This is a genomic window from Streptomyces sp. NPDC049837, from assembly GCF_040674455.1.
GTDB lineage: Bacteria > Actinomycetota > Actinomycetes > Streptomycetales > Streptomycetaceae > Streptomyces.
In genome coordinates, this window is record NZ_JBFAMP010000001.1 from 510,855 (window position 1) to 623,342 (window position 112,488).

101 protein-coding genes, 1 pseudogene and 1 riboswitch (2 of these 103 running past the window's edge) are annotated in these 112,488 nt (G+C 73.3%); of the genes and pseudogenes, 36 read left to right on the forward strand and 66 right to left on the reverse strand.

The window, feature by feature from the left end; all coding sequences use genetic code 11:
• A protein-coding gene (locus tag AB0J57_RS02330; RefSeq protein WP_366126019.1) for a histidinol-phosphate transaminase crosses the window boundary here: on the forward strand, positions 1 to 722 show its 3' end. It extends 1,051 nt beyond the left edge of the window; only the last 722 of its 1,773 coding nucleotides appear in the window; the start codon falls outside the window, past its left edge; the stop codon is at positions 720 to 722.
• The gene (locus AB0J57_RS02335; protein WP_366126020.1) at positions 719 to 1,522 is read left to right on the forward strand and encodes a phosphatidate cytidylyltransferase; all 804 of its coding nucleotides are present in this window, start codon (positions 719 to 721) and stop codon (positions 1,520 to 1,522) included. Before AB0J57_RS02330 ends, AB0J57_RS02335 begins: the two co-directional genes overlap by 4 nt.
• A 75-nt stretch (positions 1,523 to 1,597) precedes the next feature.
• Here the strand turns inward: AB0J57_RS02335 and AB0J57_RS02340 are convergent, their stop codons facing one another.
• From AB0J57_RS02340 to AB0J57_RS02350, 3 genes are all read right to left on the reverse strand, one after another.
• Positions 1,598 to 3,766, reverse strand: coding sequence for an EAL domain-containing protein (locus AB0J57_RS02340; RefSeq protein WP_366126021.1), 2,169 nt, complete (start codon positions 3,764 to 3,766; stop codon positions 1,598 to 1,600).
• The gene (locus tag AB0J57_RS02345) at positions 3,763 to 4,575 is read right to left on the reverse strand and encodes an SAM-dependent methyltransferase (protein WP_366126450.1); all 813 of its coding nucleotides are present in this window, start codon (positions 4,573 to 4,575) and stop codon (positions 3,763 to 3,765) included. Before AB0J57_RS02345 ends, AB0J57_RS02340 begins: the two co-directional genes overlap by 4 nt.
• Positions 4,576 to 4,890: 315 nt before the next feature.
• Positions 4,891 to 5,919, reverse strand: a complete 1,029-nt coding sequence (locus AB0J57_RS02350; protein ID WP_366126022.1) for an SCO0930 family lipoprotein — start codon at positions 5,917 to 5,919, stop codon at positions 4,891 to 4,893.
• A gap of 217 nt (positions 5,920 to 6,136) precedes the next feature.
• Between AB0J57_RS02350 and AB0J57_RS02355 the strand changes: the two genes are divergently transcribed.
• The 3 genes from AB0J57_RS02355 (at position 6,137) to AB0J57_RS02365 (ending at position 8,231) form a co-directional block, all read left to right on the forward strand.
• On the forward strand, positions 6,137 to 6,709 hold the full coding sequence (locus AB0J57_RS02355) for a hypothetical protein (RefSeq protein WP_366126023.1): 573 nt from the start codon (positions 6,137 to 6,139) through the stop codon (positions 6,707 to 6,709).
• Positions 6,710 to 6,727: 18 nt separating this feature from the next.
• On the forward strand, positions 6,728 to 7,492 hold the full coding sequence (locus AB0J57_RS02360; protein WP_366126024.1) for a hypothetical protein: 765 nt from the start codon (positions 6,728 to 6,730) through the stop codon (positions 7,490 to 7,492).
• 178 nt (positions 7,493 to 7,670) lie between these two features.
• Positions 7,671 to 8,231, forward strand: a complete 561-nt coding sequence (locus AB0J57_RS02365) for a hypothetical protein (RefSeq protein WP_366126025.1) — start codon at positions 7,671 to 7,673, stop codon at positions 8,229 to 8,231.
• Between the two features lie 109 nt (positions 8,232 to 8,340).
• Here AB0J57_RS02365 and AB0J57_RS02370 read toward each other — a convergent pair whose 3' ends face one another.
• On the reverse strand, positions 8,341 to 8,826 hold the full coding sequence (locus AB0J57_RS02370) for a hypothetical protein (RefSeq protein ID WP_366126026.1): 486 nt from the start codon (positions 8,824 to 8,826) through the stop codon (positions 8,341 to 8,343).
• Positions 8,827 to 9,148: 322 nt separating this feature from the next.
• On the opposite strand from AB0J57_RS02370, the gene AB0J57_RS02375 reads away from it, so the two are divergent.
• On the forward strand, positions 9,149 to 9,811 hold the full coding sequence (locus AB0J57_RS02375; RefSeq protein WP_366126027.1) for a class F sortase: 663 nt from the start codon (positions 9,149 to 9,151) through the stop codon (positions 9,809 to 9,811).
• 43 nt (positions 9,812 to 9,854) lie between these two features.
• Here the strand turns inward: AB0J57_RS02375 and AB0J57_RS02380 are convergent, their stop codons facing one another.
• A complete protein-coding gene (locus AB0J57_RS02380) occupies positions 9,855 to 10,718 on the reverse strand; it encodes a polysaccharide deacetylase family protein (RefSeq protein ID WP_366126028.1) in 864 nt (287 codons plus the stop codon).
• Positions 10,719 to 10,903: 185 nt separating this feature from the next.
• Between AB0J57_RS02380 and AB0J57_RS02385 the strand changes: the two genes are divergently transcribed.
• A complete protein-coding gene (locus AB0J57_RS02385; protein ID WP_366126029.1) occupies positions 10,904 to 12,352 on the forward strand; it encodes an amino acid permease in 1,449 nt (482 codons plus the stop codon).
• A 12-nt stretch (positions 12,353 to 12,364) separates the two neighbouring features.
• Here AB0J57_RS02385 and AB0J57_RS02390 read toward each other — a convergent pair whose 3' ends face one another.
• On the reverse strand, positions 12,365 to 13,576 hold the full coding sequence (locus tag AB0J57_RS02390; protein WP_366126030.1) for a CapA family protein: 1,212 nt from the start codon (positions 13,574 to 13,576) through the stop codon (positions 12,365 to 12,367).
• Positions 13,577 to 13,860: 284 nt separating this feature from the next.
• Here AB0J57_RS02390 and AB0J57_RS02395 point away from each other — a divergent pair, with 284 nt between their 5' ends.
• On the forward strand, positions 13,861 to 14,400 hold the full coding sequence (locus AB0J57_RS02395; protein WP_366126031.1) for a sigma-70 family RNA polymerase sigma factor: 540 nt from the start codon (positions 13,861 to 13,863) through the stop codon (positions 14,398 to 14,400).
• Between the two features lie 182 nt (positions 14,401 to 14,582).
• A complete protein-coding gene (locus AB0J57_RS02400; protein WP_366126032.1) occupies positions 14,583 to 15,098 on the forward strand; it encodes a hypothetical protein in 516 nt (171 codons plus the stop codon).
• An 18-nt stretch (positions 15,099 to 15,116) separates the two neighbouring features.
• On the opposite strand, the gene AB0J57_RS02405 is transcribed toward AB0J57_RS02400, so the two are convergent.
• From AB0J57_RS02405 to AB0J57_RS02435, 7 genes are all read right to left on the reverse strand, one after another.
• A complete protein-coding gene (locus AB0J57_RS02405; RefSeq protein ID WP_366126033.1) occupies positions 15,117 to 15,344 on the reverse strand; it encodes a DUF6296 family protein in 228 nt (75 codons plus the stop codon).
• Between the two features lie 58 nt (positions 15,345 to 15,402).
• Complete coding sequence (locus AB0J57_RS02410) at positions 15,403 to 16,623, reverse strand: histidine kinase (protein ID WP_366126034.1); 1,221 nt, start codon at positions 16,621 to 16,623, stop codon at positions 15,403 to 15,405.
• Entirely contained in the window at positions 16,620 to 18,377 is a 1,758-nt protein-coding gene (locus tag AB0J57_RS02415; RefSeq protein ID WP_366126035.1) for a cation acetate symporter, read from the reverse strand. The genes AB0J57_RS02410 and AB0J57_RS02415 overlap by 4 nt, the downstream gene beginning before the upstream one ends.
• 17 nt (positions 18,378 to 18,394) lie before the next feature.
• Positions 18,395 to 18,817: a hypothetical protein gene (locus tag AB0J57_RS02420; protein WP_366126036.1), complete on the reverse strand. Its 423-nt coding sequence runs from the start codon at positions 18,815 to 18,817 to the stop codon at positions 18,395 to 18,397.
• 92 nt (positions 18,818 to 18,909) lie between these two features.
• A complete protein-coding gene (locus tag AB0J57_RS02425) occupies positions 18,910 to 19,182 on the reverse strand; it encodes a hypothetical protein (protein ID WP_366126037.1) in 273 nt (90 codons plus the stop codon).
• 123 nt (positions 19,183 to 19,305) lie between these two features.
• Positions 19,306 to 19,950 (reverse strand): 1,4-alpha-glucan branching protein, encoded by a 645-nt coding sequence (locus AB0J57_RS02430; protein WP_366126038.1) that lies wholly within the window; start codon positions 19,948 to 19,950, stop codon positions 19,306 to 19,308.
• A gap of 74 nt (positions 19,951 to 20,024) precedes the next feature.
• Complete coding sequence (locus AB0J57_RS02435) at positions 20,025 to 20,768, reverse strand: response regulator transcription factor (protein WP_366126039.1); 744 nt, start codon at positions 20,766 to 20,768, stop codon at positions 20,025 to 20,027.
• A 119-nt stretch (positions 20,769 to 20,887) separates the two neighbouring features.
• Here AB0J57_RS02435 and AB0J57_RS02440 point away from each other — a divergent pair, with 119 nt between their 5' ends.
• A complete protein-coding gene (locus AB0J57_RS02440; RefSeq protein ID WP_366126040.1) occupies positions 20,888 to 21,541 on the forward strand; it encodes a zf-HC2 domain-containing protein in 654 nt (217 codons plus the stop codon).
• Positions 21,542 to 21,590: 49 nt separating this feature from the next.
• On the opposite strand, the gene AB0J57_RS02445 is transcribed toward AB0J57_RS02440, so the two are convergent.
• The 4 genes from AB0J57_RS02445 to AB0J57_RS02460 all read right to left on the reverse strand — a co-directional run bounded on the left by AB0J57_RS02445 (position 21,591) and on the right by AB0J57_RS02460 (position 27,248).
• Positions 21,591 to 22,451 (reverse strand): DNA-formamidopyrimidine glycosylase family protein, encoded by an 861-nt coding sequence (locus tag AB0J57_RS02445; protein ID WP_366126041.1) that lies wholly within the window; start codon positions 22,449 to 22,451, stop codon positions 21,591 to 21,593.
• A 36-nt stretch (positions 22,452 to 22,487) separates the two neighbouring features.
• Positions 22,488 to 23,837, reverse strand: a complete 1,350-nt coding sequence (locus AB0J57_RS02450; RefSeq protein ID WP_366126042.1) for a wax ester/triacylglycerol synthase family O-acyltransferase — start codon at positions 23,835 to 23,837, stop codon at positions 22,488 to 22,490.
• A 112-nt stretch (positions 23,838 to 23,949) separates the two neighbouring features.
• Positions 23,950 to 26,022: a SpoIIE family protein phosphatase gene (locus AB0J57_RS02455; RefSeq protein ID WP_366126043.1), complete on the reverse strand. Its 2,073-nt coding sequence runs from the start codon at positions 26,020 to 26,022 to the stop codon at positions 23,950 to 23,952.
• Between the two features lie 62 nt (positions 26,023 to 26,084).
• Positions 26,085 to 27,248, reverse strand: a complete 1,164-nt coding sequence (locus AB0J57_RS02460; protein WP_366126044.1) for a DUF6777 domain-containing protein — start codon at positions 27,246 to 27,248, stop codon at positions 26,085 to 26,087.
• A gap of 180 nt (positions 27,249 to 27,428) precedes the next feature.
• Between AB0J57_RS02460 and AB0J57_RS02465 the strand changes: the two genes are divergently transcribed.
• The 3 genes from AB0J57_RS02465 to AB0J57_RS02475 are packed head-to-tail and all read left to right on the forward strand — an operon-like array spanning position 27,429 to position 30,224.
• Complete coding sequence (locus AB0J57_RS02465; protein ID WP_366126045.1) at positions 27,429 to 28,247, forward strand: YndJ family protein; 819 nt, start codon at positions 27,429 to 27,431, stop codon at positions 28,245 to 28,247.
• Positions 28,244 to 28,789, forward strand: a complete 546-nt coding sequence (locus AB0J57_RS02470) for a DUF1990 domain-containing protein (RefSeq protein WP_366126046.1) — start codon at positions 28,244 to 28,246, stop codon at positions 28,787 to 28,789. The genes AB0J57_RS02465 and AB0J57_RS02470 overlap by 4 nt, the downstream gene beginning before the upstream one ends.
• Positions 28,790 to 28,811: 22 nt before the next feature.
• Positions 28,812 to 30,224, forward strand: a complete 1,413-nt coding sequence (locus AB0J57_RS02475; protein ID WP_366126047.1) for a lipase maturation factor family protein — start codon at positions 28,812 to 28,814, stop codon at positions 30,222 to 30,224.
• Positions 30,225 to 30,316: 92 nt separating this feature from the next.
• Here the strand turns inward: AB0J57_RS02475 and AB0J57_RS02480 are convergent, their stop codons facing one another.
• A complete protein-coding gene (locus AB0J57_RS02480) occupies positions 30,317 to 30,487 on the reverse strand; it encodes a hypothetical protein (protein ID WP_366126048.1) in 171 nt (56 codons plus the stop codon).
• Positions 30,488 to 30,767: 280 nt separating this feature from the next.
• Complete coding sequence (locus AB0J57_RS02485; RefSeq protein WP_366126049.1) at positions 30,768 to 32,234, reverse strand: SDR family NAD(P)-dependent oxidoreductase; 1,467 nt, start codon at positions 32,232 to 32,234, stop codon at positions 30,768 to 30,770.
• A 212-nt stretch (positions 32,235 to 32,446) separates the two neighbouring features.
• Here AB0J57_RS02485 and AB0J57_RS02490 point away from each other — a divergent pair.
• A pseudogene (locus AB0J57_RS02490) lies at positions 32,447 to 33,241 on the forward strand (DMT family transporter); the annotation flags it as partial.
• Between the two features lie 15 nt (positions 33,242 to 33,256).
• Here AB0J57_RS02490 and AB0J57_RS02495 read toward each other — a convergent pair.
• Positions 33,257 to 34,450, reverse strand: a complete 1,194-nt coding sequence (locus AB0J57_RS02495; protein WP_366126050.1) for a transglycosylase family protein — start codon at positions 34,448 to 34,450, stop codon at positions 33,257 to 33,259.
• Between the two features lie 205 nt (positions 34,451 to 34,655).
• Between AB0J57_RS02495 and gndA the strand changes: the two genes are divergently transcribed.
• Complete coding sequence (gndA, locus tag AB0J57_RS02500; protein WP_366126051.1) at positions 34,656 to 36,095, forward strand: NADP-dependent phosphogluconate dehydrogenase; 1,440 nt, start codon at positions 34,656 to 34,658, stop codon at positions 36,093 to 36,095.
• An 8-nt stretch (positions 36,096 to 36,103) separates the two neighbouring features.
• Here gndA and AB0J57_RS02505 read toward each other — a convergent pair whose 3' ends face one another.
• The 12 genes from AB0J57_RS02505 to AB0J57_RS02560 form a co-directional block, all read right to left on the reverse strand.
• Positions 36,104 to 36,373, reverse strand: coding sequence for a hypothetical protein (locus AB0J57_RS02505; protein ID WP_366126052.1), 270 nt, complete (start codon positions 36,371 to 36,373; stop codon positions 36,104 to 36,106).
• A gap of 104 nt (positions 36,374 to 36,477) precedes the next feature.
• On the reverse strand, positions 36,478 to 36,906 hold the full coding sequence (gene panD / locus AB0J57_RS02510; RefSeq protein ID WP_366126053.1) for an aspartate 1-decarboxylase: 429 nt from the start codon (positions 36,904 to 36,906) through the stop codon (positions 36,478 to 36,480).
• Positions 36,907 to 37,194: 288 nt separating this feature from the next.
• Complete coding sequence (locus AB0J57_RS02515) at positions 37,195 to 37,389, reverse strand: hypothetical protein (RefSeq protein ID WP_366126054.1); 195 nt, start codon at positions 37,387 to 37,389, stop codon at positions 37,195 to 37,197.
• Between the two features lie 60 nt (positions 37,390 to 37,449).
• The gene (locus AB0J57_RS02520; protein ID WP_366126055.1) at positions 37,450 to 38,418 is read right to left on the reverse strand and encodes a DUF6114 domain-containing protein; all 969 of its coding nucleotides are present in this window, start codon (positions 38,416 to 38,418) and stop codon (positions 37,450 to 37,452) included.
• A gap of 68 nt (positions 38,419 to 38,486) precedes the next feature.
• Positions 38,487 to 39,008, reverse strand: a complete 522-nt coding sequence (locus AB0J57_RS02525) for a DUF6230 family protein (RefSeq protein ID WP_366126451.1) — start codon at positions 39,006 to 39,008, stop codon at positions 38,487 to 38,489.
• Positions 39,009 to 39,239: 231 nt separating this feature from the next.
• Positions 39,240 to 39,698: a MarR family winged helix-turn-helix transcriptional regulator gene (locus AB0J57_RS02530; RefSeq protein WP_366126056.1), complete on the reverse strand. Its 459-nt coding sequence runs from the start codon at positions 39,696 to 39,698 to the stop codon at positions 39,240 to 39,242.
• 85 nt (positions 39,699 to 39,783) lie between these two features.
• A complete protein-coding gene (locus AB0J57_RS02535) occupies positions 39,784 to 40,566 on the reverse strand; it encodes an ABC transporter ATP-binding protein (protein ID WP_366126057.1) in 783 nt (260 codons plus the stop codon).
• On the reverse strand, positions 40,563 to 41,576 hold the full coding sequence (locus AB0J57_RS02540; RefSeq protein WP_366126058.1) for an iron chelate uptake ABC transporter family permease subunit: 1,014 nt from the start codon (positions 41,574 to 41,576) through the stop codon (positions 40,563 to 40,565). The genes AB0J57_RS02535 and AB0J57_RS02540 overlap by 4 nt, the downstream gene beginning before the upstream one ends.
• A complete protein-coding gene (locus AB0J57_RS02545) occupies positions 41,573 to 42,604 on the reverse strand; it encodes an ABC transporter substrate-binding protein (protein WP_366126059.1) in 1,032 nt (343 codons plus the stop codon). Before AB0J57_RS02545 ends, AB0J57_RS02540 begins: the two co-directional genes overlap by 4 nt.
• Before the next feature lie 38 nt (positions 42,605 to 42,642).
• Positions 42,643 to 42,839, reverse strand: a riboswitch (cobalamin riboswitch).
• Between the two features lie 17 nt (positions 42,840 to 42,856).
• The gene (locus AB0J57_RS02550; RefSeq protein WP_366126060.1) at positions 42,857 to 43,690 is read right to left on the reverse strand and encodes a class II fructose-bisphosphate aldolase; all 834 of its coding nucleotides are present in this window, start codon (positions 43,688 to 43,690) and stop codon (positions 42,857 to 42,859) included.
• Positions 43,678 to 44,667, reverse strand: a complete 990-nt coding sequence (locus AB0J57_RS02555; protein ID WP_366126061.1) for an ROK family protein — start codon at positions 44,665 to 44,667, stop codon at positions 43,678 to 43,680. The genes AB0J57_RS02550 and AB0J57_RS02555 overlap by 13 nt, the downstream gene beginning before the upstream one ends.
• A complete protein-coding gene (locus AB0J57_RS02560) occupies positions 44,664 to 45,641 on the reverse strand; it encodes a sugar isomerase (RefSeq protein WP_366126062.1) in 978 nt (325 codons plus the stop codon). The genes AB0J57_RS02555 and AB0J57_RS02560 overlap by 4 nt, the downstream gene beginning before the upstream one ends.
• Before the next feature lie 159 nt (positions 45,642 to 45,800).
• Between AB0J57_RS02560 and AB0J57_RS02565 the strand changes: the two genes are divergently transcribed.
• Complete coding sequence (locus AB0J57_RS02565; protein WP_366126063.1) at positions 45,801 to 46,586, forward strand: DeoR/GlpR family DNA-binding transcription regulator; 786 nt, start codon at positions 45,801 to 45,803, stop codon at positions 46,584 to 46,586.
• Between the two features lie 168 nt (positions 46,587 to 46,754).
• Entirely contained in the window at positions 46,755 to 49,940 is a 3,186-nt protein-coding gene (locus tag AB0J57_RS02570) for a TIM-barrel domain-containing protein (RefSeq protein WP_366126064.1), read from the forward strand.
• A gap of 124 nt (positions 49,941 to 50,064) precedes the next feature.
• Here the strand turns inward: AB0J57_RS02570 and AB0J57_RS02575 are convergent, their stop codons facing one another.
• From AB0J57_RS02575 to AB0J57_RS02585, 3 genes are all read right to left on the reverse strand, one after another.
• Complete coding sequence (locus AB0J57_RS02575; protein ID WP_366126065.1) at positions 50,065 to 50,961, reverse strand: geranyl diphosphate 2-C-methyltransferase; 897 nt, start codon at positions 50,959 to 50,961, stop codon at positions 50,065 to 50,067.
• Between the two features lie 3 nt (positions 50,962 to 50,964).
• Positions 50,965 to 52,305 carry a family 2 encapsulin nanocompartment cargo protein terpene cyclase gene (locus AB0J57_RS02580; protein ID WP_366126066.1) on the reverse strand — a complete coding sequence of 447 codons (1,341 nt, stop codon included), beginning with the start codon at positions 52,303 to 52,305 and terminating at the stop codon, positions 50,965 to 50,967.
• 94 nt (positions 52,306 to 52,399) lie between these two features.
• On the reverse strand, positions 52,400 to 53,812 hold the full coding sequence (locus AB0J57_RS02585; RefSeq protein WP_366126067.1) for a family 2B encapsulin nanocompartment shell protein: 1,413 nt from the start codon (positions 53,810 to 53,812) through the stop codon (positions 52,400 to 52,402).
• 361 nt (positions 53,813 to 54,173) lie between these two features.
• Here AB0J57_RS02585 and AB0J57_RS02590 point away from each other — a divergent pair, with 361 nt between their 5' ends.
• Together AB0J57_RS02590 and AB0J57_RS02595 are read left to right on the forward strand one after the other, a co-directional pair.
• Positions 54,174 to 58,787 (forward strand): hypothetical protein, encoded by a 4,614-nt coding sequence (locus AB0J57_RS02590; RefSeq protein ID WP_366126068.1) that lies wholly within the window; start codon positions 54,174 to 54,176, stop codon positions 58,785 to 58,787.
• Positions 58,784 to 59,437 carry a hypothetical protein gene (locus AB0J57_RS02595; RefSeq protein WP_366126069.1) on the forward strand — a complete coding sequence of 218 codons (654 nt, stop codon included), beginning with the start codon at positions 58,784 to 58,786 and terminating at the stop codon, positions 59,435 to 59,437. Before AB0J57_RS02590 ends, AB0J57_RS02595 begins: the two co-directional genes overlap by 4 nt.
• Here the strand turns inward: AB0J57_RS02595 and AB0J57_RS02600 are convergent.
• The 21 genes from AB0J57_RS02600 to AB0J57_RS02700 are packed head-to-tail and all read right to left on the reverse strand — an operon-like array spanning position 59,416 to position 83,808.
• Entirely contained in the window at positions 59,416 to 59,703 is a 288-nt protein-coding gene (locus AB0J57_RS02600) for a hypothetical protein (RefSeq protein WP_366126070.1), read from the reverse strand. The genes AB0J57_RS02595 and AB0J57_RS02600 overlap by 22 nt on opposite strands.
• A gap of 5 nt (positions 59,704 to 59,708) precedes the next feature.
• Positions 59,709 to 61,910: an ATP-binding protein gene (locus AB0J57_RS02605; RefSeq protein WP_366126071.1), complete on the reverse strand. Its 2,202-nt coding sequence runs from the start codon at positions 61,908 to 61,910 to the stop codon at positions 59,709 to 59,711.
• 5 nt (positions 61,911 to 61,915) lie between these two features.
• A complete protein-coding gene (locus tag AB0J57_RS02610; RefSeq protein ID WP_366126072.1) occupies positions 61,916 to 63,631 on the reverse strand; it encodes a hypothetical protein in 1,716 nt (571 codons plus the stop codon).
• Entirely contained in the window at positions 63,628 to 64,176 is a 549-nt protein-coding gene (locus AB0J57_RS02615) for a hypothetical protein (RefSeq protein ID WP_366126073.1), read from the reverse strand. The genes AB0J57_RS02610 and AB0J57_RS02615 overlap by 4 nt, the downstream gene beginning before the upstream one ends.
• A 2-nt stretch (positions 64,177 to 64,178) precedes the next feature.
• Positions 64,179 to 65,318, reverse strand: a complete 1,140-nt coding sequence (locus AB0J57_RS02620) for a hypothetical protein (protein ID WP_366126074.1) — start codon at positions 65,316 to 65,318, stop codon at positions 64,179 to 64,181.
• Positions 65,315 to 67,306: a hypothetical protein gene (locus AB0J57_RS02625; protein WP_366126075.1), complete on the reverse strand. Its 1,992-nt coding sequence runs from the start codon at positions 67,304 to 67,306 to the stop codon at positions 65,315 to 65,317. Before AB0J57_RS02625 ends, AB0J57_RS02620 begins: the two co-directional genes overlap by 4 nt.
• A 2-nt stretch (positions 67,307 to 67,308) precedes the next feature.
• Positions 67,309 to 68,589 (reverse strand): hypothetical protein, encoded by a 1,281-nt coding sequence (locus tag AB0J57_RS02630; protein ID WP_366126076.1) that lies wholly within the window; start codon positions 68,587 to 68,589, stop codon positions 67,309 to 67,311.
• Positions 68,590 to 68,601: 12 nt separating this feature from the next.
• On the reverse strand, positions 68,602 to 70,587 hold the full coding sequence (locus AB0J57_RS02635; protein ID WP_366126077.1) for a phage tail protein I: 1,986 nt from the start codon (positions 70,585 to 70,587) through the stop codon (positions 68,602 to 68,604).
• Positions 70,584 to 72,623 (reverse strand): putative baseplate assembly protein, encoded by a 2,040-nt coding sequence (locus AB0J57_RS02640; RefSeq protein ID WP_366126078.1) that lies wholly within the window; start codon positions 72,621 to 72,623, stop codon positions 70,584 to 70,586. The genes AB0J57_RS02635 and AB0J57_RS02640 overlap by 4 nt, the downstream gene beginning before the upstream one ends.
• Positions 72,620 to 74,560: a putative baseplate assembly protein gene (locus AB0J57_RS02645; RefSeq protein ID WP_366126079.1), complete on the reverse strand. Its 1,941-nt coding sequence runs from the start codon at positions 74,558 to 74,560 to the stop codon at positions 72,620 to 72,622. Before AB0J57_RS02645 ends, AB0J57_RS02640 begins: the two co-directional genes overlap by 4 nt.
• Positions 74,557 to 74,970, reverse strand: coding sequence for a GPW/gp25 family protein (locus AB0J57_RS02650; RefSeq protein ID WP_366126080.1), 414 nt, complete (start codon positions 74,968 to 74,970; stop codon positions 74,557 to 74,559). The genes AB0J57_RS02645 and AB0J57_RS02650 overlap by 4 nt, the downstream gene beginning before the upstream one ends.
• Positions 74,967 to 75,668 (reverse strand): phage baseplate assembly protein V, encoded by a 702-nt coding sequence (locus tag AB0J57_RS02655; protein WP_366126081.1) that lies wholly within the window; start codon positions 75,666 to 75,668, stop codon positions 74,967 to 74,969. Before AB0J57_RS02655 ends, AB0J57_RS02650 begins: the two co-directional genes overlap by 4 nt.
• Positions 75,665 to 76,846, reverse strand: a complete 1,182-nt coding sequence (locus AB0J57_RS02660) for a type IV secretion protein Rhs (protein ID WP_366126082.1) — start codon at positions 76,844 to 76,846, stop codon at positions 75,665 to 75,667. The genes AB0J57_RS02655 and AB0J57_RS02660 overlap by 4 nt, the downstream gene beginning before the upstream one ends.
• A 10-nt stretch (positions 76,847 to 76,856) precedes the next feature.
• Entirely contained in the window at positions 76,857 to 77,528 is a 672-nt protein-coding gene (locus AB0J57_RS02665; protein ID WP_366126083.1) for a LysM peptidoglycan-binding domain-containing protein, read from the reverse strand.
• Positions 77,525 to 77,710, reverse strand: a complete 186-nt coding sequence (locus AB0J57_RS02670; protein ID WP_366126084.1) for a putative phage tail protein — start codon at positions 77,708 to 77,710, stop codon at positions 77,525 to 77,527. Before AB0J57_RS02670 ends, AB0J57_RS02665 begins: the two co-directional genes overlap by 4 nt.
• A gap of 5 nt (positions 77,711 to 77,715) precedes the next feature.
• Positions 77,716 to 78,234 carry a phage tail protein gene (locus AB0J57_RS02675; RefSeq protein WP_366126085.1) on the reverse strand — a complete coding sequence of 173 codons (519 nt, stop codon included), beginning with the start codon at positions 78,232 to 78,234 and terminating at the stop codon, positions 77,716 to 77,718.
• The gene (locus AB0J57_RS02680) at positions 78,231 to 79,754 is read right to left on the reverse strand and encodes a phage tail sheath subtilisin-like domain-containing protein (RefSeq protein WP_366126086.1); all 1,524 of its coding nucleotides are present in this window, start codon (positions 79,752 to 79,754) and stop codon (positions 78,231 to 78,233) included. Before AB0J57_RS02680 ends, AB0J57_RS02675 begins: the two co-directional genes overlap by 4 nt.
• A complete protein-coding gene (locus AB0J57_RS02685) occupies positions 79,751 to 80,209 on the reverse strand; it encodes a phage tail protein (RefSeq protein ID WP_366126087.1) in 459 nt (152 codons plus the stop codon). Before AB0J57_RS02685 ends, AB0J57_RS02680 begins: the two co-directional genes overlap by 4 nt.
• A gap of 31 nt (positions 80,210 to 80,240) precedes the next feature.
• Complete coding sequence (locus AB0J57_RS02690) at positions 80,241 to 82,505, reverse strand: phage tail sheath C-terminal domain-containing protein (RefSeq protein WP_366126088.1); 2,265 nt, start codon at positions 82,503 to 82,505, stop codon at positions 80,241 to 80,243.
• 11 nt (positions 82,506 to 82,516) lie between these two features.
• On the reverse strand, positions 82,517 to 83,248 hold the full coding sequence (locus AB0J57_RS02695) for a carboxypeptidase-like regulatory domain-containing protein (protein ID WP_366126089.1): 732 nt from the start codon (positions 83,246 to 83,248) through the stop codon (positions 82,517 to 82,519).
• Positions 83,245 to 83,808, reverse strand: coding sequence for a DUF4255 domain-containing protein (locus AB0J57_RS02700; protein WP_366126452.1), 564 nt, complete (start codon positions 83,806 to 83,808; stop codon positions 83,245 to 83,247). The genes AB0J57_RS02695 and AB0J57_RS02700 overlap by 4 nt, the downstream gene beginning before the upstream one ends.
• Before the next feature lie 201 nt (positions 83,809 to 84,009).
• On the opposite strand from AB0J57_RS02700, the gene AB0J57_RS02705 reads away from it, so the two are divergent.
• The gene (locus tag AB0J57_RS02705; RefSeq protein ID WP_366126090.1) at positions 84,010 to 84,207 is read left to right on the forward strand and encodes a hypothetical protein; all 198 of its coding nucleotides are present in this window, start codon (positions 84,010 to 84,012) and stop codon (positions 84,205 to 84,207) included.
• 149 nt (positions 84,208 to 84,356) lie between these two features.
• Positions 84,357 to 85,118: a BTAD domain-containing putative transcriptional regulator gene (locus tag AB0J57_RS02710; protein ID WP_366126091.1), complete on the forward strand. Its 762-nt coding sequence runs from the start codon at positions 84,357 to 84,359 to the stop codon at positions 85,116 to 85,118.
• Positions 85,119 to 85,215: 97 nt separating this feature from the next.
• Here the strand turns inward: AB0J57_RS02710 and AB0J57_RS02715 are convergent, their stop codons facing one another.
• The 3 genes from AB0J57_RS02715 to AB0J57_RS02725 form a co-directional block, all read right to left on the reverse strand.
• On the reverse strand, positions 85,216 to 85,641 hold the full coding sequence (locus AB0J57_RS02715; RefSeq protein WP_366126092.1) for an ATP-binding protein: 426 nt from the start codon (positions 85,639 to 85,641) through the stop codon (positions 85,216 to 85,218).
• A gap of 4 nt (positions 85,642 to 85,645) precedes the next feature.
• A complete protein-coding gene (locus tag AB0J57_RS02720) occupies positions 85,646 to 86,521 on the reverse strand; it encodes an MEDS domain-containing protein (protein WP_366126093.1) in 876 nt (291 codons plus the stop codon).
• A 74-nt stretch (positions 86,522 to 86,595) separates the two neighbouring features.
• On the reverse strand, positions 86,596 to 86,787 hold the full coding sequence (locus AB0J57_RS02725; protein ID WP_366126094.1) for a hypothetical protein: 192 nt from the start codon (positions 86,785 to 86,787) through the stop codon (positions 86,596 to 86,598).
• 215 nt (positions 86,788 to 87,002) lie between these two features.
• Between AB0J57_RS02725 and AB0J57_RS02730 the strand changes: the two genes are divergently transcribed.
• The 4 genes from AB0J57_RS02730 to AB0J57_RS02745 are packed head-to-tail and all read left to right on the forward strand — an operon-like array spanning position 87,003 to position 93,665.
• Complete coding sequence (locus AB0J57_RS02730) at positions 87,003 to 88,163, forward strand: hypothetical protein (protein ID WP_366126095.1); 1,161 nt, start codon at positions 87,003 to 87,005, stop codon at positions 88,161 to 88,163.
• On the forward strand, positions 88,160 to 88,837 hold the full coding sequence (locus AB0J57_RS02735) for a hypothetical protein (protein WP_366126096.1): 678 nt from the start codon (positions 88,160 to 88,162) through the stop codon (positions 88,835 to 88,837). Before AB0J57_RS02730 ends, AB0J57_RS02735 begins: the two co-directional genes overlap by 4 nt.
• 5 nt (positions 88,838 to 88,842) lie before the next feature.
• On the forward strand, positions 88,843 to 89,496 hold the full coding sequence (locus tag AB0J57_RS02740) for an RES family NAD+ phosphorylase (RefSeq protein ID WP_366126097.1): 654 nt from the start codon (positions 88,843 to 88,845) through the stop codon (positions 89,494 to 89,496).
• Positions 89,497 to 89,498: 2 nt separating this feature from the next.
• Positions 89,499 to 93,665, forward strand: a complete 4,167-nt coding sequence (locus AB0J57_RS02745; protein WP_366126098.1) for a CHAT domain-containing protein — start codon at positions 89,499 to 89,501, stop codon at positions 93,663 to 93,665.
• On the opposite strand, the gene AB0J57_RS02750 is transcribed toward AB0J57_RS02745, so the two are convergent.
• A complete protein-coding gene (locus AB0J57_RS02750; RefSeq protein ID WP_366126099.1) occupies positions 93,646 to 95,535 on the reverse strand; it encodes a caspase family protein in 1,890 nt (629 codons plus the stop codon). The two genes, AB0J57_RS02745 and AB0J57_RS02750, sit on opposite strands and share 20 nt — an antisense overlap.
• 193 nt (positions 95,536 to 95,728) lie before the next feature.
• On the opposite strand from AB0J57_RS02750, the gene AB0J57_RS02755 reads away from it, so the two are divergent.
• Genes AB0J57_RS02755 through AB0J57_RS02775 form a run of 5 tightly spaced genes read left to right on the forward strand, consistent with a single transcriptional unit; the run spans position 95,729 to position 100,563 of the window.
• Positions 95,729 to 96,238 (forward strand): hypothetical protein, encoded by a 510-nt coding sequence (locus tag AB0J57_RS02755; protein WP_366126100.1) that lies wholly within the window; start codon positions 95,729 to 95,731, stop codon positions 96,236 to 96,238.
• Positions 96,239 to 96,288: 50 nt separating this feature from the next.
• On the forward strand, positions 96,289 to 98,058 hold the full coding sequence (locus tag AB0J57_RS02760) for a hypothetical protein (protein WP_366126101.1): 1,770 nt from the start codon (positions 96,289 to 96,291) through the stop codon (positions 98,056 to 98,058).
• Between the two features lie 2 nt (positions 98,059 to 98,060).
• A complete protein-coding gene (locus AB0J57_RS02765) occupies positions 98,061 to 98,342 on the forward strand; it encodes a hypothetical protein (RefSeq protein WP_366126453.1) in 282 nt (93 codons plus the stop codon).
• Positions 98,339 to 98,947, forward strand: a complete 609-nt coding sequence (locus tag AB0J57_RS02770) for a hypothetical protein (protein ID WP_366126102.1) — start codon at positions 98,339 to 98,341, stop codon at positions 98,945 to 98,947. Before AB0J57_RS02765 ends, AB0J57_RS02770 begins: the two co-directional genes overlap by 4 nt.
• 50 nt (positions 98,948 to 98,997) lie before the next feature.
• Positions 98,998 to 100,563 (forward strand): AAA family ATPase, encoded by a 1,566-nt coding sequence (locus AB0J57_RS02775; RefSeq protein WP_366126454.1) that lies wholly within the window; start codon positions 98,998 to 99,000, stop codon positions 100,561 to 100,563.
• 67 nt (positions 100,564 to 100,630) lie between these two features.
• On the opposite strand, the gene AB0J57_RS02780 is transcribed toward AB0J57_RS02775, so the two are convergent.
• The gene (locus AB0J57_RS02780; protein ID WP_366126103.1) at positions 100,631 to 100,942 is read right to left on the reverse strand and encodes a hypothetical protein; all 312 of its coding nucleotides are present in this window, start codon (positions 100,940 to 100,942) and stop codon (positions 100,631 to 100,633) included.
• Between the two features lie 27 nt (positions 100,943 to 100,969).
• The gene (locus tag AB0J57_RS02785; protein ID WP_366126104.1) at positions 100,970 to 102,184 is read right to left on the reverse strand and encodes an FAD-dependent monooxygenase; all 1,215 of its coding nucleotides are present in this window, start codon (positions 102,182 to 102,184) and stop codon (positions 100,970 to 100,972) included.
• A gap of 137 nt (positions 102,185 to 102,321) precedes the next feature.
• Between AB0J57_RS02785 and AB0J57_RS02790 the strand changes: the two genes are divergently transcribed.
• Positions 102,322 to 102,492: a DUF6131 family protein gene (locus AB0J57_RS02790; RefSeq protein WP_366126455.1), complete on the forward strand. Its 171-nt coding sequence runs from the start codon at positions 102,322 to 102,324 to the stop codon at positions 102,490 to 102,492.
• Between the two features lie 115 nt (positions 102,493 to 102,607).
• Here the strand turns inward: AB0J57_RS02790 and AB0J57_RS02795 are convergent, their stop codons facing one another.
• The 3 genes from AB0J57_RS02795 to AB0J57_RS02805 form a co-directional block, all read right to left on the reverse strand.
• Entirely contained in the window at positions 102,608 to 103,150 is a 543-nt protein-coding gene (locus tag AB0J57_RS02795; RefSeq protein ID WP_366126105.1) for a DoxX family membrane protein, read from the reverse strand.
• A 150-nt stretch (positions 103,151 to 103,300) separates the two neighbouring features.
• The gene (locus tag AB0J57_RS02800) at positions 103,301 to 103,777 is read right to left on the reverse strand and encodes a hypothetical protein (protein WP_366126106.1); all 477 of its coding nucleotides are present in this window, start codon (positions 103,775 to 103,777) and stop codon (positions 103,301 to 103,303) included.
• Between the two features lie 16 nt (positions 103,778 to 103,793).
• On the reverse strand, positions 103,794 to 105,236 hold the full coding sequence (locus AB0J57_RS02805) for a WGR domain-containing protein (RefSeq protein WP_366126107.1): 1,443 nt from the start codon (positions 105,234 to 105,236) through the stop codon (positions 103,794 to 103,796).
• A 127-nt stretch (positions 105,237 to 105,363) separates the two neighbouring features.
• On the opposite strand from AB0J57_RS02805, the gene AB0J57_RS02810 reads away from it, so the two are divergent.
• Positions 105,364 to 106,011: a methyltransferase domain-containing protein gene (locus AB0J57_RS02810; RefSeq protein ID WP_366126108.1), complete on the forward strand. Its 648-nt coding sequence runs from the start codon at positions 105,364 to 105,366 to the stop codon at positions 106,009 to 106,011.
• 159 nt (positions 106,012 to 106,170) lie between these two features.
• Positions 106,171 to 107,049 (forward strand): peptidoglycan recognition protein, encoded by an 879-nt coding sequence (locus AB0J57_RS02815; RefSeq protein WP_366126109.1) that lies wholly within the window; start codon positions 106,171 to 106,173, stop codon positions 107,047 to 107,049.
• Here AB0J57_RS02815 and AB0J57_RS02820 read toward each other — a convergent pair.
• Positions 106,944 to 107,567 (reverse strand): CAP domain-containing protein, encoded by a 624-nt coding sequence (locus AB0J57_RS02820; RefSeq protein WP_366126110.1) that lies wholly within the window; start codon positions 107,565 to 107,567, stop codon positions 106,944 to 106,946. The two genes, AB0J57_RS02815 and AB0J57_RS02820, sit on opposite strands and share 106 nt — an antisense overlap.
• A gap of 288 nt (positions 107,568 to 107,855) precedes the next feature.
• Here AB0J57_RS02820 and AB0J57_RS02825 point away from each other — a divergent pair, with 288 nt between their 5' ends.
• The 3 genes in view from AB0J57_RS02825 to AB0J57_RS02835 are tightly spaced (each overlapping or abutting the next) and all read left to right on the forward strand, a layout consistent with a single transcriptional unit that may run on beyond the window.
• Complete coding sequence (locus tag AB0J57_RS02825) at positions 107,856 to 108,122, forward strand: acyl carrier protein (RefSeq protein WP_366126111.1); 267 nt, start codon at positions 107,856 to 107,858, stop codon at positions 108,120 to 108,122.
• The gene (locus AB0J57_RS02830; protein WP_366126112.1) at positions 108,119 to 109,852 is read left to right on the forward strand and encodes an amino acid adenylation domain-containing protein; all 1,734 of its coding nucleotides are present in this window, start codon (positions 108,119 to 108,121) and stop codon (positions 109,850 to 109,852) included. The genes AB0J57_RS02825 and AB0J57_RS02830 overlap by 4 nt, the downstream gene beginning before the upstream one ends.
• A protein-coding gene (locus AB0J57_RS02835; protein ID WP_366126113.1) for an amino acid adenylation domain-containing protein crosses the window boundary here: on the forward strand, positions 109,849 to 112,488 show its 5' portion. It continues 1,818 nt past the right edge of the window; only the first 2,640 of its 4,458 coding nucleotides appear in the window; its start codon is at positions 109,849 to 109,851; the stop codon falls past the right edge of the window. Before AB0J57_RS02830 ends, AB0J57_RS02835 begins: the two co-directional genes overlap by 4 nt.

Genomic DNA, 112,488 nt, shown 5'->3' on the forward strand with positions numbered 1-112,488 from the left:
GGTCCGGGCGCTACGACCTCGTGGTGGTGGTCAACCCGAACAACCCCACCGGACGCCACGCGCCGGCCGCGGAGCTGCGCTCGGTGATCGCCGGCGCGCCGGCCGGGACCCGATGGTGGATCGACGAGGCGTACCTGGGCTACGTCGACATGGCCGAGTCGCTCGCCGGACTCGCGGCGACGGACCCGCGGGTCGTGGTGTGCAGCTCGCTGTCCAAGATGTACGCGCTGTCGGGTGCGCGGGCCGCGTACCTGGTGGCCGAGCCCGTCACCGCCGCGCGGCTGCGCCGGTGGACGCCGCCCTGGCCGGTCGGCCTCCCGGCGCAGCTCGCCGCGGTGGCGGCCCTGCGCGACCCGGCGTACTACCGGGAGCGCTGGCTGCGCACCCACGTGCTGCGCGGCCGGCTGGCCGCCGATCTGGCCGGGCTGGACGAGGCCCTGGTGGTCGAGGAGGGCGTGGCGAACTTCCTCACCGTCACCCTGCCGCCCGGCGGGCCGAGTGCCGCACAACTGGTCGACGAGTGCCACCGCCACGACGTGTACCTGCGCGACCTGTCGCCGTTGTCGCCGGAGTACGAGGGGCGCACCGTGCGCATCGCGGTCAGGGACACCGCCGAGAACACACGCATCGTGGCCGCGTGCGGAGCCGCCCTGGACGCGCTGCGGCCGGCTTCCGCCCCGCTCGGTGCGGTGCCCCTGGGTGTCGCCGGATCCGCCCGGTGATCACCGTGGCCTCGCTGGCGCCCTGCCTGGGTGGGGCGCTGGTGCTCAGCGGCGTCGCGGTGGCGGCGTCCCGGCGCCGTGAGCTGCTGGTCCGGTGGTGCGCCTGGGCGGTCGGAGTGCCCCTGGTCACCGCCGCGTTCTGGTGGGGCCGCCCGGGCACCGCGGCCATCGCCGGCCTGGCCGGGGTGATCGCGGTGCTGGAGTACGGCGGGCTGATGCGGCTGGGCCGGGTGGACCGGGCGGTGCTGGCCGCGGCGGTGGTGGGCGTGGTGCTGGCCGCCTGGCTGGCGCCCGGGGAGGTGCTCCGGGTGGTCGCGATCGGGGCGCTCGCGGTGGCCGCGGTGCCGCTGGTGGCCGGTGACGCCGAGCACGGCCTGCGCCGGCTCGGTGCCGGCCTGCTCGGGCTGACCTGGCTGGGGGTGCTGGCCGCGCTGGTGCCGCTCGGGGCGAGCGCGCTGGCGCTGTTCGTGGCGGTGTCGGTCGCCGACATCGTGGCGTACTTCGCCGGCCGGCGACTGGGCGGGCCGAAGCTGTCGCCGCTCTCACCGGCCAAGCGGTGGAGCGGGACCCTGACCGGGGCGGCGGCCGGTGTCGGCACGCTCGCCGTGCTGTCCGCGCTGAGCTGGCCGATGACCGTCGCGGTGGCGGTCGGCGGCCCGGCCGGCGACCTCCTCGAATCGATGGTCAAGAGGGGTGCGGGCGCGAAGGACGCCGGCAGTTGGCTGCCGGGCTCCGGCGGCCTGCTGGACCGGATCGACTCGCTGCTGATCGCGCTGGCGGTCCTGCTCGTGCTGCGCTGACCCGAGCCGCGAACGCGCGGCTGCCCCCGTCGGCCCGGCCGGGCCGGGAGGCGGCCCGCCCACACCGACGGAGGGTCACACCGCGTCGGCGAGCACCAGCGCGTGGATACGGTCCGGGGCACCGGGTCTCGCGTAGTACCAGCCCTGGGCCGTGTCGCAGCCCAGTTCGCGCAACTGCTCGGCCTGTGCGCCCGTTTCGACGCCTTCCACCGTCACCGCGAGCTCCAGGCTGTGCGCCAGCGAGACGATCCCTTCGACGATCTTCAGGTCGACGGGGTCGATCGGCTGCTGCTGCATGCTCTGGGTGAAGGAGCGGTCCAGTTTCAGCACGCTGACCGGCAGCCGGCGAAGGTTGGCCAGGTTGGAGTAGCCGGTGCCGAAGTCGTCCAGGGCTATGTCCACGCCCATCTCGGCCAACTGCCGCAGTGGCTTGAGCAGGTCCTCGTCGGCGCCGATCAGCGCGGACTCGGTGACCTCCAGGCACAGTGCGCCCGGGTCGAGTCCGGAGCGCTCCAGTACGTCGACGGTGTCGGCGACCAGGTTCGGGTGGTGGAGCTGCGTCGGCGACAGGTTGACGTTGATGCGCAAGGGCCCGCCGTCGGTGTGGCGCCGGTTCCAGAACCGGGCCTGGCGCACCGCCTCCTGGAGCACCCAGCGGCCGAGCGGCACGATCAGCCCGGTGTGCTCGGCGAGCGGGATGAACCGGTCGGGGCCGAGTACGCCGTGCTGCGGGTGGCACCAGCGCACCAGCGCCTCGGCGCCGTGCACGCTGCCGTCGCCGAGGTGCACCAGCGGCTGGTACTCGATGAAGAACTCGCCCCGGTCCAGGGCCGCGGGCAGCGCGGTGGTCAGGCCGTGCCGGGTGATGGCGCGGGCGTCGGCCTCGGGGTCGGCCCGCTCGAACCGGTTGCCGCCCGCCGCTTTGGCCCGGTACATGGTGATGTCGGCGCTGCGCAGCACCTCCGCCGGGCCGCGTTCCCCCGCCGGCCCCTCGACGATGCCGACGCTGCCGCGCACGGTCAGTTCGCGGCCGTCCAGCCGGACGGGCGTGGCGAGGGCGGCGAGGATGCGGTGGGCCAGCTCGTCGGCCTGCTGCTCGGTGTCCGTGCCGGTGGTGAGCGCGACGAACTCGTCGCCGCCGAGGCGGGCCACCATCTCCCCCGGCCCGGTCGCCACCGACTGGAGCCGGTCGGCGACCTCGACCAGCAGCCGGTCGCCGGCCGCGTGGCCGAGGCTGTCGTTGATGGCCTTGAAACCGTCGAGGTCGAGGTAGCACAGCCCGAAGCGGGTGCCGTCGCCGGACGACAGCACCTTGTCGAGCCGTTCGAAGAACAGCGTGCGGTTGGGCAGCCCGGTCAGCGCGTCGTGCGTCGCCTCGTACCGCAGCCGGAGGTTGAGCAGCCGGCGCTCGGTGGTGTCCTCCATCAGCGCGAGCTGGTACTGGGGGCGGCCCTCGGGGTCCCGCAGCAGGGAGACCGTCAGGTTGGTCCACAGGACCGTGCCGTCGCCCCGGTAGAACGGCTTCTCGACCTGGAAGTGGTCGCGTTCGCCGCGCACCAGCTCCCCGTACAGCTTCCAGACGTGCGGGGCGTCCTCGGGGTGGACCCACTCGCTGACCTTGCGTCCCTTGACGTGGTGTTCCAGGCCGCCGAACATGCGGGTGAGGGCGCCGTTGACCTCCAGGATGTTGCCCTCCAGGTCGGCGATGCCGATGCCGATGGCCGCGTCCTCGAAGACCGCGCGGAAGCGGGCCTCGGTGGCGTGCAGGGCCTGTTCGGCGAAGCTGCGCGCCGAGAGCGCCGAGCGGGCGATCGCCTCCTGCTCGGCGAGGGTGCGTTCGCGCAGCGCCTGGGCGAAGCCGGCCGCCAGGGCGTGCTGGAGCCGGGCGCAGCGGGCCCGCAGCTCCTCGACGGCGGCGCCCTCCCCGTCGCCCCCGCAGTACAGCACCAGGTAGGAGTCGACCACACCGAGGCTGCGGCTGAGCGCGTCCGGGTCGGTGCAGTGCGCCGCGACCAGGGCGGCGCCGACGCGGTGCGCGGGCGCCGGGTCGAACGGCCGCGCGTGCAGGGCGTCGCTCAGGTCCCGGGCCAGCGGCAGCAGATGCCGCTCGATCTCGGAGCGGGTGAGCGAGGTGGCCGTGACGGGGAAGATGGCCCGGCTCCAGATGGTCGCGAACCGCTGGAGTCTGTCCTCCAGGACGTCCGGTTCCGCGGCGGAACCGGGTGCCTGTGCCGGCATGCTCACGCCTTGCGCCCCACCCCTGCGAAGCCCGAGAAGGCGTATGGATCCTCCTGGTCGATCGGGTTCTCGGGGCGCCACTCCGGCATCGCCACGAGACCCGGTTCGACCAGCTCGAAACCGTCGAAGAAACGCGCCACTTCGTCGCGGCCGCGCATGACCAGGGGGCTGCGGATGTCGTTGTAGACGCCCACGGTGCCGCTCACCCGCTCCTGCGGCAGCGGGACGCCCTCGTAGGAGGCGTGCGTGAGGACCAGGAGGCTGCCCGGCGCGAGGGCGTCGCGCAGTTCGGCGAGCGCCCGGTGCGGCTCGTCGGTGTCCTGGACGAAGTGCAGTACGGCGACGAGGAGCAGGGCGACCGGCCGGTCCAGGTCCAGCAGGGCGCCGGTCTCGGGGGCGGTGAGGATGTCCTGCGGCTTGCGCAGGTCGGCGGCGACGACGCCGGCGTTGGCGTTGCCCTCCAGGACGGCCGCGCTGTGGGCGACGGCGACCGGGTCGTGGTCGACGTAGACGACGCGGGCTTCGGGGCTGGCGGCCTGGGCGACCTCGTGGACGTTGCCGAAGGTGGGGATGCCGGAGCCTATGTCGAGGAACTGGGTGACGCCCTCACCGACGGCGTACCGTACCGCGCGGCGCATGAACGCACGGTTGGCCTGCATGATTTTGGGAAGGCCCGGCATGAACTCCATGGCTTTGCGGGCCGCTTCCCGGTCCACCTCGAAATTGTGCGAGCCGCCCAGGTAGTAGTCGTAAATGCGGGACACGCTCGGCACCGAAATGTCGATGCCCGGCGGGGCCCAGGCGGGACGCTCCATCGATGTCTCCAACAAGTCGCCACGGTATGCGGCCATGTTCATGGCCAGTGTCCGAGCCGAGGCTACTGATCGCCCGCCGGGAGAGCGAGGGGAAACGGAAATTATCGATCCGTTCTTGGTCACACGTCTCGGTCACTGGACAGCGGCACGTGCGGCGTGGGAGTGCGTGGAGCGCGTGCGGGTACGTGGCCCGGGCGGCCCACGCCCCACGCGTGCGACCGGCCCGCCGCGCACGCGTGGGGCGTGGGACGGCGGGCCGGCGGGGTGTCCGGGCCGGCGGGGCCGGACACCCGGGTCGCGACGTGCGTGGGGACTCTACTTGGACGTCGCGACCATCTTTCCGGTGGGCGAGACGGCGAACCAGGTGCCGCCGACGCCCTGACCGTTGGTGTCACCGGGCTTCTTGTCGCCCGCGAAGGTGTAGAGGGGCCAGCAGTCGATGGTCTGCTGCTTGATGCCGTCGGGGCGGTTGAACACCGTGTACCCCTTCAGGGAGATGCCCTCGGTGTCGTTCTTGTCGACGGGTGCGACGACCGGCCACTTCTCCAGGCAGTCGCCGGTGCAGGCGGTCTTCATGGGCCACGCCGAGTCCTTCTCGAACCGGTAGACCGTCATTCCGTTCTTGTCGACGACGATCTCACCGAGCTTGGGGTCCTTGCGGACGGACAGTCCGGCCAGGTCGACGGAGCCCGCGCCCTCGCCCTGGTCCTCGGCCGCCCCCTCTTCGGCGGCACCCTCGTCCTCGGCGGCCCCCTCGTCGCCGCCGCCGGACAGGGCCGCCTTCTTGCCGTCGGGGGCGGCCGCGAACCAGGTGCCGCCCACGCCCTGGCCCTTGGTGTCGCCGGGCTTGGTGTCCTTGGCGTACCGGTACATCGGCCAGCCGTCGATGGTGAGCTGCTTGGTGCCGTCGGCGCGGGTCACCTCGCCCATCAGGGAGGCGTCGACACCGGCCGGGGGCTTGGCGCCCTCGGCGGCGACCACGGGCCACGCCTTGGCGCAGTCGCCCTCGCAGGCGGACTTGGGCGGGTTCGGCGTGTCCTTGTCGAAGCGGTAGAGCGTGAGGCCCTCGCTGTCGGTGACGACCTTGCCGAGCTCCTTGCTGTCCCAGACGGCGAGCTGCCCGGCCGGCTTGGCGGCGGCCGCCTGTTCCCCGGAGCCTGCACCGGAACCGTAACCGGCGCCGGAACCGTAGCCCGCACCGTTCTCGGCGGGCGCGCCCGCCGGCGCCGCCGCGCCGACCGATCCGGCGGGGGTCTGCGTCCCCGCGTCCTGACCGCACGCCGTCGTCAGCGCGAGCACGGCCGCCGCGGACAGCGCGAGCGAGGCGTTCCGCCAGGTCTTCATGTCAACTCCCGTTGTATTGAGGTACTTTGGCGACGCCCAGGTGCGCCGTTCATGGCCCTATGTACGGCGGGGAGGGCGCCGGGCGTTCAACGCGTCCGCAAAATTTCTCCGCGCGCCTCCCGCCGGGCGGCAAGCACGCACCCCAAGAACCCCTCCATCAGGGGAATCACCCCAGTTCGGGACGTATGGCGGCCAACGGCCGATCATGCTCGTCGGCGTGTACGCATCCCTCGTCCCGCGGCTCCTGGCCGTCGCCGCCCTCGGCTGGCTGCTGGCCGCACCACTGCCCGCGGTGGCCGATAGCTGTGCCGTCGCCCATGTCGGTCCCGGCGAGCCGGTGGTGGCGGTCGCGGGCGACGCCACCTGCCCGGCCGACCCGACGCCGACGCCGGCCCCGACTCCGACGCCGGAGCCCCCGCCGCCGCCCGAGCCGCCCCCGCCCCCGCCCCCGCCCCCGCCCCCGCCCCCGCCGCCACCACCGCCCACGCGGGCGGCGCCGGAACCCCCGCCCGCGCCACGGCCGCCGTCCCCGCCACCTCCGCCGCCCGCACCGGCCCCGCCGCCGCCCCGCGAACCGGAACCGGCCGCGCCGCCCCCTCCTCCCCCGCCGTCGCCCACCCCGTCGCTGCGGCCCCGCCCGTCGTCGCCGGCCCCGGTCCCGCTGCCCGCCTACCGGCGTGCGCAGCGCGCCGAACCGGCCGACGGACCGTCCACGGTCACCGTGATGCTCGTGATCATGGCCCCCGCGGTGCTCGCCGCCGCCGCGATGCGCGCCCGCTCCTCCCGCTGATACCGCCTGGAGAACACCTTGTCGGAATGGCTTGTCCTGTCCATCGCGATGGCCGCCGCCTGTGCGGTCGTCCTGACCATCGTCGTCATCAACAACCGCCGCATCGGTGACGACGACGACCCCTCCGAAACCCCTGACGTCATCGAGTACATGACGATGATGATCGGCGTGGTGTACGCGATCGTGCTCGGTCTGGCGATCGCCGGCGTCTGGGAGGGCCGCAGCGCCGCCCAGGAGAGCGTCCGTCAGGAGGCGCAGGCGCTGCACGAGGTGTCCGCCAGGGCCGAGGTCTGGCCCGAGGGGGTGCGGGAACGGATCCGCGCCGACGTGGACGCGTACGTCTCGCACGTCGTCGACACCGAGTGGCAGCACATGGCCGACCGGGGCGAGCTGACGGAGGAGGGCACCGAGCTGCTGGAGCGGGTGCGCCGCAGCGTCTCCGACTACCGGCCGGCCGACGCCCACGAGGGCGAGGCGTACCAGCCGATGGTGGACCAGGTGGCGGTCGCCGACGACGCGCGCAGCGCCCGCGGCGAGAACGCGGAGGCCACGATGCCGGGAGTGGTGTGGTTCGGCCTGATCACGGGTGCGCTGATCACGGTGGGGCTGATCTTCACGCTCCAGATCCGGCGGACGTTCCGCGAGCTGCTGCTGGCCGGTCTCTTCAGCGCCCTGATCGCCTTCCTGCTGTTCCTGATCTGGGCGTTCGACGCGCCGTTCGGCCGCGGGGTCTCCGCGACCCCCGATCCGTTCATGAACCTCTTCCCCCACCTCGACGGTTGATCCGGGGTGAGCGGAGGCGACTCCCCGTCCGCCGTCCGGGGGACCTCGGTGCCCCATTCGCCCGTCTGGGATCGCGGCTGTGGTAAGGCGCTCCTAGCGTTTCGGGCATCGAGGTGCATATCAGACGCTTTGTGGAAATCCGTTCCGCAGGTGCTCCTCGGGACCCGGAGGATTGACGATGCGCGCGATAGGTGCCGCCTCCGCCGCTCTCCTCGGAGCGGCCGCTCTCGCCCTGACCGCCCCCGCCCCGGCGGTGGCTTCCGGCAAGTACGCCCCCGGTGACTTCGCCATCAGTCCCTCGACCGTCCAGCCGGGGGGCAGGGTCGTGCTCACGGCCCCCGGCTGCTCCGGCACGGCGATGGCGTCCTCGGGCGTCTTCGACACGGTGACCATCCCGGCCGGCCGTTCGGCGACGGCCACCGTCGACTGGGACGCCAAGCGGGGCGCGGTCTACACGGTGTCCTTCACCTGCGCCGGCGGCACGCCGGGCACCGTCGACCTCACCATCGCCCTGGCCACCAGCACCCCGACGACCAGTTCGACCGCCGTCCCCACGGTGACCGCCACCCGGACGGTGATCCCCACCAGAACACCCACGCAGGGCGTACGCGGCGGTGTGGGCGGCAGCATCGGCGGCCTGAACGCGGGCGAGCTCGCGGCCGGGACCGGGCTGGTCGTGGCGGCCGCCACCGGGATCATCTACATGCTGCGCCGCCGCGCCGAAAGCCGGCGCCACTAGCCCCGCGAGCACGCCACTGGCCCCGCGAGCACAAGCCCGTCGCCCCGAGTCCTGACCGACCAGGACTCGGGGCGACGGGCGTATTCGGCCGACCGGGAGGTTCGGCCGGTCAGACCTTTCCGCCGCTCAAACGGCGGCGGCGGCTGATGAACAGCCCGCCGCCGACGGCCGCCGTGGCGACCAGGGCCCCGCCGATGGCCATCTCGGTGGAGCTCGGGGCCATCGAGCCGCCGAGACCGCCCTGGGAGCCACGGCCGCGGATGACCGTGAAGGTCCGGGTGACCACCATGGGGTGGTCGCTGCACTTGACCGCCAGGTTGTACTGCCCCGGCGTGGCGTGGTCGTAGATCCGGGGCGTGGCGGCCGAGTGGCCCGAGGCGTTGACGGTGAGGGCCGTCTTGGGGAAGGCGTTGGACGTGACCGTGCCGCCGTGGCCGCACCCCATGGCGCTGACCGCGAGCTGGCCGCCCTGGTGCACCCGGTTCGGGGAGACCGTGACGTTGGTCGGACCGTGGTTGGCGACGGCCAGGGGGGCACAGAGCCCGATGGCCGCGCCGGCGGTGGCGGCCACCGCGAGAGCGCGTGAAGCACGCATCGTGAACCTCCAGTGGAAGACGCCCCGAAGCGGCGCTCCGGGAGGATTCGACGAGTACGCCTTCCACGACGAACCTTCACAAGTCGGTCTGATTACCGCATTTCGACACTCGTCCACCCCGGTGAGCCGACACGCCGGTGTCGCGCCCGCGTATCTGACGGAGCCGCAGGTCACGGACCGTCAGGGGTGGTGCGGCGGGATTTTGGCGGACCATGACTCGGATGGGTCATCCCCCCTGGCGCCACCACCCGTTCGCCCCTTCCCTGATCGCCGGTGCGGCACGGCGCACTTAGCGTGCGTACTACGCCGCGAAGGGAGAACCATGGGCAGGGGCCTGTACCACAGTGGCTTCGAGTCGAGGAGGCGCTCGCCGTGGGGCGCGCTGGCTCTCGTCATGCTCACCGGTCTCGCGATGATGCGGAACGGCGTCGACATCCAGCCCGGCCCGCCCCAGCCGGCTCCCGCCTCGGTCGCCCAGAGCGGCCGCGTCGGCAAGGTTCCGGCCCCGCCCCAGGGCCTGCGGCCGCTCGCGTACGCGCCGGCCTCCCGGATCCGGATCGAGTCCATCGACGTCGACGCCCCGGTCATGGACGTGGGCCTGGACCAGGACGGCTGGATCGACGCGCCGCCGGCCCAGGACCCCAACATGGCCGGCTGGTACCAGAACGGCATCTCCCCCGGGCAGCGCGGTACGTCGGTGATCGTCGGCCATGTCGACAACGAGGCGGGCCCGGCGGTGTTCTACGGGCTCGGCTCGCTCAAGAAGGGCAGCCACGTGGAGGTGACGCGGTTCGACGGGCGGGTGGCCGTGTTCGAGGTGTACGGCATCGAGGTCTTCTCCAAGGAGGACTTCCCCGGCGTGCGCGTCTACGGCGACACCGGGCACCCGGAGCTGCGCGTGATCACCTGTGGCGGCGGCTACTCGAAGACCAACGGCTACGACGGCAACGTGGTCGTCTTCGCGCGGATGGTGGCGACCCGCTGAGCGGTCCGCCCAGCGGGTCTTGCGGTGAACTCCGTACCGCGTCTCATCGGCGCGGTACGGTGAGGTGGTAGCCGGCGGCCAGCAGCTCCGGCAGGTAGACGCGCAGCGCGGCCACGCTCTGGGAGCGGTCGCCGCCCGCGTCGTGGGAGAGCACCACGACGCCCGGCCCGGCCCCGTCCAGCACCCGGCGGACGATCACGTGCGCTCCGGGCTCCTTCCAGTCCAGCGTGTCCACCGTCCAGGCGAGCGGCTCCATCCCCAGCTCGGCGCCGATCTCGAACGAGTGCCGGTTCCAGGCCCCGTAGGGCGCCCGGTACCACAGCGGCGGGGAGCCGAGTGTCCGCTCGATGATGTCGCTGGTGCTGCCCAGTTCGTCGCGGATGCGGGAGGGGCGCAGCCTGGGCATCAGCGGGTGGGACCAGGAGTGGTTGCCCACCACGTGCCCGTCGTCGGCCATCTCGCGCAGCAGGTCCGGGTTGACGGCCGCCATCTCGCCGCAGACGAAGAACATGGCGCGTACGTCGTGCTTGCGGAGGGTGCGGAGGATGGCGGGAGTGTAGCGGGGGTCGGGTCCGTCGTCGAAGGAGAGGACCATCGACCGGCCGACCCCGGAGACCCGCAGGAAGGGCCGCTGCCGCACGGGCGGCAGGGCGCGCCGGTGGCGGGGCGGGGCGTGTGCGGTCATCGGCTGGAGCCGGTACGAGGAGGGCGCCAGGCGCGGGCCGGCCGGGGGGCGGGCCGGGGCGCCCACCGGGGGGCCGGCCACCGGGTGCGCGGGGCCGGACGGGCGCGGCGGCGCGCCGCCGGTCCGTTCCAGGGCGAAGAGCCCGAAGGTCGTGGTGGCCCCGAGTGCGGCGGCGATGCGCAGCACCATCCGCCGCCCCGTGGGCATTTGATCTGTTTTCATGACTAATAACTCGCATGGCGGATGCTTCGCGCCCCTGACCCACACCGTACGGCCGTCCGATTGCACCCGATGGGACCAGCGGGCCGGTGGTGGCCGCCGGCGGTGTGTGTCGTCTTCCGCCGGGGCCCGGGGTGGGCCATCATGATCCGCCGTCAGCCGATGCCGTCTGCAAAGAGGTGACGCTCATGGCCGGAATCCGTGCGGGGCAGGGAATTCTGCGCCGCAAACCCATCGCACTGATCGACGAGGGCGTCGAGGAGGAACGGCTCACCCGGACGCTGGGGCTGTGGCAGCTCACCGCCATCGGTGTCGGCGGCATCATCGGCGCGGGCATCTTCACCCTCGCCGGCACGGTCGCCAACGGTACGGCCGGTCCCGCCGTGCTCGTCTCGTTCCTGATCGCGGGCATCGCCAGCGCGGCCGCCGCGTTCAGCTACGCCGAGTTCGCCGGTCTGATCCCCAAGGCGGGTTCGGCGTACACCTACGGCTACGCCGTGCTCGGCGAACTCGCGGGCTGGTTCATCGGCTGGGACCTGCTGCTGGAGTACACCGCCATCGTCGCGGTCGTGGCCATCGGCATCTCCGGCTACTTCAACTTCCTGCTCGGCGAGGTGGGCGCGGAGCTGCCCGCCTGGATGCTGGGCGCGCCGGGGACGGGCGAGGGCCACAAGGTCGACCTGTTCGCGGCCCTGCTGTGCCTGCTGATCGCCTACCTCCTCACGCTCGGCATCAAGAACGCGGCGCGCTTCGAGACGGTCGTCGTGGTCCTGAAGGTGCTGGTGGTGCTGCTGGTGATCGTGGTCGGCTTCTTCCACGTCACGTCCGACAACTACAGCCCGTTCTTCCCGTACGGGTGGGGCGGCGCGTTCACCGGTGCGGCGACGGTGTTCTTCGCGGTGTTCGGGTACGACGCCATGTCGACGGCGGCCGAGGAGTCCAAGGACGCGCAGCGGCACATGCCGAAGGCGATCATCTACTCGCTCGCCTTCTCGATGGTCCTGTACGTGCTGGCCTGCCTGGTCCTGACCGGCATGCAGAACTACACGGAGGTCGACAAGGAGAGCGGCTTCTCGACCGCGTTCAAGTCGGTGGGCCTCGACGCGCTCGCGGACATCATCGCGGTGGGCGCGATCATCGGCATCCTCACCGTGATGTTCACGTTCATGCTGGGTGTCACCCGTGTGTGGTTCTCCATGTCCCGGGACGGGCTGCTGCCGCACTGGTTCGCCAAGACGCACCCGACACGGCACGTGCCGACCCGCGTGACCTGGATCGTCGGCGTCGCGTCGGCGCTCATCGCCGGGTTCCTGCCGATCGGCGAGGCTGCCGAACTGACCAACATCGGCATCCTGCTGGCGTTCGTCGTGGTGTGTATCGCGGTGATCGTGCTCCGCTACAAGCGGCCGGAGCTGCCGCGCACCTTCCGCACGCCGGGGATGCCGTTCGTGCCGGCGATCGGCGTGGTCTTCTCCATCTGGCTGATCACCTTCCTCCAGTGGCAGACCTGGGCCCGGTTCGCCGTGTGGTTCGCGATCGGGCTGGTGATCTACTTCGGCTACTCGTACCGCAAGTCGAACCTGGCGAAGGCCGAGGCCCGCGGCAGCGCGCGGACGGACCAGCCGCCCGCGCCGTAGGGCAGTCCTCCGCTACTCCCCCATCAGCAGGCCGTCCTTGGCCGCGCCGCGGCTGAGGGCGACCTGCTGGATCGTGTCGCGTACGGCGGTGAGGTTCTCACCGGCCCTGATCGCGGCGTTGAGGTTGACCACCCGGCCCGTCCCGGTGTTGAACCACTGCGGGAGGAACTCCGCCTTGGCCACGTTCCAGCGGGCGCCGGGCGCGGCGGGCGGGGTGAAGGTGAAGCGGCCGATGGTGCCCTGGTTGCCGCGCGGGTCGAAGGCACCCTGATAGTTGATCATGTCGCCGGCGATCTGGTCGCCCATGCCGTAGATGATCCAGGTGCCGTTGACCTTCTCGTACGCCTGCGGGACGTGGGCGTGGGTGCCGATGATCAGGTCGATGTCTGGGCGGCCGCCGGTGGCGGAGGCGGTGAGGCTGCGGCCGAGGGTGAGCTGCCGCCGGTCGGGCGCGGTCTGCCACTCGGTGCCCCAGTGCAGGCTGACCACGACCACGTCGGCGCCGGCGGCGCGGGCCGCCCGGGCGTCGGCGAGGATCTTGTTCTCGTTGATGAGGTTGACAGCCCAGGGTCTGCCCTGGGGCAGCGGGATGCCGTTGGTGCCGTAGGTGTACGCCAGGTGGGCCACCGTCGCGCCGCCCGCCTTGAGCAGGGTGGGGCGTGCGGCCTCGGCGGGGGTGCGGGCGGAACCGGCGTGGCGTACGCCCACCTTGTCGAGGGCGTCCAGGGTGCGGCCGAGACCGGCGGTCCCGTCGTCCAGGGTGTGGTTGGAGGCCGTGGAGCAGGAGTCGTAGCCGGTGGCGGCGAGCGCGGTGGCCACCTGGGGCGGCGACTTGAAGGACGGGTAGCCGGTGTAGGGGCCGCCCTCCCGGCCGTACACCGTCTCCATGTGGCAGATGGCCAGGTCGGCCTTGGAGACGACGGGCCGGACGCCGGCGAGCATGGGGCGGAAGTCGTAGCCGTTGCCGCCGGCGTCCGCCTGGGCCTGCCGGATGATCGAGGCGTGCGGCAGGACGTCGCCGCTGGCCACGAGTGTGAATCCACGCTCCGGCGCGGCGACGGCGCCGCCCGCCGACGAGGGGGCGGGGTGGGCGGCCTGCGGGGGCCTGCCCGCCGGGGCGGCCGCGGTGCGAGGCTCCGGCTCCGCACCGGCACAGCCTGCCGCCGCGGAAAGAAGGACGGTGGCCACCGCCACCGTGGTCCGTCGCATGGGTGTGGTGGTCATCAGCCGGACTCCGTGGGCTTCAGGGGGGTGTGGAGACATGGGGCGTGCACCCCTGATCCCTACGGGAAATGAGGATCAGTCAATCCTTAAATACGCAAAATCATACAAACGCAGTGATATGGGACCTATGGCTCCCGGTGACCGCTCACCGCACCATTCGCCGCTCGGTGTGACCGCTCGTCGCACATCCCGGTGCGGCGCCTGTCCCTCCGGGCCCGGATGCGTTCGGATACGCGTCGAGGGTCTGAGTACGGCGTTCGAGTACGGCGGGAAAGGGTGTGACGATGACGACGGCGACCACCGACGAGCGGGCCCTGGAGGAGCTCCAGCGTGAACACGGACCCGCGCTGCTGAGCTTCCTGCTCGGCCTGACCTACGGGGACAAGCAGCGTGCCGAGGACCTGCTCCAGGAGACGCTGGTACGCGCCTGGCAGCACCCCGAGGCGTTCGAGGCCCCGTACGAGTCGATGCGTCCGTGGCTCTTCACGGTCGGCCGGCGCCTGGCGATCGACGCCCGCCGCTCCCGCATGGCCCGCCCCACCGAGATCGGGGACGGCGTGCTCGCCGGTACGCCCGACCCCTCGGACGTCACCGAGTCCGCCGTCGCCGCGCTGGACGTACGGGCGGCGGTACGGGAGCTGAGCCCGGAGCACCGCGCGGTGCTCGTACGGATCTACTTCGACGGCCTGACCGTGAACGAGGCGGCCGCCGATCTCGGTATACCGGCGGGGACGGTCAAGTCGCGGTCGCACTACGCGCTGCGGGCGCTCGGCCGGTGCCTGCCGGGCTACAGCCGGACGCTCTCCGGCTCGCCGGCGACGTGACCCTCCCGTCCCACCGTCCCCTGCGGGCACGCCACCGCCCGTGTGTCACGACCCTGGCCGAAATGTAGGCGAGACCACACCGCCGAGTTGAGCAAAGAGCCGCCCCGGCCCGTGCCTGACGGTGGAGGCTCGTCGTCGAGGACCACACGCACGCGCAGGACGTCCGGGAGAAGGTGGGAACGTTGCGGCCCGAGAGCACGAACGGCACCGGCGGGGGCGGGCTGGCCGTCCCGATGGCCTGGCTGTGTGCCGAGTACATCGCCGATGAACTGCTGAGAGCCGGTGGCCTGGTCGAACCCGGCTCGCTGGAGTACCAGGCGGGCCGCCGGACGCTCGCGCTCACCGTGTACCTGGGCGACGGCACGGACGACGCCCCCGGCACGGGCGCCGATGACCGGCTGGAGGAGTGGCTGATCCGCACCGCGCACGGCCACCCCTGGGAGGACTGGGTGCGCGAGCAGTTGGCCGCGCGCCGGGAGCGCGAGGGCGACGGCGACGAGGGCCTGGCCCTCGCCCGGGAGACCTGGCGCCTGCTGGCGGGGACGCACCTGCTCGCCACCGACCTGGGCGCGCTGTCGGCCGGCCCGGCCGCCTCGCTCGCGGTCGACGAGTCCGAGGCGGTGTGGCTGCCGTCCTGGCGCCTGGGCCTGCCGCTCGGGCACCTGGCGCTGCGGCTGTACGAGCCGCCGCACGTGTGAGCCGCGGCGGCAGCGGGCTCAGTGCGGCTGGACGGGCCGCGCCCGGACCCTGGAGCTGGAGGGCAGGTCCTGGTGGCCGCCGCTGGCCAGCATCCGCACCTCGCCCCGGTCGCTGATCTCGGCCAGGACTATCCCGGTGTCGTCGGCGTAGACGGGGTGCCCGCCGGCCCCGGTGCGGTCCGTGCGGTGCACCTCCACGACGTCTTCCTGCCCGAAGTCCAGTTCGTAGTGATCATGGATGCGCATGGCTGCCTCCCGGTGAGCGGTCACCGCCATTGCACCCGCGTCCCCATACCGGGACATTTCATTCCTGAACGGACGCCGGCGGATCGCGGTGCACACCCGCGCGATACTTCGGGACACGGACCGTGACCTTCATGCCCGCGCCGACCCCCGTCTCGACCACCAGGCCGTAGTCGTCCCCGTACACCTGGCGCAGCCGTTCGTCGACGTTGGACAGGCCGATGCCGGACGCCTGGGGGCGCTCGCCCGCGAGGATGGCCCGCAGGACGGCCGGGTCCATGCCCACCCCGTCGTCCTCGATGGTGACGACGGCCTCGGCGCCCGCGTCCTCGGCCGCGATCGTCACCCGGCAGGTGGTTCGGGAGTCCTCCAGGCCGTGCTTGACGGCGTTCTCGACCAGCGGCTGGAGGCACAGGAACGGCAGCGTCACCGGCAGCACCTCGGGCGCCACCTGGAGGGTGACCTGGAGCCGGTCACCGAACCTCGCGCCCGCGAGCGCCAGGTACTGCTCGATGGAGCGCAGCTCGTCGGCGAGCTGGGTGAACTCGCCGTGCCGCCGAAAGGAGTAGCGGGTGAAGTCGGCGAACTCCAGGAGCAGTTCGCGCGCCCGCTCCGGGTCGGTACGGACGAAGGAGGCTATGGCGGCGAGCGAGTTGAAGATGAAGTGCGGGGAGATCTGGGCGCGCAGGGCCCGGATCTCCGCCTCGATCAGCCGCGTACGGGACCGGTCCAGCTCGGCCAGTTCGAGCTGGACCGAGACCCAGCGGGCCACCTCCGTCGCCGCCCGTACCAGCACCGCCGACTCGCGCGAGCCGTACGCGACCAGGGCGCCCAGCACGCCCTCCTCACCGGTCAGCGGCGCGATCACGGCCCACCGCAGCGGGCAGTCCGGCTCGCCGCACTCTGCGCGCACGCTCTGGCCCCGCCCGGAGCCGAGCAGCTCGGCGACCCGTTCCATCACCTGCTCGCGGTGGTGGTCGCCCCCGGGACCGTCCCAGGCGAGCACGGCCGTGCGGTCGGTCAGGCACAGCGCCTCCGTGCCGAGCAGCGAGCGCAGCCGGCGCGCGGCCTTGCGTGCGGTGTCCTCGGTGAGCCCGGCCCGCAGCGGCGGGGCGGCGAGGGAGGCGGTGTGCAGGGTGTGGAAGGTGGCCCGCTCCACGGGGGTGCCGAGGTCCAGGACGTCCTTGCCGGCCCGCCGCGCGCTGAGCCGCCCGAGCGCGAACCCGGCGGCGAGGAGGACGGCCCCGGCGGCGGCCAGGGCGGCGAGGAGGGTTCCGCTCACCGCTCGGCCCCTTCCTGCCGTTCCGGCGCCCGGGGGCGTCCCGAGGGGCGGCCGGCCAGGTCCTCGGGCAGGTGCAGCCGGGCCAGGATGGCCGGGGTGCCGGCCGGGACGCGGCGTGGCGTGGCGAGCGAGACGGCGACCATGGTGAGGAAGCCGAGCGGCACCGACCAGACGGCGGGCCAGGCCATCAGGGAGTGCGGCCACCCCTCCGGGGCGAGCCCCGCGCGGGTCGCCATCACGGCCGTGAGCGCGGCCCCGCCACCCGCGACCAGGCCGGCCATCGCGCCGGGCGGGGTGAGCCGCCGCCACCAGATGCCGAGCACCAGCAGCGGGCAGAACGAGGACGCCGACACGGCGAACGCCAGGCCCACGGCGTCGGCCACCGGCACGTTGGTGGCCACCAGGCTGACGGCGAGCGGCACCGCCATGGCGAGCACGGTCGCCAGCCGGAAGTGCCGCACCCCGCGCGAGGGCAGCACGTCCTGGCTGAGCACCCCCGCGACCGACATGGTCAGCCCCGAAGCCGTCGACAGGAACGCCGCGAACGCCCCGCCCGCCAGCAGCGCGCCAAGCAGCTCACCGGCCGTCCCGCCCACGACCCGGTCGGGCAGGACGAGCACGGCCGCGTCCGCCGCGCCGGTGAGGGCGAGCTCGGGGGCGTAGATCCGGCCGAGCGCGCCGTAGACCGGCGGCAGCAGGTAGAAGGCGCCGACCAGGCCGAGGACGACGAGCGTGGTGCGGCGGGCGGTGCGCCCGTCGGGGCTGGTGTAGAAGCGGACGGCGACGTGCGGCAGGCCCATGGTGCCGAGGAACGTGGCGAGGATCAGCCCGTACGTGGCGTAGAGCTGGTGGCCGTCGCGGCCGCCCGCCAGCGGCTGCGACCAGCCCTGGGGATCGGTGCCTCCGGCGGCCCGCTCGGGGACGTGCGCGCCCTCGGGGAAGCGCAGGGTGGTGCCCGCCTCGACGCGGTGGCCGCCCTCGTCGAGGGTGACCCGGTCCTCCTCGTAGGCGGTGGAGTCGACGCGGCCGGTGACGGTCAGGGTCAGCGGCGCGTCGACCTCGATGCGTACGGTGTCGTCGACCGTCACGGCGGTGTGCTCGCGGAAGACGGCGGGCGCGTCGAACCGGGCGCGCGGCGCGTCGTCGCCCCACCAGGCGGTGACCAGGAACAGCGCGGGGACCAGCAGGGCGGTGAGCTTGAGCCAGTACTGGAAGGCCTGCACGAAGGTGATGCTGCGCATCCCGCCCGCCGCCACCGCCCCCGTGACGACGACGGCGACGACCAGCCCGCCGACCCAGCCGGGGGCGCCGGTGAGGATCTCCAGCGTGAGGCCCGCCCCCTGGAGCTGCGGCAACAGGTACAGCCAGCCGATGCCGACGACGAACAGGCTGGCCAGCCGGCGCGCCTCGGGCGATTCGAGGCGGGCCTCGGCGAAGTCGGAGAGGGTGTAGGCGCCGGAGCGGCGCAGCGGGGCGGCGACCAGGACCAGCAGGACGAGGTATCCGGCGGTGTAGCCGACCGGGTACCAGAGCATGTCCGGGCCCTGGAGGAGGACGAGTCCGGCGATGCCCAGGAAGGAGGCGGCGGAGAGGTACTCGCCGCTGATGGCGGCGGCGTTGAGGCCCGGGCCCACGGTGCGGGAGGCGACGTAGAAGTCGGAGGTGGTGCGGGAGATGCGCAGCCCGAGGGCGCCGATGAGCACGGTGGCGAGGACGACGGCGGTGACGGCGGCCACCGCGTAGGTCTGGTTCACGTGCGGTCCATGCGGGCTCAGCGGCCTTCCACGAGGCCGGTGAAGTCGCGTTCGTTGCGCTCGGCCCGGCCGACGTACCAGCGGGCGATGAGCCAGACGACGGGGTAGGTGCCGACGCCCAGGGCGGCCCAGAGGAACGGCTGGGCGGTGCCGTGCCCCAGTGCCGCCGGGAGCGTGAACAGCAGGGGCAGCGAGCCGACGAGCAGCGCGAGGGTGCCCAGCGCGTAGAGGGCGGCGCGCAGTTGGCTGCGCATCAGGGACCGTACGTAGGTGTGGCCGAGGGTGGTCTGCTCGCTGATCTCGGAGCGGGCGGGCGCGTGACCGGGCGGGCGGCGGGCGGAGCGCGGGACACCGGTGACCGTCTCGCGGCGGGGGCGGCGCACGGGCTGGTGCCCGGCTTGGTGCTCGGCATCGTGCTCGGCTTGGTGCTCTGCGGGCATCGGCGTCCGTGGGTCGGCTGGCTGGCTCGGGTGGTGGAGTCTACGCAGAAGCCATTACCGAAGGTAGACCCTGTTTTCGCGGGGGTCTCGGGTCACTTGCCGGTCCGCCGGGCGGCGTCGCCGAGGGCGATCTCCAGCTCGACGTAGCACTCCTCGGCCCGGCGGAACGCCACCTCCAGGGCGGCGGCCGTGCGGGGCCCGACCAGTCCGTGCGTCGACTCCTGGATCTCGTAGAGCACGTCGGCCCAGCGTCCGGCGGCGCTCCTGACCCCGGCGAGCAGCGCCTCGGCCTCGCTCGGGCCGGCCGGCCGGAGGTCCGGCAGCGCGCGCAGTTCGGCGAGCAGCGCCTCGATCTCCACGGTCACGGTCCCCCCTCTCCGGTGATCAACCCTAGGCGCCGCACGGTGGGCCGTCGGTCCGGTGCCGGACACCCGTCGCCGAACGGCGCGTACCGCGCGACGAACGGTGGGTGCCGGCACCGGCACGGGTCAGCGGGCGGTGGTGCGGAGGACGAAGAACGGGCCGCGGTGCTCGCCGCCGTCCGGCAGGTGCCAGGCGGCGGTGACGTGCCCGTCGTAGGTGTCGGCGCCCTGCGGCGATCCGAGGGTGCGGACCACTTCGAGGGTCGCGGTGGCCGTCTCCACGCGCGTGCCGTGCTCGTCGTTGTGGACGTTCCCCGGCTCGTCCTCGGCCGGGAGGGCGTCCAGGGAGCAGTGGCTGGTGACGGACGTGTCGGGGGCGCCGGTGACGCTCTGGTGCTGCGCCTTGGCGCGCCCCTGGAGGAGGGCGAGCACCTGGGCGACCACCACGGGGTCGTGCGTTCCGTCGTAGATCCACCGCCGTCCCAGAACTCCGTGCTCGGACGTGCCGATGAGCCCCTGTCCGGCGCCGTCGAGGGGAGCTCCCCGGTAGCTCAGCGGCACGTGGTACGCGACGGGCCGGTCGCCGGAGAGGTCCGCGACCACCATGAACTCGATGCCCACCTCGCCCTCCGGGTCGTCGAGCCGGAACCCGCCGGCCTTGACCAGTTCCGGCCGGCGCGCCGGGCCGGTGTACCACGGCTGGGTGGGCAGCCAGGCCTCCAGGAGCTCCAGCTTGCCGGGCGACATGGTGGTGTTGTGTATGACAGCCATGTCCCGTGAACTTCCTTGACCTGCCTCTTTGTTCCCGTGCTCGGGAGCATCCGCCACGGCGCCCCGGGCGGGTGTCAGCCGCGCGCCTGGCGCATCAGCAGGTCGCGCAACTGGCGGGCGTGGCGGCGGCTGACGGCCAGTTCGGCGCTGCCGACCCGGACGGTGGTCGCCCCGGCGTCGAGGCGCAGTTCGTCGATGCGGCGCAGCGCGACCAGGTGGCTGCGGTGGATCCGGACGAACCCGCGCGCCGCCCACCGCTCCTCCAGCGTGGACAGCGGGATGCGGACGAGGTGGCTGCCCTCGTCGGTGTGCAGCCGCGCGTAGTCGCCCTGGGCCTCGACGTAGGCGATGTCGTCGACGGCCACGAAGCGGGTGACGCCGCCGAGTTCGACCGGGATCTGCTCCGCCGCCGCGGCGGCGATCGCGGGTTCGGCGAGCTCGCGGACGCGCCGTACTGCCTCCGCGAGGCGTTCCTTGCGCACCGGTTTGAGGACGTAGTCGACGGCTTTGAGGTCGAACGCCTGGAGGGCGAACCCTTCGTGGGCGGTGACGAAGACGATCAGTGGGGGCCTGGCGAACCCGGCTATCAGGCGGGCGATGTCGAGGCCGGTGAGCCCGGCCATGTGGATGTCGAGGAAGACGACGTCGATGGCGTCCACGCCGTCGGGCCCCGCTTCCAGGGCACGGCCGATGCGGCGGAGCGCCTCGGTGGCGTCGGTGGCGCCCTCCGCGCTGCGCACCCTGGGGTCGGAGCGGAGGAGGTAGAGGAGCTCTTCGAGAGCGGGCTTCTCGTCGTCGACGGCCAGTACGCGCACCATGGTGCGGAGTGTAGGGGCGGGTCGATTGAGCGGGAAACGGCTCGGATGCGTACTCCATGGCGTAAGGCTTCACGGAAGCACACGGCACACGGACGCGTACGCGGGAATGAGGCACCCCCATGAGTCTGCGGGAGCGGCATCACGATGTCGCCGCCTATGCGCTGGGCGTGCTGGAACCGGCGGACGCCCTCGCGTGCGAGGAGCACCTGGCGCGGTGCGCGGCGTGCGCGGCAGGGTTCCCGGACTTCGTCTTCGCCGCGTCGGCGCTGGCCCAGCTCGCCGACCGGGAGCCGCTGCGGCCCCTGGGGGCGGTCGCGGTGCCGGCCGCCCGGGCGGGACGCCGGCGGTCCCGTCGGGCGCGCCCGGTGCGGGCGCGGCGCTGGCGGTCGCGGGTCGTCGGGGTGGCGGCGGCGCTGGCGGTCGCGGTGCCGGGCGCCGTGCTGCTGGCCTCGCCCGGACCGGGCGGTGGCGACCCGGCGGTACGGCGGGCGGCGGCGACGGACTCGGCGACCGGGGCGTCGGCGTCGGTCGCGCTGCGGGACCGGGAGTGGGGCACGGAGGTGGCGCTGCGGGTGGCCGGGGTGCGGGGCGCTCGCGTGTGCGAACTGGTCGCCGTCGGGTCGGACGGCCGGGCGTGGCCGGTCATGACGTGGGCGACGAAGGAGGGCGACGAGCCGGTCATGGAGGGCGGCATCGCGCTGCGGCTCGGGGAGATCGAGCGGCTGGAGGTGCGGACCGTGGAGGGTGAGCGGCTGGTGTCGGTGCGGCCGTGAGCCGCTGTTTCACCTGAGGCGTTCAACCTGAGGCGTTTTACCTGAGGCGCTATTTCAGGAGCCGCGACAGACGGCGGTCCGCGAGGGGTTTGCCGCCGGTCTGGCAGGTGGGGCAGTACTGGAGCGACGAGTCGCTGAAGGACACCTCCCGGATGGTGTCGCCGCAGACGGGGCACGGTTCCCCGGTGCGGCCGTGGACGCGCAGCCCGCTCTTCTTCTCGGCCTTGAGGCGGCCGGCGGCGACGCCGTGGGAGCGTTCGACGGCCTCGCGGAGGGTGGTGCGCATCGCCTCGTACAAGGTGGTCGTCTCATCCTCGGTGAGGTTCTGTACGGGTTTGAAGGGCGACATCCTGGCGGCGTGCAGGATCTCGTCGCTGTAGGCGTTGCCGATGCCCGCGATCAGGCTCTGGTCGCGCAGGGCGCCCTTGACCTGGCGCCGCTCCCCGGCGAGGAGGGCGGCGAAGGCGTCCCGGTCGAAGTCGTCGGCGAGCGGGTCCGGGCCGAGCCTGGCGACGCCCGGGACGTCGGCGGGGTCGTGGACGAGGTGGACGGCGAGGCGTTTGGTGGTGCCCGCCTCGGTGAGGTCGAAGCCGTCGCCGCCGGTGAGCGCGACGCGCAGCGCGAGCGGCCCCTTGCCGGGGCGCGGCGGCCCGGAGGGCAGGACGTCCCGCCACTGGAGCCACCCGGCCCGGGCCAGGTGGATCAGCAGGTGGAGGCCGTCCGCCGCGATGTCCAGGAACTTGCCGTGCCGGCCGACGGCCGTGACGGTGGTGCCGTCGAGGGCGGACAGCGGCGGGTCGTACGTCTTGAGGACGCTGATCGCGACGGGCAGGGCGCGGGCGATCTCCTTGCCGACCAGGTGCTCGTCGAGGAACTCTCGGAGGGCTTCGGCCTCGGGCAGTTCAGGCATGGTTCCAGCGTGCCGCAGGGGCGCCCGGCGCGCCGCTCAGCTCCGCTGGGTGAGCTTGACCAGTTCGGCGAGTTCGTCGGCCATCGCGTGGGCGAGCCGGTCCACGTCCGGTACGGCCTTGCCGTCGGCGACGAGCCCGATGTGCACCTGCCCGCCGTACGGGGTCATCGCCACGGCCAGCGCCTGGCCGCGCGCGAGCGGGGCCATGGGGTGCAGGGCGCGCAGCGGGTGGCCGCCGAGGGAGAGGGTGGAGCGGGGCAGCGGCACGTTGGTGACCAGGACGTCGAACAGCATCCGCGCCGCCCCCTGGGCCAGTGGGGCGCCGAACCGGTGGGCGAGCGGGGGCAGTTGGTCGGCGAGGACGGCGACCGCCCCGGCCCCGCGCGTGGGCCCGGCGGCCTTGTTGCGGTCCATGCCGCGCCGTACGGAGTCGAGCCGGCTCAGCGGGTCGGGGTCGGAGAGGGGCAGGTCCAGGAGGTACGCGGAGAAGGTGTTGCCGGGGCCGGGCGCACCGCCGGGCCGCCGCCGGGAGACCGGTACGAGGGCGCGCGGGTCCGCCGTGGGCGGCCGCTCGCCGCGCTCCAGCATCCAGTGGCGCAGCGCCCCGGCGGTGACCGCGAGCAGCACGTCGTTGGCGGTGCCGCCGGTGACCCGGCGCACCCGCCGCACCTCCTCCAGGTCCAGGTCGGCGGTGGCCAGGCGCCGCGTCCCGCTGGAGCCGGCGGTGAGCGCGGGCGTGCCGCGCGGGTCGAGGCGGCTGGCGCGTACGACGGAGGCGCCGACGCCCAGGGCCCGGCCGAGCTCCTCGATGCGGCCGCGCGCGGTGCCCGCGACGTTCAGCGGGCCGGGCAGCCAGGAGCGGGGCGGCACCGGGCGCGGGCGGCGGCGGCCGGTGGCGGTGCGGGCGCCGGCGATCTCGTCGAAGATGCCGGCGCCGATGGCGACCGCGCGCATCCCGTCGGCGAGCGCGTGGTGCAGCTTGACGAGGACGGCGAAGGGGCCGCCGGGCGCGCCGGTCAGCAGGTACATCTCCCAGGGCGGCCGCCCGCGTTCGAGGGGACGTTCCATCAGCTCGCCGGCGAGCCGTGTCGCCTCGGCGGTGAAGCCGGCCGGGCCGCCGGGCAACTCGACGCGCCGCACGTGACGGTGTACGTCGAAGGTCTTGTCGGCGCTCCAGGCGGCGCCGCCGACGGGGAGCAGCACGTCACGGACGCGCATCCGCAGCCGGGGGATGGCGGCGGCGCGCTCGGCGAGGAGGTCCAGGACGTCGCCGGGGTCACCGGGGCCGGGATCGAAGCGGGCGAGGGCGCCCAGGTGCATGGGGTGGTCGGCCGATTCCAGGTGCCAGAAGGCCAGGTCGAGAGGTGCCAGCAGCTCACTGCTCAAGGGATCCCCATGTCGTGGAGGGCCGTGGACGGCTACGGAACAGCAGTCAAACGCGTTCGATCGGTTACGGTCAAGTACGATCCCCTCACTTACAGTTAACAGCCGGTGTCCATTACATTTCCGGCCGGACCGGGACGGTGAACTCGCACCAGACGCATTTGCCGCTGCCGCGCGAGTCCACGCCCCACACGTCGGTCAGCAGGTCCACCAGCAGCAGTCCCCGGCCCGAGACGCCCGACAGGCCCGCGTCACGGCGGCGTGGCAGGGCGCTGGAGCGGTCCTCCACCTCCACCCGCAGCCGCCGTTCGTGCCCGGCCAGCATCCGCAGGGTGACGATCGCCCCGCCGTCGGTGTGGAGCAGCGCGTTGGTGATCAGCTCGTCGGCGACCAGCTCGATGTCGTCGGCCCGCTCCCCCGCGCCCCAGGCCCGTACCGCCGCCCTGATCATGTGCCGGGCCGAGCTCAGCGCCTCGGGGTCGCTCTGGGCCACGTGCTGCTGGAGCCGCCCGCCCGCCTGCGGGGTGAACCCGCCCTCGCGGCGCAGCAGCAGGATCGCCACGTCGTCCTCGCCGCCACGCTCGTCGACCACGTCGCACAGGTGGTCGGCGAGGTCCTGGAGGTCGTCCGGCCCGCCCCGCACCAGGGCCGTCAGCCACTGCATGCCCTCGTCGAGGTCGGCGCCCGGCTGCTCGACGAGCCCGTCCGTGTACAGCAGCAGGGCCTGCCCCGGATCCAGCTCCAGGATGGCGACGGGGTAGTCGAGCGCGCCGAACTCCGCCGACAGGCCCAGCGGCATCCCGCCCTGCACCGGCACCCGGCGGCAGTCGCCGTCGGTGTCCCGCAGCAGCGGGTCGACGTGGCCGGCCCGCACCACCTGCACCACGCCGGTCGCCAGGTCCGCCTCCAGGTACGTACAGGTGGCGAAGCGGTCGGTGTCCAGCTCGTGCAGGAAGGAGGACGCCCGCGCCATCACGGTGGCCGGGGTGTGTCCCTCCGCCGCGTACGCCCGCAGCACGATGCGGAGCTGCCCCATCACGGCGGCGGCGTGCGTGTCGTGCCCCTGGACGTCCCCGATGACGGCGCCGACCCGTCCGCCGGGCAGCGGGATGATGTCGTACCAGTCACCGCCGATGTCCCGGCCGAGCCGGGCGGAGCGGTAGCGGACGGCGATCTGCGCGCCGGGCACCTGCGGGATGCGGCGCGGCAGCATGGCCTGCTGGAGCCCCTCGGCGAGGTCGTGCTCCTGCTCGAAGAGCATGGCGCGCTGGATGCTCTGCGCGATGCTGCTGCCGAGGGCCACGAGCACGTTGCGGTCCTCGGGGGTGAAGCCGTTCTTGTCGCTGTAGAGCAGGCCGAGCGCGCCGATGGGCCGGGCCTGGGCGATCAGCGGCAGGTACGCGGCGGAGGTGATCCCGAGGCCGCTGATGTGCGGCCAGAGGATGGGGTAGGAGGTGGCGAAGTCCTCCGGGGACTCGATGAAGCGGGGGGCGAGGGTGCGGACGACCTCGCTCATCGGGTACTGCTCGTCCACCCGGGTGTACCGGGTGCCGGGCACGAAGGAGCCCTCGGGCCCGTCGGCGACGAGATGGATGCGGCCCGCCTCCAGCAGCCCCATCACCAGGCTGGTCGCACCCAGGTGCTCCAGGCCGTGCGAGTCCTTCAGCACGTCGATGACGTCCTGGACGGTCCGGGCGTGGGCGAGGGCCGCCGTGGTGGACTCCACCACGCTGGTCTGGCGGCGCCGCTCCTCGTCGACCTCCCGCCGGGCGGTGGACTCGGCGAGCTCCTGGGTGGCGTCGCGGACGATGCCGATGATGCGGCGCGGGCGGCCCGTCTCGTCCCGCCGGATGAATCCCTGGGTGTGGGTCCAGCGCAGACCGCCGTCGCGGGAGCGGATGCGGAAGTACGCGCCGTAGTGCGTGCCGCCGCTCTTGAGGGCCTGCGACACCAGTCCGTCGAGGCGGATGGCCTCGCTCGGCGGGACGCGGGGGGCAAGGCTCTCGGGCCGCCCGTCGTACTCGGTGACGTCCGTCTGGAACACGTCGAGGGCGGTCTTGTCCATGTGCATGAGCCCTGTGTCGAGGTCCCAGTCGAAGCTGCCCATGCGGTTGAGGGACAGACTCAGATCCGGGTGGGCGGGCCAGTCCTCGGGGAGCGACAGGGCATCCGCTGCCGGATCAACCATGGAGCCACTCTGCCATCATTTGTCGGGTTTTTCGACCGTCTGCGGTACCGGGTGCGGAGCCATCAGCCCTCGTAGAGCTCCGGTTCGAGGGGCATGTCCTGCGGCTCCCCCACGTCGTCCGGCAGGCCCTGGCCGTCGGGTACGCCGGGCCCGTCCGGGCCGTCGGGTACGCCGGGCCCGTCCGGGCCGTCGGGTACGCCGGGCCCGTCCGGAAGTCCGGGGTCGGCCGGCTGGTCGTACGGGTCGGCCGGCTGGTCCGGGCCGCCGGGGTCCCCGGTGCCGTCCGGCGAGGTGAGGACCGGGGGCGGCGGTGGCGGGGGCGGGGTGGGGCAGCCGGGCGGGACCGTCCGGGCGCCACTGGTCGCGGTCGGGCAATCGGCCGGCGCCGGGGTCTTGGGCGGCTGCTGTGGCTCTCGCGGCTCCTCCGGTGCCGGTGCGGCCGCGAGGTCACGCTCACCGGGGGCGTACGGCGGCGGCACCTCCGGGCGCCTGTCCCGGTCGGGGCCACTGCCGGTGAGGCGTTCGAGCCAGGTGTTGTCCAGGACGTTGACGATGGTGAGGCTGTGGACCACCTGCTGGGTGGGGTTGACGATCACCACCCGCCCGGGGTCGTAGCCGGGCCACCGCCGGCCCTTCTCCGCGGCGGCTCCTTCGGTGACCACCGGCGACCGCAGCGGGTTGCCGCACGCGCACCGCACGCGCGGCGCGCCGTACTGGTCGACCAGCACGGCCGTACCGGTCTGGAGGACGGCCTGGAAGGGCGCGGCGGAGCCGTCGCGGAAGCCGTGGCCGGTGACCCGGGTGTCGGCGCGCAGCACCACGGGGGTGAGACCGCGCAGCCAGGACGCGATGCCGTCGGGGCCGATCCCGGCGGCCTGGGCGAAGGCGCGCGCCTTGATGTCGTCGGCGGTCAGGAGGCCCACCTGCCTCTCGACGTCGCAACTGGGGGCGGAGGGCACACCGCCGTAGAGGCCGGGTGCGGACCCGGAGACGGTACGGGGCCCTCGGCCGCCCTCCGCCCGCGAAGGCGGGGCGGCCGGCGTCCCGGGTGCCGGGCGGGCGGTCGACGCGGTGAAGGGGTGCGGCCCCGGGGCGCCGGCGGGCTGGAGGCGGACCTCGCGGGAGTCCGCCGCCGTCCCGGTGCCGGCCGCGCGCGTGTCGCCGTCGCCGCCGCAGCCCGCGACGAGCAGCCCGGCGGCCAGCAGCAGACGTATCGGTGAACGCACGCGAGCCTCCTCCTGAATGTCCCTTGGCTGGTCCATATCTGCCGGATCCCGGACCCGCCCGCAACCGGAAGCAGATCACCCGACAAGGACTTGAACACGTTCAAGAAAGGCTCTAGGGTCTCGATTGAACACGTTCAAGCGACGCGTTCGAGCAAGACGTTCGAGCAAGGGGGCGGGGCCGTGTCCGTACTGGTCAACCTGATCGTGACGCTCGGCATGCTGCTGATCGTCCCGGCCGGCCTCCGCCTGATGGAGGCCCCCGAGCTCGACACCATACGGCGCCTGTGGCCGGTGTTCGCCCTGCCCGGGGCCGTCTGCCTGTGGCTGCCACGCGGTGTCCCCGCCGTCACGCTCGCCGCATGCTACGCGCTGGGCACCGTCCTCCTCGCGCTGCACGCCCCGCGCCGCCTGCTGCGTACGCGGTCGGCGGCGCCCGCCGAGATCGCCGTCCTGACCGCGCTGGCGAGCCCCTCGGTCGCCGCGCTCGCGCTGGTCGCCGAGCGGGCCGGGCACCGGCTGTTCGGGTTCGGCCTCGACATCCTGACGCTGACGGTCCCCCACTTCCACTTCGCCGGCTTCGCCGCCGCCCTGGTGGCCGGGCTGGTCTGCCGCACGGTGGACCGCCCCGCCGCCCGGTTCGCCGCGCTCAGCGTGCCGCTGGGCACCCTGCTCGTCCTTCTGGGGTACTTCCTGGACGACTGGGCCGAACTGGCCGGGGCACTGGTCCTGACCGCCGGTATGTGGGCCGTCGCCCTGCTGACGTGGCGCGACGTCGCGGCCGAGCGGCACGACCGGCCCACCCGCGCCCTGCTCGCCGTCTCGGCCGCCGTCCTGGTGGCGACCATGCTGCTCGCGCTGAGCTGGGCGCTCGGCGAGGCGACCGGCCTGCCGCACCCCAACCTGACCTGGATGGCCGCCACCCACGGCCTCGGCAACGCGCTCGGCTTCGCACTGTGCTCGGTGCTGGCCTGGCGACGACTCAAGGAGCCCGTCACATGACGCGACCGCCGCGCGGCCCCGGCGCCGCCCCCGTACCGTCCGGCTTCAGCTACCCGGACGTCGGCGCCACCCGGACCCGCCCCCTCCCGGCCGGCTACCACCACCTGCACCACGAGACCCTGATCGGCCACGGCCGGGACGTCTTCGAGAACGCGGGCACGGCCGTTACCACCTGGGCGATGCACCGGAAGTCCGGCGCACGCGTGCGTGCCGGGTCCGTACGGGCCGAGCCCGGCACGGCGGTCGAGATCGCGCTCGGCGCCGGACCGCTCCGGATGGCCGCGCCGTGCGAGGTGGTGTGGACGGCGTACGAGGCGGACCGCACCGGCTTCGCGTACGGCACCCTGGCGGGGCACCCCGAGAGCGGTGAGGAGTCGTTCGTGGTGGAGCGGCGGGCGGACGGGTCCGTGTGGTTCACGGTCACGGCGTTCAGCCGGCCCGCCCGCTGGTACACGCGGGCCGCCGGGCCCCTCGTCCCGGTGCTCCAGCGCGCCTACGCGCGACACCTGGGCCGTACGCTGCGAAAGATCGCCGCGCGCTGAGGGGCGGCCGATACTGGAACCGATGGAGTGGTTCTGGTTCGCCTCGTCCGACTACTGGCTGAGCCGGCTGGTCTTCCAGCGGGCTCTGGCCGGGATCTACCTGGTCGCGTTCCTCTGCGCCGCCCTCCAGTTCCGGGCACTGATCGGCGAACGCGGCATGCTGCCGGTGCCCGCGTACCTGCGCCGCGTCCCGCCCCGGGTGGCGCCCAGCGTCTTCCATCTGCACTACTCGGACCGGTTCTTCGCGCTCTGCGCCTGGACGGGGGCGGCGCTGTCGCTGGCGCTCGTCGCGGGCGCGGGCGACGCGGTACCGCTCGCCGTGGCGATGCTGATGTGGGCGGTGCTGTGGGCGCTGTACCTGTCCATCGTCAACGTCGGGCAGACCTGGTACGGCTTCGGCTGGGAATCGCTGCTCCTGGAGGCGGGTTTCCTCGCCGTCTTCCTCGGCAACGAGGACACCGCCCCGCCCATCCTGATCCTGTTCCTGCTGCGCTGGCTGCTGTTCCGGGTGGAGTTCGGGGCGGGCCTGATCAAACTGCGCGGCGACGCCTGCTGGCGGAACCTGACCTGCCTGTACTACCACCACGAGACCCAGCCGATGCCGGGGCCGCTGAGCTGGTTCTTCCACCACCTCCCCAGGCCCCTGCACCGGGTGGAGGTGGCGGCCAACCATGTGACGCAACTCGTCGTGCCGTTCCTGCTGTTCACCCCGCAGCCCGTGGCGAGCGCGGCGGCGGGCCTCATCGCCCTGACGCAGCTCTGGCTGGTGCTGTCGGGCAACTTCTCCTGGCTGAACTGGATCACGATCGTGCTCGCCCTGTCGGCCGTGGACGGCTCCCTCGTGGCCGACGCGCCCGCGCTGCCCCATCCCCCGCTGTGGTACGGAATCCTGGTCATCGCCGTCACCGCTCTGGTGGTGGTCCTCAGTTGGCGTCCGGCACGCAACCTGGTCTCCCGCCACCAGGCCATGAACCGCTCCTTCGACCCGCTGCACCTGGTCAACACCTACGGGGCCTTCGGCACCGTCGGCCGCGTCCGGCACGAGATCGTGATCGAGGGCACCGACGAGCCGACCGTCCACCCGGGCACGGTGTGGCGGGAGTACGAGTTCAAGGGCAAGCCCGGCGACGTACGGCGACTGCCGCGCCAGTTCGCCCCGTACCACCTGCGCCTCGACTGGCTGATGTGGTTCGCGGCGCTCTCCCCCGCGTACGCGTACTCCTGGTTCGCGCCCTTCGTGGAGAAGCTGCTCGAAGGGGACCGCGACACGCTGCGGCTGCTGCGCCACAACCCCTTCCCCGACGCCCCGCCCGTCCGGATCCGCGCCCGGCTGTACCGCTACCGCTTCACCACCTGGCGTGAACTGCGGGAGACGGGCGCCTGGTGGCACCGGACGTACGTGCGGGAGTTCCTGCCGCCCACCCGGCTGTCCTGACCGCCGCATGCGCGTGCCCCCCGCCGGAGGGCGGGGGGCACGGGGCGCACGGTACGAACCGGCTCGCCGGGGCCGGCCGGTGGACCGGCCGGTCAGTCGATGCCGGGCAGGATGTGCGGCTCGGCGAGGTCCTCCTCGTATCCGGCCAGCCGGATCGGGGCCGAACGGGCCCACACTTCGAGGCTGCCGAGGGTGTCCGGCCCCGCGGATCGTTCGCCGATATCCGCCGGCCGCTGCTCCTGCTTCGTGAGTTCTGGTGTCACCGCGCACTCCTTCGTGTCGCGAACCTATGAGGACATGTACTGCCGTTCGGTCGCGGTGGCGCCGGTTACTCGGGCGGAAACGCAGCCTTGGTGGCAGGCTTGTCCCCGGGGCCCGCCTGAGGGGGTTTCGTGGATCCCTGGCGGCGAGCCGTTCGCTTCAGGTTAACCAAATGAGCGCACTTCCGCTCGATGGAACGCGTCACATAGTCAGTATCCGGACACGTTGCCCGCTTCCGGGCACGCGTGCCGGATCACCCGTGGCGGGGCGTCCTGTGCCGGATCACCACTTCGAGGGCGCGTAGTCCTTGAGGAAGCAGCCGTACAGGTCCTCGCCCATCTCGCCGCGCACGATCGGGTCGTAGACCCGGGCCGCGCCGTCGATCAGGTCGAGCGGGGCGTGGAAGCCCGCCTCGGCGAGCCGCATCTTGTCGGGGTGCGGGCGCTCGTCGGTGATCCAGCCGGTGTCGACCGCGGTCATCAGGATGCGGTCGCTCTCGAACATCTCCTGGGCGCTGGTGCGCGTGAGCATGTTGAGCGCGGCCTTGGCCATGTTGGTGTGCGGGTGCCCGGCGCCCTTGTAGCCGCGGCTGAAGACGCCCTCCATGGCGGAGACGTTCACCACGTACGTACGCCGTGCCGAGGACGCGGCCATCGACCGGCGGAGCCGGCTGATGAGGATGAACGGCGCGGTGGAGTTGCAGAGCTGGACTTCCAGAAGTTCGACGGGATCGACCTCGGAAACCGTCTGGATCCAGCTATTGGTGTCGTGCAGGTCCGGCACCAGGCCGCCCGCGTCGATCGCGGTGCCCGCGGCGATGCGCTCCAGGGAGGCGGAGCCGCTGACGAGGGCGAGGTCGGTGACGTCCTGGGCGGTCAGACGATCGCCGTCGCGGGGCCCCGGCAGGGCGGCCATCGTCTCCACGGCGCCGCTGCCGAAGGTGCCGATGACCTCGGCGGACGGCAGCTCGCCCGCGGGCAGCGGGGCGGACTCGGCGGCGACCAGCTCGCTGTACGCCTGCGGGGAGCGGCGTACGGTCTGGGCCGCGTTGTTGATCAGGATGTCCAGCGGGCCCTCGGCGGCGACCGAGTCGGCGAGGGCGACGACCTGCGCCGGGTCGCGCAGGTCGATGCCGACGATCTTCAGACGGTGGATCCACTCGTCGCTGTCCGGCATCGCCTTGAAGCGGCGGATCGCGTCGTTGGGGAAGCGGGTGGTGATGGTGGTGTGGGCACCGTCACGCAGCAGCCGCAGCGCGATGTACATGCCGATCTTGGCGCGGCCACCGGTCAGCAGGGCGCGGCGGCCGGTGAGGTCGGTTCGGGCGTCGCGCTTGGCGCGGTTCTCGGCGGCGCACTTCTGGCAGAGCTGGTGGTAGAAGGCGTCGACCTCGACGTACCGGGTCTTGCAGATGTAGCAGGAGCGCGGGCGCTGGAGTATGCCGGCGATCTCGCCGACCACGGAGGAGGACGGCAGCAGGCCCTGCGTCTCGTCGTCGATCCGCTCGGCCGAGCCGGTCGCGGTGGCCTCGGTGACCGCCTTGTCGTGGGCGGTCTTGGCGGCCCGGCGCTCCTGGCGGCGGCGCTGCTTCACGGTGCGGTAGATCCCGGCCGTGGCGCGGCGGACGGCGATGGCGTCCGGGTGGTCGACGTCCAGTTGGTCGAGCTCTTCCAGGACGCTCAGGCAGACGGCCAGACGCTCGGGGTCGATGCCCGGCCCGTACGCCTGGTTCTCTTCAGTCACCGTCATGGCCGTTGCCGTTCCTCGATCACTCGTATGCCACGTTTACTTTTCAATACTTTTCAAAAGCCGCACTTTACGTCAGTGGAGGGCCCGGCCGCCAAACGGTCGACCCGGGTCCCCGCAGGCTCCCGCCCGTACTCCCGTACTGCGACGGCAGTACGGGCGATTGCGTGCTCACGGACGACGACGTGGCCCGCTGGGGTGGAGATCGTTGACGCATGAGCTCCCTCGCGCTGTCCGTGCTGCTGTCGCTGGTCTCCGCGGTCGCCTACGCGGCCGGGGCGATCGTGCAGGAGCGCGTCGCCGCGACCGCCCCTCCCGTCCTGTCCGCCCCCGCCTGGTGGGCGGCCGTGCTGCTGAACGGCGTGGGCGGTCTGCTGCACGTCGTGGCGCTGGCCTACGGCCCGCTGAGCCTGGTGCAGCCGCTGGGCGCGCTGACGATCGTGTTCGCCCTGCCGATGACGGCGGTCTTCGCGGGGCGGCGGGCGGGGGCGGGCGCGTGGCGCGGGGCGGTGATGGCGACGGCGGGGCTGGCCGGGCTGCTGACGCTGGCCGGCCCGGGCGACGGCCGGCCGCTGGACGGCGGGGCGCGGCCGCTGCTGGCGGTGGTGTGCGCCGGGGCGGTGGCGGCGCTGTTCCTGGCCGCGCGGGGCGTGCGCCGGGCGGTGGTGCGCGGGGTGCTGCTGGGGGCGGCGGCGGGCGTGGCGTTCGGGACCGCCTCGGTGTTCACCAAGGCGGTCGCGGCGGACTTCACGGCCGCCGCGCCGCTCGGCCAGTGGCCGGGCCTGCTGGTGATCGCCGCGCTGGGGGCGGCCGGGCTGCTGCTGACCCAGGCGTCCTACCGGGGCGCCGGGCTGACGGCGCCCCTGGCGACCGTGACCGTCGTCAACCCGGTGGTGGCGGCGGTCGTCGGCATCACGCTGTTCGGCGAGCAGTTCCGGTACGGGGTGGCCGGCACCGTACTGGCGCTGGGGTGCGGCGTGGTGGCGGCGGGCGGGCTGATCCTGCTCACCGCCGTGCCGCCGCCGTCAGAGCCGGACGCCGCCCGCCCGCAGGTAGGCGAGGGGGTCGATGTCGGAGCCGTACCCCGGCCCCGTGCGCACCTCGAAGTGGAGGTGCGGCCCGGTGCTGTTGCCGGTCGACCCTGAACGGGCGATCCGCTGGCCGCTGGTGACCCGCTGCCCTTCGCGCACGGTGAGCGCGGAGAGGTGGGCGTACTGGCTGTACCTGCCGTCCTCGTGCCGGATGACGACCTGGTACCCGTACGCGCCGCCCCAGCCCGCGGAGACCACCCGGCCGGGTGCCACGGCCTTCACGGCGGTGCCGGTGGGGACCGCGAAGTCGACGCCGGTGTGGTAGCCGCTGGCCCAGGCGGAGCCCGCCTTGCGGTAGGCGGTGCTGGGCCCGGCGTCCACGGGCGCGCTGAATCCGGCGGTCCGGGGCCGGGGAACGGCCGGTTTCGCGGTGGCGGGCTTGGCGGTTGCGGGCTTGGCGGCGGGTGGTTTGGCGGGGGCGGGCTTGGCGGCGGGTGGTTTCGCGGCGGGCCGCTCGGGGGCCGCCGTTGCGGGCTTCGGGGCGGTCGTGCGCAGCGTCAGTTTCTGCCCCGGCATGATCAGGTCGGGGTCGCTGCCGATGACCGTGCGGTTGTCGGCGTACAGCCGCTGCCAGCCGCCCCTGACCTTCTCCGCCTCGGCGATGCCCGACAGGGAGTCGCCCCGCGCCACGGTGTAGCTCTCGCGCTTCCCGGGCACGGTGGTGGGGGTCGCGGGCGGAGTCTGGGTCCGGGGCCTGCCCCGCTCCTTCGCCGCCGGTCGCGCCTGCGGTGCGATGTCGGGCGCGTCGCCGCCCCGGGTGAGCCCCGCCTTGACCGAACAGGTGGGCCAGGCGCGCGGGCCCTGTCCCTTGAGCACCTTCTCGGCGATGGCGATCTGCTGGTCCTTGGTCGCGAGGTCGGCGCGCGGCGCGTAGCGGGTACCGCCGTACGCCTCCCAGGTCGACTGGGTGAACTGGAGCCCGCCGTAGAAGCCGTTGCCCGAGTTGATCTTCCAGTTGTTGGTGGACTCGCAGGCCGCGACCTTCTCCCAGACGTCCACCGACGCGGCGTGCGCCTGGCCCGCTCCTATCAGCGGCAGCGCCATCCCGGCGCCGCTCGCCGTGACGGTGAGCGATGCCCGGTTGATACGGCTGGGCTGATACCGGCGGTGTCGTCCGCGTACGGCCATGGGCGGTCCCCCCTTGCACACGTCAGCAGTCGCCCAAGCTAGAGGCACCCGACAGGCCGTGACAAGGGGGCGCGTTGCACGTCAAATGCCCCCGCCGAAGGGCGGGTTGACGGATCACCGGTGAACGTCCTGCTCCCGGGCCGCGTATGGACGCGTACGCCCGCGTACCCACACGCGGAACCCACCGGAAGCCAGGAGTACACAGATGAGTGGCACTGCCCAGATCGGCGTCACCGGGCTCGCGGTCATGGGCCGCAACCTCGCGCGCAACTTCGCCCGCAACGGCTTCACGGTCGCCGTGCACAACCGGACGTCCGGCAGGACGGAGGCGCTGGTCGAGGAGTTCGGTGGCGAGGGAGCGTTCGTCGCCGCGAGGAGCGCCGAGGAGTTCGTCGCGGCGCTGGAGCGGCCGCGACGCCTGGTCGTCATGGTGAAGGCGGGAGAGCCGACGGACGCGGTGATCGAGGAGTTCACGCCGCTGCTGGAGCCGGGTGACGTCGTCATCGACGGCGGCAACGCGCACTTCGCCGACACCCGGCGCCGCGAGAACGAGCTACGGAAGCGTGGAATCCACTTCGTGGGAGCCGGCATCTCGGGCGGTGAGGAGGGCGCGCTGCACGGGCCGAGCATCATGCCGGGCGGGTCGGCCGAGGCGTACGCGTCCCTCGGCCCCCTCCTGGAGCGGATCGCCGCCAGGGCGCCGGACGGCACACCGTGCGTGGCCCACGTCGGCCCGGACGGCGCCGGTCACTTCGTGAAGATGGTGCACAACGGCATCGAGTACGCCGACATGCAGCTCATCGCCGAGGCGTACCACCTGCTGCGCGAGGTGGCGGGCTACTCCCCCGAGCGGATCGCCGGGACGTTCCGCACCTGGAACGCGGGGCGCCTGGACTCGTACCTGATGGAGATCACGGCGGAGGTGCTCGCCCACACGGACGCGGCGAGCGGGGAGCCCTTCGTCGACGTCGTGGCCGACCGCGCCGAGCAGAAGGGCACGGGGCGGTGGACGGTCCAGAGCGCGCTGGACCTGGGCGTGCCGGTGCCGGGGATCGCGGAGGCGGTGTTCGCGCGGTCGCTGTCGGGACACGACGAGCTGCGCGAGGTGTCCCGGTCGCTGCCGGGTCCCACCGTGGCACCGCTGGCCGAGGCGGAGGCGGCGCGTTTCGCCGGGCGGGTCGAGCGGGCGCTGTACGCGTCGAAGATCGTCTCGTACACGCAGGGCTTCGACCAGATCCGGGCGGGCAGCGAGACGTACGGGTGGAAGGTCGATCCCGGCACGGTGGCGTCCCTGTGGCGGGCGGGCTGCATCATCCGGGCGGCGTTCCTCGACCGGATCCGGGGCGCGTACGCCGCCCGGCCGGGGCTGGCGTGCCTGCTGGCCGACGAGGGCTTCGCGGAGGAGATCGGGGCGGCCCAGGACGACTGGCGCGCGGTGGTGGCGGCCGCGGCGCGGCGGGGCGTGCCGACGCCGGGGTTCTCGGCGGCGCTGGCGTACTACGACGCGCTGCGGGCGCTCCGACTGCCCGCTGCCCTCACGCAGGGGCAGCGGGACTTCTTCGGGGCGCACACCTACCGGCGGACCGACCGGGAGGGTTCCTTCCACACCCTCTGGGGCGGTGACCGCTCAGAGGTGGACGCCTGACGCCGACGTCAGCTCATCGGGCCGGGCTCAGGCTCCGGACCGGGTACCGGGTCGGGTCCGGGCGGCTTGGGCACCGGGTCGGGGGACGGCCCGGGCGGCGGCGGCCCGGGGTGCGGTGGCGGCGTCGGGGTCGGCACCGGGCCGGGGGCCGGACCCGGTTCGGGGCCCGGCGGGCCCGGCTGCGGTACGGGCGTCGGCGGCACCGGGTCCGGCGGGCCGGGCGGCGGCGTCGGCGCGGGCGGTACGGGGTCGGTGGGGAACGGGTTCGGGCTGGTCATGGCGCGCTCCCTGGACGGTTCGGCCGTGCACGTTCCAGGCTCTCCCGCTGCGCGTTCCCCCGCGCGGCGGGATCACTCATCGGGTTACGCCCACCCCGGGACGGTCAGCTCCGGGCGGCCGGAACGGCGTGCGGGCTGCGCGCGGTGTCGGTGCCGGGCACGGGCGCGGACGCGTCGGACCCGAGCTCCACGATCCTGTTGGCCCCGTCGACGTGCACGACACGCGGCACCAGCGAGCGCGCCTCGGCGTCGTCGACCTGGGCGTAACTGATCAGGATCACCAGATCACCGGGGTGCACCAGGTGGGCGGCCGCGCCATTGATACCGATCACCCCCGAGCCGCGCTCACCCTCGATGACGTACGTCTCCAGGCGTGCGCCGTTGTCGATGTCCACGATGTGCACCAACTCGCCCGGCAGCAGATCGGCCGCCTCCATCAGGTCGGCGTCGACGGTGACGGAACCCACGTAGTGGAGATCCGCCTGGGTCACGGTGGCTCGATGGATCTTGGACTTGAACATGGTGCGCAGCATGGAGAAACTCCCTGAATTCGGCTCCCTGCCTGCTTTGCGCAGGTCAAGGGCTGTTCACTCAGCCTACAACGGCTCCCTTCCACCCACGATGAGTGGCGGGCGCCCGGCCTCACCAGCGACCGACAAGCGCGACCAGAGTACGGACTGACGCCCCGAACCTCAGCGAGATCCCCGTCACGTCCCCCTTGTCCCGCACCGCTGCACGGCCGGCCGGGGGCTCAGGTCACGTACTCCGGCCCCGCGCCCGGGTCATCCGCTTCTGCTCGGTGGTCGTCCGTGCGCTGCGGCTCAGTCGACGGTGACGGTGCAGGTGATGCGCTCGGGGGCCGTGGTCGGGGTGGCGGAGGGTCCGGTCGTCTCGGGGGGCCGGGTGGAGGTGTTGCCCTGGCAGGTGGCGAACGTGCAGTGCAGCAGCGTGAACCGGGTGGTCCCCTTGCCCTTGGCCTCGAAGGTGAAGGTGAGCCGGCCGCCGGCACCGTCCACCGCAGAGCCCCGCTCACCCCTCGCGTGCGACCACTGGCGGCGCGGCAGCGGAGGCGGTCGTCATGAGGCGCGCAGCACCAGGCGCTGCGCCGTGATCGTGTCGGAGGTGACCAGAGCCTGCTCCGCCGTCACGTCCGTGAGGAACACGAAGGGGGGTACCAGCGGCGGCACGGGCAGCCGGTCGGGCGTGAAGGTCAGGCAGATCAGCCCCTCCACGCAACCGTGGAAGCGGGTCAGGTACAGGGTGACGTCACCGCGCAGGTCGAGCCGGCCGGCGCCGAGTGCGAGGCGCGGGGCGCCGTCCCGGGTGGTCATGCGGTAGTCGCGCAGGGACGCGGCCCGCATGCGCAGCACCATCACCCTCTGCGTGCCGTCCACCGTCGGGATCTCCCGTACGCCGGCGACGATGAAGCCCTGCGGGCGGAACTCCTCGGCGGTGATCGTGGGCGGCGTGCGGGAGGCGGGGGGAGGGCCGCCCGGGGCGGCTTCGGCGCGGCCGCCCCCGGTGGTCACGGCCGCGGCGGCCAGGAGGGCCGCGGGCAGCAGTACGGCCAGTGCGCGCGGTGCCGTGGGCCCCGAGCCGGCTTCGCCCACGCCGTCGGCCCCGGCCTTCGAGACGGGCTCGTCGGCCGGGGTCCAGCCGAACCCAAGGGCGCTGCCCAGGATTCCCAGCGCGGTCCCCACAAGGAACCCGCCGAGATTGGTGGCCGCGAAGGCCACCACCGACAGGATCAGGGCGTTCACGCTCACGTAGTGCCGGGTGTGGGGCAGGACCCAGAGGAAGACGCCGGCCGCGATCAGCGCCAGGCCGATGGCGATCGCGGCGATGCCGCCGAGTCCCAGGCTCACCAGGACGGGGATGGGGGACAGCGGTACGAGGAGCAGTTCGGCGCCTGCCAGGACCAGCAACAGCCCGCCCCCGAACGGGCGGGCACGGCGCCAGTCGCGGAAGCGGTGGCGGGCCCCCGGCAGAGGCAGGCGTCGGTCGAGCCGGTCCGCGAACCGCCGCGTCCGCTCCCGCACACGCATCCGCCTCCGCACCCGTATCCGAAGTCGCCGCGGCCGCCGCGGCCGGTCCCGGTGGCGGCGCAAGACGCTCAGAAGCACTGTGTGCCACCCAGTTTGACGGCGAGTTTCAGGCCCTTGAGGCGGAAGTTCCCGCCCGTGGCCGACCAGGCGTGCGAGCGGACCTCGCTCACCTCGATGTCTCCCGCCTGGAGGCCGAACGCCCCTTGCGGCCCCGTGACGCCGGGCACCTCGTCGAGCGTGGACGCGTCGCGGCCGATCTCGGCCGTGCCGAACCGTGCGTCACCCACCAGGTCCTCGCCGTCGATCACCAGGTTCCGCGCGGTCACCGTGCCCGCGTCGCCGCCCGCGCTGAGCTTGAACACGACGGTGCCCAGGGGTGTCTTGACCCGCGCGGACTGGCAGATGTCGGTCAGGGTCGCCTTGTCCAGGCCGAGCAGGGCGACCGGGTGCCCCTTGCCGTCGGCGGACCGGTCGGTGTGCACGTACGACGCCAGACCGTCGCTGCTGAGCTTGCTCGAAGCCACTTGGAAGTTCGTACCGGAGACGGCGAACGAGGCGGCGAGCGCGCCCTCGGCCATCAGGAGGGCCATGGCCCCCACGGCGGCGAAGCCGGGCACGGCGAGGGCCGCCGACCTCCGCCAGTTCGTGGTGCCGGCACGGGGGTGCGTTGATCTGCTCACTGATCCTCCCGAACGTCGTGTGGTGCGTACGGAAGTGCTGCCGGGTCGAGGTCCTCTCGGCCCGCGCCAGCGGGAACTGACGCGGCATCAGGAGGCTAGGACTCAATTAGACGGCGAGTCAATAGAAGGGCGCGGGCGGCGTCACGCGGCCTCGCGGCCGACGTTCTCCACCATGCGGCGCAGCACCTTGACCGTGGTGACGTAGTCGGCGTCGTCGATGCCGTCGTGCAGGCGCTCCCGCCAGGCGGGTACGTGCCGTTTGATGTCGGCCCTGGCCGCCTCTCCCGCGTCGGTGATCCACAGGCGCCGCTCACCGTCCCGCCGCAGCCGGCCCCGCTCGACGAGCCGGTCGGACTCCGCTCCCAGGTCGTCCTCGGCCCGCAGGAACTCACGCATCCGCCCGGTCAGCTCCGGTACGGTCTGCCCCTGGCCGTCCGGGTTGAGGTCGTTCACGGACAGGTGGCGCAGCAGCCAGTACTGGGGCTGGCTCGTGCCCAGCCGCGCCAGCTCGCCGCGGATGTATCCGATCACCGCGTCGTTGGCGACTCCGGTCCAGTAGCCGATCGGCTGCTTGGCCAGTTCCATGTCGGCGTGGTCCATGCCGTGTTCTCCCCTGGTCCGCACCCGTCGCCCTCATGCGACGCGGTGCATTGATCGCAACGTAGGACCTCAAGCGCGCTTCAGGTCAAGCGCCCTTGTGCGCCGGAGCGCCGAGCACCCGGATGTGCGGGCGTCCGGTCGCGTCGGGGTCGGTCACCTCTGCCCGTACGCCGTAGACGTCGGCGATCAGCGTCTCGGTCAGTACGTCCCGGGGTGTGCCCGTGGCGACGACCCGGCCTCGCCGGAGGACCACGACGTGGTCGCAGTACATCGCGGCGAGGTTGAGGTCGTGCAGGGCGACCACGCTGGTGATGGCGAGTGTGCGGACGAGGTGCAGCAGCTCGTGCTGGTGCTGGATGTCGAGGTGGTTGGTCGGCTCGTCGAGGAGGAGTTCGCGCGGCTCCTGTGCCAGGGCGCGGGCGATCTGGACGCGCTGGCGCTCGCCTCCGGAGAGGGTGTGCCAGGGCTGGTCGGCCCGGTCGGCGAGGCCGGTGCGTTCCAGGGCGTCGCCGACGGCCCGCTCGTCCGCCTCCGCCGGGGGCGCCCAGGGGCGCCGGTGCGGGATGCGCCCGAGCCGTACGACGTCGGTGACGGTCAGCTCGACGAGGGTGTCCGCCTGCTGTTCGACGACGGCCACCCGCCGGGCGACGTCCCTGCGGCGCAGGCTGCCCAGAGGCCTGCCGTCGAGGGTGACCACTCCGGAGGCGGGGGCCAGCACGCCGCAGAGGAGGCGCAACAGGGTGGACTTTCCCGAGCCGTTGGGGCCGAGGAGGCCGGTCATGACTCCGGGGGGCGGCGTGATGCTGACGCCGTCGAGGATCGGTGTGCCGGCGGCGGCGCGTGAGACGTGATCGGCGCTGAGGGTCATCGGTGGGCTCTCCGGGTGCGGTACAGGACGAGTACGAAGGCGGGCACGCCGACCAGTGAGGTCACGACGCCGACCGGCACCTCCTGCGGTTCGATGACGGTCCGGGCGAGGGTGTCGATCCACACCAGGAAGACGGCTCCGCCCAGCGCGGCGGCGGGCAGCAGCCGGGCGTGTCCGGGGCCGACGAGGGCGCGGGCGGCGTGCGGCAGCACCAGGCCGACGAAGCCGATGGCGCCGGCCGAGCTGACGAGGGCCGCCGTGAGCAGTGCGGTGACGCAGAGCAGCACCAGCCGCGCCCGGCCGACGTTCACGCCCAGGGTGGCTGCCGCGTCCTGGCCGAAGGCGAAGGCGTCCAGCGTCCTGCCGTGGGCCAGGCAGACGGCCAGCGTGAGGGCGAGGGCGGCCAGGCACAGCCACACGTCGGTCCAGCCGGCGCCGCTGAGCGAGCCGAGCAGCCAGAACAGCACGCCGCGCGTCGTTTCGGCGTCGGCGGACGTGACCACGACGAAGGAGGTGAGCGCGGAGAACAACTGCATCGCGGCGACGCCGGACAGCACGACCCGGTCGGTGGTTCCGCCCAGGGTATGGCTCAGCAGCAGCATCGCGGCGAACGAGCACACCGCGCCCACGAAGGCGCCCCCGGAGACGGACAGGGCTCCGCCGCCGGCACCGAGGACGACCACGACGACCGCTCCGGTGGAGGCCCCGGACGAGACACCCAGGACGAAGGGGTCGGCGAGCGGGTTGCGCAGCAGCGACTGCATCACCGCCCCGCACAGCGCCAGCCCGGCACCGCACACGGCGGCCAGCAGGGTGCGCGGCAGCCGCAGGTTCCACACGATCCCGTCGCGGATCGGTGTGAGGCCGGAGGCGTCCCCGCCGAGGTGGGACGCCACGACGGACCAGACGTCGGCGACGACGATGTCGGCCGGGCCGATGGTGATGGCGAGGGCGACGGACGCGGCGAGTGCCGCGAGCCCCGCCGCCGTTCGCAGCAGGGCGGCGGTCACTTAGACAGGCCGAACTCGCGGAGCGCGGCGGCGACCTGTTCGATGCCCTCCACCGTGCGGATGGTGGGGTTCATGGCCTGGCCGCTGAGGAGGACGTACCGCTTGTGCTTGACGGCGTCCATGTTCCTCGTGACCGGGTTGGACTCCAGGAACTCGATCTTCTTGGCGGCGCTCTCCCCGGTCTGGGCCTTGCGGGTGAGGTCGCCGATCACCAGGACGTCGGGGTTGCGGTCGGCCACGGTCTCCCAGTTGATCTGCGGCCATTCCTCGGTGGTGTCGTCGAAGACGTTCTTGGCGCCGACTTCGCGGGTGATGACGCCGGGGGCGCCGCAGCACCCGGCCATGTAGGGGGAGTTCGCGTCGGAGAACCAGTACAGCAGAGTGACCTTCGAGGCATCGAGTCCCTTGGTCGCCTTGGCGACACGCGACGTGAGGCTCGCGACCAGGTCCTCGCCGCGCTTCTCCTCACCGAAGACGCGGGCGAGGTCGCGTACCTCCCCGTACACGGTGTCCATGGTCAGCGGCTTGGTGCGGACGCCGTCACCGTCGCCGCTGTTGTCCTTGCCCACGCAGTCGGACGGGGAAAGGTAGGTGGGCACGCCGAGCTTCGCGAACTGCTCGCGCGTGGCCACGCCGCCCTTGCCGAGGGTGGAGGCGAACGAGGCGGCGACGAAGTCGGGTTCGGTGTCGAGGACCTTCTCGAAGGAGGGGTTGTTCTCGGCGAGCCGGGTCACGCCCGCGTTCGCCTTCTCCAGGCCCTTCATGACGGGGTCGGTCCAGGTGGCGGTTCCGGCCATCCGGTCGGCGAGACCGAGGGACAGCATGATCTCGGTGGTGCCCTGGTTGAGCGAGACGGCCCGGCGCGGCCCGTCCCCCTTGATCTCCACCTTCTGTCCGCAGTTGTCCAGTACGCGGATGCCGGCCTGCGCCGGTGAGGGGGACGTGCCGGAGGCACCCCCGCAGCCGGTCAGGAGGAGGGCTCCGCACAGGAGCGCGGCGAACGAGGCGGTCGGGCGTGTGATGGGCACAGCGAAGTCCTCAGCGTCGAGGGCCCATGCGCGGGGCCCGTCCGTACGTGTTCGCCAGCAGGTCTTCGGACTCGGGATCATCCGGGCGCGGCGCCTTCCCGGGCCGGTCTCCGGCCCAGTGGCTGTGGTTGCCACGCCCGTCACCCTCACCGCTGCGCGTCAGTTCCGGATTCGCACCGGATTCCCTGACTCACGTACACGCGTACGGAGTACGACTGGCCTGCGCAAGCTACCACGGGTGCCCACTCGCGCTCACGCGCCGAGGACTCCGAGCAGGCGGGTGACCTCATGGGCCATGGCCGTACGCCCGGCACCGAGGTAGTGGCGTGTGTCGGCCACCATGGGGTCCGCGTCGAGAGCCCGGCGGGCGGCGCCGGTGAAGACCCGGTTCAGGTGGGTGGCGATGTTGACCTTGGTCATGCCGTGGCCCACGGCCGTGGCGAGGCCGTGGTCCGCGACCCCCGACGAGCCGTGCAGCACCAGGGGTACGGGGACGGCGGTACGCAGCGCGGCGATCAGGGCGAAGTCCGGTGCGGCGTCGCGGGTGAGCATGGCGTGCGAGGTGCCCACGGCCACCGCCAGGGCGTCCACGCCCGTGGCCGCGACGAAGGCCGCCGCCTCGTCCGGGTCGGTGCGGGCGCCCGGGGCGTGCACGCCGTCCTTGCCGCCGACCTCGCCCAGTTCGGCCTCCACCCAGACACCGGACGCGTGGCAGCGGGCCCGTATGCCGGCCATGGCGCGGACGTTCTCCTCGTACGGCAGGGTCGATGCGTCGTACATCACCGACGTGAAGCCCAGCGACACCGCTTCGGCGACGAGCTCCGGCGAGGTCGCGTGGTCCAGGTGGACGGCCACCGGAACCGTCGCGGCGCGGGCGACGGCCAGCGTCGCCGTGCCGATCGGGGTGAGCGCGCCGTGGTAGCGGGCGGCGTTCTCGCTGATCTGGAGGACCACGGGGGCGCCCGCCGCTTCGGCGCCCGCCACGATGGCCTCGGCGTGTTCGAGCTGGATGACGTTGAAGGCCCCGACGCCCCTTCCGGCGCGTGCGGCGGGGGTGACGATGTCGGCCGTCCCTACGAGGGGCATGGTGCTTCTCCTGGTGTACGGGGCAGGGGCGTTGAGGGTGACGGCGACACCGCTCCCGAACGGCGGGCCAGGAGGTCCTGGGCGAGGTACGCCGCGCCCATGCAGCCCGCCCGGTCGCCGAGCCGGGCCGCGACGACCTGGGGCACGGCCCGGAAGCGGGCCTGGAACGTGAGGCGTTCGGCGAGCGCGGCGCGCAAGGGGGCGAGACAGGACTCGCCGGCCCCGGACAGGCCGCCGCCGATGACGACGCGCTCCGGGTCGTACAGGGTGATCGCGGTGGTCAGCGCGTCGGCGAGGGCCTCGACCGCCTCGGACCAGATGGCGGCGGCCTTGGCGTCCCCCGCTTGGGCCCGGCCCTGGACGTCCCTGGCGGTGATGCCGCACCGGCCGGTGGCACGGGAGTAGCGGCGGGCGATGGCGGAGGCGGACGCCACGGTCTCCAGGCAGCCCCGCGCGCCGCAGTGGCAGCGTTCTCCCCCGGGCCGCACCACGAGGTGCCCCAGCTCCCCGGCGCCGCCATGGCCACCGGTCAGGGCCCGGGCCCGGCCCCCGGTGAACACGGCGGCGGCGATCCCGGTGCCGACCGGCACGAAGAGGAAGTCGCCGCAGCCCCGCCCGGCGCCGGCCCTGGCCTCCGCGAGGCCGCCGGCCCGGACGTCGTGCCCGAACGCGACGGGCAGGTCGAGGTGTTCGGCCAGCCAGTCCTTGACGGGTACGTCGCGCCAGCCGAGGTTGGTGGCGAGGACGGAGACGCCGTCGTACTCGTCGACGATGCCGGGAACGACGACCCCGGCCGCCTCGGCCGCCGGGCAGCGTTCGGCCAGTTCGGCGGCGCGGGCGAGCACGGTCTCCAGGACGGCGTCCGGGCCCCGGTCCGCCCGCGTGCACCAGCGCTCGGTGTGGCGCAGGGTGCCGTCGTCGGAGAGTACGCCGCCCTTGATGTACGTGCCTCCGACGTCCAGGGCGATGACCGTCATGACTCCACCCGGACGCCGGCCCCGGCTCCCGCCCCGGCCCCGGCTCCCGCCCCGGCGTCGGCGTCGGCGTCGGCGTCGGCGTCGGCGTCGGCGTCGGCGTCGGCGTCGGCCAGGACGACGGAGCGGGTGAGGTGGCGGGGCCGGTCGGGGTCGAGGCCGCGCCGGCCGGCCAGGGCGACCGCGAGGCGCTGGGCGCGCACCAGTTCGGCGAGCGGGTCGGCCGGGGAGACGGAGACGTACGCGCCGGTCGCCCGCACCTCGTCGAGGAGGCCGGCCGGCGGCGCGCCGAAGAACCAGACGGCTCGCCCGGGTCCCGCGATGCTGATCGGGCCGTGCCGGTACTCCATCGCCGCGTACGACTCCGTCCACGCCCCGGCCGCCTCCCGCAGTTTGAGCGCGGCCTCGTGGGCGAGGCCGACGGTCCAGCCGGTCCCGAGGAAGGTGAACTGCTCGGCGGCCACCGCCTCTTCGGCGAGTGGGGCGAGCACGGCCCGCTCGGCCTGTTCCGGCAGGTCCGGCGGTACGAGACCGAGGCCGGCGCGCAGCAGGACGAGGGCCGTGGTGGCGAACCTGGTCTGCGCGACCGACCGCTCGTCGGCGAACGACAGGTCGACGACCGTGCCCGCGACATCACGGACGGGCGTGCCGGGGTCGCCGGTGAGCGCGACCGTCGGGGTGTCCCCGGCCAGCCGTCGCAGCGTGGTGAGCACCTCCGTCGTGGTGCCGGAGCGGGTGATGGCGAGCGCACGGTCGTAGCGGCGGGTCACCGGGTACGCGGAGGCGGCGAAGGCGTCGGTCTCCCCCAGCCCGGCGGATTCGCGCAGTGACGCGTACGCCTGGGCGATGTGGAGGGAGGTGCCGCAGCCGATGACGGCGACGCGTTCGCCGTCCTGCGGCAGCCCGGCCGGGCGCGCCTCCAGCGCACGCCGCCAGCACGCGGGCTGGCCGGCGATCTCCCCGTCGACATGACTCATGGTGGCTCCTGGATTCGTGATTGAAGATGGCCTTTTTATAGGCCTATCGCTCAGCTTTAAGCAAGAGTGCGCACGAATGCGCACCGAGCTGAGCGGGCGGGTTACGCTCACAGCCCGAAACAGCCCAAGCAGGCCGTGACGCGACAGAGGAGAACGGTGATGGGTACGCACGAGCGGTGGACGCGGCTCCTCGACGCGCTGAGCGAGCGGGGCAGCATCGAGGTGGCCGAGGCCGCCGAACTGCTCGACGTCTCCCCCGCCACCGTCCGCCGGGACCTGGAGGAGCTGGCGCGCCAGCAGCTCCTGACCCGCACCCGCGGCGGGGCGGTGCTCAGCGGGGTCACGTACGACCTGCCCCTGCGCTACAAGACCGCGCGCAAGGCGGACGAGAAGCACCGCATCGCCCGTGCCACCGCCGCGCTCATCCCGCCGGGCGCGGTCGTCGGGCTGAACGGCGGCACGACGACCTCGGAGGTGGCCCGCGAGCTGGTCACCCGCCCCGATCTGGCCGAGCATCGCGCCGGGACCGCCCTGACGATCGTCACCAACGCCGTGAACATCGCCAACGAACTGGCCGTCCGCCCGTATGTGAAGACCGTGGTGACCGGCGGGGTCGCCCGACCGCAGTCGTACGAGCTGACGGGCCCGCTCGCGGCCGCCGTCCTCCAGGGCCTGTCACTCGACTACGCGATCCTCGGTGTCAACGCGGTCGACCCGCGGTTCGGCGCGTCCACCCACGACGAGGGCGAGGCGGAGGCCAACCGGGCCATGGCCGAGCGTGCCGACAGGGTCGTCGTGGTCGCCGACTCCACCAAGCTCGGGCAGCGCGCCTTCGCCCGCGTCTGCGCGATCAGCGAGATCGACGTCCTGGTCACCGACCAGGACGCCCCTGACGACCTCGTCGAACAGCTCACCCAGCAGGGCGTCGACGTCCACCGCGTGTAGGCCTCGCCCGCACTGGGCCCGGTCGAGCAGTCATGCGCGCTCCTGATTGAAACAGACCGCCTTCGCGCACTTGACGTCATCCAGGGTGACTGTTGTCATGGCCCGTCGACCCGTGTTGTCGGCGGCGCCGCCGGATGGCGGCATCCGCATGGCCGGAAGGCGGCTGTGATGCGCGAACGTTCCGTACGACCCCCACGCCGGTGGGGAGGGAGCCGGGCCCGCGGCCGACGCCCGGCGATCCTGGGCCTGGTCGCCGCCATGGTGGCGGCCGTCTTCTCGGTCGCCGGGCCGACGAGCCCCGCGGCGGCGGCGAGCGCCGGTGACGTGACCGGGGTCAGCCGGTCCGGGAACACCGTCACGATCAGCACGTCGACGGCGGCGAAGGCACGGGTGGTGATAGCCCGTCAGGACATCTTCCGGATCTGGCTGTCGCCCAAGGGCACCTTCGCCGACGACCCGGCGGGAGGCGCCCTCGCCATCGACACCGACTTCGGGGCGGTGACGACGAGCGTCACGGACGCCGGCGCCTACTACCGCATCACCACCCCGGCCCTGAACATCCGGGTGAACAAGTCCCCGCTGCGGTTCTCCGTCTACCGCGCCGACAACACCACGCTCGTGTGGGCCGAGTCGCAGCCGCTGTCCTGGACCGGTTCCCAGACCAGCCAGTACCTGGCCCAGGGCCCCGACGAGCAGTTCTACGGCACCGGTCTGCGGCTCGGCGAGTGGGCGCTGCGCGGCAGGACCGTGCCGGTCTCGGTCGCCAACACGTGGAAGGAGAACACCAACGCGAGCCCCGCGCCGTTCTACATGTCGACCAACGGTTACGGCGTGATGCGCAACACCTGGGCCCCCGGCACGTACAGCTTCGGCGCGCCCGGCACGTTCACCCACAACGAGAGCCGCTTCGACGCGTGGTACTTCGTCGGCGACTCGCTGAAGGGCGTCCTCGACGCGTACACGGACGTGAGCGGCAAGCCGTTCCTGGCGCCGATGTGGGGCTTCGAACTGGGCAACGCCGACTGCTGGAACGCCTCCAACCCCGACTACCAGGGCGACCACGACCGGGCGCGCCACCAGACCACCAAGGACGTCCTCGGGTACGCCGCCGACGCCCGCGCCGCCGACATGCCCTCGGGCTGGTTCCTGCCCAACGACGGCTACGGCTGCGGCTACACGGACCTCAAGGCAACGGTCGACGGGCTGAAGGCCAAGGGCTTCCAGACCGGTCTGTGGACCTCCACCGGTCTGGCGAACATCGACCAGGAGGTCGGCACCGCCGGCAGCCGGGGCGTCAAGACCGACGTCGCCTGGATCGGCCCCGGTTACAAGTACGCCTTCGACGGCGTCCAGCAGGCCGTGGACGGCATCGAGAAGAACTCCGACGCCCGCCGTTACGTCTGGACCGTCGACGGCTGGGCCGGTACCCACCGCAACGCCGTCGTGTGGACGGGCGACACCTCCGGCACCTGGGACGCCATGCGCTGGCACGTCCCGGCCATCACGGGCGCCGGCCTGTCCGCGCTCAACTACGCCGCGGGCGACGTGGACGGCATCTTCGGGGGCAGCCCGAAGACGTACGTCCGTGACCTCCAGTGGAAGGCGTTCACCCCGGCGTTCATGACGATGTCCGGCTGGGGCCCCACCAACCCGGAGGCCGGTTACCAGGACAAGCAGCCGTGGCGGTTCTCCGACCCGTACCTGTCCATCAACCGCAAGTACCTGAAGCTGAAGATGCGCCTGATGCCGTACCTCTACTCGGCGAGCCGCGTCGCCACCGAGACCGGCACCCCCACCGTCCGCGCCATGGTCCTGGAGTACCCGAACGACCCCGTGGCGCGCGACAACCGGACGAGCGGCCAGTTCATGTCCGGCGACTCGCTGCTGGTGGCGCCCGTCGTCACCGACACCACGACCCGTGACGGCATCTACCTGCCGGCCGGCACGTGGACGGACTACTGGACCGGCAAGACCTACTCGGGCCCCGGCTGGCTCAACGGCTACTCCGCGCCGCTCGACACGCTTCCCCTGTTCGTGAAGGGCGGCGGCATCGTGCCGATGTGGCCCCAGATGAACCACACGGGCGAGAAGCCGGTGGACAGGCTCACCTACGACATCCACCCGCGCGGCTCCTCCACCTTCACCCTCTACGAGGACGACGGCATCACGCGCGCGTACAAGAGCGGCGCCTACGCGAAGCAGAAGGTCGACGTCACCGCCCCGGCCTCCGGCACCGGCGACGTACGCATCGCCGTCGGCGCGAGCACCGGCACCTACAACGGCAAACCCGCCTCGCGCGGCTACGAGTTCACCGTCCACGCGGCCGCCGCACCCACCGGTGTCACCGTCGACGGCACCGCCCTGCCGGCCCTGCCCTCGAAGGGCGCGTACGACTCCGCCGCCACCGGCTGGTACTTCGACCCGGCCGACCGCTCCGGCACGCTGTGGGTCAAGGCCGGGTCGAAGTCCGGGGCGTTCACCGTCACGGCGAACGGCCTGACGCTGCTCCCGGCCACGGCGGTGCCCGCCACCGGTGCGCCGATCTCCAAGGCCGCCTGGAAGGTCCAGTACGCCGACAGCCAGGAGACCTCCGCCGAGAACGGCGCCGCCGCCAACGCCGTCGACGGCAACCCCGCCACCATGTGGCACACCGCCTACTCCGGCTCCGCCGCCCCGCTCCCGCACGAGATCCAGATCGACCTCGGAGCGCGCTACGACGTGGACGGCCTGTCCTACCTCCCGCGCCAGGACGGCAGCGCCAACGGCCGGATCGGGTCGTACGAGGTGTACGTGTCCGACACGACGGCCGACTGGGGCAGCCCGGTCGCCACGGGCACCTTCGCCGACTCCGCCACCGAGAAGAAGGAGTCCTTCGCGCCCAGGACCGGGCGTTACCTGCGGCTCAAGGCCCTGACCGAGGCAGGCGACAGCGGTCCGTGGACCAGCGCCGCCGAGATCTCCGCCACCGGGAAGGCCACCCCGCTCCCGGTGGACGCGACTCTGGTCAACGGGGCCTCCTCGTCCTGTGTCGACCTGCCCTACGGCTCCACCACCGCCGGCACCGAACCGACCCTGTACTCCTGCCACGGCGGCACGAACCAGCGCTGGACGTTCACGGCCGCCGGGACGCTGACCGGCAAGGATGGCGTCTGCCTCGACGGCTCCGGCGCCACCGTCACCGTACGGCCGTGCGACGGCTCGGCCACCCAGCGGTGGCAGTTCGGCGCCCAGTCGAGCGTGACCAGTGGCGGCCGCTGCCTCGCCCCCGTCCGCTCGGGCACCGCCAACGGCACCAAGCTGGAACTCGCCACCTGCACGGGCACCGCCGCGCAACGCTGGACGCCCAAGGCCTGAGCCCGATTCCGGTCCCTCCACGCCAGCGCGCCGGGTCCGTCAGGTGACGGGCCCGGCGTCGCGGTCTGTGGTCCCCGGTCGGTCAGACGCGGTCGGTCAGACGCGGTCGGTCAGACGCGGTCGGTCAGACGCGGTCGGCCGCGATCAGGACGTACTGGAAGGAGCCGTCCTTGTAGGAGTTGATGAACGCCTCCTCGATCCCGGTGACCAGGGACGACGTGGCCCGCAGCTCCCAGTAGGGGAGGGTGGCGGCCGTCAGGTCGATGACGGCCTGCGGCACCAGACGGTTGTCGGCCATGGCGCGCAGGTACTCCCGGCGGGAGTGGATGTTGCACTCGAAGTGCGCGTTGATCTGGGAGACCCACTTCGAGGGCTGGCCGTAACGCGGGTTCCAGCAGCCGGTGATGGTCACGTAGCGGCCGCCGACCCCGAGGACGCGGGAGTGCTCGGCGAAGAGGTCGTGCAGGTCGACGTACATGCTCGACTCGTTGTTCCACGAGCCCGCGGCCTGCCCGGTCTCGAAGGGCATGTCGAGCATGTTGCACACGCGGGCGTGGACGTGGTCCTCGATGCGCAGTTCGCGGGCGCGCCGGTTCGCGAAGTCGGCCTGCTTGGCCGAGAGGGTGACGCCCTCGACCTTGCACCCGAATCGCTGGTGGGCCATGACCATCGAACCGCCCCGGCCGCAGCCCGCGTCCACGAGCGTGTCGTCACGCCCGATGGAGCCGAGGTGGTCCAGGAGGACTTCGGCCTGCGCCGACTCCAGGCGGTGCAGCTCCGCGATCAGCTTCTTCTCGTACTCGCTGTCCTCGGCGTCCCCGAGGGCGGCGTGGTCGACGTCGCCGATGCCGTAGTGGTGGTGGTAGAGCCCGTCGACGTCGCCGAGACGCAGGTTCACGGGCCTGGCCTCCTGGTCCCAGTAGCGGGCGATGTCGCCCTGGTAGGGGGAGGCCGGGCCGGGGACGAACGTCGAGGTGCCGTCCACGGTGGTGATGTCGGTGCTGGTCACAGATGCGTCCATTTCTTACCAGAAGTCGGGCAGGCTGTAGCGGTAGGTGTTGGTCTGGTGCCAGTAGTGGTTGCCGTCGACCCACGCGGCCACTCCGCGGAGGAAGCGCAGCACGCTGGGGACGGGGCAGGCCGCGGCGAGGGCGGCGGCTTCGGCCTCGAAGCCGTGCATGAGGTCGTTGTGGACCTCCACCGCCTTCAGGTAGGCCTGCTGGTCCGAGACGCCGTCACGCTCGGCGATCACCACGGGCAGGTTCAGGTGCTTGCCGGGGCTTTCGAGCTCCTTGGTGTAGGAGTACAGGTCGTTGACGATGGTGGTGGCGTTGGCGGCGAGTGCGATGACGCGCTGCATCGCGGGCTGGGCGTGCAGATCCGCCGGCAGTTCGTAGCCACCGACGGTGTCGGTGATGGTGGGGCAGGGGCGGAAGTTGTTGAACTGGCGCATCGCCAGGTACTCCCACACCTCGGGCACGGTGTCCGTCTCCGCCCATGCGGCCTCGGCCAGGTACCCCATGTGCAGCCGGGCCATGTCGTGCCGGAACCGGTCGGCCTGGGAGGGGGTGGCGAGCTGGACGAAGTACTCCATGGCGGAGCGGTAGGCGCGCCGGGGGGCGTCCGAGTGGAGCGACTCCGCCCACGCCGGCTCGTACTCCTTCGTCGTGTGGACCGGGTCGAGAGCCGTGTGCGCCAGCAGGAGACGGCTGCCGAGACCAACGGGTGAGCCGCCGTGGTCCTCGCAGTAGCAGTCGTCGACCGCGTTCTCGGCGACCATCAGCCGTGTGGCGGCCATCAGGTGGTCGATGGTGGGCGCGTCCGGATGGCAGGCGACCATGTAGCGGCCGACGGAGAAGCCGTCGAACTGGTCCTCCCACTCCGGGGGGTACACCTGGACCTCGTCCACCGCCCACGCCTTGATCCTCCGGCTGACCTCCTCCACCCGCGCCTGGTCCGGCTCCGCCACGGGGTGGTGGTACAGGCCCGGGATCGGCGTGCCCTCCGCCGGTGGCCGCGACTCCGTTGGCGCGGACGGCCCCTGACGCCGGGCCAGGGAGAGCCCGGTCGTGCCCAGACCGCTGGGGCCGCGGATGATCCGTTCCAGGGCGCGGTTCAGCGTGCTCGCCCCGTCAGCGGGCGATGCGGGCGGGGCGGACGAGGCGGACGAGGCGGGCGGGGCTGGTACGTCGGGCCGGGCGCCACCGGCCGGAACTTCGACCTGGGCCTCGGCTTCGGGCTCGGCCTCGGCCTCGGCTGCGGTCTCGGCGGCCTGGGTGCGGGTGTGGACGAGGACATGGGCTGCGAAGCCGGCCGCGGCGGCGGGCAGGCTCGACTGCAGAGGGGAAAGCCCAGGATCGGGCATCCGTGACTCCTTGGTGAGGGGGTGTGCTGTCCCGGGTGCCGGGCGGGCTCGCCCGGCCCGGGAGGCCGGGCTGTCGTGCCGCCGGACGGGTCCGCTAGCCGGACCTGCGGGCGATCTGCACGTTCTCCAGCACGCCGAGCGCGTCGGGCACCAGGATGGCGGCGGAGTAGTAGGTGGTGACCAGGTACGAGATGATCGCCTGCTCGCTGATGCCCATGAAGCGCACCGACAGGCCCGGCTCGTACTCCTCCGGCAGGCCGGTCTGGCGCAGCCCGATGACGCCCTGGTTGTCCTCGCCGGTTCGCATGGCGAGGATCGAGCTGGTGTTCTCCTTGCTGATGGGGATCTTGTTGCAGGGCAGGATCGGCACCCCGCGCCAGGCCGGGACGGGCTGTCCGTCGACGTCGACGTGGTCGGGGCAGATCCCGCGGGCGTTCCACTCGCGCCCGATCGCGGCGATCGTCCTGGGGTGGGCGAGGAACAGCCTGGTGCCGCGGCGGCGGCAGAGCAGCTCGTCGAGGTCGTCCGGGGTGGGCGGGCCGGAGTGGGGCTGGATCCGCTGCTTGAAGGCGGCGTTGTGGAGCAGGCCGAAGTCCCGGTTGTTGATCAGCTCGTGTTCCTGGCGCTCGCGCAGCGCCTCGACGGTGAGCCTGAGCTGCTCCTCGGTCTGGTTCATCGGCTCGTTGTAGAGGTCCGCGACCCTGGTGTGGACCCGGAGAACGGTCTGCGCCACGGAGAGTTCGTACTCGCGCGGGTGGAGCTCGTAGTCGACGAAGGCACCCGGCAGCTCGACCTCGCCGGTGTGGCCGGCCGACATCGCGATCTCGGCCTCGCCGTGACGGTTCTGCCGCTGGAGGGGCAGCGAGCTGAACCGCTCGATGTGGGCCTGGAGTCCCGGCGACGAGGACAGCACGGCGGCGAAGTCGGCGCGGGACAGGGTGAGCAGGGTGCCGTTGGTCTCGGCGGTGGCGGTGTAGTCCCACCTCGCGTCGGCGTCCAGAAGGGCGTTCTCACCGAACCGGTCGCCGTCGGCGAGTACGGAGACGGTGACCTCGTCGCCGTACTTGCCGACGGAGGTCTGCTTGACCCGGCCGTGGGCGATCAGGTGGATCCGCTCCGCGGGGGCATCGTGCTCGGCCAGCACCTCGCCGGCGCGGAATTCGCGCTGGACGCACCGGTCGGCGATGGCGGTCAGCACCTCGTCGTCGTCGAAGCCGCGCAGCAGCGCCAGTTCGCCGAGCTCGCGGGGGATCACCCGGACGTCGGCACCGTCCTGGAGGAACTCGATGTGCCCGTCGCCGACGGCGTAGCTGAGCCGGCGGTTCACCCGGTAGACGCCGCCCTTCGCCTCCACCCAGGGGAGCATCCGCAGCAGCCAGCGGGAGGTGATCTCCTGCATCTGCGGGGCGGACTTGGTGGTGGTGGCGAGGTTGCGGGCGGCGGCGGTGCCCAGGCTGGACTGCTGGGGCGGTTCCAGCCGTGCCTCCGGGCCGGTCTCAACTGTCATCAGGTCGGGCTCTCCTCGGCAAGGGCGGTGATCGGCGTTCGCGCGCGCCAACCGGTGAAAAAGGAAGAATGCAAAAGGGAGAAGCGATTCGTTTTCTGGGAGAAGGCCCAGATCCCGGGGAACAGTAACGGCCGGTGCCACGGGCTCGCCGCGCGACGCCGTCGGCATTACCTCGAAGCAGTGATCTTGGTCCGCACGGGGTTTACCCGGCCAACCGGTGTAACCGGGCTGCGTACGGCGACGCTTCGGGGACACCGGGGTGACGCACCCGTCACGCCCGTGTTGGCACACTGCGCCGGAGTGTCCCTGGAGCATCGGGCTCCTGCTCACCACTGACGTGCTGTGGGAGGGATTCCGTTCGATGCCAGCGCCGAAGGCTTTCGCGGTGCGGCCGACGGCGTCGACGGCGGTGTCCGCGCCGACGAAGCAGCGGCCGGAGACGACCGGTTCCACCCGGCCCCCGGTGGGCACGTCCAACGCGGCGGTGAAGAACGCCCTGGCGGGCCGGGGCGGACCGGTGACGGCTCCGCCCTTCCCCGGGCGGCTGACGCCCGCCGCCCAGGACATGGTCGGCAACGGCGCGGTCGCCGCGGCCGGCCGCGGCGAGGCGGGGGCCGCTCCGGCGGCTCGTGGCTCGGAGGCGGAGGCCCCGGCGGCTTCCGGCGGCGGGCAGAAGGCGAAGGCCCGGCCGGGCCCCGAGGCGGATCCGAAGTTCGCGGCGCTGAAGAAGGACGTACGGCACAAGAAGCGGGCGCTGGCCGCCTCGCACCCGCCGCCGCGTGCCGAGGCGGTGGCGGCGCAGGACGCCGCGCTGCCGCCCAAGGACGACGAGGTGGCGCAGGGCAAGACCGCCAACGCCGAGAAGATGAACGAGGCCAAGCCGAAGGAGTTCGACAAGGACGCCTTCATCAGGGCGGTCGAGAAGGCGATCGCGGACAAGGCCCCGAAGAACCTGGACGAGGCGGACAAGTTCGCCGGCTCCGGCAAGGCGGACGAGGTCCGGGCGGAGGTGCACGGCAGGGTCGGCGAGGGCAAGTCGGACTCGGCCGAGCAGATCGCCACGACGACCGCCGCCCCACCGGACACGTCGGCGGCCGTGCCCAAGAAGGTCGTGCCGATGAGCGCGGACCGGCCCCCCGGCGCTCCGGGCGCGCCGAACCCCGCGCAAGCCGTGCCGGACAGGCTGCCGCCGTCGGCCACCGACATGTCGGCGGGCCCCGCCGACGTCGACCGCCGGATGGCGGACGCCCAGGTCACCGAGGGCCAGTTGCGGAAGTCCAACGAGCCGGCGTTCACCAAGGCGCTGGGCGAGAAGCAGGCCGCCGAGCGGCACTCCGACACCGCGCCCGGGCGGCTGCGCAAGCACGAGGCGGCCGAGCTGCGCGCCTCCACCGCGCAGGCCAAGCGGCTCGGCACCGCCGCCATGGCCGCGATGGGCGCCGAGCGGGTGCGCACCGGGCAGCGGGTCGACACGGGCAAGAAGGGCGCGAAGGGCCGGGACGAGGAGAAGCGGGCCCAGGTCACGGCGGTCCTGCAAGGCGTCTTCGACACGATGAAGAAGGACGTCGAGGCGATCCTGGAGGGCCTGGACAAGCTCGTCGACGACCAGTTCAGCCGGGGCGAGAAGGCGGCCCGGGAGGCGTTCACCGCCGAGCACCGGCGGAAGATGGACGAGTACAAGGACCGCCGGTACTCGGGTGCCACGGGCAAACTGCGCTGGGTGCGGGACCTGTTCGCGGGACTGCCCGCCGAGGCGGACAAGATCTTCGAGGAGGCCCGCGACAACTACGTGCGCCGGATGCGGCAGGTGATCTCCGGTGTCGCCGACACCATCGGCGCGGAGCTGACCCGGGCCAAGCGGCGCATCGCCCAGGGCCGGGCCGAGCTGCGGGACGCGGTGCGCAAGCTCCCGGCCGACCTGCGGGCGATCGGACAGCAGGCGGCGGCGGAGTTCAGCGACAAGTTCGACGAGCTCACGCAGGCCGTGGACGACAAGGGCACCCAGCTCGTCGACACGCTGGCCACCAAGTACACCGAGGCGCTCAAGGCCGTCGACGACGAGATCGCCGCGGAGAAGGAGAAGAACAAGGGCCTGGTGGCCAAGGCCGTGAACGCGGTCAAGGCCGTGATCAACACGATCCTGGAGCTGAAGCGGCTGCTGCTGGCGGTCCTGGCCAAGGCCGCCCAGGCGGTCATGCTGATCCTCAAGGACCCGATCGGCTTCCTGCGCAACCTGGTCTCCGCCGTCGGCGCCGGTCTGCGGCGGTTCCTCCAGAACATCGGCCGCCATCTCCAGCAGGGCATCCTGTCGTGGCTGTTGGGCCGGACGGCCGAGGCGGGCATCGAGATGCCGGCGAAGTTCGACACCCAGGGCGTGGTGAAGATGCTCGCCGGCCTGCTGGGCCTGACGTGGCAGAACATCCGCGCCCGGATCACCCGCAAGGTCCCCGAACCGGCGGTCGCGGCGGCCGAGACGGGCGTACCCCTCCTCGCCGACGTGCGCAAACGGGGCGTCGCGGCGATGTGGGAGGACCTGAGGACACGCGTCGGCGACCTGAAGAAGAAGCTGCTCGACGACGTCATCGCCTATGTCACTCCAACGATCGTGGTCGCCGGCATCATGTGGGTGATCTCGCTGCTCAACCCGGCGTCCGCGTTCGTCCGGGCCGTAAAGCTGATCATCGACTTCATCCGGTTCATCGTCACCCAGGCCCGCCAGATCTTCGACTTCGTTAACGCGGTGCTCGACGCGGTCATCGCCATCGCGCGGGGCGGCAGCGGCGGCGTACCAGCCCTGATCGAACGCGCCCTGGCCCGTTCGATCCCCGTCCTGCTCGGCGTCCTTGCGGCCATCCTGGGCGTGGGCGGCATCGCCGGCCGGGTCCGGCAGATCGTCCAGCGGCTGTCGGCCCCGGTCAACCGAGCGGTGGACTGGGTCATCGACAAGATCGTCGGGCTGGTGAAGAAGCTGTGGGCCAAGCTCAGGTCGAAGCCGGACAAGAAGAAGCCGCCGAAGCGCCGCCCGGACCGCGACGGCACCGGCGGGCCCCACCGGCGCAGGCGCCCCGACCGGCGGCGCAAGCCGGACCGGCGCGGGCCGAAGCGGAAGGACCGGCGCGGCCCCGGGAAGAAGCGCCCCGACAAACGGTCCAGGAAGGACATGCTGCGCGCCCTCGACGCCGCCGTGCGCGATGCCACACGTCTGCTCGACGCGGAAGGCGCGACGGAGGAGAGCGTGCGGCGGGGACTTCCGGCGATCAAGGTGCGGTACCGCCTCACCCGGATCGAGCTGGAGCAGCCGGGCCCGAGCAGGTACTTCGTCACAGTGGCGATCAACCCGAAGAAGCGCACCTCGTACCGGGATCTGTTCCCCTACGAGATCGGCAAGGCGAGGAAGCCGATCGGCATGCGGAGGCACCCGCACGCGGTCGTGCAGCTCAACGCCCTGACACAGCCCTTCAAGGGCAACGAGCTCTGGATCGGCTTCGTCGTCAACATGGCGGCGATCCCCGACGAGATCAAGAAGAACCCGAAGGTGGCACTCCGGTACCTCGACAAGGCGTGGGCGGGCACGGGGGCCAAGCACGCCGAAGACCTCGCGGAGGCGCGCACCGCAGTCGTGATCGGTGTCAACACGTTCGAGCGGCTCAATCCCCAGGAGGGGGACCCGGTCAGCGACGCCATCAACAGCGTCCTCAAACAGCCGGAGCTCCGGCTCGCGGTGTTCGGCTTCGTCTGGACGCCCCGGTGGGTCAACAGCAAGGACGGTTCCGCGGCCGGCATGGACGAGGTGCGCGTGGCCTACCGGAAGCTCAAGGGCCGTCACAAGAAGCGGGCAGAGGCCAACGAGAAGGGTCTGCGCGACAAGGGCGCACTGCCCTACGGCCTGTTCCGCGAGGAGGTGCTGCGCTCCGAGTACACCCGCAAGGCGGTGGACATCCTCAAGCCGCCGGTGAACCGCCAGGTCCACATCGTGAGCCAGGACGCCGACACGGGTGTCGCCGCCCGGAGCGGTGCGGGGGTCCTCAGGGCGTACGAGAAGGTGCTCCTGGAGATGGACCGGCATCCGCTGCTCACGATCGGCGGCTACCACTTCGAGGACTTCGACTGGGGCCGGAATGCCAACCGCCGTGGAAAACAGCTCACGCTGCTGGCCAACCGGTTGGACCGGGCCATCCGGGTCGCCATCGCCAAGGAGTACCCGCAGATGCTCTACCCGACGGAGCCCAACATGCTCATCAAGGCGTGGGACGAGGAGAGCTCCGGCGGCATCTTCCAGAACGCCAGGACCTCCGCCCTGCTCACGGCCGGGGACCACGCGCGCAGCCAGGGCAAGCTGTTCGGCGTGGGCAGTGCCGAGGGCCGGACCTTCCGCAACGAGCTGATGAAAATCTTCGGCACGGACTTCTCCGTCGCCTACGCGCCGGAGGCGAGCACCAGCACCAGCCCCCTGCCCCGCGACCTGACCCGGGGCCTCACCGTCAGGCCGGAGGCCGTCCGTCTGGCCGCCCAGGGACGCATGCGCGGCAAGAGGTGGCTGGAGGCCATCCGTGTCAGCCACCGCATGTACGCGCTCATCATCCAGTCGCAGTCCAACGCCAGCGCCAATACCCTGGCCAGGGAGTTTTCCCGGGCCACGCGCGGGATCAGCGACAGCGTCAGGGACGAGCTGAGGACCAAGGTCTTCGTCCATGTGGAGGACGTCGCCATGCTGATGGCCGACAACCCGCGGCTGACGGTCGACAGCCCGGTCATCAAGGCGCGCCTGAGGAAGCTCGAGGCCAACGTCAAGGATCTGATCGAGAGTGACATCGCGGCGAACGAACGCGTCAAGAAGGGCATCGAGCAGGCGCAGAAGATCACTGAGGAGATCATCTCGACGATGACCGCTCCCGAGCTCAGCGGGCTGTGGCAACGTATCCGGCGGGCACTGGACAACACCACGAAGCCGCAGCGGCGAGGAGGACGACGATGACCCCGGAGAGCCTCGACAGGCTGCGGGCGGAGGCATCGCGCGACGACTACACGTCGATGGCCCGGCTGGCGCGCGCACTGTACGAGACGGGGCTCGGCCCGCGCGAGGTCCTGCGCGAGTGCTACGGCGTCACGTTCCCCCCTGAGGTGTTCGTCGTCGTCGAGGGCGGCCTGTGGCGGCTGGACCTGCGTGCCCGCTTCACCAACCAGCCGTGGCAGCTCGCCGTGCCGCCCGACCACGGAGGTCCGTCGGACAGGATCAACAGCATGGTCGACACCGAGCTGCGGCTCCTGGCGGAGGACCCCGATCTGATGCCGCTCTTCCGTATTCCCGCGTTCCAGTTCGACACGGCGGACCAGGTCGTCTGCTACCGGCTCAGTGAGCTGCGGGAGGGCCGCTCGACGGTGTTCGCCCTCCCGCGGACGGCTGCCGCTGGCCAGGCCGTGCGCTGCGGGGATGGGCTGCTGGAGGTCCTGCACGGCGAACATGTCAGGGCGGTCCGTCGTCTGGAGGCGGAGCAGGACAACCCGTCGAGCTGGGGAGCCGGTTCGGTGGACGACGAGGAAGTCGAAGAGGCGTACGAGGCCCTGGAGCGGGTGCGGGAGCTGCAACGGCGGGCGGACGCGCTTCAGGGGGACGCGGGGGCCTGAACGACCTTACGCACCGGTGCAGGCAACAGGGCCGCCGGCCCGGAAACGGCAGGTGCCGACTGGGCCGCCGCGCCCGCCACCGCCGCGTTGCCCACCTGGTTCTGGCCCGCCACCAGGAGGCGCTCGAAAGCGGTCGGCGGCTTCACCGGTGCCGGCGCCGTGGCCGGCGGGGTCTGGCGGGTGGCCGTCGCGGTCTCCTGGGGGCGCGCCGGGGGAACCGGGGCGAGGAGGCGGTGCAGCGAGAGCGGGGGTTCGGTGGGCAGCATCGGCTTCACCCCTCCGGTGCGGCGTCGAGCAGGTGGGCGTGGGGACCGAGTTCGGACGGGCGCAGCAGGCGGGCCTCGCGCTGGAACTGGCGGGCCACTCCGCGTACGACGTGCCGCATGGCGATCGCGTCGCCGCCGGCGTCCGCGGCGGCCAGGGCGGCGGTGCGGGCCGCCGCGGTGATGCCGGCGCCGGTCATGTCGAGGCGGGCCAGCGCGTCCAGGTCGACGTCGGGGGCGAGCGGGGCCTCCTGGGGGAACGCCAGCCGCCACAGCCTGCGTCGCTCGGCCGCGCCGGGGCGGGGGAAGTGGACCACGAAGTGGAAGCGCCGGGTGAACGCCGGGTCGATGTTGTCCTTGAGGTTGCTGGTGAGGATCACCAGGCCGTCGCTCGCCTCCAGGCGCTGGAGCAGGTAGCCGACCTCCATGTTGGCGTACCGGTCGGTGCCGTGCTTGACGTCGCCGCGCTTGCCGAACAGGGCGTCGGCCTCGTCGAAGAGCAGCACCGCGTGGCTCTCCTCGGCCTGCCGGAACGCGGTCTCCATGTTCTTCTCCGTCTCCCCCACCCACTTGGAGACGACCTGGGCCAGGTCCACCTTGAGCAGTTCCAGGCCGAGCATGCCGGTGACGATCTCGGCGGACATGGTCTTGCCGGTGCCCGGCTCTCCGGTGAAGAGCGCCTTGACCCCGCCGTGCGCCGAGCGGCGGGCGAAGCCCCACGTCTCGGAGATCCGGGGCCAGGCGCGGAACGCCGAGGCGATCTCCAGGATCTGTTTGAACTGGACGTCGGGCAGAACGAGGTCGTCCACGGTCCGCCGGGGCACGATCGAGTGCACCGCGCTTCCGCTGCGGCCCCGGGTGACGGTGGCGATGGCGGGTTCGACGTGGTCGGCGACCGGTTCGGGGCGGCCGTTGCCCGCCAGGCGCGCCCCGGCGTCCGCGACCGACGCCACGGCGCGCAGTTCCCCGCCGCTCATCCGGTACCGCACGGCGAGGTCCTCCAGGAGGGGGCCGTTCAGGTCCGGGAGCGCCGCCGACCACATGGCGCGCCGGTCGGTGAACCCCGGTGCGGGGACGGTGAGTTCGGCGTACGCGCGGACGGCGAGCAGGGCCGCCGGGCGCCAGGGCCTCAGGCCGGTCAGGCACACCGGCACGCGGGAGCGGAGCAGCGCGGCGGAGATGGTGTCGATGTGCTCCCGTCCCGGTTCGCCGTGCAGATCGTCGGTGGGGATCCACAGCACCGCGCCAAGCGCGGCGGCCGTCCGCAGGTCGGCCTCGGGGTCGCCGGTCAGCGTCCGCAGCGGCGCTCCGGCAGCCCGGGCCAGGGCCTGTACGGCATCGAGCTGGCCGTCGGGCGGGCAGCCCCACAGCCCGGCCAGGTCGATGCCGCCCGTGCCCAGCGCCCGGCCGAGGCGGGTGAGCCGGTCCGAGGACAGATGCGGGGCGAGAAGGCGCGGGTCCGGCGGTGCGACCTCGCCGGGGTCGTGGCCGAGCAGGCCGGCGTCGGTGCTCCAGCCGAGCAGGAAGTCCAGCACCCCGGGGCCCAGGACGAGTTCCTGCGCGAGCTCCACCGCGGCTTCGCCGTAGGGCCGCAGCAGGCCGTACCGGCGCAGCGGCCCGGCCGGTCCGAGCGCACGGCGCAGGACGAGACGGGCGGCCGCGCTGCCGTCCCGGTCGGCGCTGGCGGGGTCTTCCGCGATCCCGTCCCCTTCGCCGCCGTCCTGGTCCGCCGCACTCCCGGGCCCGTCCGGGACCGACGCGCTCAGCGCCCCGACCGTGACCAGCAGTTCCACGCTCGGCAGCCGCCGGTTCAGGTTGTCCACGATGTACGCGTAGATCCGCTCGTAGCCCCGGTCCAGTTCGGGCGCGGCCACCAGGAGCAGCGCGTCCTGCTCGGCGCGGGTCAGGCCGAAGCGGGTGGCGAGCGCGTCGAGCGGCAGGACCGTGCCACGGGCCGACGTACGCCGCCGCAGCTCCCGTTCGGCTTCCGGCTCGGGCCGCCGGGGTGTGTCCGGCGCGGCCATCGCGTCGGTGAAGGCGTGCACCTCGCCGAGCAGCACGTCGACCTGTTCGTCGGTCACGCAGTACGGCGTGAGGTCCGGCCGGGTGAGCCGGGCCGCGAGCCGCGCCTGCCGCTCGACGGCGGCGCGCAGCGCCCGGTGGAGGTCCGCGAGGCGGATCCGCAGGTGTTCCAGCGCCGGTTCCCCCATGTGGGTCACCCTCCCGAGAAGGTCAGGGCCCGACCGCCCAGCCAGGGCACGTCCGGGACGTCGGCGAGCAGCCCGCCCCGCAGCAGGTCGGCGTGGCGCCGTCCCATCGGGACGCGTACCCGGACGGCGGCGGGCTCGAACCGGACGGTGGCCTCCAGGTCGGCGAAGCGGTGCAGGGCGGACAGCGGGTCCGGGGTCTCGCGGTCCCGCCAGAGCGTCCAGGCGATCGTGGACAGGCCCAGGGCGGCGGCCAGGGTGACGGTGCGCTCCAGTGCGCCGTCCGGTGCGAGCGGTGCCGCCCGGCGCTCGGTGACCAGGGCGGTGACCAGGTCCGCGAACCGGTCGGCGTGACCGGGCAGTTCGGCGGCGAGGCGCGGGTCGGCGAGCTGCCGTGCCGCGCCGGTCCACAGGGGCGTGCGCCAGGGCAGCCGCGTGACGGGATCGCCGCGCAGGGGGCGTACGCCGGTCAGGAACGGCACGCCCGCCGCGTCCAGTTCGCGCAGCGTGCCGGGGGGCAGGGGGCCGTCGCAGACCAGCACGGGCGGCCGCCCGCCGGCCTGCCAGTGTGGCAACAGCGCCGCGGGGTCCGCCGTCCAGGCGATGGGGAACATGCCCTGGGCGTCCACGAGGAGGAGCCCGTCGCCGGCGCCGGTGAGCAGGAGCGGGTCGGCGGGGTCGTGGCCGCGGCACACCGCGAGCGCGAGGACCCCGTCGAGCACCGGGAGCGCGGGGCGGGCGACGCGGGCGAACGCGGCCAGTTCCTCGTCGGGGACGGGCGGTTCCAGCCCGGCGAAGGCGGCGGCCGCTTCGGCGTCCCGTTCGTCGCGCCGCCAGCCGCGCGCGGTCACGCCCAGGACCTTGTACGCCAGGGCCGCCGCGAACAGCGGTGCGTGCTCGGCCAGTTCGGCACCGGCCAGGGCGGGGCCGATCGCGTCGAGGTAGCCGATACGGGCCAGCGGGCCGGCGAGCAGGAACGGCAGCACGGACCACACGCGTACCTCTTCGGTGGCGCGCACCCCGACGGCTCCGGCCGCCCGCGGAGCCGGTTCCGCGACGGCATCGTCGTGCCCGCCCGCCAGGGACCGGGCGAGCCGCGCCACCTCGTCGGGGTCCGCCGACGCCACGTACTCGTCGAGCCGACCGGACAGGGCCGCGGCGCCGGCGTCCGCGCCCGCGCGCCGGGCGAGCTCCGTGAGGAGCCGGGCCGCCGCCGCGTCGCCGTCGCCGTCGCCGAGCAGGGCGAGCACGTACATCGGGAGCGACTCCTCGGGCAACAGCCCGAGCAGCGCGTCCAGTTCGCCCCGCTCGGCGAGTTCGCCGAAGAGCGCGGCGGCCGTGGGATCGCGCCGTGGAAGCGCCGGCGCGGCGAAGGATTCCTCGAACGACGCCGCTCCGGCGGGCTCCTCGTCCCGGACCTCCACCATGGAGGCCGGTGGGAAGTGGACCTCGGCGGTCGCGTGGGGGCGGCCGGGCCATCCGGGTCCGCCCGGCCGGACGGTGACGGTCACCGGTTCGGTGATCTCCACGTCCGGGCCGTCGCCGCTCAGGTGCTGTGCGAAGTGGTCCGCCAGCAGCTCCGGGAGGGTGTCGATCACGTTCTGCACCAGGGCGCGCGGATCGGGTCCCCAGCTCCACCCACCGCGCCGGACCACCGTCACGGAGCAGCGGTGCACCGTGATCTCACCGTTGTCCCCGGCGGTCCGTGCGGTGGGCGCGGTCACGTCACCCCCTGCTTCTCCAGGCGGCCCGCCCAGCCGGCCACGAGCACCAGCACGCCGTGCGTGCCGCCCGGGGTGAGGGTCAGGGGCAGTTTCACCCCGGTCTGCTGGGCGGGTACCTCCCCGGCGAGCACATGGGTGTCCTGGTCGTCGGAGACCAGGGCGACCACCTTGGCGGGCCGGGCCACCGGGACTCCCACGGTGACGGTGAGCCCGTCGGCCGCCAGCGCGATGCTGCCGCTGTCGGTCCAGGTGGGCAGGCGCAGCAGGGTGGGTTTGGGCTTGCCCTCGGCGGTCAGTTCGACGCCGAAGGCGAGCGGGTCGGTGAGGGCGGCCGGTTCGTCGTCCACGGCCGCCACGGCGAGCTCCCTGGCGTTCAGCGGGAGGGTGGCGGTGCGGCCGCCGCCGAGGGACACGCGCAGCGGCAGCTCGCGCCCGACGAGCGCGGCCACATCGGGCGGGGCGCCGGTGCCGGTACTGGTGCCGGTCAGGGCCAGGGCACCCACGACATGGCCGGTGTCGGCCGCGTACACCACGGTGAGAGCCATCCTCAGCCACCCCCGTTCGTCGCCGCGACCGTCGCCAGGACGAGGAAGTCGACGGCCCCGGGCCGTTCGACGACCGCGGGCGGGATGGCCAGCGGGTCGTAGAAGCGTGTGCGGCACCGGACCCTGCGGTCGTCGTCCACGGCGGCCTCCACCGTGCTGACCAGGGTGGTGTCCGTGGCGGTCGGCGGGGTGCGCGGGGTCAGCCGCACATGGATCACGACCCGGCCGTCGGCGACCTGTTGCGGGGTGACGCCGGCGGGCAGCGGCAGCAGCATCCCGTCGGTGGCGGTACCGGACGCCACCAGGGTGCTGCCGGCCGGCATCCCGCCGCTGAAGCTGCCCTCGACGGTGAGGTTGCCGTTGGCCGCCACGGTCATCAGCGGGGCCACCTTGCCGCTGCCCTGGTACAGGCCGAAGACCAGGCTGGGCTGGTCGCCGCCGGACAGCACGAGCGCGGGCTCGCCCTCCCGCACCGCCGGGGCCGTCCGCAGCGTCAGGGCGCCCGAGCGGGCCGCGACGGTGTCCGCGCGTACCCCGGCGAAACGCACCGCCACTCCGCGCGCCTCGGTCTCCACGCCGCTGAAGTGGCCGTCCGTCCAGCGGACGTAGCCGAGCAGGACGAGCCAGCGGACGGACGGGGCGGCCGGCGGGGCGCCGGGCGCGGGCGGGCGCTGCTCCTCGACCAGCCGCTCGTCGCCGAGGCGCCCGAAGAGGATCTGGTACGACTCCTCCACGCGCGTCCTGGTGGCGCCGCCGGTGCACGAGACGGGCCCGGCGGCCCTGTCCGGTTCCCGGTCGGCCGCAGTGAGGAAGACCGGGTAGGGCTCGTCCGTGGGCTGGTCGGCGCCGTTGACCTCCTCGAAGTCGCTCTCGCGCAGCACGACCGGTTCGGTGACGACCACCTCGCGGCCGGTGCCGTCGACGGCGATCCCCGGCGCCACGCCCACTTCGACGTGGCGGGCGTTGGTGAGCGGGTCGGTACGGGACTGGGTGACGAGTCCGAGCCCTTCGGCGATGCCCCAGTCGTGCAGGTGCCGCGCGTGCCGGACGGCCAGGCCGCGCGCGTACTCCACCGTGGCCGACAGGTCAGCGGCGGCCAGCACCTGGCCCTCGTGGAAGGTGGGGCGCAGCGGGCCGGTCATGGTGTGCCCCCGGGCTTCTGGTTACGGGAGGAACGGGTGCGCCTGGCGGGCGGTTTGGCGGGCTCGTCCTGGTCCGGCGGCTCACCCGGCGACTCGTCGGAGGTCCCGGCCGCTCCTGATTCCGGTCCCCGGTCCGGTGCCTCGACCCGCTCCCGGAGCCGGACCACTTCCGTCTGCGCGCTGCCCAGTTGGGTACGCAGGCCCTCCAGCGCGGAGGTCAGGTCGGCGACCTGCGTGCGCAGCACGGCCAGCTCGTGCATGCTGTCGGTCACTTCGCTGGGGGTCGTGTAGACCTGTTCGTGCAGCGCCTTGGGCGGGGTCTCGCCGGGCGCGGGGGTGAGCAGCAGGGACAGCATCTCCTCCAGGTCCCCCGTGCGCGGCCAGTCGCCGAGCAGCCCTTCGGCGTACGGCCCTACCACGTCGCCCTCCGGCGGGAGCGCCGGCTTCGGGTGCTCGGGCACGGGCCGGCAGCACAGCCGCTCGGCCAGTTCCCGCAGCCGGTACAGCTTGGGCAGCCACTCGCCGTACGCCGACCCGCCCGGCAGTACCTGCTCCCGGGTGGCCGAGCAGACCCGTACGACGTCGCAGCCGTCCAGCTCCACGTGCGCGAGCAGGACGTCGGTGTCCGTGCAGTCGCCGCAGGGCGGGTTGAGGGTGGCGCACGCGGCGTCGGTCAGGAAGCGCCGCAGCGCGACGGTCAGCGCCGCCCCCGCTTCGGCGATCTGCTGCACCTCGGCGACGGCCGCCCGCTCCACGCTGTCGGGGGGCGGGGCGGGCAGCAGCGGCGGTACGTCGACGGCGGCGGTCTCCGTGCGCAGCCGGCAGTCGACGGCCTCGCCGGTCTGGTCCAGGCGGCACAGCAGCCACTCCCGGATCAGACCGAGGTCCGCCCGGAACTCCACCCGCAGCGCGTGGCTCAGCGGTGTGCCCTGGGCGAGCATGCGCACTTCCAGCGGCGCGTCGGCGTCGCCCCGTTCGGGTACGACCCTGGCCGCCGTCTCGGTGACGACCGCGCGGGCGAGCGAACGGCGCAGCGGGTCGGGCCAGGCCGCCTCCATGTCGGCGTCGCCGAGCCGGTCGCAGGCCGTGCCCAGGACGCCGCGGGCCTCCTGGACCGTGGCGAGGTCCGGGTACTCCCGCCTGAGCCGTTCCTGCCCGGCCGGGTCGTGGGTGTCGTACCGCGCCACAGCGCTGGCGAGGGCGCGGACGTGCTCGGTCATCTCGCGGGCCGCCGGGGGCGGCGGCGGGCCCTCGCCGCCCGCGTTCTCGCGCAGCCAGGCCAGCGAGGTGGCGTACCGCCCGGCGTCGGCGGCGTCGAAGCGGAACGTCCGGCCCGTGCCCGCCGCGGCCGTGGACAGCGCGTCGAGGTAGTGGCCGAGCCGCCGGTCCCGGGTGCGGGCCCGGTCGGCGCGCGCGAGGTCGCCGATGGTGGCGAGCAGGTGGGTGCCGGGGTTGTGGCGGTGGTCCTCGTCGTCGGCGCACTTCACAACGAAGCGGAAGCCCTCCTGGATCCGGGAGGGCACGCAGCCCGGTGTGGGGCAGGGTTCCTCGGTGGCGTACGGCGCCACCGGCTCGATCGGCAGCTCCTGGTAGCGCACGTAGAGGCCGTAGCGGCGCCCGCCCTCGTCGTCGCAGTCGTCCCCGCAGTCCACGCCGAGGCCGCTGATCCGCTGCTCCCGCACCAGGGCCCGTACGTCGACCTGTTCGGTGCAGGGCACCACGATGTCGTTCCCGGCGCAGTCGAGCGCGTGCCCGGGGTGCACCGCCACGCTTCCGCCGCCGCAGGGGGCGCAGGTGACGGCGAGGCCGCAGATGACTCCCGGCCCGTACAGGGAGCGGTTGTGCAGTCTGCCCTTCGCGGTCATGTAGTCGACCAGCAGGCCGAGGTCGTCCTCGGTCAGCAGTTGGCCCGCGAAGAAGCGAGGGCGTACGAAGGCGGAGGTGCGGGTGGCGTCGCCACCGCAGCCGCATCCGCAGTCTGTTCGCATGATCAGCGCTCCTTCACGAAGAACCAGCTCTCGAAGACGTCCCCGCCCGCACCGGTGCCGGACGTCCAGGGACCGATGCCTGACGGCGGGAGGTCGCACCCCGCGTCGCTGTACGCCGTGTCGGCGTCGATGGTCGGTACGCGTCCGCCGACGTGGGTGCCGTCGACCGGGCGGCAGCAGCGGTCCAGGATGAACGCGGCCCGGACGGTGATCATGACGCGGTCGCCGTCCTGGAGCGTCTCGCGCGTGGTCTGGCGGTAGCGGAAGCTCCGGGTGAACTCGTCGCACTCGGCGTCGGGTCCGGCGAAGGCGCCGCCCATGTACCAGGTGGAGGCGTTGCGGCCGCTGCCGCCCTCGATCACCTGGAGCTCGACCACTCCGGGTCGCAAGCAGTCGGTGCGCACGTCGGCGGAGAACCGCACCACGAGCCCGCCGTCCTCGTCCTGGGTGCCGAGCAGCGCCTTGGCCTCGTCGATGGTGTAGGTGTGCCCGTGGATCCAGTTGATGCCGGTGATCACCGTGGGCAGGTGGCGGCCGAAGGGGCGGCGCACGTTCATGTGGATCTGGTGCCGGCGCACCGGCTGGTGCCAGTCCACGCAGTCGATCCGAGCCAGCCACAGCACCTTGTGGTCGCACGGGGAACAGCAGGTGTCGCAGCGGTCGTCCACCGGCGGCTCGCACCCGGTGACGCAGATCTTGTAGCACTCCTCCGTCCAGCCGTACTCGCAGTCGGAGGTGTCCGCGCAGGCGTCGTTGTAGACCGCGCGGGTGGGCTCGACGGGCCGCTCGGCGTAGCGGATGCCGACCCAGACGGTGTCGGTGTCGCGCTCGCCGGGGGGCAGCGCCTTCCACAGGTCGACCACGCAACCGCCGCGCACGACGACCTCGTTGCCGTCGCAGTCCACGGCGAGGCCGGAGGTGATCCTCACCTTGGCCTTGCGCTCGGTGTGTTCCGGCTCGGCGCCACGCTCCCCGGGTGCTGTCGACTGCTCATCGGCCTCCGCCGCCGGATCGGCCGCCGCCGGACCGGCCGTGACCGGGTCGGCCGCCGCCGGGTGTTCGCCGGGCGGGCAGTCGTCGTCCCACGGCACCGGCTCCACGAACAGGCCGCACACCACCCCGTAACCCAGCAGGCAGCGCATCCGCAGCTTCAGCTTCTCGCGGTGGTAGTCCTGTTCGCGCTGGAAGTCCCTGGCGCCCAGCATCTGCCCGTGGAAATAGCGCAGCCGGCGCAGCGGCGGCGCGTCGAACCCCGCTGACGTCGGTGTTCCTGTCTCGGTCATCTCCCCGTCCTCTCACGACACTTGTGTATGCACACCGACGGCGGAGACGACTCCCACGCCCACCCCTCGGCGCAATCCTGCGGGTCCTGGCCTGAGCACCCCGTCGCGGTTCAGCCGCAGCGGGTTTCCGCCACCGAGCACGGGCGGCGGCAGCGGGACGAACGCGGTGTCCACGCCGACCGTGGACCGGGAGCCGACCACGAAGCCGGCCCCGCCGGTCCGTACCGACCCGACCGTGTGCGCGGGCGCCTGGCGCTCCACCAGCCGCCGCAGCGCCTTCGGGTCCGCCGATCCGGCGGGCAGGAGCACCCGGAACCGGTGCGCGTGCGCGGTGAGCGGATCACCGTCCGGGTCCCCGAACGCACGCAGCGGCGCCGCGCCCAGGGCGGAGCCGCCGACCCGGAAGCGGCTCGCCGACCGGCCGAACAGCCGCACCGAGCCGAGCCCTTGGCCCTGCCCCTGCCCCTCCCCCGCCTCACGCTCCGGGCCGACCGCCGCGCGCAACTGCGCCCAGCGCCGGTCCGTCGCCAGCTCGTCGATGACCGGGGCCACCCCGAACACGATGCGCACCGCCTCCCGCAGCGCCCAGGGCGTGCCCCGGCGCCGGTACAGCTCGGGGGCCGCGGCGAGGAGCGCCCGCCGGGTCCGCGCGTCCCAGCCCGCCTCGAACGACAGGCCCAGCAGCCCGGCGAGCCACGGCAGCACCCGGTCCGGCACTCCGGCCGGGTCGAGGAGCGCCGGGTACCGCTCGATGACCCGGTCGAGGTCGGCCAGCGTGGCGTCGAACAGCGACAGGAAGCGCTCGGTGAAGTCGTCGGCCGCCGGGTCCTGCCGGAAGGCGGGCGGCAGCAGGTCGGCGCTGGTGACCCTGGGGAAGTCGAGCCGGACGCGGTGCACGACGGGGGTCGCGCCGCCGTCGCCGGACAGCCGCAGCCGTAGCCGCAGGTACCGGCCGGGCGGCTGGTCGACGAGGAAGTCCGTGACTCCCGGGGCCGACGCCTGCCAGTCGCTCTCCTCGTACCGGCCGTCCTCGGTCACCACGATCCCGGCCGACACCGCCGTGCCCGCCGGTACGTCGGCGTCCACGCGTACGCGGTGCCAGCGGCAGCGCGAGACGCCGCTGTCGATCAGGGTGGTGACGTACGAGCCGCTGGTCACGTACACGCCGGCCGGCGGCGGCACGGTGTCCCGGGGCAGGCCCCGCCAGGTGTAGCCGTGGGTCAGGGGCCCCTCCGGACCCGTCTCGCTCAGGCAGAACCCTTGCTCGTCCACCGAGGTGAGCGTGGACGGCGGCAGCGCGTCGGCCAGTTCGGCCAGGGTGACGGTACGGAAGGGCCGGCCGTTGCCGCCCCGGTGGATGCTCAGCCGGGAGCCGTCGTGGGTGAGCACCCACACCGTCCGCCCGGGCCCGGTGCGCAGCCCGACGATCTCGCCCCGCGCCCCGGTGCGCAGCGTCCCCCGGTAGCCGCCCGCCGAGCCGTACCGGCGCAGCTCGGTGCCGCCCTGACAGGCGATCAGGACATCGTCGCCCGGCGCCATCGCGGCCCACCGGGGCCGCCGCACCCGGATGACCCCGGCGAGCTGGGCACCCTCACGGCGCCATACGAGCACCCGGTCGGACTCGACCACGGCCAGCCGGTGTCCGCGCGCGGCGACCGAGACCGGCTCGCGCAGCGTGCCGGGGTCGCACGCGGGCGGCCATACGGGGGTGAAGGCGCCCGTGCAGGGGTCGCGGCGCAGCAGCCGGCGCTCCCCGCGTACGAGCAGGTACCAGCCGCACGGCCCGCATCCGGGCGTGAGGCGCGGGTCGGGGAACCAGGGCAGGAGCTGTGCCCTGGTGGGGCCTTCGGGGGCGGCACCGGGGTGGGCGAGCCGGATTCCGGCCGGGTCGTCGAACCCGACGATGCCGCCCGTGCCGGGCTCGCCGGCCGGGGTCTCGTCCCAGCCGGTGTACGCGTCGAGCAGGCGGAAGGTCGCGGGGTGCGGTGTGCACGTCATGGCCGGTCTCCTACCGGGATCAGCAGCGGGCGCTCCGGCCAGACCAGTTCGTGGGGCCCGATCGCGTGGTCGGTGCAGGGCGGCAGCCGCATCCCGTCGACGGTGAGCGAGAGCCGTGAGACGGCCAGCACCCCGTCGACCGCGAGGAGGCGCCGGACCAGAGCGGTGTGCCGCAGCGCGCCGCCGAACGGCCAGCCCGCGCCGTCCTCCCCGCCGCGCAGCGGGTCCAGGTACGTGCGTACCGCGTCGCCCGCCCCGGCCAGGACCGCGGCCCGGTCGAGGTCCGGGTCGAGGGCGACCCATGACTCGACGGCGACCCGGCGGTACGAGGGGGCGGCCGCGACGACCGTGACCCCGGCGGGGGCGGCCTCGCGGGTCAGGAACCCGGCGACGGCCCGCAGCGTCGCGGCGGTGGGCACCGGCGGTTCGCCGCCGCCGTCGCCCGGCGGCACGACGAGGACGCCCACGACGCCGGGGATCGGCGCCCCGGCGTAGTCGGGGTGCAGGCCGGGCACGCCCCGGGCGCGGGCGACCGACGCGCCGGGCGCGCGGGTGGCGAGCAGGCCGTAGTCGGCCGGGGCCACGGCGCGGCCCCTGGCGCGCAGTTCGCCGACGCCCCGGCGCATCGCGGCGGCGTCGGGCTCGGCGTCGGTGCCTCCCGATGCGGGGAAGGGGTTGGTGACGCCGATGACGTACGGCAGGGCGGTCACCACGGAGTTGACGGCGCCCGCGCGCACGGCTCCGGCGCTGCCGCCGCCCACCCGGTAGCGGACGGCGCGGACGTTGCGGAAGCCGGGTGGTACGGCCGCGCCGTGGACGCCGTCGCCGAAGGTCACTTCGCCGGTCTCGTGGTCGACGGTGAAGACCCGGTCGTCGGCGCCGTGGGCGGCCAGGCTCTCCACCTCCCGCCAGCGGGAGGCGGAGCCGGCCCGGGTGCCGAACACATCGGCGCCGGGGTCGTCGTCGACCTCGATGACCACCGAGTCGGCGAGGATGGGTACCTGACTGAGCCTCATACGACGGCGGCCGCTCGCCCCGGTGTCCTGGATCGGTTGCAGCGGCTCGTCCCTGATGGTGCGGGCGGCCGTGGCCGGGACCGTGTTCAGGCGCAGCCCGGACAGCACCGGCGCGGGCCCGCCGAAGTCGCCGTGCGCGATCCGCAGCCGCAGCCAGCGCAGCGGCGGCCTGGGCCGGGCGCCGGGCGGGCTGCCGGGCTCCCAGGTGCGCGGGACCCGCAGTTCGACGGTTCCGCTCGCCCGGAACCCGGCCGTGGAGTCGCGCACCACCTCGGCGGGGACGAGCCGGCTGCCGTCGAGCACGTCCCAGCGCAGCAGCGGCGCCGGCGGCAGGGGCAGGGGGACCAGGCCGCCGGAGCCGGCGGGGGCGGGCGGGGCGGCGGCCACCACGAAGCCCAGCGAGAGCCGCGGGTGGGGGGCGGCCGTCCCGGCGAGCCCGATCCACAGGCCGTTGCCGGGCTGCGGGTCCCGGCCGAACGGCGCGAACGGGCGGCTGGGTCCGGCCGGTCCCGGCGGCAGGGTCTCCAGCGTTCCGCCCTCCTGCACGGCGAGGGCGGCGAGGGTGGCCGGGGTGGCGTACAGGTCCTGGTCCGTCTCGTACACCACCTGCCCCGCCGGGCCGGAGGCCGCGCTCTGGAATCCGGCCGGTACGAGGACGGAGGCGCCGTCGGGCGGGTTGACGGTGAACTCCAGGAGGGCGGCCGCCGCCCCGGCCGGGCGCCTGCGCACCCCGGCCGTCGCGAGGTGTTCGGCCAGCACCTTCTCCGGCAGCCGGTTGACGCGCGAGAGCACGGGTTCGGCCTGGGTGCCGAAGAGGCGGACGAGCGCCACACCGGCGTCCTGGCGGTCGGGATCGGTCCAGTCCGGGGTGTAGCCCGCGATCCGGCCGCGTACCCCGGCCCGGACCGCCTCACGGGTGGCGTCGGTCAGTTCGGGCTGAACGCCGGTCGGCCCGGGGCCGGGGACGACGCGGCCCTCCTCGTCGCGCGCGGCCTTCTCCCACCACACCTCGCCGGTCATGCCAGCCCCTCCCCCGGTTCGACGGCGGGCACGATCCGGGTGCGGACCGTCCGCAGGTCGGGTAGTTCACCGGGCCCGAGCGGCACTTCCCGGCAGTCCTCGTCGGGGGCGGCCCCGTCGAGGCCGATCGCCACGGCGGACACGTCCGCGAGGTCGCCCAGCGCGCGCTGCGCGGCCCGCAGCAGGACCGACGGGTGCAGCGGCTGTCCGAACGGCCAGCCGTCCCGGTCGTCGCCGCCCACCAGCGGGTCGAGGAAGCGGCGCAGCGCCTCGGTCAGCACGGCGGACACGCGGGCGCGGTCGGCGGGGTCGCCCGACAGGTCGGCGCGCACCGCCACGTCGCGGTAGCGGGGCGCGCGGACGAAGACCTCGGAGGTCAGCAGCCGGGCCCGCTCCAGGTGGGCGGCGACCGCGCACAGCATGCCCGGGTCGGGCCTGGGCGCGGCGACGAAGTCCTCACCGGTCACGTCGTCGCGCGGCACCGCCGGTACGAGGTGCACGGTGACCGCGCCGGGCACCGGGGAGCAGGGGAAGCCGGGGTGCTCGCCGAGGGAGGCGTACGCGCGGGCGACGGCGACGCCCGGGGTGGTGCGGGCGAGGGTGACGAAGTCGTCGGCGGTGACCGCGCGGGTCACCTCGCCGAGGGAGGCGGCGGCGCGCTGCCGTGCCTCGGTGACGGTCTCCGGTTCGGCGCCGCCTTCGGCGCGGACGAGGCTGGCGGCCGTGACCGCCGCAGGGGAGTCGCCGGCCGGGACCCAGTTGGCGGTCAGGCCGCCGTTGCCGGCCCGGCCGCCGCCTATGGCGTACTCGACGCTCGCGTCGGTGCCCGGGCGCGGGATGCGGCCGGTGAGTCCGTCGCCGAACACCACCGCGCCCTCGGTCCGGTCGAGGACGAAGACCCGGTCGGCCGGGCCGCCGAAGGTGAAGTCCGGCACCGGCCGCCACGTCTCGCCCGCGAGCCGTACGCGCGCCTCCAGGAGCCGCTCGGCGGCGTCCGGCAGGACGAGGTGCTGGCCGGGCAGCTTGAGCCAGGCGTCGATCTGCTCCTGGAGTTCCTCGCCGCTCGCGGTGCGCCACTGGCGGTGGTGCGCGGCGGAGACGTTGACGGCGAGCTGGAGCAGGCGCGGCGGCGCGGCGTGGGTGGCGGCCCGGGTGGACAGCAGGATGCCGCTGTCGCGGGTGGTCCAGCCGGCGGGCGGGTGGAGCCGGACGACCCCGGAGCGCCGGAGCCCGGCCGTGCCGTCCTCGACCTTCTCGAACGGGCCGTGGACGTCCGTGCCCGGCCGGAACCACGACCAGGTCAGCTCGGCGGGGGGCGGTACGTCGGCGACCGCTCCGGGCAGCCACGACGGGGCCGACGCGGCGGGCGCGTCCAGCTCGAACAGCAGGCTGAGCGGGCCGGGCGCCGGGTGGGCTCCAGTGAGCGGCAGGGTGAACCGGGCGCACGCGGGCGCCCCGTCGCTCGCCAGGAGCGGCACGCCCCGGCGGGCCGGCAGGTCGGCCGTGCGGTCGCGGTCGGTCCATACGGTGACCTGCGCGCCCTCGGCGAGCGGGAAGACGGCCACGTCGTCGTCGAGGGTGAAGACGATCCGGCCGGCCGGGTCGCGGGTGAGTTCCGTCCCGGCGGGGACGACGGGGACGGCGGTGCCCGGGTGCCTGGCGGCGAGGCGCAGCACGGTGGCGGCGGGCCGGGCCGGGCGCGGGGGTTCGAGGCCGAGCAGCCGCAGTATGGCGACCACGAGCGGGTCGGGCACCTGGTCGAGCCAGTACAGCCGCTGTTCGAGGAGGTAGGCGAAGAGTTCGAGGAGGGTGACGCCGGGGTCGACGGGCGCGTGCAGCGTCCAGGTGCCGTCCGACTCGGCGGGGATGCGGCGGCGGATGGCCGCCATCATGTCGGCCCAGGTGAGGTCGTCGAGCTTGGGCGCGGGCAGGGTCATGCGGTCCTCCCCGCGGGGCCGCTGAGCCCGGCGTAGAACGGGAACACCAGGTTGGCCTTGGTGTTGCTGCGCCGGATGCGGTAGACGACGGAGACGGTGATCCGCGACTCGTCGGCCGGGTCGGCCTCCGCGCGGACCTCGTCGAGCTCCACCCTCGGCTCGTGGTCGCGGACGGCGGCGGCGATGGAGTTCTCCAGGTCGCGCAGGTTCTGCACGCTGCCGGGCGCGAAGACCAGTTCGTGGGCCCGGGTGCCGAGTTCGGGCCGCATGACGCGCTCGCCGGTGCCGGTGAGCAGCAGCGCCCGCAGGCAGTGTTCGATGCTCTCCTCGCCGACGGCGTACCCCAGCCGCCCGGACGCGTCGGGCAGGATCGGGAACCGCCAGCCGGTCCCGAGGAACTCCTCGCTCATGCCGTCCTCGCCTTCTTGGCCAGGACGGCGGGGGTGAGCGGCGGCGTGGGCGGGCCGGTGGGCCCAGCGGGGGACGGGTGGGTGTGCGTGTTGAACGCCTGGAGCAGCGCGTTGCCGAGCACGAGGGGCTCGGTGGCGCCGCCGCCCAGGTCGATGGAGGGGGAATCGACCGTCACCTTGGGCGCCTTGAGCGTGATCTCCCCCTGCGCGGTCACGGTCACGCTGCCGCCCTCGGCGGCGGTGATCCGGATCGCCTTGCCCTCGTCGTCCAGTTCCACCACGTGCCCGGCGGCCGAGGTGACGCGTACGGCGGCCTTGGACCGGGTGTCGTCGAGGAGCACCTCGTGCCCGTGCCTGGTGCGGATGGTCTTCTGGTCGCGGCCTTCGGTGCGGGCGGTCGGCGGCTTGTCCTTGCCGTTGTAGAGGCCGCCGAGCACGATCGGGAACCGCATGTCGCCGTGGACGAAGGCGACGAGCACCTCGTCGCCCTTCTCGGGCACGAAGACCGTGCCGTAGCCGTGGCCGGCGTAGAGCTGGCTGACGCGGATCCAGTCGGTGACGGTGACGTCGTCGAACCACGGGAACTTCAGCTTGACGCGCCCCTCGTCGTCGCCCTCGTTCTCCACGACGAGCGCTTCGACGACGCCGTAGTACCGCTTGTCCGTGCTGCGGGCCCGCGGTGTGGTCCTGATGGTCACTGGTCCCCCTGGTGGATGCGCCGTCCGGTGAACTGGGTGAAGAACCCACCGGTGTTGAGCGTGTGTTCGACGCGTTTGACGAAGTACATGCCGGAGAAGCGGCGCCCGAGGCCGTGGATCTCCAGGTTGTCGCCGGGCCGCAGCTCGGGCAGGCCGGCCACCTTGCCGGTGGCGGTGATGAACTCGTACGCCCGCTCCCGCAGCAGGCTGATGGCCAGTTCGCGGGCCTCCTGGTCGCTGCCGACGGGCGCGTCGACGAGGACTTCCTGGCGGCCCTGGAGGGTGGACTCGGCGACCTGCGGCCCGCTCTGCCCGTCGGCGGTGTTCTGCCCGGCGGGGAGGTTCTCGGCGGTCGCGGTGAACGCGATGGGCTGTTTGGTACGGGGGTCCCAGCCGCGCACGGTGACCTTGCTGACCTGCTGGGACACCGTCAGCGTCGGGGTGAACTCCAGCAGGTTGGGGATCAGCCCAGCGGGCTGGGCGGTGGGGCCGGTCGACAGCCCGGGCGCGTAGGCCAGCCGGTACACCCGCATGGGGCGGCCGTCGCGGCCGTCGGTCGGTTTGATGAAGTAGAGCGTGTCCTCGCCGGTCTTCGGGTCGGGGAGGATGTAGCAGTCGAAGTCCAGCCGCTTGGCGCGCTCCAGCAGGAACGTGGCGTCGTCCTGGTTCTTCTGCACCACCCGGTCGTGCGTCGGCCCCTCCCGGGTGACCTCGACGCGGAGGTGGTTGCGCTGGGCGATCTGCTCGGCGATCCGCCAGTCGGGCAGATTGCGGTAGATCTTGGTCTCGTTCTCGGTGGGCTTGCGGTCCTTGAGCCGCAGCAGCCCGTCCACGCCGCTCACCTGGACGGTCGGGGACGCGCTCTCGGTGAACTTCGGGGCGAGCGTGGAGATGGTCCCGGTGGCGACGGTGAGCAGTTGGTCGGCGTAGCCGAGCCGTACCGAGACGCGGCCGCCGAGGCGGAAGCTCGGCGAGTCGCTGTGCTTGAACCGGAGGTTGGCGTCGTCCCAGTTGTTGAGGGTCAGGTCGAAGCCGGACATCTCGTCGATGTCCCGGTTCACCTTGATGTCGATGATGTCGTTCTTGGTGGAGGGGTCCATCTCCAGGCCCTCGATCACCACTTCGAACTCGGGCGCGTACCGGTCGGGCGAGGCGACCTCGGGGGTGGGAGTGCTCATGGCGCGCTCCTCACGGCAGCCGGGGCACGGTCAGCACCCGGCCCGGCCGCAGGTCACGTGGATCGGTGATGCCGTTGGCGCGCGCCAGCTCCCGCCAGGCGTCGGGCCGCCGGTACAGGGCGCTGGAGATGGAGCTGAGCGTGTCGCCGCGGCGCACCACGTAGCTCTTCTCCACGGTGGGCGAGGAGCGCGGGGTGTCGGCGACCTGCACGGCGGCCGGCCGGAACTCCTTGAGCGTCAGGTCCAGCATGGCCCGCAGCGGTACGCCGTCGGGCCGGAAGAGCTGGTAGTTGACGTCCAGTTTCTCCACGACACCGGTGAAGACCTCTTCGTCCCAGACGAACCGCACGACCGGCGGGGCGTGTTCGCGGCTGTCGGGCCGCAGCAGGTCGCGCAGGGCGTCGACGTAGGTCTTCCGTACGTTCTCCAGGGTGTCGGAGGTGTCGACGAGCGCCTGGACGGTGAGGGTCTCGGTGCCGCCGCGCACGTACTGGAGGGGCGGGGTCTCCAGGCCGGGGATGGTGATCTCGGCGAAGGTGTTGGCCTTGCTCAGCTTGTAGTCGGTCGGGTTGAACCGCAGCGGGATGCGCCGCCGCCGCTCGTCGGCGATCACCGGCCGGACGATCTCCAGGTGGGCCTGGGCCGCGCCCTGGCGGGCGAAGGACACGGGCGTCACGCTCACGGCCGGCCCTCCCCGTCACCGAAGCCGCGTTCGGCCTCGGTGCGCCTGGCGCGGGCACACGCGTCCTCGTACAGCTTCGACCAGGCCTGGATGTGCTTGTTGAACAGGCGGGTGAACACGGCACCGTCGTCGCCGTCCACCTGGAAACGCACTTCGAGATGGTGAATGGTCACCTTCGGCACGTCGGTCACCTCCCTCGGTTCGGTCGCGGCAGGACGCTCGCGGCGGTGTCCTGAAGGACCTTGGTCAGTCCCTCGTGGGCGATCTCCAGCGATTCGATGGCGATCGCGTTCTGCTCGGCGTGCAGGTCGGGGCCGGTCCACTTGGCGGCCAGGCCGCCGTGGAACGCCCAGGCCGCGCCGGGCGTCCCGTCCGGGCCGAGCACGATCACCGCGCCGTCGCGGCGGGCGCCCAGCGAGTCGGCGAGCCCGGCGCGGTACCAGTCCCACAGGCCCGGGTCGCGGACCACGCCGCGCTTGAGGGTGATCCGGTTCCACGAGTGGCGCACCGGCAGTTGGTGCACCGAGTCGTTGCGGCCGCCCTCCGGGTAGCTCGTCACCTCCAACTGCGCGCCGAGACCGGCGACCTCCTGGAACGCGCCGGAGGCGACCAGCGGCAGCAGCAGCGCCTGCGCGGACGGCAGGTAGGCGTCACCGGGGTCCAGGGTGACCAGGAATCGGTACTTCGGCAGCGGGTCCTGGTTCATGCCTCGATCACCTCCAGGCCCCGGTCCTGGCCGAGTACGAGTCGCAGCCGGATGAACTCCATGGGTACGGCGGGGGCGACCTCGATCTCGCAGACGAGCTGCCCCGGGTCCTGCTCGGGCGGGTTGTTGGTGTCGTCGCACACCACCCAGAACGCCTGCTCCGGCCGTGCCCCGGCGAGCGCCCCGGCCCGGAACGCGGAGAGCAGCACCGAGGTGACCGCCCTGACCAGCGTCAGGCGCAGTTCCGGTGAGTTGACCTCGAACACCAGCGGGCCGGCCGCCCTCCGGATGGCGCGCACCAGGAGGTGGACGAGCCGACGGTGCGCGATGTGGCGGGTGCGGGGGTCGGCGGAGAGGGTGCGTCCTCCCCACACCATCAGCCCCCGGCCGCGGGTGCACCGCACCAGGCCCACCCCCGCGTCGAACAGCCGCACCTGCTGCGGCTCGGGGAACTGGTCCGCCAGGTCGACCGCCTCCAGGATCACGGCGTTGGCCGGCGTGTGGTGCGCCCCGCGCTCGGCGTCGAGGCGGGCGATGACCCCGAGGACGTGTCCGGAGGCGGGGACGGTGCGCAGCCCGTGCCCGTCGGGGGTGCGCAGCGCCGGGTGGTAGACGGCCGCGCAGGCCAGGAGCGCGCTGTCGCCGGTCGCCGTGAGCGACCGCACCCAGCCGACCGCCTCGTCCACGGAGGACAGCCCGGGCGGTACGTCCAGGACGGCGAGGCGGTCGTGCAGCGGAGCGACGCTGCGCAGCAGTTCGAGCACCACGTCGGTGTGCGCGCTCCCGGTCAGGTCCGTGCCGAGGTCCGGCAGCGCCACCAGCGCCGGTTCGGGGAGTTCGGCCTGTACGGCGACGGCGTCCTCGTAGGCGTCGCGGGTGGGCGCGGAGTCGGTGCCGCCGGTGAGCGTCAGGTCCCAGGACATCGAGATCGGGCCGGGCCGGCCGGGCTTCGGCGGGGGCCCGTCCGGGACCAGCCGGATGAAACGGGACGCGGCCAGCCGGTCCGCCGCTTCGGGGAGCGGCAGACCGGGGAACGCCTCGGGCGGCTCACCGGGCACGGTGACCCGTACGCTCACCGTCGGCGGCCCGGCGACCGTGCTTGCCTGGTAGCGGATCGCGACGTGCGCGCCGTTGGCCCAGGCGCCGGGGCTGGTGGCGACCGCCCGGTAGCGCGTGGCGGGGAAGCCGCTCAGCGGACCAACCGTCCACCGGGCGCGGGCGGTGGTGGCCGGGCCGGACACGCGCACCACCCAGGCCGTGCGGCCGCCGTTCTCGAAGAAGCCGCGCAGGGCGTACGGGGTGGCGAAGGCGCCGTCCTGGTGGTCGCCCCGGCCGGAAGGGCCCGGGGGCGGGCCGAAGGTGCCCACGACGTCGTTCCAGCTCTCCACCCGCACCGGGGCGCCGACGGGGCCCCGGCGGAGCCGGCCGAGGAACGCCGCCACGTCCGTGCGCAGCGGCTCGGCCTCGAAGCCGCGCGGTGCGGACGTGAGGGACACCCCAGGAAGCGCTTCGCCGGTCATGTCAGGTCGATTTCCAGTTGCTCGACCGCGAGGACGAGCGTCTCCATGGCGATCTCGTTCTTGGTGGCGCTCAGGGTCGGGCCGGTGTACTTGGTCGGCCAGCCCCGGTTGAAGTTCCACCGCATGACCGGCCTGCGGTTCTCGTCGAGGAGCTCGATCTGGCCGGACGTGCGCCGCACCTTGCCGTCGAGTGCCTCGACGACCCATTTCCAGAAGTCGACGTGGCCGGTGATGCCACGTTTGAAGGTGAGGTTGGTGAACTTCTTGAGCCCCGGGATCTTGCGGACGGTGATGTCCTCGCTCCCGTTGCGGTATTCGATCGGCGGGATCTCCAGTTCGAGGCCGCTGGCCTCGGTGAAGGATCCGCTCACCGCGACACCGTCGTTGCTGACGTTGCTCACGATGATCCGGAAGTTATAGGACGCGTACGGGTCGTCCCTGGTCACAGGCGGCATGGCGGCCTCTCCTCACTCCTCGGTCGGATGCTCAGGCGAGCTGGGTCTCGCGGGTCTTCTGCTGGATCCGGAAGATCACGAACTCCGCGGGGAAGACCGGCGCGACACCGATGACGCAGATGAGACGGCCGTTGGCCAGGTCGTCCTCGGTCATCGTGGTGCGGTCGCAGGCGACGAAGAACGCCTCTTCGGCGGTGGTGCCGGCGAGCGCGCCACTGCGCCACACCGTGGTGAGGAAGTTGCTGATCGTCTGGCGGACCAGGGCCCACAGCGACTCGTCGTTGGGCTCGAAGACCACCCACTGGGTGCCCTCGTCGATCGACTCCTCCAGGTAGAGGAAGAGCCGCCGGACGTTGACGTACTTCCAGGAGCTGTCCGAGGAGAGCGTGCGCGCGCCCCACACCCGGTGGCCGAGGCCGGGGAAGTACCGGAGCGCGTTGATCCCCTTCGGGTTCAGCAGGTCCTGGTGGCGCCGGGTGATGTCCTGGGCGAAGCCGTCGGCCTGCCGGACGCCCCGGACGACGACGTTGGCGGGTGCCTTGTGAACGCCGCGTTCCACGTCCACCCGGGCATAGATGCCGGCCATGTGGCCGGACGGCGGCACCTCGATGTCGCGGTTGGTGGCCGGGTCGCGGGTGACCAGCCACGGGTGGTACAGGGCCGCGTACTTGGTGTCGAAGGGCTCGCGGAACGCCTGGATGCCCTCCATGTCGAGGCCGTCGCGCGGGTCGAGGATCGCGAACCGGTCCTTGAGCAGTTCGCAGTGGGTGACCAGGCTCGATTCGACGGTGCCCGACCACATGCCGGGTACGGCGCAGACGGCCACCTCGTCGATGTCCTCCAGGGCGACGATGCCGGTGCGCCGGCCGCTGCCGCCGTCGGTGCCGACGAAGTCGGCCACGCTCAGGGACTCGTACGCGTCGTCGCCGCCCTCCAGGATCAGCCAGGAGCCGATCGCGGGGACCGGGAACCTGGTCGGGTCGGTGGACAGGCCGGGCAGCGCGGTGGCCCGCACGAGCTGGGAGCGGCTCTCCAGGGCGGTGGTCAGGTTCGCCGGGGTGTCGCCGGAGAACCGCAGGTTGCCGAAGGTCTCGGTGACCGTGGCGCCGCCCGGGTCGGTGAACCGGGTGCTGACCTCGGCCTCGATCAGGTGGATGCGGTCGGTCTCGAAGAACGTGCCCGGTACGTCGCGGTCGAAGGTGACGGCGTCGCCGCTGACCGTTTCGACGTTCACCGCGGTCAGGGCGGTGCCGTCGTCGAGCTGGACGACGGCGCCCTCGTACAGCCTGCTCGCACCGCCGATCCGCAGGGTACGTCCCGTCGCGGTGTTGCCGCGGCGCACCCGGCGCACCGTCAGGCCGGTCTCCCAGGCGTCGTGCGTGGTGCCCGCCGGGAAGGTGAGCGTGACCTTGCCGTCGGCCGGCCGGCCGACCTGGGCCTTGAACCGGCCGGGGCCGATCTGCACCCACACGTCGGCGGGGAGGTCGTCGGGGTCGAGCCCGGCCACCGCGGCCACCTCGGCCGTCTCGCTGTTCTCGGCCGCGTCCGCGACCAGGCGGGTGACGAACAGGCCGCCCTCCTGCGGTTCGGGCAGCACCGGCAGCGCGGCGCCGACCATCGGCTGGACCCGCACCTGGACGCCCCCGCCCCATGTGCCGGGGCTCACGGCGGAGAACCGCAGCGTCTGTTCGTCGCCGCGCTCGCCGATCTGGACGTAGTCGCCCCGGGAGCTCCTGACCTCGGCGGGCAGCGGCTGGGCGAGGGTGACGCGGCGGGCGGTCATGTCGTAGCCGGAGACCGTCACGGTGTGGATCGCCTGCTGGTCGTCGCCGCGGAGGACCTGGATCTGCTGCCCGGCCCCGGTGAAGCCGATCAGGTGGCCGAGCTGGAGGCGGGTGGCGCCGCGCGCGGCGTCGGCGGTGATCGGGCTGACCAGGCCCTGGCCCAGGGAGGCGGACGCCGCCCGGGCTCCCCCGCTGGCGACCCGCTTGACGTACAGGCGCTGGCCCCCGTTGTCGAAGAAGCCCTTGACGGCCAGCGGGAACAGCCACCAACGGCCGCCCTCGGAGGGGTTGTCGGCCCACGCGTCCCGTACGGACACGTCGGGCTCGGGCAGGAAGCCGCCGAAGGTGTTCTGGAACTCCAGGAAGTTGGTGACCAGTTTGGGCTTGCCGGTGTACGGGCCGCGAGCGGTGACGCCGACCATCCCGGCGGTGCTCGTGCTCACCCCCGCGATCGGCCGCGGCCCCGCGTCGATCTCCTCGACATAGACCCCGGGGCTCAGGTACTCGGCCATGAATGGGCTCCTCACTGCTCGCGGATCTCGATGACGTGCTGTCGCTCTGCGTCCTGGGGCAGGTGCACGGCCAGCGACCCGGTCCGGCCCGGCCGTTCGGTGGCCTCGATGCGGAAGGTCTCCTCGACCGCGTGCTCGGATGCCCTCTCCCCCTCCCACCGCAGGGAGAGCCGGAAGGCCCCCCGGGCGTCGGAGAGGGTGCGTTCGTGCCACGGCGTCAGGTCCTGGCTGGTGCGCCCCCTGGCCTCGACGAGGGCGTTCACCACGGGTGCCCCGGTGGTGGCGTCCAGCACGACGCCGTGGACCGTGCGCGCGCCCGGCGGGTAGGGGTAGGCGGTCGCCGGCAGCATCCGGACCAGCCGCGGGGTGGCCTCGACGGCGGGCGGATGGTCGTCGTTCCAGGGGTGCACCAGGAACTCGACGCCGGCCAGGCCGGCCGAGAAGGGCTCGCCGTCGGCCGGGTACAGCGGTCGGCAGCCGGCGGCCGCGAGACGGACCCGGTGGCGCTCCGGCCGGGCCGCCCACGGCTCGGCGCGCCTGCCGAGTCCCGGGTACGCGATGACTCCGCTGGGCGTGCGCACCGCCCGGTCGTCCAGCGGCAGCCAACGGCCGTCCACCTCGTCGAACCGGTCCAGGCGCGCCTCCACGCCCGCGGTGTGGACCCGGCGTGCGTGGTCGTCGAACGGCACCAGCCAGAGGGGGCTGTAGAGCGTCGACCGGGCGAGGGGCATGAAGGCGGTCATGGCGTCGCCGTCCCCTCGATGGTCCGGCTCCGCACCGGCCGCACCGCCGTCTCCACGGCCGAGTCCAGGTCGACCACGCGGACCTCGTAGTTCAGCGAGAGCCGGTAGGGCTTCTGGATCGCGTACCAGACCCAGGACTTCTGGTCGAGGGTCAGCGGTGTCAGGGTGAGGTGCAGGGATTCGGTGCTGCCGGCGAGGCCGCCGGACAACTGGGCGCCGTCCAGGATCGCGTCGTCGTAGAAGGTCTGGAGGGCGCGCCCGAGCATGCGGTGCTGGGTCGTCTGGTCGCCGCCCCAGGGAGTGATCAGGTACCGCAGCAGCAGGGCCATCGGCGGCTTGCGGGTGGTCGGCGGGCCGGGCGGCTGGGAGCGCACCGGAGGCCGGTTGCGCGAGGTCGGGTCCTCGGCGATCTCGTAGAGGAACACGGTGAGTTTGGGCGGCGGCGTCTGCACCGTCTCGGAGAGGTCGTTCAGTTCCGCGATCGGCGGTTCGACCTGGCTGAGCCCACGCAGGGACTGCGTCAGAGTGCTCACGATGACCGACGAGACGTCGGCGATCACACCGAAGTCACCCAATGCGAAGCCCCCCTAGGCCCGGCGTGCCCTGACCACGTATGCCGAGAGGATGCAGAGTCCCCTGTGATCCGTCCGCGACTCACCCGTCGCACCGGCGTCACCAGTGCGTCCACGCCACGTGCCATGACGTCACCGGACACGGATCGACGACGCCGGGGTGACACCGGTGAGGGACACTCGGTCCCCATGGAGACCCCTTCAACGCGGTCCGGCGTCCTGATAGTCCGGGTGTGGGTGGAAGGCGGCGGGCCGGACGGCTTCCGCGCACGCATCCTCCAGACCGTCGACGGGGAGGAGACTCCTCCCGCGGCGGCGTGCCGGACCGCCGACGTCCTCCTGGCCGTCCGCGCCTGGCTCGATGAGCTGCTGGAACGTGACGGGTGACGGTCCGGCGACGTTCCATTGATTCCGTTGTGACGCCCGTACCACTAAAGAGTCGAACCTGCGGTCATACCTTGCCCGTAACATGGCTCCGAGAATTCAATGAGCCGAGCCGATAGTTCACCAAACCGACATCGGTACCGGGGGCGTCGATGAACGGACAGGCACACCTCATTACCTTGAGACTTCTGAAGGGCTTCACCCTCGCGGTTGACCACACGCGTATTCCGGTTTGCTCCAGCACTCAACGGCTCCTGGCGTTCCTGGCTTTGCAGGACATGCCACGGTCCCGGGCCTACGTGGCCGGAATCCTCTGGCCGGACGTCACGGCGTCACGGGCCAGCGCGAACCTGCGGTCATCGCTGTGGCGAGCGGCGCAGACAGGGCATCCCATCATCGACGTGTCCGCACGTGAGCTGGCGCTTTCCCGGCACATCGCCGTGGACCTGCACGAGGCGGTGGCACACGCCCACCGGCTGCTCGACAGTTCCCGTCCGTGCGACGACATCCTCACCATGCAGACGTTGTCCAAGCTTTCCGCGGACCTACTGCCGGAATGGCCGGAAAATGACTGGATGTTGATCGAGCAAGAGCAGTATCATCAGCTTCGCCTTTATGCATTGGAAGCGATGACCGAGCGGCTTACTTCTGCTCAGCGCTATGGCGAAGCCGTCGCCGCCGGACTCGCGGCCGTTCGCACCGAACCGTTGCGGGAAAGCGCCCATCGTGTCCTCGTAAAGGCACATCTGGCCGCCGGAAATAGGGGCGCGGCCCTGCGTCAATACGAACAATGCCGCCGCATCCTCCGGGAAGAACTCGGGCTGGAGCCCTCCTCCTCGCTGAGGGCCCTCGTGCCACTGCGCGACCCGGAACACAGCGAGCACGCACGGCTCGAACCCTCCACCACTGCCTGACCCCGGCGAAGCCGCCGGCCGGCAAGGAGCGTCCGCCGGGCATCTGCCGGGCACCCCGAGCGGGTGCCCGGCAGGTGTGCGTCCGGGGCAACGTCCTTCAGCCCAGCCGCATCGCGAACGTCACGGTGCTGCCGCCCGGGCCAGGGGTGATGGTGAGGCGGTCGGTGATCAGGCGGGTGAGCCACAGGCCCCGCCCGTGGCAGGCGCCGTTGAGGCCGGGGGCCAGGTCGGGGATGACGTCCTCGGTGAAACCGGGGCCCCGGTCGCTGACCCGGCACTCCAGTTCCTTCGGGGTCCTGGCCAGCACGAGCACCCCGTGGCCGCCCGCGTGCTGCACGACGTTGCCGGCCACGGCGTCCATGGCCACGACGAAGTCGCCGCGCCGGGGTTCCGGGAGTCCGGACACGGCCGCGTAGCCCTCGACCAGAACGCGCAGCCGGGGGATGTCCGCGCCGCCGAAGCGGCGGTGCAGCAGGAGTTCCTCACCGATGCCGGGCGGGCCCCCGGCGGAGTCCAGCGTCATGGGCCTACCCCGTCACATCGAGGGCGGCCGGGTCCGCGCCGAGCCGGCGCAGCAGCGTCGCGTGCCGCTCGGAGCAGCGGATCCGTACGGGCCGGTGGGCCGGCGCCCGGTCGGGCAGGCGGACGAGCTCGCTCGCGCACTCGGCGCCGAGGAAGCCGGTGCGCAGCAGGTCGACGGTGAGGGGGCCGGGCGGTGGTGCGGGGTCCCCGAGCAGCTCGGCCAGGGCCCGGGTGAACTGCCCGTGCGTCGCCAGGTCCGCCTCGCCGATCACGCTCAGCGTGCCCTCGCCGTACCGGCACCGCAGGTGTCCGAGCCGGGGCAGCAGGTTCTGCGGATGTGCGCGGCACATGGCCTCCAGGACCCGCTCGGGGAAGCGCCGCCGGTCGTACGCGCAGATCTCGCTGTAGAAGCCGTCGGTGAAGAGGTGACCGGCCCGGCGCTCACGCTCCATCATCATGTCGAGATCGGCCCCGAGGTCCGCGACCCAGCCCATGTCGATGTACGTGCGCAGTCCGGTGTACCCCTCGTCGCGGGCGGCGCCGGACTCCTCGACGATGCGCTGCCACTGCCGGTCGGCGGTGAACCGCCGCGCGGGCAGGATCAGTTCCCGCATGCTGCTCAGCTCCAGTTGCGCCCTCTCGTACCCGGACGCGACCAGCGGCCCTGGGGCGTCCCGCAGCCGCGACCGGACCTGTGACTCCGTCAGATGCGGCGGTCCGAAGACGATGACCTTCTCGCCACGGGCCAGTCCGGACCAGACGAACGCGGCCAGGACGTCCCAGCCGGGTGCGTCGTCGTCGTAGCACAGGAACGCGTGGTGTCCGGCGCCCATGTGCTGCACGGGAAGCGTCCCGGGATGGCGCTCCTCGCTCGCGAGCACGCCCACCTCACCCCACCCCCGTGTAACCGCAGTGTGGCTCTACGTTACCAAGCGATTCACGGGCGGACGGACGGTCACTGGCGCTCCTCCGCGTCCGGGTGCCTCTCGCGCAGCGCGTCGCCGGGCACCGGGCCCTTCGGCGGGGCCGGCTCCGGCGGTTGCTCCGCCCGGCCGGCGGGGCCCTCTTCGCGCTTGCGCCGGGCCTGCCGCTTCTCCTCCTCCAGCCGCTTGCGGACCTCTTCGGGCTTGTCCCCGACCTGGTTCATGGCCTTCTCCGTCCCGTCGGACCCGTCGGAAGAGCCGGACGGCTCGTCCCGCCGCCAGCGTCACACAGACCCGCTCCGCCCGCATTTCTCCGTGATCCGCCCGCCCGACCCGTATCCGACCCGAAAGCGGCCGGGGTGCGACCGGGAGGTCCGGTGCAATGGAGAGCGCGGAACCGGCTTGTGAGGCGGGTGGCGGGGGTGCGATCCTTTCCGCCATGCCCTCCCACCCTCCTCACCTGCCTGAACACGGGGCGGTCCTTGCGGAGGTGAGGAAGGTGAGGCGAGCCGGTGTCGTCAGGCTGCGCGAGCTCGATGTGCCCGAACTCGGCCGCATCGCCCGGGGCTTGTCCGCCGGCGGGGCGGCGGGCGGCCCGGCGGACGCCGGGGCGGCGGGCGCCGGTGGCGCCGTCGAGCGGCTGTTACGGGCCGCGGTCTCCCGCATCGGCGGCGGGTCGTTGCAGACGGCCGCCGAGTACAGCCTCGGGCTCGCCCAGGGCACCCGTGACTGGCCGGCCGCCGACCGGCGCCGGAGGGCGGCCCAGGTGTACGGCGTCAGCGTCGAGAGGTTCCGCAAGCACCACGAGCTGATGGTGCTCGGGCAGATCGCGGAGCAGTTGGTCGGGCTCGCCGGGTCCGGCGGCGCGGACAGCACGGACGCGCTGCCTCTCGCGGTCGCCGCCGTGCACCGCACGCACCGCACCGTGCGCACCCGGGGTCCGGCGACCGTACGCGTCCACGTCCACTCGGTGGACCTGCTCCGCGACGTCGACGTCATCGTGTCGCCCACCAACACGTACTTCGCGCTGCCCGCCACCTACAAGTCGTCCGTCTCCGCCACGTTGCGGCGCGCCGGTGCGGAACTCGACCCGACGGGGGGACTCGTCGCGGACCACATCCACGACGAGTTACGGGGGTGGGCCGCCCGGCACGGGACGCCGGGCCGGGCGGTCCTGCCGGGTACGGTCGCGCCCACCTCGTCCGGTGCGCTGGCCGCCCAGGGCGTCCGGCGGATCTACCACGTGGCCGTGGCACAGCCCAGGCCCGGCACCAACGACTACGACGTCCAGCCCGCCGACGTCACCCGTGGGGTGGCCCGGGCGTTCGCGCTGCTGGCCGAGGAGTCGGCCCGCTTCGACCCGCCGCTGCGCTCGGTGTGCCTGCCGCTGCTGGGGGCGGGGCGCGGCGGGCTGACCCCGCTGGAGAGCTTCGGCGCGGTGTGGCCGGCCGTGGAGGCGGAGCTGGCCCGGGGCCGGGAGCGCGGCACGGACTGGGAGGTCCATTTCGTCGTCCGCGCGCACGCCCGCGCGGATCTCGTCGAGAGACTGCTCACCCATGACCTCGCCCACGACCACGCACAGGATGGGGGGACCCCATGAATCCGTACGCCGTGCTGGCGGCCGCGGCGGCCCACTGGGACCGCGTCGCCGGCCGTATCGACGGCCCGCTGCGCGACCGGCTGGCCGCGCTCCTGACCGACGTACGCCGCAAGCGGGCGGACGGGGCCGGGGAGGGCGAGCTCCGGGGGGCGGCGGAGGCGGCGGCCCGGGTGCTGCGGGAGGAGCTGCCCGAGGAGTTCGGCGGTCCGGGCGGGGCGCGGCTGGTGGCGGACGCGGTGGACATGGTGGACGCCCTCGACGACACGTACCTGGGCTTCCGGGCCGAGGACCTGGCCGTGCTGCTGGTGGACGGGCACCGGATGGTGGGCCCCGTGCTGGGGCCGGTGCGCGACCGGCTGCTCGCGGTGCCCGGCCTGAGCGCCGACGACGTGCTGCGCCGGGGCGGCGACCCGTACGCGCCGGAACTGATCCGGCTGCGGGGCGCGGGGGGAACGGTGCGGCTGCCCAGGTTCCAGTTCTCCGAGGACGTGCTGCCCTGGATGGTCGTCCTGGAGGTCAACACCCTGCTGGAGGCGGACCGCGACCCGTGGGGCGCCGCCGACTGGTGGCTGTCCGGCAACGCCTGGCTGGGCACGGCGCCCGCCGAGCTGCTCGGCACGGGCGCCGACCGCAGGCTCGTGGACACCGCCGGTTTCCTGATGGACGGGGAGTAGCAGCCGTGCCCAACTACCGGCCTCCCGAGGCCATGACCGGCACCCCGGGCAAGGTCACCCTGCCCCGGGGCACCACGCTGTACCGGGTGCACGCGGCGCACCGGGACGCCGCCGCGTTCAACCCGGTGCCGTCCCACTGCCTGTACGGCGGTGGGCGGTTCGACGGTACGGCGTGCGACCCGTACGGCTATCTGTACGCGGGCCTGGGCGCCGAGGCGGCGCTGTGCGAGACGCTGCTGCGGTCGCTGCCGTTCGACCCGGCGGGCGGGCCCCGGCTGCTGCCCCGGGTGAGCGTGGCGCGGCGGCGGCTCTCCCGGCTGCGGCTCGGCACCGATGTGGACGTCGTCTCGCTGGTGTCCGCGCGGGACCTGGCCGCCGTCCACCAGGACAGTTGGCTGGTCCACACGGAGGCGCACGAGTACGCGTACACGCGGGACTGGGCGCACTGGATCCGGCAGCACACCGATCCCTGGGCCCAGGGCCTGATCTGGTCGTCCAAGCGGGAGCCGGGCGACCGCACCGTGGTCCTCTTCGGGGACCGCTGCCCGCCGGGAGCCGTCGAAGCCGTGGCGGAGGGAGCCGTCGACTTCGGGACCCTGGAGGGCGAGGAGTGGCTCGACTCCGTCCTCCAGCCCTACCACGTGAGGCTCGCCCCCTGACGATGAACGAACCGGACACGCCCACCGACGACGAGCTGCGCGGCGAGCGCGACGAACTCCTCGACGCCCTGGCGCGGATGCCCGCCGACGACCCGCACGCGCCCGCGTGCTGCGCGCACACCGGCCGGATCAGTTACGCGCTGTACCTCCGCCACCGGGAGCCGGAGGACCTGGAGCTGGCCCGTGAGGCGTTCGAGCTGGCCTTCCGCCGGCCGGGCGACGACGGCGACTGGCACATGTGGCGGATCCAGTACGGCCACGTCCTGGCCTTCGGGTACGACGAGGAGCCGACCGCCGAACGTCTCGACGAGGTCATGGAGCTGGCTCTCACGGGCGTCGGCGGACTGCCGCCGGACGACGAGGAGTACACGGCGGTCCGGGCGGTCGGGGTGCACCTGCTGGCCCTCGGCGCCAAGGCCCGGTACGAGGCGCGCGCGGACGACGGTGAGCGGGAGGGCCTGCTCGGCGAGGCGCTGCGGTGGCACGAGGAAGCCCTGGCGGTGTTCGGCCCGGGCACGGCGGAGGCGGTGGACCTCCGGGAGGCGCTCGGCCACCTGTACCTGGAGCGGTGCATGGTGCGCGACAGCATGGACGACGCGGCGGTCTCGGCCGGCCACTTCCGTGCGGTGCTGGAGGCCGCGCTGCCCGGGACGGATCTGCCCTTCGTACGCTGCGGTCTGGGCATCGCGCTGATGCTGCACGGCCGGGCCGGGCGGGACCGGGACGAGCTGGAGGAGGCCAGGGACGCCTTCGGCCGGGCGGTGGCGGAGGCGCGGCGCGGTGGCGGACCGGAGCCCGAGTGGGTGTGGGAGGCGCAGGTCCGCGGTGTGTTCATCCGCGCGATGATCTGGGCCACGTGGCACGACCAGGGGCACGCTGCGGCGGCCGAGACGGAGCTGAAGGCGCTGCTGGCCGTGGAGGGCGCCCTGGACCGGCTGATGCCGCAGTACCTCGACGTGTTCGGGCGGCTGCTGTACGAGCGGGCCGCCGCCCGGCACGACGCGCCGGGCCGTGACCGGGCGCTGGCGCTGATGCGCCGGGCGGTGGCGGAGTGGCGGCCGGAACGGGACGGGAGCGTCACCGCCGCGGCCTTCTGCCTGGCCTCCTTCCAGCAGATCCGCCACCAGGAGGACCCGGACGATCCGCAGCGGCTCCAGGACGTGGCGCGCGGCGCCGCGCTCGCCCTCCAGGACGAGGGACTGGACCCGGACCTGAGGAACGGCGCCCGGCTGATGGCCCACTGGGCGCGGCAGCGGATGGAGGAGCGCGGGATCGAACCGGCCGCCGGGGACCTGCCGGAGGGGCTCGGCTTCGAGGAGACGCGCCGCATGTACCTGGAGATGCTCCAGGCGATCCAGGAGGGCCGGCTCTTCTTCGACCTGGACACCGACTACGGGTTCCCGGGCATGTCCGGCGAGATCACCGACGCCAATCGGCTCGCCCGGGGGTTCGACGCGCTCTACGAGAACTGGTGCGAGCTGGAGGAGGGCAGCCGGGAGCGTTCGCAGGGTGCCGCGATGCTCCTCACCCACCTGCCGTTCTTCGATCCGCACGGCGACCGGGTCGACGAGGAGCGGCGCACCGAACTGATGCGCGCCCTGCTGCGGCCGGGTGACGAGGACGACCCCGCGTGGCGCAGCAAGGCGCACGCCGTGGCCGGTGCCGTGCGGATGCGGGAGGAGATGGCCGGGACGGGCGCACGGATGGACGAGGTGATGGCCCACTTCGCCGAGGCGCGTACGACGGCGTCGGCCGACGGCGGGATGCCGGAGGGGGACCTCGACTTCGTGACCCTCGTCGCCCGCACGCACCGCGGCCAGACCGCCGGGGCCACCGACGACGTCGAGGCGGGCATCGACGACTGGCGCCGCATCCGCGACGACCCGCGCATCACCCCGCACGTACGCCTGCTGATGGACGCCCAGCAGGCGTCGCACGAGGCACACCTGGCCGCCCGGCGGGGCGACCTGGCGACCGTGGACGCCAGGATCGCCCTGATGCTGGAGGTCCACGGCGGGCTCGACCCGGAGGACCCGTCGCGGGTGGAGCTGTGGACCGCCATCGAGAACTCCCGCGTCACCCGTGACGACCTCGCCCGCCGTCTCGGGGCACCGGCCGCGCCGCCGCTGCCCGGGCGTCCCACGGCGGCGCGGCTCCGCAAGGACGCGGCACGGCTGCCGCGCGACCACCGGGCCTGGGTGCTGGGTGACGGCGGGCTGACCCGGTTCGTCGGGGCGGTGGGCAGGCAGGACCCGGCCGGGATCGCCGAGGCCATGGAGCTGGTGCGGGAGGCGCACGGGCTCGTCGACAAGGGCAGCGACAGTTGGCTGAGGTACACCAACTGCCTGGGGGCCGGGCACTGCGCGCTGGCGTCCGCCCAGCGGGACCGGCGCGCCCGCGACACGCACCTGGAGCAGGGCATCGCCCTGCTCGAGGAGGCGAACGCGGCCGTTACGGGGCCCGAGCACCGGCTGCACGCCAGTGTCCGCCTCGGGCTGGGCCGCGCCTACCGCATGCGCGGGTCGCTGTACCGCGGCGACCGGGAGGCGGGCCGGCGCAACGGCCTGGAGGCGCTGCGCGGCCACGCCTGGGCGGCGCTGCTCCAGTCCGGTACCGACCACGCGGCGGAGGCGGCGGCGGAGGCCACCGGGACGGCGCTGGAGGTCGCGGGCTGGTGCCTGCGGGACAACGTCCCCGAGGAGGCGGTGACCGCCCTGGACTCGTGCCGCGGGCTGGTCCTGCACGCCGCCACCACGTCCATGACGGTGCCGGAACGGCTCGTCGCCGCCGGCCGCGAGGACCTCGCCGACGAGTGGCGTACGGTGGCCGGCACCGACCCGGCCACCGATCCGCTGGCCGCCGTACGGGAGCCGATGAGCGTGCCGAGCGAGCTGCGCCGCCGGGTCCTGGCGGTGCTCACGGGTGAGGGCGCGTTGCAGGGCCGGCTGCTGGAGCCGCCGGAGCCCGGGGAGATCGGGGGGGCGCTGCGGGCGGTCGGCAAGGACGCGCTGGTGTATCTGGTGCCCGCGTCGGAGGAGTCGGGCGGTACGGCGGTGGTCGTGACGTCCTCGGGCGAGGTGCACGCGGTGCCCCTGCCGACCCTGAACGAACAGGCCGCGCCGCTGCGCGACTACCTGCCGGAACCGGGCGGAGCGCGGGACATGGGCCCGGTGACGGACGCTCCGGCGGCGCGGGTCCCCGAGCTGCGGGCGCAGCTCGACCGGCTGTGCGGGTGGGCCTGGTACGCCGGGATACGGCCGCTGTTCGACGCGTTCGCCGCGCCGAGCCGCCCGGGGCGGGTCCCCCGGCTGGTGCTCGTGCCGATGGGGCGGCTCGGGCTCGTCCCGTGGCACGCGGCGTGGGAGCCGGCCGGCGGCGGGCGGCGCCGTTACGCGCTCCAGGAGGCCGAGATCTCGTACGCGGCGTCCGCGCGGCTGCTCTGCGAGGTGGCGGCGAGGCCCTCGGCACATCCGGGCCCGGGGCGGGACGGTGCCCTGCGGGACGGTGCGGCGCTCATCGTGGGCAATCCGACCGGCGATCTGCGGTTCGCGGGTGAGGAGGCCGACGCCGTGCAGCGTGTGTTCTACCCGGACGGGCAGTTCCTCGGGCGGCGCGACGGCGGGCAGGTGGCCGGGGCGGGGACGCCCCGGGAGGTGGTGTCCTGGCTGCGCGGCGGCGCGGCCGACGGTGGGGTGCTGCACCTGGCGTGTCACGCCACGGTCGCCGAGAAGGCGCGGCGCAGCGCGTATCTGTCGCTGTACGGCGGCGAGTTGTCGGCGGAGGAACTCACCGAGGCCGTCGGCGGCGGCGCGCGCGGCAGCCTGGGGCTGGTGCTGCTGGCGGCGTGCCGCAGCCATGTGTCCGGGCGGGGGCACAACGAGGCGTACAGCCTCGCCACGGCGTTCATGGTGGCGGGGGCGCGGTCGGTGATCGGCTCGCTGTGGCCGGTGCCCGACGACGCGACGTCGGTGCTGATGTTCATGGTCCACCACTACCTGCGCCGGGAGGGCGAGCCGCCCGCGAAGGCGTTGCGCCGGGCCCAGTTGTGGATGCTGGACCCGGCGCGGGAGCTGCCCGCCGAGCTGCCGCCGCTGCTCGCCGAGCGGGCGGGGCGGGTGGACCCGGACGACTTGAGCGCCTGGGCCGGGTTCACGCACCTGGGGCAGTAGGGACGACCGTACGGAGGTGGATGGTGCGGGCCGTCCACCGGCCGGTGGGCGCGGGCACCCCGCCCATGTCGCGGGCGCCACCGGGGGCCTCGGGGTTCCAGGCGGGCAAGTGGTAGGGGGCGGTGTTGAGTTCACTCTCCGAAACGATCAGTTTCAGCCAGTCCTGCGTGCTCGCGCCGGGCACGACGGGCCGGGAGGCGGGCAGGGAGAGCTGGACCGGTTCGCCGTCGAGGGCGTGGCCGGTGCGGCCGGGTCCGATGAAGTGGCCGGGGTAGAGCAGCGTGTGGCTGGCGTAGCTGTCGGTCAGATCGACCAGGACGCACCACAGGGTCCGGTCGGTGGAGCGGTTGTGAAGCCGTACGGAGACCCTCGGCGGCCGGGGCCCGTCGGGTCCGGGGGTGTAGGCGCAGACGATCTCCCCGTCGCCGTCCGGCGTCAGGGGCTCGGGGCCGTCCCAGGGCGCGATCTCCACCCGGACCAGGCCGTCGAGCCGGGAGGGACCGGGCGTCAGGTCGCGGATCTGGTGCCAGCGGGTCAGGTGCGTCAGGCACTCGGCCACCCGGTCGGCGTCGTGGCGGCCGGTCAGCGGGAGGGGGTCGGTGAAGGGCGTGCCGTCGGGGCGCAGGACGTGGGCGCGGCCGCCGTCCACGTGGACGCGGAAGTGGAGGCCGCTCCGCCCGGGGCCGGCCGTCCCGGGGGCGGCCGTGTCGTCGGACAGGCGCAGCAGCGGGGAGGCGGCGACGCGGCGGCGTACGTCGTCCTCGGCACCGGACCGGCCGGGTGCCGTCAGCGTGACGGTGGCCGGCGGCTGGGGCAGCGCGGCGAGCGCGACCGGGTAGACCCGGGCGGGTGACGGTACCCAGCCGACCGGGTCGACGAGGGTGCGTCCGGCCTCGACGGCGCGGGCCGTGACGGTGGGCGCCGGGGCGCCCGCGTCCTCCGGAACCAGCGTGAACGCGGTGCCCGCCACGGCCGTACCGCCCGGCAGGCCATGGCTCGTACCGCAGTCCACCTCCCAGCCGTCCGGGCCGAAACGCAGCAGGTACGGGCTCGGGAGGCGGGCGGCCGTACCGCCCAGGAACGGCAGGTCGGCGACCCCGCCGGCGTCCTCCGGGTACAGGACGGGCTGCTGCCGCCCGCCCGCGCGCCGCAGCCGCGCGTCGGCGGCGGACAGCAGCCGGCGGTAGGTGGCGTCCGGTCCCGCGTCCCGTACGGCGCCGATCAGGGCGTGGGTGAACGCGCCGTGGCGGCGGCCGCCGTAATCGCCCTCGTACGACAGTTGGTTGAGGCGGCTCGCGGCCATCAGGACGTGGCGCGGCGCCGGACCGCCGCCCTCGTGCGACGCGTCCCGGGAGCCGGACGAGCCGGCCGGGGCGCCGAGGTTCCAGTGCGCGGCGGGGGGCGCGTAGCGCGCGGTCAGCTCCGTGTCGCGGGTCGCGCCGCCGGAGAAGCAGCAGTCGAGGACCGCCGCGACGTGGGCGCCGCCCGCCGCCACGGCGTCCAGGAGTACGCCCAGCCGCTTGTCGAGCAGCGGTCCGTCGACGCAGACGAGGGCCTGGTTGCGCCCGGTCGCCTCGATGCGGAGGTGGGCCTCGTCCTGTGCCCGGGACTGGGTGCCGTGCCCGGAGAACCAGAACAGCGCGGTGTCGCCGGGCCCGGCCTGCCCCAGGTGGTTCCTGATGCCGTCCTCGACGGCCGCGGCGGTCGCCTCGGCGTTCAGGAGCGTACGGATGTCCCCCTCGCCGCCGGGCGTGCGGTCACGGACCAGCCTGGCGGCTTCGGCGATGTCGTTGAGGCAGCCGGCGAGGGGGGTGGCGACGGCGGGCGGGTAGTCGTCGATCCCGACCATGAGTGCATAGAACGAGCCCATGGCGGAGAGTCTGTCAGCCGGGTGCCGGCGGTCGCGGGGCGGGCCGGTCCGAAAACAGGTCGTGTTCTGGGCGTCGTTGGGTTCCGGTGGCGACAATCCGCTGTTCGGAAACCATCATTGATGATGCGTCACTAGTCTTTTCACGTCACACACGAGATCTGTCGGGTCACCACCCATGACATTCGGGGGACACATGGGGCACATCGAGCGTCCCCGGCGCGTCGTCCGGTCCGGCGGGACGGAATCGTCCGGTCCGGCACCGCGTACGGGCCGGCGGCTCACCACGGGGGCGGCGGGACCGCACACCGCCGCGACCGGCGGGGCCGGTGTGGATCCGTCGCGGCAGGGGCTCTACGACCGCCGCTCGGACCGGCTGCGCCAGGCCGTCGGCCGGCTCGACGCCGGGCTCGACGAGACGGCGTGCCGGCAGCTCGCCGAGTGGGCCCGTGAGGAGTACGCCGCGGCTCACGGCGACGTACCGCTCGGCTTCGTCGCGCGCTGCTATCTCGGGCCGCCCTTCGTCGACCACCAGCTCAACCTGTTCCACGTCATCGTCCAGCACTTCGCCCCGGCCGACCCGATGCCGGAGCCCTTCTCCAAGGCACGGATGCTGGCGCGCTCGGGCGGCTACGCGTACGTCGAGGTCTACAGCGGCGGTCTGGTGCTCCCCGTGCTCGACGACGGCACCGTCGTCCGTCCGTGACCCCGTAGCCCGCAGTCCCTTACCCAGCACCACCCTGAACGGAGATCCGAATGGTCGAGGTGGATTTCGCGCTGCACCAGAAGGTGCGGGAGGTCGGCAACCTCGTGGCCCGGCTGAGCGAGCAGGTCGGATCGGTGTCCGGCCAGGTCTCGTCCGTCGAGGCCAAGCAGCAGCAGACCGCCACCGAACTCCAGCAGTTGCGCAACGACTTCCTCGCCTTCATGCAGCGGTCCCAGCTCATCGCCAACGTGCAGCGGGCCGAGACGCGCATCGGCGTGATCCAGGACCAGGTCGACCACGAGTTCGGCCACCACAAGACGGTCCGGCGCACGGCGGTGGGCATGCTCCAGGCCTTCGACGTGGGCCTGGTGTCCGAGGAGAACGTCCGGATGGTCAGCGAGCAGCTCATGCTCCAGACCCCCCGCTACTGGCTGGCGCCCGCGCTGGTCGCGCTCGCGTCCTGGTCCGCCGACGACCGGGATCTGTGCGAGCGCGCCGTCGAGGAGGCGTTCCGCCGCTCGCCCGACCGGACGTCGCTCTTCTTCGCCCTCGTGCTGCGCCGCCAGAACCGACGGCAGGGCGCGGTGCGCTGGCTCAGGCACTACCTCCTCGCCCAGGACCCGGCCCGGCTGGGCCGGGAGTTCGCGGTCATCCTGGAGTCGATCGCGCAGGGCGCCTTCGGACTGGAGGGGCGCGAGCTGCTGAACAAGACGCTGCACGGCTGGCGCGAGCAATTGATGGACAGCGCGGACGCCCGGGCGCGGCAGGTCAAGCGCTGGCGGGACGAGATCGACACGCTGCGCGCCCCGTCCGCCAAGGCCGAGTTCCCGCGCCTCGCGAGCGTGTCGCCGCAGTGGCCGGAGCTGGACGCCGTGCTGTCCGCCGCCCGCGCGCAGCAGGCGCTGCTCGACAAGTACACGGCCCTGATGGAGCAGGAGTTCCAGCCCTCCGGCCGGCTGGAGGACGCGGTCGACGACATCCTGGACCGGCTGGTCTCGGAGTATGACGACGACGAGCTGCCGCTGCGCCGTGACCTCGCGTTCAACAAGGCGGTCGTCGACCACGACGGCGACCTCGACGCGGCCCGCTCGGCGGCGGAGGCCGACTCGGCCTCGTACGAGGAGACGCTCGACTACCTGACGGTGCAGAGTGCCGCCGCGCTCAACCCGGCGGCCATCGGCACCTCGGCGGCCACGCAGCGGCTGGCGGTGGCGGCCTGCCACGAGTGGTTCTTCCAGGCGCACGCGGGCTTCACCCGCGACTGCCGGGCGGCGGTGCCGCAGGACGTGCGGGCCTCGTTCGGCTCGGCGCACAGCGTGGGCGCGCAGATGTTCCAACTACCGCCGTGGCAGGGGTCGTTCACCCAGCCGCTGGCCACGCTGGAGGATTCGCTGGCCGGGCACTGGGACCAGCACATGGCGCCCTTCATCAACGGGCTCGCGTACCCGATGGTGAACAAGGTGCTGCCGCCGGCGCTCGTGGTGGTCGGCATCCTGGTGATCATCGGCCAGATCAGCCTCGGCTTCGCGTTGCTCGCCGCCCTCGTCACCGGTGGCATCTGGGGGGCGTTCATCTTCAAGGGCGCCCGGGCCGCCCAGAACCACCAGGCGAACGCGCGCCGGCTGCTGGAGCAGGCGAAGACGGACTCGCTGCACCAGCTCCGGGCCGCCTCCGCCGAACTGACCGACTGGTACGAGAAGTTCCGGGCCGCCGACGCGGTCGAGGTCCGCTGCCGTGAGCTGATCACCTCGCTGAGCACCGCCACCGAGGGCGGCTCACCGTTCGAGGGCCGCACCGTACGCAAGGAGGACGACCGGTGAGCATGCCGCATGTGCCGCCGCAGCCGCACCATCCGCCGCGCGAGTCGCGGGAGTCGCAGGCCGGCCCGCCACCGCCTGCTGCCCCGCCCGCTTCACCGCCCGCTTCCCCGCCGCCGGTGCGCAGACCGGCGGCGACCGGTTCGCCGTGGGCGGCCTCCCGCGCGGCGGCACAGGCCGAGCGGGCGACGAACCGGCTGCGGCGGGTCGTGGAGGGACTCCCGGACTGGGAGCCGCTGCCCCCGGGTGAGACCTTCGTGCGCCGTCGTCCGGGCTCCGAACAGTGAGCGGCCTGTGGGGGCACGGCGGGGCGTACCAGGAGTGGGTCGGCTTCCTGCGCCGCTGGGCGGCGTTCGAGCCGGTGGACCCGGGTGCGCTGCCGCCGGTGGAGGAGGGCCGGTACGACGGCGACACCATGGCCCGGCTGACCACGCACCTCACCCAGGCGCTCGGCACCCGGCTACAGGCCTGGGCCGACTCGCTGGTACGGGCCATGGAGGGGGCCGACGACGAGTTCTCCGCGGGGCGCGCACTGACCCAGGCCAGGGCGGGGCTCCAGAGCATCCGCCTGCTGGCCCGCCATCCGGGGCTGCCGGAGCGGTTGCGTGAACAGCTCACCGAGCTCGTCGACCGCCAGGTCCCCGAGTTGCAGGCCCAGTTGGAGCGGAACCTGGAGGAGACCGCGCGGGCGGAGGGCGCCGACGCGTACTGGGTCGAGCAGCGCCGCCGCACGCTGCGGGACAACTCGCTCACCGGGGTCCTCGCCCAGGACCCGGCAGCGCCGTCGTCGCCGGCACCGCCGTCGTCGCCGTCCGCCCCGGCACGGCCCCCGGCTGACGCCTGGGCCTACGACCCGGCGGCGGCGCCCAGGCGGCGGGTCATCACCGACTGAACCGCCCGCCCTCTTTTCCGTAACACCCGCCCTTGAACGCGAAGGTCCGCATGTCGAACTACGCCGAGAGCCTGCACCACCTCGACAGCTACATCTCCGCGCGCGTGCCGGTCATCGGCATGCGCACCATCGAGCAGCAGCGCGCGCGGCGCCTGTTCCTGGAGGCCGCCACCCAGCCACGGCGCAGCAGCATGCCGTTCTGGATCTACACCAGGGCGACCGGGCTGCGTGATCTGCGGACGAACGCCACGGTGCTGGACGACCGTTCGCTGACCGGCGCCATGGACTTCGCCGCCTCCCAGTTCACCAGCCGGGCGAACGCGACCGTCGTCTTCGTCGACCCCGCCGACCTGGAAGGCGACAGCCCCATCACCCGGCACATGGCGGAGCTCGCGCGGCTGGCCGACAACAACATGGGCAGCATCGTCATCATCACGGACACGCCCATCTGGAGCGGTCTCCAGCGACTCGGCATGAGCCTGCACCTGGACCTGCCGAACTCGGAGGAGATGTACGAGATCCTCAGCGCTTTCCTCGACGACCACCAAGGACACATCCCGGTGGCGTGGGACGAGAGCGACGCGCGACGGGCCGCCGAGTTCCTGGCCGGGGTCACCGAGGCCGAGGCGATCAACCTGATGGCGACGGTCGCCGCGAAGGGCTCCATCGACAAGCAGGACGTGCTGGGGCTGGCCCAGGCCAAGGACCGGATCTTCAGCGATCTGACCGGGCTGGAGCGCGTCCACCTCAACGAGGACGACTACACCGTCGGCGGGCTGATCAGTCTGCGTGAATGGCTCAAGCGCAAGCACCAGTTGATGCACGCCGATCTGCGGGACACGGCGCTGCGGCCGCCGCGCGGGGTGCTGCTGGTGGGCGTGCCGGGCTGTGGCAAGTCGCTGTCCGCCAAGGCGATCGCCCACGAGTGGCAACTTCCCCTGTACCGGCTGGACATGGGCAGCATCCACGGCAAGTACCTGGGCGAGTCGGAGGGCCGTTTCCGCGAGGCGCTGGCCATGGCCGACCGGGTCGCTCCGTGCATCCTGTGGATCGACGAGATCGAGAAGGGGCTCGCGGGCCGGGACGACGGCTCGGGCGTGCCGCAGCGCATCATCGGGCAGTTCCTGTTCTGGCTCCAGGAGTCGCAGTCCCGTGCCTTCGTGGTCGCGACGGCGAACGACATCCGCAGCCTGCCGCCGGAGCTGCTGCGCAAGGGCCGCTTCGACGAGCTGTTCTTCGTCGACCTGCCCGACTCGCAGGACCGCAAGGAGATCATCGAGCTCTATTTCCGCCGCTATCTGAGGACCGTGCCCGAGGCGGAGCAGTTGGACCGGCTGGTCGACCTGTCGGAGGGGTTCGCCGGCTCCGACATCGCCTCCGCGCTGCACGACGTGGGCGCCGAGGCCTACCTGTGCGGCGGCGTCGGGAATCTGAAGCCCTCGCTCATCATGGACACCTTCGCCAACACGGTGCCCTTGAGCCGGGTGAACCCGGAGCAGATCGAGGAGATCCGGGCGTGGGGCCGGGAACGGGCCGTGCCCGCCGGCCGCGCCGCGATCGCCGCGGCGACCCCGGGCGGCACTGCTCCGCGCCGCATCGTCTTCCGGGAGGACTGAGGCCGGTTCTCGGGCCATGGCCGGTTCGGGGTCAGCGGCCGGTTCTCCGTCTACGGCCGGTTCGGGGTCAACGCGTCCTTCGGGTACGGCGGTCACGGCCGGCCCTGACGTGGGCGACCGCGAGCGAGGCCTTGTCGAGGAGCCAGATCGCGCTGAGCGAGAAGAGGGCGAAAGCTACGAGGAACGCCACGACCGCCGTCACGATGAGCAGCGGGCCGCCGGCGGAGGTCACTCCCCGCAGCAGCGGCCCCGCCGCACCGCCGGCCGCGCCCACGACGGGGACCAGCACCGCCATGAGCAGGACGTGGCCCCGGTGGGGCGGGGCGTCGTCGTCATGTGCGTGGTCGTATCCCTGATGATCGCTGCTCTCGTCGTTCACAGGGGAAAGTGTGCGGGGTGCGCGCCCCTATCGGAAACTCCGTTCCAGGCCGCGCCCCACCGTCCGGGCGACCCTCGGACCCAGCCAGCGCTTGAGGGCGCGCAGCGCTTCGAGCCGCTCGGCCGCCCGGTCGATCCGGTAGTACAACCGGGGCGGGAGGTGCGGCAGCAGGGGTGAGTGGCGCTGGCCGAGCAGCGCGAACATCTCCGGCGGTGCGAGGTCGATGTAGCGGGGCAGGTTCTCGTACCAACGGGCGCTGTAGCGGGCCGCGCTCTGGGTGGGGAGGAGCGCGGAGCGGCGTTCCCGCTCGTAGCGGGCGAGGGCGGGCTGGAGGCGGGGGCTCGTGTGCAGGGCGCCGGACAGGGCGATGGCGTCCTCCAGGGCGAGGGTGGTGCCCGCGCCGATGGAGTAGTGCGTGGTGTGTGCGGCGTCGCCGATCAGGACGAGGTTGTCCCGGTACCAGGCCCGGTTGGTCACGGTGCGGAAGGTGCGCCACCGGGCGCTGCCGTCGGCGTGCGGCCGGCCGATGAGCGGATGGCCGTCGAGCGGCGCGGCGAAGAGGCGCTGGAGCAGGGCGAGACCGTCGGCGTGGCTCGCCTCGTGGAGGCCGAGCCCGGTCCAGGTGTCGGGGGAGCACTCGACGACGCAGGTGCTGTGGTCCTCGCCGTACCGGTAGCCGTAGCACCAGATCCAGCCGTGCGCGGTCTCCACGAAGGCGAAGGTGAAGGCGTCGAAGACCTTGGTGGTACCGAGCCAGATGTACTTGTTGCGCCCGTCCGCGATGTCGGTGCCGAAGTGCCCGGCGTGGCGGCCGCGCAGCCCGCTGTTGGCACCGTCGCCGGCGACGACCAGGTCGGCGCCGGCCGGTTCGGTGGCGCCGGTGACCGGGCGGCGGAACTCGACGCGCACCCCGAGGGACCGGGCCCGCCGGGTGAGGATGTCGAGCAGGGTGTGCCGGCCGATGCCGAACCCCTGGTCGCCGTGGTGCGCGGTCGTGCGGTCCCGGACGTACGCCACGCCGTCGCTCCACCCGACCGAGTTCTCGCGGATGGCGCGGGCGGAGACGGGGTCGTGGCGATGGAGCGTGTCCAGCAGGCCCGCCCAGTAGGTGACTCCCCAGCCGTAGGTGGAGCCGGCGGGGTCGCGTTCGTAGACGGTGATGTCGTGGGACGGGTCCCGCAGCTTCATCAGGATCGAGAAGTACAGGCCGGCGGGCCCGCCGCCGACGCAGGCGACCTTCACGCGCGCTCCCCTTGAGGACACTAGTGACACTGCATGGTCAATTGCGCACGAAAGGTAGCAGCACGCCGGCCGCTGTGTAGTTATTTGGGCGGTTTGCTCCCGCTCTGACCGGGGACCTCTTGTGTAGTGGGACTCTCCTGATCGGAGGCGTCATGATCATCCTGGGCCTCGTCCTGCTCATCATCGGAGCCGTCGCGGGCATCAGCATTCTGTGGACCATCGGACTCATCCTGATCGTCATCGGGGCGGTCCTGTGGGTCCTGGGTGCCCTGGGGCACGCGGTCGGCGGACGGCGTCACTACTGGTGAGCCGCTACGGGTAAGCGGCCGCTGGTGAGCCGTCACCACGTCCACACCGGGCCGGTCCGGCCCGCCCCACCCGCTGGGTGACCGGGGAGGCGGACCGGGCCGGGTTCGACGGTGCTCAGGCAGCCCCGCCGTCGCCCTCGTCGGCGGTTTCGGCCAACTGCTCCACGGCCCGCTTGCCCACCACGGCCGCCGCGGCCAGGGCGCTGCCGACGAACGCCGCCGCCAGGACCAAGGGCCGGTCGAAACGGTGGCCGGTCACATGGTCCAGCGAGTACCGGCCGGCACCGGTGACGCCGATGGCGGCCGCCATGAAACCGAGGTACGCCGGGTACTCGAAGCCGCCGGACTGGCTGAAGAACCCGGCCGGGGCGTGCACCGACACCGCGCCCGCCATCGCGCCCGCCGCGGCCGCCCCGGCGGCGGGTGTGGCGAGCCCGAGCATCAGCAGCGTCCCGCCGCCCGCCTCGCCGAGACCGGCGGCGACGGCGCTCTGCCGACCGGGCCGGAAGCCCATCGCCTCCATCGCCTTGGACGTGCCGTCCAGGCCGCCGCCGCCGAACCAGCCGAACAGCTTCTGCGCCCCGTGCGCCGCGAGCACCGCTCCGGTGCCGACGCGGAGGGCGAACAGGCCGAGGTCACGTCGGTTGACGGCGCTCATGGGGTCTCCCGGGCGTGAGGCATCATCTCCGTACGGTTCCACTGTGGGCCCGGGAGGCCCCGCCGGGACTCCGTTGCTGCGCCGTACGGGTGTGCGCCGCTCGGCTGCGCGCCGCCCGGCTCAGGGCGGGCCGGCTCAGGGCGGGCCGGCTCAGGGCGGGCCGGGGGGCGGTTCCACCTCCAGGAAGCGGCGTTTGCGCGGCCCCCGGTACAGCAAGGCCTCCCAGCCGAGCCGGCCCAGCACGCGGGCGCATTCGCCCAGGGCGCTCTCCTCCTCCTGGGCGGCGCCGCTGCCCGGGGGGCCCAGCCATTCGACCCGTACCGTCCCCGGCCCCTCCCCCGGCCCCACGCGGTAGCCGGTCGCCACCCGCCGCCCCTCCGCGTCGACGGCCGAGGGCGCGAGCCCGGCGGCCTCCAGCGCCAGGGCGACCGCCCTGACCGGCCGGTTTCGCTCCCACGCGGCGGGCACCGCCGCCGGGTCGCCGCCCGCCGTGTTGGTCAGGCGCCGGATCTGGAGCATCCCCTCGAACGCCACCCTCACCTCGGCCACCCGGCGCTCGGCCGCCCCGGCCGCCGGCGGCGGTGCCGGGCCGTCCCCGGTCGCGGCCTCGAACCCGTCGTCGGTCACAGCGGCCTTCCGTCCGTCACAGCAGCCTCCTGATGTCGCCACGGACCCGGTAGAAGCCTCCCGACGCGGGGTGCAGCGCGTCCACCACGTACCGCGCGCCCGGCTCCCGTATCGCGCGCGGGAACTGCACGTTCCACGACCTCTCGTAACCGTCCGACACCACGTGCACGCGCACCCGGCCGCCCTCCTGGACGCACTCCACGACCACCGCGCCGGCGGGCGCCGCCGTCACCGTCGTCACCGAGGCGGCGGCGGTGGCCGGCGCGTACGTGGGCAGCGCGGCGGCCAGCTTCACGTCCCGGGCGACCGGCACCGTGCCCTGCTGGGCGGCCGTGATCGCCGCCTCGCTCGCGTCCACGCACACCAGGGAGCCGTCCGTGGTGACGAGGTAGAGCCGCTCCTCGTGGTACTGCATCGACAGCGCCGAGCCGCCGCCCGTGCCGAGCTTCCACAGGCGCGTGCCGTCCCGGTCGAAACAGTACACGGACGACGCGGCGTCCCCGGCGAACACGAACCGGCCGCCGGGCGAGGTGGCGCACGAGTAGACCGCGCTGTCACAGCCGTACGTCGCCTCCAGCGCGCCGTCCGCCTTCGACAGCCGCTGCACCACCCGGTGCCCCGTTCCCGCGTACACGGCGTCGGCCTCCTGCCAGCCGAACAGCACCGCGCCCTTGGTGGGCGTGTGCCACAACTCGCCGCCGCCGTCCGGTGCGTACGCCGTCACGCCCCGGTGGTGGCCGTGGTAGACGGCCCGGTCGTCGGCGCGCACCATCCAGGCGTGCTCGCCCCGGCCGCCGCGCGACCACTGGTGCTCGTCCTCGTGGTCGATCACGGTGAGGCGCCCGCCCCGGTCCGCGACGTTCAGCACGCCCTCGTGGATGTCGAGCCAGAAGATGTCCACGTCGGCGGCGATGTCGTACGCCGCGAACGGCAGCTTCGACGACAGGTCGTACACCCGGCCGTCGTCACAGCCGGCGTAGATCCAGAAGTCGTCCGCGACCAGGCACTTGACGCCGTCGGGCAGGCTGTAGCGGGCGAGGACCTCGCCGCCGTGGTCCAGGGTGTACACGTCCCCCGACTGGTTGCCGACCCAGCAGCGCTCGTCGTCGACGTGAATGCCGAACGCCGACGAGCCCGTACGGAACCGCCACAGCACCGGCGCGACCGCCCGCGCGGTGGACGGCGCCGAGGAGACCTGGCGGCGGGTGACCGCGCGGGGCGCGCGCTGCCCCGGGACGGCCGGCGCGTACCCCTTGCGGACCTTCTCGCCCACCTTCTTCGCCGCCGCGGCCTGTGCCTTCTGCGGCGTCGGGAACGTGGACGTCTGCGTCTGCCCGGCGGCCCCGATCCGCCCGTAGCGCACGGACACGACCTGCCCCTGCACCGTCACCTCGTAGAACTTGTGTGCACCGCCGCCGTCCTGTGACAGCTCCAGATACGTCGTCGACGTCGTCGACATGGCAGACCCCTCCCCAGGACGGACCCCGCGGCCTGTTCCGCGAGTCCCACTTCCTGAACGGTAGAAGGCACCACTGACAATCACCCGGCGCCGACGGCCGGTTCGGGGATCGCTAGGGTCGCGAGCCATGACCGAAGCACCCTATGTACGGACCACCAGGCAGTCCTACGACGCCATCGCCGCCGACTACGTGGCGTACGCCCGCGGCGACCTCGACGCCAAGCCGCTGGACCGCGCGATGCTCGCCGCCTTCGCCGAGACGGCACGGGCCCGGGGCGGGCAGGTCGCCGAGATCGGCTGCGGTACTGGCCGCATCACGGCACATCTGCACTCCCTCGGACTGGACGTCTTCGGCGTCGACCTGTCGCCCGGGATGCTGGAGATGGCCAGGCGGGCGTACCCGGACCTGCGGTTCGACGAGGGTTCGATGACCGGCCTGGGCCTGGAGGACGGCGTGCTCGGCGGCATCGTGTCCTGGTACTCGCTGATCCACATCGAGCCCGCGGACGTCCCGGGTGTGCTGGCCGAGTTCCACCGGGTGCTCGCCCCGGGCGGGCACCTGCTGCTGGCCTTCCAGGTCGGCGACGAGCCGCTGCGCCTGACCGAGGCGTTCGGCCACACCGTCGCGCTGGACTTCCACCGGTGGTCCCCGGACCGTCTCGGCACGCTGCTGACGGAGGCGGGGTTCGCCGTGGAGGCGCGGCTGGTGCGGGAGGCGCACGCGACGGAGAGGACCCCGCAGGCCTGCCTGCTGGCCTACAAGCCGACGCGCTAGCCGGCTCGCCGGCCGGCCCGGACGTAGCCACTTGGAGCAGTCCGGCGGGCGCGGGCGGCCGGGTGGCGGGGAGGATGGCACCGGGCGACGCCGGTCACCGGTGGGGTGCGGCACCACCGCGGCCGCGTGCCGACGAGCGGAGGGTGGAGCATGCAGCTCATGCGGAGGCGCCGGTACCGTAGCGCCGCCGCGCTGGCGGTGCTCGTGCTCCTCGCCGCCACGTCGCTGTGGCTCAATCCCGCCCGGTGGCCGCTGGGCAGCGCCTCCTCGTCACCGGAGCGTGCGCGGCAGCCGCACCACCAGGGCCCCAGGCCCGCCATCGTGCCGCGCCGGGCATGGCACGCCGAGACCGTGGACACCGCGCCGGCCGGCGCTGCCCGCTACGCCCCGGCCGTGAAGGCCACCGTCATCCACCACACCAGCACCCCGAACGGCTACGACTGCGCCACCGTGCCGCGCACGCTGCGTGATCTGTACGCGGGGCACGCCTACGGCAGGCACTGGGACGACATCGGCTACAACTTCCTCGTCGACGCGTGCGGCACCATCTACGAGGGCCGGGCGGGCGGCGTCGACCGGCCGGTGATCGGGGCGCACACGAAGGGGTTCAACGAGGGGACGGTCGGCATCGCCGCGATCGGGACGTTCACGCGCGGGGAGACGGTCCCGGAGCCGATGGTGGAGGCGATCGCGCGACTGGTGGCCTGGAAGCTCGGCCCCCGGGGCCCCGATCCGCGCCACCGGGTCGCCCTGGTGTCCACGCACGACGAGGCGCGCTACCCGAAGGGGACCAAGGCCGTGCTGCCGGTGGTCGGCGGCCACACGGACGGCTACCCCACGCGCTGTCCGGGGGCCGCCCTGTACGCGCGACTGCCCGAGATCGCCGCGCGGGCCGCTCGCATCCAGCGCCGTGGCGACGCGGCGTCGCCCGGTCACCCGGCGACGCCGAAGTTCTGGACCCACCAGGGCCCGTTGGACCGGAGGTTCACGCCCACGCCGATGTCCTTGAACTCGCAGTTCACGATGTTCTTGCGGTGACCCGCGCTGGCCAGCCAGTCCCGCACGGCACGGGCGGGGTCCCTGGGGCCCCGGTGGATGTTCTCGCCCCACGTACGCCAGTTGTAGCCCGCCGCCTCCATCCGGTCGCCCGCGTCGCGCCCCTCGGGGTTGTTGTGGGCGTAGTAGTCGCGGTCGGCCATGTCGTCGGCGTGGCCCTGGGCGGCGCCGCGGAGCCGGCTGTCGACGCGGAGGGGTGGGCAACCCGCCCTGGCGCGGGCGGCGTTGACCAGGGCGACGATCCGCTGCGCGTGCTCGGCGGCGGCCCCCACGGGCCGGGCGCCTGCCTCACGTCGCGTGCCCGCCTCCTCCTGGCCCGTCCCGGGTACGGCTTCCGCACGGGTGACCCCGGGGCGCTCGGCGTCACCGCCCGTCTCCCCCGCCATGAGGGTCCCGGCGACCACGGCGGCGGCCGCCACCGTACCGGCGATCACGATGCCGAGGCCCTGCTGGGTCCGGGAGCGCCTCGGCGTGCGTCGTTCGTGGGGGTGCGGCTGCACGGGGACTCCGCTCCACTCTTCGACCCGATTCCTACGAAGAGAAGACTTCCGTACGAATCTCTGCCGGAAACCGCCCGTACGCGTAAACGGGCCACATGAGGAGGTCGTCAGGAGGTTGTCCAGGAGGCTGTCCAGGACCGGCCGCCCCGCTCCGATCGAGCCAGCCATGGGGCAGGATGTGCGAAGGCTCGCCGGACTTGTTCGATAAAACCCGTCCGGCGGTGGTGGATTCAAGCCGCGAGAGCGGAGCCGAGAGCAGAAGGGACATCGAGGGTGTCAGCCCCGCACGTGAGCACTGAGAGCGCCTCGCCCGCCGAACATGTCGTGGATGTCGTGGACGTCGTGCTGTCCGTCGTGGCAGAGGTGACCGGCGCCGGGCCCCACCGGCTGACGGACAACTTCTACGACTTCGGCGGCACCTCCCTGGACGCGATACGCATATGCCTGCGCGTCGGTCGCGAACTCGGCCTGGACATCACCCCCGAGACGCTCCTGGACAGCGACGACCTCGCCGGTTTCGCCTCGGCCGTGGCCGCCGCCAGGGACGCCCGATGACCGGCGCCGCCGTGGCACCGGGCGTCGCCGAGGTCCTCGCGACCGACACCGGCACCGGCATGGGTGCGGGCAACGGCGGGCCGTCCCTGATCCACGAGGCCGTCGAACGGCACGCCGCGCGCGTGCCGGACGCCGTCGCCCTCGTCGACGGCGCCCGGCGCGTCGGCTACGCGGAGCTGGACGCGGCGGCCGACGCGTGGGCGGCCGAACTCCTGGATCTCGGCGCCGGACCGGGCGGATTCGTGCCGGTCGTCCTGCCGCGATCGGCGACGCTGGTGGCGGCCCTCCTGGGCGTGCTCAAGACCGGGGCCGCGTACGCCGCCCTGGATCCCGGCTGGCCCGTCGAGCGGCTGCGCTCGGTGACCGGGATGCTCGCGCCCCGCGTGATGGTGGCGCCGGACCCGTGGGAGGGCCGGGAGGCCTGGGACGGCCCGCTGTGCGCGCCGTCGCCGAGCGGCCTCGGGCCCCGGAACGCCGTGGCACAGCCCGACGGCCCACGGCCGGGACGGGCGTCGCGGCCGCCGGTGGACGGCTCCTGTCCCGCCACGGTCTTCTTCACCTCCGGCACCACGGGCCGCCCCAAGGCGGTGGTGTCCGGGCACCGGGCCACGCTCAGCCTGTTCGACGGCGGCTTCGAGCCGTTCACCTCCGGCGGCGCGAGGGGGCCGGTCATGCCCCAGGCGGCGCCGGTGTCCTGGGACGGATTCACGCTGGAGACCTGGGGCCCGCTGGTCAACGGCGGGACCAGTGTGCTCCTCGACAGCGGTTACCTGCTCCCCGGTACGCTGCGTGCCCTCGTCGAGCGCGAAGGGGTGGACACGGTCTGGCTCACCGCCTCCCTGTTCCACCTCTTCGTCGACGAGGACCCCGGTTGCTTCGCGGGGCTGCGCCATGTGCTGACCGGTGGTGAACGGCTCTCCGTACCCCGCGTGCGGGCCTTCCTGGACCGCCATCCGGACGTCGGGCTGACCAACGGTTACGGGCCCGTCGAGACGTGCGTGTTCACCACCGCCCGGCGCGTACGCCGCTCCGACTGCGACGTGCCGTCGGGAATCCCGGTCGGCGAGCCGGTCCCCGGGCGCCGGGTGCACATCCTGGCGGACGGCGGCCTGCCGGCGGCGCCGGGCACCACGGGAGAGATCTGCGTCTCCGGTGACGGCGTCGCACTGGGCTACCTGGGCGACGCGGAGCTGACCGCCCGTATGTTCCCGACCGTCACCGTCGACGGCGTACCCACCCGGCTGTACCGGACCGGGGACCTCGGGTTCCAGGACGGCGACGGCGTCGTGCACTTCACCGGGCGCGCGGACCGGCAGGTCAAGGTACGCGGCCACCGCGTCGAACCGGAGGAGGTGGAGGCGGTCGTTCGCGCCCTGTCCGGCGTGGCCGACTGCGCGGTCGTGCCCGTTCCCGGCGTGAACGGCGGGTACGAGCGGCTGGCGCTCTTCTACACGCAGGCCCCCGGCGACGACCCGCTGCCGCCCCCGGCCGTGCGCCGGGAACTGACCGCCAGGCTGCCCCGCCACCTCGTGCCCGACCTGGTGCGACGGCGGGCGGACCTGCCGCTGACCGCCAACGGGAAACTGGACCGGTCCGCGCTGCTGCGCACGCTCCGGCAGGGCGGCAACGGCGGACACGGCGGCCAGCGCGGCAGCGGCGGCTCCGCCGACAACGACGTCTCCGGCGACAACGGCGGCTCAGGCGGCAACGGCATGGAGGCCGGCGCGTGAGCACGTACGAGAACGGGGACGCCCGCACCACCCACCCCATGTCGTTCGAGCAGGAGTCGATCTGGCTCAACGACCAGTTCCAGGCGGGGGCCGGGCGTTACGTCGAGTCCTGGATCCACCGCCTGCGCGGCGACATCGATGTCCGGGCCGTCCGGGCGGCGCTGACCGGCGTCGTCGCCCGCCACGAACCGCTGCGTACCGCCCTGGTCATGGAGGACGGCCGGACGGTGCAGCGAGTGGCCCCACCCGCGCCGGTGCCGCTCACGGTGCGGCGGGTCGCACCCGGCGCGGTGGCCGACGCGGTCCGGGCGGCCGTCTCCGGTCCGCTGCCCACGGACCGGCCGCCGCTGCTGCGGGCGACGCTGCTGCGCACCGGCGAGCGGGACGCCGTCCTGGCGCTCGCGCTGCACCACGCGGTCATCGACGGGTGGTCGTTCCGCCTGCTCGACCAGGAGTTCAGCGAGCTGTACCGGGCGGCCGTCGAGAACCGCCCCCCGGAACTCCCGGACCTCCCCACGACGTTCGGCGCGTACGCCCGTACCCAGCGCCAACAGGCGCAGTCCGCACCGGACGACGCCATGGAGTACTGGCGCCGGACGCTGGACGGCGCACCCGCCGAGTCCACGTTCCCGCTCGACCGGCCCCGCCCGGCGTTGCCGGACCACCGGGGCGGGATGGCCGAGTTCGCCGTCGGCCCGGAGCTCACCGACGCCGTACGCGCGGCCTGCCGCCGGCTCCGTACGACCCCCTTCGTGTTCTTCACGGCCGTCCTGACCGCACTGATGACGCGGCTGGGCGGCCAGGACGACATCGTGCTGGGCACCCCCGTCACGCGGCGCGACCAACTGGAGCTGGAGCCGCTGATCGCCTGCCTCAGCGACGTCATGCCACTGCGTCAGCGCGTCCGCCCCGGGCAGACGTTCCGGGAGCTGGTCAAGGAGAGCACCGCCGTCGTACGCGGGGCCATGGCGCACCGTCACGTTCCGCACAGCCGCCTGGTGGCGGAGCTGGCGGGCGAGCGGGTACCGGGGCGGTTCCCGCTGTTCCAGGTCGTGTTCACGGTCGACGACTCCGGTGCCCCCGGGCTGCGGCTCCCGGGCGTGTCCGCGGAACGCGTCCACGGGCACAACGGCACCGCCAAGTTCGACGTGTTCCTCGAACTCGTGCCGTGCGAGGGCCAGGGCGGTTATCGGGCCCTGATGGAGTACGCGACCGGGGTCTTCGACCCGTCGACCGCCGAGCGCCTGGCCGAGCGTTTCCTGGCTCTCGTCGAGGACGCCACCAGGAACCCGGACGCGGCCGTGGACGACCTGGCCGTCATGCCGGAGACGGAACGGCGGCTGGTGACCGAGACGCTGCCCCGGGGCCCCGAGCCACCGGGTTCGCGGCCGCTCCCGCACGCCCACGAGCTCGTCGCCCGGACGGCACGGTCCGCACCGGGCACCCCCGCTGTGGTGCACGGCGAGCGGACCATGACGTATGCCGAGCTCTGGGACGCCTCCCATGGTCTTGCCCAATGGCTGGTCTCCCAGGGGCTGGCCGGAGAGCGGATAGGTATCCGCATCGGGCGGTCGGCCGATCCCCTCGTCGCCCTCCTGGGCACCCTCCGGGCCGGTGCCGCCTGCGTCCCGCTGGACCCCTCCCTTCCCGCCGAACGCACCGCCTACATGGTCCGCGACAGCCGCATGGCCGCCATCGTGACCACCCGGGCGACGGGGACTCCCCCGGAGACCGAGACCGGCGTACGCGTGCTGTTCCTGGACGACGTCCCGCGCGAGCACCCGGGCCCTTCCCTTCCCGGAACGTCCCCAAAGGACCTGGCGTACGTCGTGTACACCTCCGGCTCCACCGGGCGCCCCAAGGGCGTGGCCCTGCCCCACCGGTCACTGGCGGCGCTCCTCGACTGGCAGTGCCGCTCATCCGCCGCGGGCACCGGCTCCCGCACGCTCCAGTTCGCACCGCTCGGCTTCGACGTGGCGTTCCAGGAGACCTTCGGCACATGGGCGAGCGGCGGGACGCTCGTCCTCACCGACGACGGGACGCGCGGGGACCCGCACCGCCTGCTCGACCTGATCGAGCGGCACGCGGTCGACCGGCTCTTCCTGCCCTACGTGGCTCTGCAACAGCTCGCCGAGTACGCCGTGGCCGCCGGCCGTTCCGCCGAGAGCCTCCGGGAGGTGATCACGGCCGGTGAGCAGTTGTACGTGACCCCCGCGATCCGGAGGTTCTTCGCCGCCGCGTGCCCCCGGGCGCGTCTGGAGAACCAGTACGGCCCCTCGGAGACCCATGTGGTCACCGCCCACCCCCTCACCGGCGCGCCCCCGGCGTGGCCGGACCGCCCGCCGATCGGGCGGCCGGTGCCGGGGAGCAGGGTGTACATCCTGGACAACCGGCTGCGGCCGTGTCCGGTGGGCACGGCCGGCGAGATCTGCGTCGCCGGGGACGCGGTCGCGGTCGGCTACCTCTCCGAGGACGCCGGGCGGACCGGCCGGTTCCTGCCCGACCCCTTCGACGCGGGCCGGCCCGGCGCCCTTCTGTACCGCACCGGGGACCTCGGCCGGTTCCTGCCGGACGGCACGATCCAGTTCCTGGGCCGCGACGACGACCAGGTCAAGATCCGTGGGTACCGGGTCGAG

Excerpts from the sequence above, each read along its gene's own strand:
- AB0J57_RS02345 (WP_366126450.1), bottom strand. The coding sequence starts at position 4,575 with ATGGAGCGTCCCGCCTGGGCCCCGCCGGGCATCGACATTTCGGTGCCG.
- AB0J57_RS02350 (WP_366126022.1), bottom strand. The coding sequence starts at position 5,919 with ATGAAGACCTGGCGGAACGCCTCGCTCGCGCTGTCCGCGGCGGCCGTG.
- AB0J57_RS02365 (WP_366126025.1), top strand. The coding sequence starts at position 7,671 with ATGCGCGCGATAGGTGCCGCCTCCGCCGCTCTCCTCGGAGCGGCCGCT.
- AB0J57_RS02370 (WP_366126026.1), bottom strand. The coding sequence starts at position 8,826 with ATGCGTGCTTCACGCGCTCTCGCGGTGGCCGCCACCGCCGGCGCGGCC.
- AB0J57_RS02375 (WP_366126027.1), top strand. The coding sequence starts at position 9,149 with ATGGGCAGGGGCCTGTACCACAGTGGCTTCGAGTCGAGGAGGCGCTCG.
- AB0J57_RS02380 (WP_366126028.1), bottom strand. The coding sequence starts at position 10,718 with ATGAAAACAGATCAAATGCCCACGGGGCGGCGGATGGTGCTGCGCATC.
- AB0J57_RS02385 (WP_366126029.1), top strand. The coding sequence starts at position 10,904 with ATGGCCGGAATCCGTGCGGGGCAGGGAATTCTGCGCCGCAAACCCATC.
- AB0J57_RS02390 (WP_366126030.1), bottom strand. The coding sequence starts at position 13,576 with ATGACCACCACACCCATGCGACGGACCACGGTGGCGGTGGCCACCGTC.
- AB0J57_RS02395 (WP_366126031.1), top strand. The coding sequence starts at position 13,861 with ATGACGACGGCGACCACCGACGAGCGGGCCCTGGAGGAGCTCCAGCGT.
- AB0J57_RS02405 (WP_366126033.1), bottom strand. The coding sequence starts at position 15,344 with ATGCGCATCCATGATCACTACGAACTGGACTTCGGGCAGGAAGACGTC.
- AB0J57_RS02420 (WP_366126036.1), bottom strand. The coding sequence starts at position 18,817 with ATGCCCGCAGAGCACCAAGCCGAGCACGATGCCGAGCACCAAGCCGGG.
- AB0J57_RS02430 (WP_366126038.1), bottom strand. The coding sequence starts at position 19,950 with ATGGCTGTCATACACAACACCACCATGTCGCCCGGCAAGCTGGAGCTC.
- AB0J57_RS02435 (WP_366126039.1), bottom strand. The coding sequence starts at position 20,768 with ATGGTGCGCGTACTGGCCGTCGACGACGAGAAGCCCGCTCTCGAAGAG.
- AB0J57_RS02440 (WP_366126040.1), top strand. The coding sequence starts at position 20,888 with ATGAGTCTGCGGGAGCGGCATCACGATGTCGCCGCCTATGCGCTGGGC.
- AB0J57_RS02445 (WP_366126041.1), bottom strand. The coding sequence starts at position 22,451 with ATGCCTGAACTGCCCGAGGCCGAAGCCCTCCGAGAGTTCCTCGACGAG.
- AB0J57_RS02455 (WP_366126043.1), bottom strand. The coding sequence starts at position 26,022 with ATGGTTGATCCGGCAGCGGATGCCCTGTCGCTCCCCGAGGACTGGCCC.
- AB0J57_RS02470 (WP_366126046.1), top strand. The coding sequence starts at position 28,244 with ATGACGCGACCGCCGCGCGGCCCCGGCGCCGCCCCCGTACCGTCCGGC.
- AB0J57_RS02475 (WP_366126047.1), top strand. The coding sequence starts at position 28,812 with ATGGAGTGGTTCTGGTTCGCCTCGTCCGACTACTGGCTGAGCCGGCTG.
- AB0J57_RS02485 (WP_366126049.1), bottom strand. The coding sequence starts at position 32,234 with ATGACGGTGACTGAAGAGAACCAGGCGTACGGGCCGGGCATCGACCCC.
- AB0J57_RS02495 (WP_366126050.1), bottom strand. The coding sequence starts at position 34,450 with ATGGCCGTACGCGGACGACACCGCCGGTATCAGCCCAGCCGTATCAAC.
- gndA (WP_366126051.1), top strand. The coding sequence starts at position 34,656 with ATGAGTGGCACTGCCCAGATCGGCGTCACCGGGCTCGCGGTCATGGGC.
- AB0J57_RS02505 (WP_366126052.1), bottom strand. The coding sequence starts at position 36,373 with ATGACCAGCCCGAACCCGTTCCCCACCGACCCCGTACCGCCCGCGCCG.
- panD (WP_366126053.1), bottom strand. The coding sequence starts at position 36,906 with ATGCTGCGCACCATGTTCAAGTCCAAGATCCATCGAGCCACCGTGACC.
- AB0J57_RS02520 (WP_366126055.1), bottom strand. The coding sequence starts at position 38,418 with ATGCGTGTGCGGGAGCGGACGCGGCGGTTCGCGGACCGGCTCGACCGA.
- AB0J57_RS02525 (WP_366126451.1), bottom strand. The coding sequence starts at position 39,008 with ATGGCCCTCCTGATGGCCGAGGGCGCGCTCGCCGCCTCGTTCGCCGTC.
- AB0J57_RS02530 (WP_366126056.1), bottom strand. The coding sequence starts at position 39,698 with ATGGACCACGCCGACATGGAACTGGCCAAGCAGCCGATCGGCTACTGG.
- AB0J57_RS02535 (WP_366126057.1), bottom strand. The coding sequence starts at position 40,566 with ATGACCCTCAGCGCCGATCACGTCTCACGCGCCGCCGCCGGCACACCG.
- AB0J57_RS02550 (WP_366126060.1), bottom strand. The coding sequence starts at position 43,690 with ATGCCCCTCGTAGGGACGGCCGACATCGTCACCCCCGCCGCACGCGCC.
- AB0J57_RS02555 (WP_366126061.1), bottom strand. The coding sequence starts at position 44,667 with ATGACGGTCATCGCCCTGGACGTCGGAGGCACGTACATCAAGGGCGGC.
- AB0J57_RS02560 (WP_366126062.1), bottom strand. The coding sequence starts at position 45,641 with ATGAGTCATGTCGACGGGGAGATCGCCGGCCAGCCCGCGTGCTGGCGG.
- AB0J57_RS02565 (WP_366126063.1), top strand. The coding sequence starts at position 45,801 with ATGGGTACGCACGAGCGGTGGACGCGGCTCCTCGACGCGCTGAGCGAG.
- AB0J57_RS02570 (WP_366126064.1), top strand. The coding sequence starts at position 46,755 with ATGCGCGAACGTTCCGTACGACCCCCACGCCGGTGGGGAGGGAGCCGG.
- AB0J57_RS02575 (WP_366126065.1), bottom strand. The coding sequence starts at position 50,961 with ATGGACGCATCTGTGACCAGCACCGACATCACCACCGTGGACGGCACC.
- AB0J57_RS02580 (WP_366126066.1), bottom strand. The coding sequence starts at position 52,305 with ATGCCCGATCCTGGGCTTTCCCCTCTGCAGTCGAGCCTGCCCGCCGCC.
- AB0J57_RS02585 (WP_366126067.1), bottom strand. The coding sequence starts at position 53,812 with ATGACAGTTGAGACCGGCCCGGAGGCACGGCTGGAACCGCCCCAGCAG.
- AB0J57_RS02590 (WP_366126068.1), top strand. The coding sequence starts at position 54,174 with ATGCCAGCGCCGAAGGCTTTCGCGGTGCGGCCGACGGCGTCGACGGCG.
- AB0J57_RS02595 (WP_366126069.1), top strand. The coding sequence starts at position 58,784 with ATGACCCCGGAGAGCCTCGACAGGCTGCGGGCGGAGGCATCGCGCGAC.
- AB0J57_RS02600 (WP_366126070.1), bottom strand. The coding sequence starts at position 59,703 with ATGCTGCCCACCGAACCCCCGCTCTCGCTGCACCGCCTCCTCGCCCCG.
- AB0J57_RS02605 (WP_366126071.1), bottom strand. The coding sequence starts at position 61,910 with ATGGGGGAACCGGCGCTGGAACACCTGCGGATCCGCCTCGCGGACCTC.
- AB0J57_RS02615 (WP_366126073.1), bottom strand. The coding sequence starts at position 64,176 with ATGGCTCTCACCGTGGTGTACGCGGCCGACACCGGCCATGTCGTGGGT.
- AB0J57_RS02620 (WP_366126074.1), bottom strand. The coding sequence starts at position 65,318 with ATGACCGGCCCGCTGCGCCCCACCTTCCACGAGGGCCAGGTGCTGGCC.
- AB0J57_RS02625 (WP_366126075.1), bottom strand. The coding sequence starts at position 67,306 with ATGCGAACAGACTGCGGATGCGGCTGCGGTGGCGACGCCACCCGCACC.
- AB0J57_RS02630 (WP_366126076.1), bottom strand. The coding sequence starts at position 68,589 with ATGACCGAGACAGGAACACCGACGTCAGCGGGGTTCGACGCGCCGCCG.
- AB0J57_RS02635 (WP_366126077.1), bottom strand. The coding sequence starts at position 70,587 with ATGACGTGCACACCGCACCCCGCGACCTTCCGCCTGCTCGACGCGTAC.
- AB0J57_RS02640 (WP_366126078.1), bottom strand. The coding sequence starts at position 72,623 with ATGACCGGCGAGGTGTGGTGGGAGAAGGCCGCGCGCGACGAGGAGGGC.
- AB0J57_RS02645 (WP_366126079.1), bottom strand. The coding sequence starts at position 74,560 with ATGACCCTGCCCGCGCCCAAGCTCGACGACCTCACCTGGGCCGACATG.
- AB0J57_RS02650 (WP_366126080.1), bottom strand. The coding sequence starts at position 74,970 with ATGAGCGAGGAGTTCCTCGGGACCGGCTGGCGGTTCCCGATCCTGCCC.
- AB0J57_RS02660 (WP_366126082.1), bottom strand. The coding sequence starts at position 76,846 with ATGAGCACTCCCACCCCCGAGGTCGCCTCGCCCGACCGGTACGCGCCC.
- AB0J57_RS02675 (WP_366126085.1), bottom strand. The coding sequence starts at position 78,234 with ATGAACCAGGACCCGCTGCCGAAGTACCGATTCCTGGTCACCCTGGAC.
- AB0J57_RS02680 (WP_366126086.1), bottom strand. The coding sequence starts at position 79,754 with ATGACCGGCGAAGCGCTTCCTGGGGTGTCCCTCACGTCCGCACCGCGC.
- AB0J57_RS02685 (WP_366126087.1), bottom strand. The coding sequence starts at position 80,209 with ATGCCGCCTGTGACCAGGGACGACCCGTACGCGTCCTATAACTTCCGG.
- AB0J57_RS02690 (WP_366126088.1), bottom strand. The coding sequence starts at position 82,505 with ATGGCCGAGTACCTGAGCCCCGGGGTCTATGTCGAGGAGATCGACGCG.
- AB0J57_RS02695 (WP_366126089.1), bottom strand. The coding sequence starts at position 83,248 with ATGACCGCCTTCATGCCCCTCGCCCGGTCGACGCTCTACAGCCCCCTC.
- AB0J57_RS02705 (WP_366126090.1), top strand. The coding sequence starts at position 84,010 with ATGGAGACCCCTTCAACGCGGTCCGGCGTCCTGATAGTCCGGGTGTGG.
- AB0J57_RS02710 (WP_366126091.1), top strand. The coding sequence starts at position 84,357 with ATGAACGGACAGGCACACCTCATTACCTTGAGACTTCTGAAGGGCTTC.
- AB0J57_RS02715 (WP_366126092.1), bottom strand. The coding sequence starts at position 85,641 with ATGACGCTGGACTCCGCCGGGGGCCCGCCCGGCATCGGTGAGGAACTC.
- AB0J57_RS02725 (WP_366126094.1), bottom strand. The coding sequence starts at position 86,787 with ATGAACCAGGTCGGGGACAAGCCCGAAGAGGTCCGCAAGCGGCTGGAG.
- AB0J57_RS02730 (WP_366126095.1), top strand. The coding sequence starts at position 87,003 with ATGCCCTCCCACCCTCCTCACCTGCCTGAACACGGGGCGGTCCTTGCG.
- AB0J57_RS02735 (WP_366126096.1), top strand. The coding sequence starts at position 88,160 with ATGAATCCGTACGCCGTGCTGGCGGCCGCGGCGGCCCACTGGGACCGC.
- AB0J57_RS02745 (WP_366126098.1), top strand. The coding sequence starts at position 89,499 with ATGAACGAACCGGACACGCCCACCGACGACGAGCTGCGCGGCGAGCGC.
- AB0J57_RS02750 (WP_366126099.1), bottom strand. The coding sequence starts at position 95,535 with ATGGGCTCGTTCTATGCACTCATGGTCGGGATCGACGACTACCCGCCC.
- AB0J57_RS02755 (WP_366126100.1), top strand. The coding sequence starts at position 95,729 with ATGGGGCACATCGAGCGTCCCCGGCGCGTCGTCCGGTCCGGCGGGACG.
- AB0J57_RS02760 (WP_366126101.1), top strand. The coding sequence starts at position 96,289 with ATGGTCGAGGTGGATTTCGCGCTGCACCAGAAGGTGCGGGAGGTCGGC.
- AB0J57_RS02765 (WP_366126453.1), top strand. The coding sequence starts at position 98,061 with ATGCCGCATGTGCCGCCGCAGCCGCACCATCCGCCGCGCGAGTCGCGG.
- AB0J57_RS02775 (WP_366126454.1), top strand. The coding sequence starts at position 98,998 with ATGTCGAACTACGCCGAGAGCCTGCACCACCTCGACAGCTACATCTCC.
- AB0J57_RS02795 (WP_366126105.1), bottom strand. The coding sequence starts at position 103,150 with ATGAGCGCCGTCAACCGACGTGACCTCGGCCTGTTCGCCCTCCGCGTC.
- AB0J57_RS02805 (WP_366126107.1), bottom strand. The coding sequence starts at position 105,236 with ATGTCGACGACGTCGACGACGTATCTGGAGCTGTCACAGGACGGCGGC.
- AB0J57_RS02810 (WP_366126108.1), top strand. The coding sequence starts at position 105,364 with ATGACCGAAGCACCCTATGTACGGACCACCAGGCAGTCCTACGACGCC.
- AB0J57_RS02815 (WP_366126109.1), top strand. The coding sequence starts at position 106,171 with ATGCGGAGGCGCCGGTACCGTAGCGCCGCCGCGCTGGCGGTGCTCGTG.
- AB0J57_RS02830 (WP_366126112.1), top strand. The coding sequence starts at position 108,119 with ATGACCGGCGCCGCCGTGGCACCGGGCGTCGCCGAGGTCCTCGCGACC.